A 115343-nucleotide genomic window follows, 5' to 3' on the forward strand; every position below is an offset into this window, starting at 1 on the left:
TGCGGCGTGCCGCCTTATCCGGCCTGCAGGGGCTGGGCTGAATGTATTTTGTAGGCCTGATAAGCGCAGCGCATCAGGCAACGCGGCGGTACATTGCCGGATTCGACGTAACAGCCTTAATCGACCAACAAAAGCACACTGTCTCGATCTACTACACGGATCTCTCCCTCGACCATATCTGAATCCTTTCTCTGCTAATTAAAATCGTGATCTTTACCGCACAATAAGATATAACAATTATATAACATTCTATTCACTAAAAAACACACAACCATCATTGATAAATTCACGCGATCGTTGGCAGGGGTACAATTCTAATGGCTGATAGTAGTGTAACTGAGAACGGGGCGCTGTCAGACGGCGATACCCGTCGTCGTATATGGGCGATTGTCGGAGCATCATCAGGGAATCTGGTCGAATGGTTTGATTTCTATATCTACTCTTTCTGCTCTCTTTATTTTGCTCATATCTTTTTTCCATCAGGAAATACCACCACACAACTCTTACAAACCGCCGGCGTTTTTGCCGCTGGCTTCTTGATGCGACCAATTGGAGGCTGGCTGTTTGGCCGTATCGCAGATAAGCACGGGCGTAAAAAGTCCATGTTGCTGTCCGTTTGCATGATGTGCATGGGATCGTTGGTGATCGCTTGTCTACCGGGATATGAAACTATCGGTACCTGGGCGCCTGCGCTATTACTGCTGGCCAGGCTATTCCAGGGGTTATCTGTCGGTGGTGAATACGGAACCAGCGCGACCTATATGAGTGAAGTCGCCGTTGAAGGTAAGAAAGGTTTTTATGCTTCATTCCAGTACGTAACGTTAATCGGCGGACAGTTACTGGCATTGCTGGTTGTGGTCATATTACAGCACACGTTAGAAGACTCAGCGCTCAGAGAATGGGGTTGGCGTATTCCATTTGCGTTGGGCGCCGTGCTGGCTATTGTTGCGCTATGGTTGCGTCGCCAACTGGATGAAACCTCGAAACAGGACGTTCGTGCGCTGAAAGAAGCGGGCTCTCTGAAAGGTCTGTGGCGTAATCGCAAAGCTTTTGTCATGGTGCTTGGTTTTACCGCCGCGGGTTCGTTGTGTTTTTACACGTTCACAACCTATATGCAGAAGTACCTGGTTAACACAGCCGGTATGCATGCCAACGTAGCCAGCGGGATTATGACGGCGGCACTGTGTGTGTTCATGCTAGTACAACCGCTGTTCGGCGCCTTGTCTGATAAAATTGGCCGACGTACTTCAATGCTGTGTTTTGGCGCGTTGGCCGCGATTTTCACTGTTCCCATTCTGACAGCATTGCAAAGCGTAACATCCCCGTATATGGCGTTTGCTCTGGTGATGTGTGCTCTGTTAATCGTCAGTTTCTATACGTCAATTAGCGGTATTCTGAAGGCCGAAATGTTCCCGGCGCAGGTGCGCGCTCTGGGGGTTGGATTATCTTATGCGGTGGCCAATGCGTTGTTTGGCGGTTCAGCCGAATATGTCGCGTTGTCCCTGAAGTCTGTCGGTATGGAAACGACATTCTTCTGGTACGTCACTGCGCTGGCAGTCGTTGCGTTTTTAGTATCGCTAATGCTGCATGGGAAGGGGAAAGGTCTGCGCCTCTAGTAATGTGCCAGTTGCCAGACCGCATAGCCGGTAGATGCGCCTGCAACATCCCAGGCGAAGTCCTTCCAGCTCCAGCCGCTCCCAGCGGGACGGCTGTCCCATAGCTCTTTTGACGCACCCAGGCTGACTGAGAACATCAGGCCGATAGCCGCACTGCGATCGCGGCTGTTGCCCTGATGTTGGGCATATTCATTGCCGGCTGCGGCAAGCATGGCGGAGGCGATGAAGTGTTGAGCTTTGTCTTGCCCGCTCCACTGGTCGTTAGCCATATGGCTGCAGCCCGAAATGGCAAGGATACTGATAAGAATGAACAGGCGCACCGTTGCCTCCATATGAAAAACCCCGTCACTGGACGGGGTCTTGATTACAGAATACGGCTAATTAATCTGTCGATACGAATACGGCGCAGTCGACGGATGAGTTTACGCACTTTGACTGGATAGTCAGCAATGCTTTGCAGGTCGCGATAGTGCTTAACGACGGTAGTATGCGTACGGATAAGCTCCAGCTCTTTATCGCGCTGAGGGGTGAGCTCTTGCTTAGGATCGTGGATAAGGATGGCGTTTTCCAGATCCAGACGCCAGGCGCGAGGGTTAAGGTTGTTGCCAGTGAGCAGCATCCATTTATCATCAACCCACATACCTTTCAGATGATAGGTATTGTCATCATCTTTCCATAAGCGCACGACCAACTGGTCGGTATTCACGTAATACTGCAATCTGCTCAGGAAACGGCGCAGATTTATTTCATACAGATAAGGCAGCGCACCGATGATCTTGAATGGCTCATCTTCCGGGATGAAAAAGTCGTTGGCGGTTTTATCACCGACAATGATTTCAACCTTTTTCCCTTCACGCAGCAGTTGAATGATATTGCGCACCAGTATGGCGGGAAGGTTGAAATAAGGGGTACAGATTGTAAGCTTGTGCTCCGCGCAGGGCATAAGATGGAAAATGGTCTTATTTAACAGACTGGATTTCCCAAGACCCACCAGAGGCGTAACCGAAAGCTGTTCGTTATCAGCATCACCCTGAAAATGGAATGACGCATCGCGCAGTTCCTGACGGTACAGGCGGATGTCGTTTTTAATTTCTGGGCTTTTAGGGCGGTTGATATCATCAAGACGGTTAACGCCTCGACCGTTCATCAGGTTTTGCGTCACCCAATCGAACATGATATCGGCCATTTGCGCGTTGCGAATCAACTGATAACGGTCATAGCGATATTTATCATGCTGATGCAGGTAAACATCGTTCAGACTGGCCCCGCTGTACAGGACGCTGTCATCAATGATAAAGCCTTTGAAATGCAGGACGCCAAGCGCTTCACGGGTGTTAATCGGAACGCCATAGACAGGAATATCGATACCAGGGTTTTCTTGCGCCATTCGGCAATACCAGTCAGCATTGGTATTGGATGCCGCAGCCCCAATACGACCGCGCTGGGCTCGGTGCCAGTCGACAAGCACCCGGACATCCAGTTCAGGACGCTGCCGTTTTGCCGCATAGAGAGCGTCAAGTATGCCTTTACCACCGTCATCCTGTTCCAGGTACAGCGCAATAATGCAGATCCGTCGCGTCGCGCTGGCTATTTTTTCCAGCAGAGTCTCCCTGAAATTAGCGGGAGCATAAAAGAAATCTACATCATCAACTGACTGAGAAATCTTGGGTAGTTGGGCAAGGTGTTGTTGATGTTTATTACGCTTAAATTTTGACAACATCACAGTGCATTTCTTCTCTGTTCATTGAAGGGTCCTCTGTGCTATGCAGACGACATAAGCGGGCAATGATACCACCAGTACCCATTAATGTGGTCAACATTTCCAGTACCTTACTCACGATTCCTCACATTGGGCCAGATTAAGCGTTAGCCCAACAATTCCCTCTTCGAGCTGGACGTCAACAACAAACCCGAGTTTTCGGGCCAGGGCGACCATCCCACGATTGTTCGGCATCGTAATACCATTCAAACGTATAAGTCCGTGATCTCGAGTATAGGCAATTAATTTTTCCATCAATCGGCGACCCAGTCCAAGCCCTTTGAGATCGGAACGAACCAGTACGGCAAACTCAGCGTCTACGTTATCAGGATCCGAGATCGCTCGCGTTACGCCGAGGATCTCTTCGTGATTATCTTTACAACGCACCGCAACAAAGGCCATTTCCCGATCGTAGTCGATCTGCGTCATATTGGCTAAATCTTCGTGGGTAAATTCGTTGATCTCACTGAAATAGCGATAATAAAGATCTTCTTTTGTCACCTGAGAAATGAACTGCTGAAGATGAGGTTCATCCTCCGGCAAAATGGGGCGGAACAGACAGCGCTCGCCGTTCTTCAACTCCACCCACTCTTCAAGCTGATGAGGGTAGGGACGTACAGCCAGTCTGCTTTCGTTATCGCCCGTGAAAGGGGCAATATCCAGCGTAACGTCCAGCGCGGTAAATTCTCCGGCCGAGGCCAGCAGCGGATGAATATCCAGACGCTGAATTTCCGGACAGTCGACGATCAGGTTGGAGACCTGCACCAGAAGCTGGCTCAACCCGGCGATATCCAAAGGGCGCAGTGCACTGCGCGCGCGGATCTTTTTATTTTTGATCCCCTGGATCACCAGATAACGCGCCAGATTCATGTTCAATGGCGGCAATGCCACCACGGCTTGATCTTCCGGTCGCCACTCAACACCACCTTCACCCAGCATAATCAACGGGCCAAATACCGGGTCGTGTTCAACGACGACGCGAAGTTCCTGAGCACCAGCGCGATTCGCCATACTTTGTACTAATAAACCGTGAATGCGTGCCTGCGGCCAGGCCATTTTTACCCGATCGAAAATTGCATTGGCAGCCTGCTGCACTTCTGTTGCTGTACGCAGGTAGAGCATTACCCCTTGAACTTCCGACTTATGCGGGATATCAGGAGAACGCAGCTTGAGCGCCACCGGGTAGCCGATTTGCTCCGCGATGTGTACCGCTTCCGCGCTGTCGCTGGCGATCCACGTTGGCAGCGTGTGTAAGCCATAAGCCTGTAAAATCGGCTGCACTTCGTGGGTATCAAGCGATGTGGCTCCTTCAGCAATCGCCCGCTGTAACAGATTATGCGCTTCGGCGGTGTTGGAGGTCAGGCTGTCAGGCAGCGCAGGCGTTTCTCGTAGCTGCTTCTGGTTTCGCCGATACTCCACCATATGCATAAATGCGGTGATGGTACCTTCCGGCGTGCGGTAGGTGGGCAGTCCGGCTTCACTAAACAGTCTGCGGGCTTCCTGAGAGGAAAACTCTCCGCACCAGTTGGTCAGTAACGAGACGAATTTTCCTCGGGGGTGATGCTTTACCGCTTCAATCAATGCCTGTGCGCTTTCGGTTCCGGGAGCGGCTGCGCTGGGGGAATGAATCACCATCAACGCGTCGAAATCCTGGCTGGCAAGCAAAATATCCAGCGTCTTAACGTAGTGTTCGCTGCTGGCGTCATCACGCAGATCCAGCGGGTTGGCGATATCAACATGTTCAGGCAAGGCATCGCGTAATTTCTGGCAGGTGTCTTCACTCAACGTCGCCAACTTGCCATTTTTTGACCACAGTTCATCTAATGCCAGTGCGGCAGGCGCGGCCCCATTGCTGATGATCATCAGCCTGTCGCCACGCAGCGGGCGCATGTGGCTCAGGGTTTCGACCGCCGAGAACAGCTCGTGGGTGTCTTGTACGCGTAGTAAACCGGCGCGCTGAATAGCGGCGTCCCACGCGGGGTCCATCCCGGCGCTGGTATGCAGTAAACGCTGCGCCGCTGGACTACGACCGCTCTTAATCACCAGAATAGGTTTATTGCGCGAGGCGCTGCGGGCGGCGGAAACAAAGCGTCGGGCATCACTTAAATGCTCGAGATACAGCAATATCGCGCTGGTTTTGCTGTCGCGCGCCAGGTAATCCAGCAGCTCATCAACGTCAATATCCAGGCTATCACCCAGCGCGATAAAGTAAGAAAAGCCCATTTCTCTCTGCTGTGCCCAGTCGAGAATGGTGTTGGATACGGCGGCGGATTGAGAGATAAAAGCCAGCTTGCCGCGCTTAATCGGAACGGGGGAAAAGCTGGCGTTAAGTCCTTGCCAGGGCGCGAGAAGTCCCAGGCTGTTTGGGCCCAGCAAACGTATGTTGTAGCGTGATGCGCAGGCCAGTAGCTCTGCGTGCTGCGCCGCGGGAGCTGAGAGAATAATGCAGGTTTTACAGCCTTTCTCGCCAAGCGCTTCGAGTAACGCCAGGTTACGGCTGGCATTGGTGCACAACACGGCGAGATCCGGGCTAAAAGGCAGGCTGTTGATATTGGGCCACGCCAGTACGCCCAACACCGCTTTCCATGCGGGCGTCACCGGTAAAACAGGTCCATTGAAACCGCCGGCAAGCAGGTTACGCATCATCAGGTAACCCGCGCGATTAGGCTTCATTGACGCCCCAATCACTGCAATGGATTTCGGTCGCAGTAGTGCTTCCAGGCCACGCTGACTCATATCGGCTTCCTTAATGACACCAGTGACCGAATGATTTTAAACGTTTTCTGATGAATCTGCTGTGACGCTTCCCTGATGTTGAGTTTTTCCTGCCAGGTAGCGGGTTTTAAAGCGAGTGAAATGATCGCTTAACCCTTCAGCGGCTTGCGTATCTCCCGCCAGATCCAACAAGGCGATGGCCACTTCGGCAGTGCAATATTGCCCTTCAGCGTGAACGCCACGCAGGTGGTAAGCAGAAAGGCGTGATAAATCAACGGAGATCACCGGCAGGTTATCGAGGTACGGGCTTTTGCGGAACATTTTACGCGCCTCAGGCCAGGTGCCGTCGAGCATGATAAACAATGGGGGCTTACCGGCTGGTGGCGTGAAAATCACTTCACGCTCTTCACCCGCATAGGAGGCCGGGAATACAACCATCGGCTGGTAATCCGGATTTTTCACCAGTTCCAGCAGCGCCTGCGGCGGCTCGGTGCGTGACCACTGAAAAGCCGTGGTATCGGGCAGAATATCAGCAATCAAACGCCCCGTGTTGCTGGGCTTCATCGGCTCGGTATCAAACATCACCAGACAAAAACGACTTTTTGCCTCAGAGGGTGCCAGCGTTGCGCACAAGCAGAGTTTCTGCGGCAGCAGGCAGCGCTGACATCGGCGAACGCGATTACCTCGGGCAAGGAAAGGACGCGTGGCGCGCGCGAGGCGCTCAGCGCGTAACTGAAGAACAGCGTTATCGGTCATGGGTAAACACGTTGAAAAACGCTATTGTCGCAGAGGTGAAAACGGGGCACAAGATGCGCCCCGTAGAGATTATAATGATTCGTTAAGCCAGCTATCAAACGGGGCTTTTGGTACAGCGCCGTTAAGCATGTCGACGATTTCCCCTTTTTTGAAAATCATAATGGTCGGAATGCTGCGGATACCGAAACGGGCGCTGAGTTCTCGCTCGGCTTCCGTATTCACTTTAACAAAACGCACTTTACCGCTACGCTCTTCCGCGACATCTTCAAAAATCGGGGCGAAGTTACGACATGGACCACACCAGGGGGCCCAAAAGTCAACGACCACCGGGAGATCGTCTTTTAACAGTTTATCCAGTGTCTCACCGGTCGCATTGATCACCTCCCCATCAAACAGGTCGTGACCACAGCGTCCGCATTTAGCCGCTTCCTGGACACGATTGTCAGGGATGCGGTTGATAGCCTGGCAGCTGGTACAAACGGTATTCATAACTAACCTCTGGATGAGTGGAGTGGACTTCACGGCAGGAACGCCAGTATGTTTCTATTATGTTACATATTATCGGGGAGTCTGTTCTAAACAACAATGCGTTTTATTCAATGAGTACAATAGTCCTTAGCTTTTAAATGAAATAATGGCTAACGACGTGCACATCGGGTAATCTGCGCGCTTCGCGCAGAGCAGGTGGAGAAAAACATGAGCGACGAACTGAAGAACAAAAACGGCAAGGTCAAAGTGATGTACGTCCGCAGTGACGATGACTCGGATAAACGCACCCAAAATCCACGTACTGGCAAAGGCGGTGGTCGCCCCGGTACTTCCCGAGCCGAAGGCGGTCGTCGCCCTGCCCGTGATGACCGAAAGGGTCCGAACAGCGAACGCGGTCGTGAACGTGGTCGTGACCGCGATGTAGAACGTGACCGCAGACGTGAAGATTCACCGTGGCGTACCGTGTCCCGCGCACCGAATGATGACGCAGCGGATAAAGCCGATCACGGCGGTATTAGCGGTAAGAGCTTTATCGATCCTGAAGTATTACGCCGTCAGCGCGCGGAAGAAACCCGCGTTTACGGTGAGAATGCCTGCCAGGCTCTGTTCCAGAGTCGCCCGGACGCCATCGTTCGCGCCTGGTTTGTTCAGAGCGTAACCCCGCGCTTTAAAGAAGCATTACGCTGGATGGCGGCAAACCGCAAAGCCTATCACGTGGTTGACGAAGCCGAGCTGGCGAAAGCCTCTGGCACCGAACACCATGGCGGCGTCTGTTTCCTGATCAAAAAACGTAACGGTACTACCGTTAAGCAATGGGTCGGTCAGGCAGGGGCGCAGGATTGCGTGCTGGCACTGGAAGATATCGCTAACCCCCATAACCTGGGCGGCATGATGCGTAGCTGCGCGCACTTCGGTGTGAAAGGCGTAGTGGTTCAGGATGCGGCGCTGCTGGAATCAGGTGCGGCCATCCGTACAGCTGAAGGCGGAGCTGAGCACGTTCAGCCGATTACCGGCGACAGCATTGTTGATGTGCTGGACGACTTCCGCCAGGCGGGTTACACGGTTGTGATGACCTCAAGCGGGAAAGGCAAACCGCTGTTTACTACCACCCTGCCGGAAAAAATGGTGCTGGTATTAGGGCGTGAGCGTGAAGCTCTGCCAGAAGCAGCATGCTCAGCCGACGATTTGTGCATAGCGATTGACGGCACTGGCAAGGTAGAAACGCTCAACGTTTCTGTGGCAACAGGCGTGCTGCTCGCGGAGTGGTGGCGTCAGAACAAAGCCTGATAATAAAAATGCCAGCGAATCGCTGGCATTTTTTTACTCGCTTTCTGCGGGTAATATCGGCATCCAGTCAATTGGCTTTTCACCTCGTTGTTCCAGCCATTCATTCGCCAGTACAAAGTGATTGCAGCCAAAGAAACCGCGATGCGCAGAGAGCGGTGATGGGTGGGGCGCTTTCAACACATGGTGACGCTGCGTATCAATAATCGTGCCTTTCTTCTGTGCGTGAGAACCCCAGAGCAGGAAAACCACGCCTTCCCGATGTTGGTTAATCAGACTGATGACTTTATCGGTAAATGTTTCCCACCCAAGGCTGGCGTGAGAATGTGCCTGACCGGCGCGGACGGTGAGTACGGTGTTGAGTAACAGTACCCCCTGACGTGCCCAGCTTTCCAGATATCCGTGTGTTGGGCGCGTGAAGCCTGGAATCGTTGCCTCCAGCTCTTTGTACATGTTCAGCAATGAGGGTGGAGTGGCAATGCCGGGGCGGACAGAGAACGCGAGACCGTGTGCCTGGCCTGGACCGTGGTAAGGATCCTGACCCAGGATGACAACTTTCACGTCACCAAGCTCGGTAAAGCGAAAAGCGTTAAACACATCTTTTTGCGGCGGATAAATTGTCATTCCTGACTGACGCTCGCCGGCAACAGTATGCAGTGTGTTAACAAAATAAGGCTGCTGTTTCTCTTCAGCCAGCACATCGTGCCAGGTTAATTCGGTGGCCATCTCGCTCTCCTGCGAATTTTCAATCCCCCTAGCTTAACTGCTTCTTTCGGCGTCGCAAAATTCTGTACGTTTCTCAATGGTCTACCCCTTAAAGATAGTTGAAAATTTATGTAAAAAGTTTAGCTGCGCATATGGCGTAAGTTGATGTAAAACAATAAAATCCACCTATCACCACTTTTCATGTGTGGTTTTTATTGATTTAAATCAAAGATTCAAGGGTGTGTGAGGGGTATATATACACTCAAGCAACAATGGTTTTACCAATTGGCCGGATGACGGCCAACCGAGATCAAATAATTTTGCCGGGGAGGCATCAAATGATTACAGGTATCCAGATTACTAAAGCTGCAAACGACGACCTGCTGAACTCTTTCTGGCTGCTGGACAGCGAAAAAGGCGAAGCACGCTGCATCGTTGCGAAAGCAGGTTTCAATGCTGATGAAGTCGTTGCAGTCAGCAAACTGGGCGAAATCGAATACCGTGAAGTACCGGTAGACGTACAGCCGGAAGTCCGCGTGGAAGGTGGTCAGCACCTGAACGTGAACGTTCTGCGTCGCGAAACGCTGGAAGATGCAGTTAAGCATCCGGAAAAATATCCGCAGCTGACCATCCGTGTTTCGGGTTATGCAGTGCGTTTCAACTCTCTGACCCCAGAACAGCAGCGCGACGTTATTGCTCGTACCTTTACTGAGAGCCTGTAAGGCTCACGGGGAATAACCCCGTTTAGCAGAGAATCAAAAAGCGGAAGATGCCAGTGCGTCTTCCGCTTTTTTGCATCTGTTAGTAAAAGATCCTCACCGCGCAATACACCAACAACAGCGCCAGAATGATATTCAACTGTCGACCGTAACGGCGAAAAACGCGCTGAAAAAGATGGCCCGCCAGCGCCCAGCAGGCATTCCCGAAGGTGCCTATCAGCGCTAACAGAATACTCACCCCAATCAGCCAGTGGGCGTCCTGAGTGTACGGTAATACAAACGTGGATAACGCGGTAATGCCGTACAAAATGATTTTCACGTTAACAAACTGCAAGCCAAAACTTGCCCAGAAGCTAATCGGCTCTGACTGCAATCTATCGTTCGAGGTCGGGCTGGTAGCGATCTTCAGCGCCAGCCACAGGATATAAGCGGCTCCAGCCCAACTAAGCCAGTGGATGATGGCTGGATCCATGACCGCCAGTGAAAATGAAATCCCGGCGCACATCATCATGACGATTAAAAAGCCCAGACTCATTCCGGCCAGTACGTGTGTACTCTGACGAAAACCGTGTGACGTCGCGGCACTGAGCGCAAGGATGTTGTTTGGTCCGGGGGTTAGCGCGGTAATCAATGTATAGGTCCAGAATGCACTTAAAAGCATGGGGGTCACTTGTTATCTCCTCTGTTTTGATAGACAGTACCCGAGGCAAAACATTAAAAAAAATGAATGTTTTTGCATTCTGAATTCGATATTTTCGATGGGTTGGTGCGGATGGATTTACGTCGGTTTATTACGCTAAAAACGGTGGTGGAAGAGGGCTCATTTCTGCGGGCATCACAAAAACTGTGCTGTACGCAATCAACGGTTACCTTTCATATTCAACAGCTTGAGCAAGAGCTTTCGGTGCAGTTGTTTGAAAAAATTGGTCGCCGGATGTGTCTCACCAGTGAGGGAAAACGGCTGATGCCGCATATCCATGACCTGACGCGCGTGATGGCATCGATTCGACAGTCGGCACATCAGGATGCGCAGCCGAGCGGCGATCTACGTGTCGCAACAGGCGAAACGCTGCTGGCGTATAAAATGCCGCAGGTTTTACAGCGATTTAAACAACGTGCGCCTCATGTGCGGTTGTCTTTACAGTCGCTCAATTGTTATGTCATTCGCGATGCGTTGCTCAGTGATGATGTTGATCTGGGGGTGTTTTATCGGGTGGGTAATGACGATGCCCTGGAGTTGATACCGCTTGGCGATCAGTCACTGGCATTAGTTGCTTCGCCACTGCTTCAGCACGTTGATTTTACTCAGCATAACCAGCACATTCCATGCAGTTTTATCATTAATGAGCCGCAATGTATTTTCAGACAACGCTTCGAGGGGCTACTGCGTAAACGACAGATTACGCTGGAAAATACCATTGAGTTATGGAGCATTGAAAGCATTAAGCAGTGCGTATCGGCAAATCTTGGGATCAGCTTTTTGCCGCATTTTGCCGTCGAGAAGGAGTTACGTTCAAGGGAGTTGATTGAATTACCGTTCAGTGAACAATCTGAGTTAATTACGGCATTGTGTGGTTATCATGCCGGAAAAGTCGTTAGCCCGGCGATGCGGGTGTTTCTTGAGTGTATTGAAGAGAGTTTTGCATCACGTGAAAAAATGCCGGGCTAAATGGCCCGGCATTCGGTTTACTCTTTGTCGGACTGCTGGGTAGCAGCTCCGCTCGGCTTACGACGTTTGCCGATATTTTTGGCGTCACGGTGACGTTTTTTCACCCGCGGCTTCTCTTTCTCTTTCGCCTTTTTCTCAGCGCGCTTCGCCAGCACTTTCTTGGATGGCTTACCGTTAGATTTCTCACTTGGCGCGCGCGTGGTTGGACGCAGTTCGTCAATGACGCGAGCTTTCAGCGGTTCGTCAATATAGCGGCTCGCTTTGCCGAGCAGCAGGTGGTCGTGCGCTTCAACCAAAGAGATCGCAGTGCCTTTACGGCCAGCACGACCGGTACGGCCAATACGGTGCAGATAGGCATCGCCACTGCGCGGCATGTCGAAGTTAAACACGTGGCTGACGTCCGGAATATCGATCCCGCGAGCGGCGACGTCGGTTGCTACCAGCACGTTCACGCGGCCATCGGTCAGGCGTTTGATTGCTTCGTTACGTTTGTTCTGCACCATCTCGCCTTCGAGATAGCAGTTATTAATGCCAGCCTGGCGCAGCCAGCCTGCCAGTTCGTGCACACGCTCGCGTTTGCGTACGAAAACAATTGAGCGGGTCGCCTCTGGCTGTTTTAACAGGTGGATCAGCATGGCAGTTTTGTGCTCGATGTCATCGGCACGGTAGTAAAACTGATGGATCTTCTTGCGTTCACGGGTGGACGGATCCGCTGAGACTTCGACCGGGTCTTCCAACAGACGCTCGGCAAAATCCTTAATCGCATCACCTTCCAGCGTGGCGGAAAACAGCATGGTTTGCTTACGCCAGCGTGTTTCACCGGCGATATGCTCGATGTCCTGGGCAAAGCCCATGTCCAGCATACGGTCTGCTTCATCGAGAATTAGCGTTTCAACCGCATGGCAGTCGAAGTTTTCTTCTTTAATGTACTGCAGCAGACGACCCGTGGTGGCGACCACGATGTCCTGGTTTTCGCTAAAGACTTCCATGTGGTTCATGTAAGCCACGCCGCCGGTAATCGTAGCGATATCCAGATGCGTATTCTTCGCCAGCTCACGAGCGTGTTCGGCAACCTGCATCGCCAGTTCGCGCGTTGGTGTCAGGATTAAAATGCGCGGCGGACCAGATTTCTTGCGCGGGAAGTCGAGCAGGTGCTGCAACGCTGGCAGCAAATATGCCGCCGTTTTACCGGTGCCTGTCGGCGCAGAACCGAGTACATCACGGCCATCGAGCGCAGGCGGAATGGCGGCAGCCTGAATGGCGGTCGGGCGAGTGAAACCTTTTTCCTGGAGGGCATCCAGAAGGCTTTCATCGAGTTCAAGTTCGGAAAAAGTCGTTACAGTCATGTTCTACCTCTGAGTGGGGCGCTGATTATAGACGTTACGGCTGCAATCTTCATCTGTTTGTATGGATATACCTTCTCAGGTATTGTTTTTATCCTATGTTATCGTTTTTTTTCCAGGAAGGTTGTTCTTCATGCCCCAGTCTACATCCGTACTGAGACGTAATGGATTTACTTTTAAGCAGTTTTTTGTGGCACACGATCGCTGTGCAATGAAAGTCGGAACAGACGGCATTTTATTGGGAGCCTGGGCCCCCGTTGCGGGCGTAAAAAGGATCCTGGATATTGGTACCGGGAGTGGCCTGTTGGCGCTGATGCTGGCCCAGCGCACTGATGAAAACGTCATCATTGACGCCGTGGAGCTTGATGTCGACGCCGCGCAGCAGGCGCAGGAGAACATCGCACAATCTCCGTGGATGCATCGCGTGAGTGTTCATACTGAAGATGCGCAACAGTGGATACCGCGTCAGACCGTGCGTTTTGATTTGATAATCAGCAATCCTCCCTATTATGAACAGGGCGTGGAATGCGCTACACCGCAGCGTGAGCAAGCGCGTTATACCACCTCGCTCGATCACCAGGCGTTGCTTACGCTGGCGGCGGACAGCATTACGGAAGAAGGATTTTTTTGTGTAGTGCTGCCGGAACAGATTGGGAACGCGTTTACCCAGCAGGCATTAAGTATGGGCTGGCATCTGCGATTACGTACGGATGTAGCAGAAACGGAAGCCCGGCTACCGCATCGGGTGTTGCTGGCATTCTCCCCGCAGGCCGGGGAGTGCTTTAGCGACAGGCTGGTGATTCGTGGGCCAGACCAACGTTACTCTGAAGGTTATACGGCGCTGACCCAGGCGTTTTACCTGTTTATGTGATGACTTAGCGGCGAGAGAATAGACGGGCCCGACTCAGGAAGCTGTTCTGGGTAATCCAGCGTGTAGTGCAGGCCCCGACTCTCTTTGCGCATCATTGCGCAGCGGACAATCAGCTCCGCAACTTGCACCAGGTTACGCAGTTCCAGCAAATTGTTCGACACGCGGAAATGGGCGTAATACTCGTCGATTTCCTGTTGCAGCATGGTGATACGGCGCAGAGCGCGCTCCAGGCGCTTGGTCGTACGCACAATACCGACGTAATCCCACATAAACAGCCGCAGCTCATGCCAGTTATGCTGGATAACAACCAACTCATCCGGATTTTCTACCCGGCTTTCATCCCAGCCCGGGAGCGTGCTAACGCCGCGAGCATAAGGCATGCGCCTGTCGATATCTTCAGCCGCGGACCAGCCATAAACCAGACACTCCAGCAATGAGTTCGATGCCATCCGGTTGGCGCCATGCAGGCCGGTGTAACTCACTTCGCCGATCGCATACAGCCCGTCGACATCGGTACGGCCAAAGTCATCCACCATCACACCGCCGCAGGTATAGTGCGCGGCAGGCACGATGGGAACCGGCTCTTTGGTTAAATCAATGCCCAGTCCCAGCAACTTTTCATAAATCATCGGGAAATGCTGACGAACAAATTCTTCCGGCTTATGGCTGATATCGAGGAACATGCAATCTGCACCAAGGCGCTTCATTTCATGATCAATGGCGCGGGCGACAATATCGCGGGGAGCCAGTTCGCCACGTTCGTCAAAATCGGGCATAAAGCGTGAACCGTCCGGGCGCTTCAGGTGCGCGCCTTCGCCGCGCAGCGCTTCGGTCAGCAGAAAATTGCGTGCCTGCGGATGATACAGCGCAGTCGGGTGAAACTGGTTAAACTCCAGGTTGGCGACGCGGCATCCTGCGCGCCAGGCCATTGCAATCCCGTCACCCGAGGAAATATCCGGATTGGTAGTGTATTGATACACCTTTGATGCGCCGCCGGTGGCCAACACTACCGACTTCGCATGGCAGGTTTCGACGGCTTCTTTATTACGATTCCAGATCCATGCGCCGACAACCCGACGCGTTCCCGGCAGACCGATTTTATCGGAGACAATCAGGTCGACGGCGTTGCTACGCTCAAGAACCCGGATATTGGGGTGATTTTGTGCCTGGCTGACGAGGGTGGTTTCGACTTCTTTGCCGGTAGCATCCGCAGCGTGCAGGATGCGTCGATGGCTGTGACCGCCTTCACGGGTCAGGTGATAGCTCTCTTCGCCGTTAGGCTGAACCTGTGTATCGAATAAGACGCCCTGATCGATAAGCCATTGAACGCAGGTGCGGGCATTGCTGGCGACAAATTCAACCGCATGGCGATCGCACAGCCCGGCCCCGGCAATCAGCGTATCTTCAACGTGGGAGTCGATACTGTCGGTTTCATCGAAAACCGCGGCAATACCCCCCTGGGCATAAAATGTCGAGCCTTCGCTGACCGGCCCTTTGCTCAGGACAATAACCTGATGTTTTTCAGCCAGGCGCAGCGCCAGTGAGAGTCCGGCAGCCCCGCTGCCAATGATCAGCACGTCACAGGATAATTCAGGAGTCGTATTCATGATATTTGTTTAATTTACTAAACAGTGTTTGGTCACCATAGCACCACATTGCGCGATACTGCACGTTTTATTTTTAAATGTGTTGCAATGACTAAACATGAAAGAAAAGCATGACGAGGACGAAATAGGCAAAAATATTTTGTGAAGCAGGCCGTTAGCATCAGATTATGTGATGAAATAAAGTGCCCGTTGGGTTACTCTGCAAGCGGTGAAATGGGCATTTCTGTACAGATAGTGCGTTGATCGGGTTATGTAGACTTATAATGAGAGATAAGACCTGTCTACAACATGACAAACAAAAAACAATGCGTAACGGAACTTTACGAAACTTGAGCACTCTAAGCATTTGCTTGCTCATAGTGAAGCTGATGGAGTGGCGTTTCGAAAGCGCGTGGAAATTTGGTTTGGGGAGACTTTACCTCGGATGAGCGAGCAGTTAACGGACCAGGTCCTGGTAGAACGGGTCCAGAAGGGAGATCAGAAAGCCTTTAACCTACTGGTAGTGCGCTATCAGCATAAGGTGGCGAGTCTGGTTTCTCGCTATGTACCGTCGGGTGATGTACCCGATGTAGTACAAGAAGCATTTATCAAAGCCTATCGTGCGCTGGACTCGTTCCGGGGAGATAGTGCTTTTTATACCTGGCTGTATCGTATTGCAGTCAATACAGCGAAGAATTACCTGGTCGCTCAGGGGCGTCGTCCACCTTCCAGTGACATTGATGCGATTGAAGCAGAAAATTACGAAAGTGGCGGTGCGCTGAAAGAAATTTCGAACCCTGAGAACTTAATGTTGTCAGAAGAGCTGAGACAGATAGTTTTCCGAACTATTGAGTCCCTCCCGGAAGATTTACGCATGGCAATAACCTTGCGGGAGCTGGATGGCCTGAGCTATGAAGAGATAGCCGCTATCATGGATTGTCCGGTAGGTACGGTGCGTTCACGTATCTTCCGAGCGAGGGAAGCTATTGATAATAAAGTTCAACCGCTTATCAGGCGTTGACGATAGCGGGATACTGGAAAAGGTATTAGGCATGCAGAAAGAGAAACTTTCCGCTTTAATGGATGGCGAAACGCTGGATACTGAGTTACTCAAAGAGCTAACTCACGACCCGGAAATGCAAAAAACCTGGGAGAGTTATCACCTGATTCGCGATTCCATGCGAGGTGATACCGCCGACGTTCTCCATTTCGATATTTCCGCCCGCGTAATGGCCGCCATCCAGGATGAGCCAGTACGTCAGACGGCGCCATTGATTCCTGAGGCCCAGCCAGCACCGCACCAGTGGCAGAAAATGCCATTCTGGAAGAAAATGCGTCCGTGGGCCGCGCAGCTTACCCAAATGGGTGTGGCCGCGTGCGTATCACTTGCAGTTATCGTTGGCGTCCAGCACTATAATGGGCAATCTGAAACGTCCCAGCAGCCCGAAACGCCGGTGTTTAATACATTACCGATGATGGGTAAAGCCAGTCCGGTTAGCTTGGGTGTACCTTCTGACGCGACGGCCAGCGGCGGTCAACAACAGCAGGTACAGGAGCAGCGTCGTCGTATTAATGCCATGTTGCAGGATTACGAATTGCAACGTCGACTGCACTCTGAACAGCTTCAGTTTGAGCAGGCGCAAACACAGCAAGCCGCTGTTCAGGTGCCAGGAATTCAAACTTTAGGAACGCAATCGCAGTAATGAAGCAACTTTGGTTTGCCATGTCACTTGTGGCTGGTAGCCTGTTCTTCTCTGTAAACGCCTCGGCCAATCCTGCGTCCGGGGCGTTGTTGCAGCAGATGAATCTGGCCAGCCAGTCGCTAACCTATGAGCTGTCATTTGTCAGCATCAATAAGCAGGGTGTTGAATCCCTACGTTATCGTCATGCCCGCCAGGATAACCGTCCACTCGCGCAACTATTACAAATGGATGGACCGCGCCGGGAAGTGGTGCAACGCGGCAACGAAATTAGCTATTTTGAGCCTGGCCTCGAACCGTTCACGCTGAACGGCGATTATATCGTTGACTCTCTGCCATCCCTGATTTACACCGATTTCAAACGCCTTGCTCCCTACTATGATTTTATCTCAGTAGGCCGCACCCGTATTGCCGATCGGCTCTGTGAAGTGATCCGCGTTGTGGCGCGTGACGGCACCCGTTACAGCTATATCGTTTGGATGGACACGGAGACCAAACTGCCGATGCGTGTCGATCTCCTCGATCGTGATGGCGAAACGCTGGAACAGTTCCGTGTAATCTCCTTTACCGTGAATAACGGTGTTAGCGACAGCATGCAGACGTTAGCAAAAGCGAATTTACCACCGTTGCTGTCTGTTCCTGCGGGCGAGAAAACCAACTTCAACTGGAGTCCGTCGTGGTTGCCACAAGGTTTCAGTGAGGTCTCAAGCAGTCGACGTCCGCTGCCGACGATGGATAACATGCCGATTGAATCACGCCTTTATTCTGATGGCCTGTTTAGTTTCTCCGTGAACGTAAACCGTGCGACGCAGAACAGTGCCGATCAACTGCTGCGTACTGGCCGCAGAACGGTCAGCACCAGCGTGCGTGATAACGCGGAGATTACGATTGTGGGCGAGCTTCCACCGCAAACGGCGAAGCGTATCGCGGACAATATCAAGTTCAGGGCAGCACAATGATTAAAGAGTGGGCGACGGTCGTCTCCTGGCAAAATGGTCTGGCGACGGTCAGCTGCGATGTTAAAGCATCATGTAGCAGCTGTGCTTCCCGGGCCGGATGCGGGAGCCGTGTGCTGAACAAACTGGGGCCACAGACCACACACACCATCGTGGTGCCCTGCGACGAACCCTTGACCCCTGGTCAAAAAGTTGAACTGGGCATTGCCGAAGGTAGCCTGCTGGGATCGGCGATGCTGGTCTACATGTCTCCGTTGGCAGGACTGTTTCTTTTCGCTGCGCTGTTCCAGGTGCTGTTTGGTTCCGATCTTGCCGCATTAAGCGGCGCAGTGCTGGGGGGCGTGGGCGGATTCCTGATTGCTCGTGGATACTCTCGTAAGCTTGCTGAACGCGAAACCTGGCAGCCGGTCATTCTGAACGTTGCTCTCCCACCCGATCTTATTCGCGTCGAAACCCAGCAGTGATATCTTTGCCTGATGGGGTTGCGCTTATCAGGCCTACAGCGTGCTCAGATGCAAGCGTAGGCCGGATAAGGCGTTTATGACGCCATCCGGCAAAAGTTTCACCGACTTTGCAAGGTTGTTTCCAGTTCCCGCTATCCTTGCTCTATGAACGTTTCCTCGCCTCAGCGTTGTAGTGTAGAATGCGGCGTTTCACTTAAACAGACGTTAAGCTCAGATCAGCGACTTCTCAGAGCCTGCTCCGGCGGGCGTAAGGCACAATAATTACACTATATGAAGAACATACGTAACTTTTCAATCATAGCTCACATCGACCACGGTAAATCGACGCTGTCTGACCGTATTATCCAGATCTGCGGTGGCCTGTCTGACCGTGAAATGGAAGCGCAGGTTCTCGACTCGATGGATCTTGAGCGTGAGCGCGGTATTACTATCAAAGCGCAGAGCGTGACGCTCGATTTCAAAGCATCTGATGGTGAAACCTATCAGCTTAACTTTATCGACACCCCGGGCCACGTTGACTTCTCGTATGAAGTTTCCCGCTCGCTTGCTGCCTGTGAAGGCGCATTGCTGGTGGTTGATGCCGGACAGGGCGTAGAAGCGCAGACCCTGGCTAACTGCTATACCGCCATGGAAATGGATCTGGAAGTAGTACCGGTACTGAATAAAATTGACCTGCCAGCCGCCGATCCTGAACGCGTAGCGGAAGAGATCGAAGATATCGTCGGTATCGATGCGACAGATGCCGTTCGCTGCTCGGCGAAAACCGGCGTTGGCGTCACTGACGTTCTTGAACGTCTGGTACGCGACATTCCGCCGCCGGAAGGCGATCCGGAAGGCCCATTGCAGGCGCTGATCATCGACTCCTGGTTCGATAACTACCTTGGCGTGGTGTCACTGGTGCGTATTAAAAACGGCACCATGCGTAAAGGCGACAAAATTAAAGTGATGAGCACCGGTCAGGTCTATAACGCCGACCGTCTGGGTATCTTCACGCCAAAACAAGTTGACCGTACCGAGCTGAAATGCGGCGAGGTAGGTTGGTTGGTTTGTGCGATTAAAGACATCCTCGGCGCACCGGTTGGTGATACCCTGACGCAGGCGCGTAACCCGGCAGACAAACCGCTGCCAGGCTTTAAAAAAGTGAAGCCGCAGGTTTACGCTGGTCTGTTCCCGGTGAGCTCTGACGACTATGAAAACTTCCGTGACGCGCTTGGCAAGCTGAGCCTGAACGACGCCTCCCTGTTCTACGAGCCGGAAAGCTCTACCGCGCTAGGCTTCGGCTTCCGTTGTGGCTTCCTTGGTCTGCTGCACATGGAGATCATTCAGGAACGTCTGGAGCGTGAATACGATCTGGATCTGATCACCACCGCACCGACCGTAGTCTACGAAGTTGAAACCACGGCGAAAGAGACTATCTACGTCGATAGCCCGTCCAAGCTGCCGCCGCTGAACAACATCTACGAACTGCGTGAGCCGATCGCTGAGTGTCACATGCTGCTGCCGCAGGCTTACCTTGGCAATGTCATCACCCTGTGTATCGAGAAGCGTGGCGTCCAGACTAATATGGTTTACCACGGTAACCAGGTGGCGCTGACGTATGAGATTCCGATGGCGGAAGTCGTACTCGATTTCTTTGACCGTCTGAAGTCGACCTCTCGCGGCTACGCGTCGCTGGACTATAACTTCAAACGCTTCCAGGCGTCTGACATGGTGCGTGTTGATGTCCTTATCAACAACGAACGTGTCGATGCGCTGGCGCTGATTACCCACCGCGACAACTCCCAGAGCCGTGGCCGTGAACTGGTTGAGAAGATGAAAGATCTGATCCCTCGCCAGCAGTTTGATATCGCGATCCAGGCGGCCATTGGTACGCACATCATCGCGCGTTCAACGGTTAAGCAGCTGCGTAAAAACGTTCTGGCGAAATGCTACGGTGGCGATATCAGCCGTAAGAAAAAGCTGCTGCAAAAACAGAAAGAGGGTAAAAAGCGCATGAAGCAGATCGGTAACGTCGAACTGCCGCAGGAAGCGTTCCTCGCCATTCTGCATGTCGGTAAAGACAGCAAATAATCTTAAGGAGTTGGCATGGCGAACATGTTTGCCCTGATTCTGGTGATTGCCACACTGGTGACGGGCATTTTATGGTGCGTAGATAAATTCATCTTCGCGCCAAAGCGCCGGGAGCGTCAGGCAGCAGCGCAAGCTGCTGCAGGTGATTCACTGGATAAAGCTACGCTGAAAAAAGTGGCACCTAAGCCAGGCTGGCTGGAAACCGGGGCGTCCGTTTTCCCGGTACTGGCGATTGTGCTGGTGGTGCGTTCATTTATCTATGAACCATTCCAGATCCCGTCAGGTTCGATGATGCCGACGCTGCTTATCGGTGACTTTATCCTGGTGGAGAAATTCGCCTACGGGATTAAAGATCCGATTTACCAGAAAACGTTGATCGAAACCGGTCATCCGAAACGCGGTGATATTGTGGTGTTTAAATACCCGGAAGACCCGCGTCTGGACTACATTAAACGTGCTGTCGGTTTACCGGGAGACAAAGTAACGTACGATCCAGTGGCGAAAGAGGTGACTATTCAGCCAGGATGCCGTTCCGGTCAGGCGTGTGAAAACGCGTTGCCGGTAACGTACTCTGATGTTCAGCCAAGTGATTTTGTACAGACCTTTGCTCGTCGTAACGGCGGTGAAGCGACCAGCGGCTTCTTTGAAGTTCCGCTGAACGAAACGAAAGAGAACGGTATTCGCCTTTCTGAGCGTAAAGAAACGCTGGGTGAGGTTACACACCGCATTCTGACCGTGCCGATTGCGCAGGATCAGGTGGGGATGTATTACCGTCAACCTGGTCAGCCGTTGGCAACCTGGATCGTTCCGCCGGGACACTACTTCATGATGGGTGATAACCGTGATAACAGCGCGGACAGCCGTTACTGGGGATTTGTACCGGAAGCGAATCTGGTTGGTAAAGCGACCGCTATCTGGATGAGTTTCGATAAGCAAGAAGGTGAATGGCCGACCGGTGTGCGTTTAAGCCGTATTGGTGGCATTCACTAATCACCGATAATTGTTCACGTTGTCGTCATTACGGCGGCAGCGTGAATTATTTCTCGGATAAATTCCCGCAGACTAACGACATCCCTTGTCGTTGTGTATAGAATATTCCCCCGAAGTTTTAGGTTGGCACCGACAGGTTGCCACGGCACACGAAACAGCGTTGGTTTGTATACAAAAGCATGCAGGCGAAGCCGGATGGCTCAGCGAAGTGCGTATATCAGGTCTGTTTCGTGTGCTGAATTGTTGACGCATTCATTTATTGGTATCGCATGAACCCCATCGTAATTAATCGGCTTCAACGGAAGCTGGGCTACACTTTTAATCATCAGGAGCTGTTGCAGCAGGCATTAACTCACCGGAGCGCCAGCAGCAAACATAACGAGCGTTTAGAATTTTTAGGCGACTCTATTTTGAGCTTTGTTATCGCTAATGCGCTGTATCACCGTTTCCCGCGTGTGGATGAAGGTGATATGAGCCGCATGCGCGCGACGCTGGTTCGCGGCAATACGCTGGCAGAATTAGCCCGTGAGTTTGACCTCGGTGAATGTTTACGTTTGGGGCCTGGTGAGCTGAAAAGCGGCGGCTTCCGTCGTGAATCAATCCTGGCGGATACCGTTGAAGCTTTGATCGGCGGCGTCTTCCTCGACAGCGATATTCAAACCGTTGAGCAATTGATCCTGAACTGGTATCAAACTCGTCTGGATGAAATTAGCCCAGGCGACAAACAAAAAGATCCGAAAACGCGCCTGCAGGAATATTTGCAGGGTCGCCACCTGCCTCTGCCGTCTTATTTGGTGGTGCAGGTCCGTGGTGAAGCGCACGATCAAGAATTTACTATCCACTGCCAGGTCAGCGGCCTGAGTGAACCGGTGGTTGGCACAGGTTCGAGCCGTCGTAAGGCTGAGCAGGCTGCCGCCGAACAGGCGTTGAAAAAACTGGAGCTGGAATGAGCGAAGAGAAAACCTACTGCGGATTTATTGCTATCGTCGGTCGCCCGAACGTCGGCAAATCCACCCTGTTGAATAATCTGCTTGGGCAGAAGATTTCTATTACCTCACGTAAGGCTCAGACAACACGTCACCGTATTGTTGGCATCCATACCGAAGGCGCGTATCAGGCGATTTATGTTGATACCCCGGGTCTGCATATGGAAGAAAAACGGGCTATTAACCGCCTGATGAACAAAGCGGCGAGCAGCTCGATCGGTGATGTTGAACTGGTTATTTTCGTTGTCGAAGGCACCCGCTGGACGCCGGACGACGAAATGGTGCTCAACAAGCTGCGTGATGGCAAAGCCCCGGTTATTCTGGCCGTCAACAAAGTCGACAACGTTCAGGAAAAAGCCGATCTGCTGCCGCACCTGCAGTTCCTGGCAAGCCAGATGAACTTCCTTGATATCGTACCGATTTCTGCCGAAACCGGCTTGAATGTCGATACCGTTGCGGGCATCGTGCGTAAGCATTTGCCGGAAGCTATTCATCACTTCCCGGAAGATTACATCACCGACCGTTCTCAGCGCTTTATGGCCTCTGAAATCATCCGTGAAAAGCTGATGCGTTTTCTGGGGGCTGAACTGCCGTACTCCGTTACCGTGGAGATTGAGCGTTTTATCTCTAACGAACGCGGCGGCTACGACATTAACGGCCTGATCCTCGTCGAACGTGAAGGGCAGAAGAAGATGGTTATTGGCAACAAAGGGGCCAAGATTAAAACCATCGGCATCGAAGCGCGTAAAGACATGCAGGAGATGTTCGAAGCGCCCGTTCACCTCGAACTGTGGGTGAAAGTGAAATCCGGCTGGGCCGATGACGAACGCGCGCTGCGTAGCCTCGGTTACGGCGACGACGTCTAAACACATCTTCTGAAACACGGCGAGTATATGGAAGGATGGCAACGCGCTTTTGTCCTGCATAGTCGCCCCTGGAGCGAAACCAGTCTCGTGCTGGATGTCTTCACGGAAGAGTCGGGTCGCGTGCGCCTGGTGGCTAAAGGCGCACGTTCCAAACGCTCCAATCTTAAAGGCGCACTCCAGCCTTTTACCCCGTTGTTGCTTCGCTTTGGTGGACGTGGCGAGGTCAAAACCTTGCGCAGCGCCGAAGCCGTTTCTCTGGCACTCCCCCTTAGCGGAATCACGCTATACAGCGGCTTGTATATTAACGAGCTTATCTCGCGCGTACTCGAATACGAAACCCGCTTTTCTGCACTCTTTTTCGATTACCTGAACTGTATTCAGGCGCTGGCTGGCGCCACGGGTTCGCCAGAACCTGCGTTGCGTCGCTTTGAGCTGGCCTTACTTGGTCATCTGGGGTATGGCGTCGATTTTACCCACTGTGCAGGCAGCGGCGAGCCGGTAGACGACACCATGACCTATCGCTACCGGGAAGAAAAAGGGTTTATCGCCAGCGTAGTGATTGATAACGCCACCTTTACCGGACGCCATCTGAAAGCACTCGAATCGCGGGAATTTCCGGATGCTGATACGCTTCGCGCCGCGAAACGCTTTACCCGCATGGCGTTAAAGCCGTATCTTGGTGGTAAGCCCTTAAAGAGCCGCGAATTATTCCGGCAGTTTATGCCGAAGCGAAAATAAAAAACGAGGATTGTCATGGCCGAATTACTGTTAGGCGTCAACATTGACCACATTGCCACTTTACGTAATGCACGCGGTACCGCATATCCGGACCCGGTTCAGGCAGCGTTTATCGTTGAACAGGCGGGCGCAGACGGTATTACCGTACATCTGCGTGAAGACCGTCGCCATATCACCGACCGTGACGTACGTATTCTGCGCCAGACGCTGGATACGCGCATGAATCTGGAAATGGCGGTCACTGAAGAGATGCTGGCGATTGCCGTTGAGACTAAGCCGCATTTTTGCTGCCTGGTGCCGGAAAAACGTCAGGAAGTTACCACTGAAGGTGGGCTGGACGTCGCCGGCCAGCGTGACAAGATGCGCGATGCCTGCAAACGTCTGGCGGACGCAGGCATTCTGGTTTCGCTGTTTATCGATGCCGATGAAGAGCAGATTAAGGCCGCTGCGGAAGTTGGCGCACCGTTTATTGAAATTCACACCGGCTGTTACGCCGATGCGAAAACCGACGCAGAACAGGCCAGCGAACTGGCGCGTATCGCCAAAGCGGCGACTTTTGCTGCAAGCCTTGGCCTGAAGGTGAATGCGGGTCACGGTCTGACGTATCACAACGTTAAAGCTATCGCGCGGATCCCGGAAATGCACGAGCTGAATATTGGCCATGCCATTATCGGACGTGCGGTGATGAGCGGCCTGAAAGAGGCCGTAGTCGAAATGAAGCGCCTGATGCTGGAAGCGCGTGGCTAATGGCGATTCTGGGATTAGGTACGGATATCGTGGAGATTGCCCGCATCGAAGCGGTGATCTCCCGTTCCGGCGACCGCCTGGCAAGACGTGTGCTCAGCGACAACGAATGGGCAATCTGGGAAACGCATCAGCAGCCGGTGCGTTTTCTGGCGAAGCGTTTTGCAGTCAAAGAGGCGGCAGCAAAAGCCTTTGGCACGGGTATTCGCAATGGGCTGGCGTTTAATCAGTTTGAAGTCTTTAACGACGAACTCGGTAAGCCGCGTCTGCGATTATGGGGAGAGGCGTTAAAACTGGCGGAAAAACTCGGCGTCGCGCATATGCATGTGACGCTGGCCGATGAGCGTCACTACGCCTGCGCCACGGTGATTATCGAAAGTTAGATTCAGGACGTTGCCGGATGGCGACGCGTAGCGTCTTATCCGGCCTACGGGTTATGCGTTTGTTGCAGGGGCAGGGTAGGAGCTTCATCGCCAGATGGCGACGCGGCTAAAGTTTATCGGCGTGGTGCATCAGCACAAACTTATCCCACAGCTGCTCTTCTGTTTCGACATGCGCCGGATCTTTCAAAATAGTATTGGGAATAGGGCACACCTTCTGGCAGGTTGGCGTGTCGTAATGGCCTACGCATTCCGTACACTTGTCGCTGTTAATCTCGTAAATGCAATCACCCATCGAAATCGCCTCATTCGGGCATTCGGGCTCGCACATATCGCAATTGATACACTTTTTAGTGATTAACAGGGCCATCAGGAAACTCTCAAAACATCACAAATCGGGCGGGCATTATACGCGCATTCTTTGCTCAGACCAGTTTTTTTACCAGGGCCTCACTGTGGCGAATACGTTCCGGGGCATGCTCCAGATCCTGCTGCACCAGCGCCATAAACAGTAAATCAGTGAGCATCATTTGCGCATGGGTGGAGGAAATCGCTGCGCTGCGCGTGGCCTGCTCCTCGGCAATGGTGTACAGACAATGACTTGCCCGTTGCTGCAGGGCGTTCGGTGTGAATCCGGTGATGGCGAGGATTTTCGCGCCGGTGCGCAACGTTTCATCCGCAGCCAGGTTGAGCTCTCGACGCTCTCCGGTATACGAAATGGCCAGCAGTAGATCGTTAGGCGAAAGCGCCTGCACCGTCGCCAGTAGGGCGTGCATATCGCGTTCCACCACCGCGTTAAAACCAATCTTCAGCAGCTTCCAGGCAAAATTCTGTGCCACCAGACCCGATGCGCCAATCCCGGTCACGATAATGCGGCGGGCTGAACGCAGCATCGTGACGCTCTCCATCAGTTTCTCTTCGCTGTTGACGTCCAGCGTCGCATGCATCGCCGCCACGTTCTCTTTAATCAGTTTCTCGCCTACCATTCGCATCGGGTCGTCACCGCGAATCTGATTATGTACCGGAATGGAATGGGGATTGGGATTGCTGGCCAATGCTTCGCTAATCGCCAGTTTGAGTGCCGGGAATCCTTTAAAGCCCATCTTTTGCGCGAATTTCACCACGCTGGACTGGCTGACGCCCGCTTCAAAGGCCAGCTGTTGTGAACTGAGATGACGCGCAGCATCCGGTTGAGCAAGAAGATAATCCGCAAGCTTTTTATCGCTTTGCGCGAGATCCGGATAACGCTGACGAATGCGAATTAAACAGTTCATGCTTTCTCCTGGCGAAAATGTGATGGCGATTACAAAACAAAATATCACTCGCCTTAGTGAATATAATATTCCATTATGACAGATTATTATGAATTAAAAATTCCTAAGGAACAAAAAATGAATCTCGGTGCGTTAGTTTCAGAAACCCGCAATCCTCAGACCATGGATCTGGATGCGCTCTCCACTCTGGAGTTGGTTCATCGTTTTAATCAACAGGATACGCTGGTAGCTGAAGCAGTAAAAGCAACTCTTCCTGAAGTTGCGCGCGCGGTTGATGCGGCAGCTGACGCGCTAAAAGCCGGTGGACGCATTATTTACATGGGAGCAGGTACCAGTGGGCGTCTTGGGGTGCTGGACGCGTCTGAATGCCCGCCAACCTTCGGCGTTCCGCACGGTCTGGTGGTTGGGCTGATTGCCGGGGGACCGGGTGCGCTGCTTAAGGCCGTAGAAGGCGCAGAAGATAACCCGCAGCTAGGTGAAGACGATCTGCGTACGCTCAATCTTACCGCACAGGATCTGGTGGTGGGGCTGGCTGCTTCTGGTCGTACGCCGTATGTCATTGGTGGGTTGAAATATGCGCGTTCGGTGGGCTGTACGACGGCGGCTATTTCATGCAATCCGGATTCCCCTATCGCGCATGAAGCGGACATTGCCATTTCTCCGGTGGTGGGGCCAGAGGCGCTGACCGGGTCAACACGACTGAAATCCGGCACCGCGCAAAAGCTGGTGCTCAATATGATCTCCACCGGCGCGATGGTGAAATTTGGCAAGGTGTACCAGAACCTGATGGTGGATATGCAGGCAACCAACGTCAAACTGGTCGATCGGGCGTGCCGTATGGTGGTTGAAGCCACCGGCATTGCGCGTGCTCAAGCTGAAACGCTGCTGAAGCAGACGGATTATGATGTTAAGCCGGCTATTTTAATGGCGCTCACCGGCCTGGATGCCGCTGCCGCCCGCGAAAAGCTTGCCGCTCACCAGGGTTTTTTACGCGCGGCGTTAGAACACTAAGAGGTGTATATGGATAAGACGGCGTTGCTGGCCAGCGACATCCTGCTGGGCGTTGGCGGAGAGAACAATATTCTGCGTCTGGAAAACTGTATGACCCGTGTCAGGGTGGAAGTTCAGGATGACGGGCAGATCGATATTCCCCGCCTCAGGCAACTGCCCGGCGTTAGCGGCTACGTGAAGCAGGGCGCACAGCACCAGATTATTGTCGGTCCCGGTAAAGCAGCCAAAGTGGTGGATGCCATGCGTTCCCTGATTGCCGATGGCGGCGAGCGAGCAGGTGCCAATGATATTGAGCGCACCAAGTCAGAGGCCAAAGCGAAGTACAAAGCGCCGATGAGCGATGCGCTGCGTAAGCTGGCGAACGTCTTTATCCCTCTTATTCCGGCGTTTATCGCCTCCGGTTTGATTACCGGCATTATTAACATCCTTAAGCGCCCGGATATCGTGGGGGATTTTGCGACCCACTATCCAAATATGCTGGGGTTGATGGGCATATTTGGCAGCGCCGTATTTGCCATTATGAATATTCTGGTCGGGGTGAATACCGCCAAAGTTTTCGGTGGCTCCCTGGCAATGGGCGGGGTGATGGCGGGGATCCTCTCCAGCCCTCAGCTGGCGCAAATTACCCTGTTTGGCGAAGCGTTGCAGCCGGGGCGCGGTGGGGTGATCGCGGTATTGCTGGTGGTTGCGCTGATGTGCTGGATCGAACGTAAATTCCGCACGCTGTTGCCAGAATCACTGGAGCTTATCCTTAACCCGCTGCTGACCACCATCATTACCGGCGTAATCGCGATTGTGGCGCTGCAACCGCTTGGCGGATGGATTTCTGAATCTATCGCTCACGGCGCATCCTGGGCTATCGATCGCGGCGGTTTTCTGGTCGGTGCCGTGCTGGCGGGAACCTTCCTGCCGTTGGTACTTACCGGGCTTCATCAGGGATTGGTGCCCATCCATGTTGAACTGGTCCAGGCGCACGGTTATAACGCGCTCTTTCCGATCCTGGCGATGGCGGGCGTTGGGCAAATAGGTGCTGCGATTGCGGTTTTGATGAAAACCCGCAATGCGCGACTAAAGAAAGTGATCAAAGGGGCGCTACCGGTCGGACTGCTGGGGATTGGCGAGCCGCTGATTTTTGGCGTAACGCTGCCGTTGGGCAAGCCGTTTATCGGTGCCTGTCTTGGCGGCGCGGTAGGTGGGGCGCTGATTAGCTACTGGAAGGTGGCGACGGTCATCACCTTTGGCATCTCCGGATTACCGCTGGCACTGACGATTGTTGCCGGAAAAGTGATGTTCTATCTGTTAGGCTATCTGGTAGCAGTTATCGCCGGGTTCTTGTTTACCTGGCTATTGGGATTCACTGATCCAGAGGAATAAGGTTTGACCAATCACCAGCGCCGCGTTGTCTTTTTTGATTTGGATGGCACGTTACACCAGCAGGATATGTTCGGTAGTTTTATTCGTTATCTGCTGCGTCGCCAGCCGCTGAACGCGTTGCTTGTGCTGCCTCTGTTACCGGTGATTGCGCTGGCGTTGCTGATAAAAGGACGTGCCGCCCGCTGGCCAATGAGCCTGCTGTTATGGGGATGCACTTTTGGCCGCAGCGAGGCGTGTCTGAAAGCGCATCAGGCCGACTTTGTGCGCTGGTTTCGCAGTAACGTGACGGCGTTTCCGCTCGTGCAGCAGCGGCTGACAACCTACCTGTTAAGCTCTGACGCTGATATCTGGCTTATTACCGGCTCTCCACAGTCACTGGTCGAGCAGGTTTACTTTGATACTCCATGGCTACCGCGAGTCAATCTGATTGCCAGCAAAATGGCGCGGGGATATGGCGGCTGGGTACTGACTCTGCGCTGTCTGGGCCATGAGAAAGTGACACAACTGGAACGCCACATTGGCGCACCGCTACAGCTTTACAGTGGCTATAGTGACAGTAATCAGGACAATCCGCTGCTCTCTTTTTGCCAGCATCGCTGGCGCGTCACGCCGCGCGGAGAGCTTCAGCAACTCGAATAGCCAACGCACATGCAATTTGAAGTATGACGTGTATAATGCGCCCGCTTTGATTACTGGAGTTACCCCTTTGTCAGATGTTGAATTTAGCCACGAATACTGGATGCGTCATGCTTTAACGCTGGCTAAGCGCGCCTGGGATGAGCGTGAAGTCCCGGTGGGTGCGGTATTGGTACATAACAACCGAGTGATTGGCGAAGGCTGGAACCGCCCGATAGGTCATCATGATCCGACTGCTCATGCTGAGATTATGGCGCTGCGTCAGGGCGGCCTGGTGCTGCAAAACTACCGCCTGTTAGATGCCACGCTGTACGTCACTCTGGAACCGTGCGTGATGTGCGCTGGCGCGATGGTGCACAGCCGTATCGGTCGGGTCGTTTTTGGCGCGCGCGATGCGAAAACCGGGGCTGCCGGGTCATTAATGGATGTGCTGCATCACCCTGGAATGAATCATCGGGTTGAAGTGACCGAAGGGGTACTGCGGGATGAATGCGCCACGCTGCTCAGTGATTTCTTCCGCATGCGCCGGCAGGAAATTAAGGCCCTGAAAAAATCCGCTAATCAGTAACTCTCAGCCTGATGGTGCTGCGCTTATCAGGCTACCAGGACTACTTTCCCTCTTTTTTCTGCGGTGAAAACAGCAGGGAAGGCGAGTGCGACAGGTAGTTTGACGACGTCTGAGACAGAAACGCCGAAAGCGGAAATTCATCTTTACCTATTAGCTCTGCGGGCGTCACCGCCGGGTAATCCTGCGCCAGTTGCTGCGTTTCTAGCGCCTGTTTTTCTTTCTCTTGCAGATATCCCACCAGGCTAATCTGGTATTTACGGATGTTTTCCACATAGGCGTAGGCTTCGTGGCCACGCGCATAACCATAGGTCAACTTATTGTAATACGGCTTTTGGCTAAGCAGCGGTAGTCGCTGTTTTACGTCGGACCAACTGTTCGGATTGCCTTTGGTTTTCACCGTCAGCGCCCGTGCGTCCAGCATGTGCGCATAACCCATATTGTAGGCTGCAAGCGCAAACCAGATGCGTTCTCCTTCGGGGACGGTATCTGGTACTTTGCTCATCATGTCCTGCAAATATCGCGCGCCGCCGCTGATGCTTTGTTCGGCATCGGTACGGTCGGTCAGCCCAAGACTCTGAGCGGTATTTTTGGTCAGCATCATCAGCCCGCGTACGCCGGTTGGAGAGGTGGCCTGCGCGTCCCAGTGTGACTCCTGATATGAGATAGCGGCCAGCAGTCGCCAGTCTATCTCTTGCGCATATTTCTCAAACAGCGGCTTGAGGTCCGGCAACACGCTGTCTACGGCGCGCAAAAAGGAGCGGGTATCGACATAGTCAAAATCATCGCCATGCCCGAGATATTTCTCTTCCAGCCGTGCCAGAGAACCGTCTTCATTCATGGTGTTGAAGAAATCCAGTAGGGCGGCAGATAGCGTGTTGTCATCGTCCAGACGACTAAACCAGGTCACCGGTTGTTCGTCAGAGACGTCGAGCGCTACGGCCAGCTCAGGATGCACGCGTTGATATAAGCTGATGGCGACAGAATCGGCTATGGTGTAATCCAGCTTTCCGGCGATTACATCATCAAGCAGTTCGGTGGTGCCCTTTTTGTCATCGACTTTCCAGCTCAGATCGGGAAATTTTTTCTCTTTTAGCTGCTGGAGGTCGTTAACTACCACGTGCCCCGGGGCGATAGTCAGCTGGTTTTCGTTCACCGTGGCAAGCGTGCGCGGACGGTATTGCCCAACCCGGTACACCAGCTGTTGTGAAACCGAATAATAGGTCGGGCCGGGCTGGTAATTTTTAACCCGCTCGCTGTTATAGACCAGGCCTGCGGCTAACAGGTCGGCATTGCCGTTATCCAGGTCGTCAAAAAGCTGGCTGATGTTCTGGCGTACGGTAACTTTTAACTTCACGCCTAAGTAGTCGGCAAATTCCTGGGCCAGTTCATAATCCAGACCGAATTTTTTGCCGTTGAGGGTCGCGTAAGTTAATGGCGAATCAATGGTACTGACGCGCAGCTCTCCCCGCGACTGAATGGCGGCGATACGATTTTCGGCTTTACCGAACCAGGGGATAGATGGCCAAAGGGCCGCTGCCAACAACAGCGTCAATATGCCGATGAACAGATAATTAATCTTTAATTTTTTCAATTAGTTAATTCTCTGAACCGTACGTTGTCTCTGTCTGCTGTGGTGTTGATTAAGAAGTGAAGTCGTCATTAATGAACGGCATTTTGCTTAAACTTGCGTCAGTTGGCAACTTATTCAGAAATCTGACCGCATTTGATGATAAGTGACGGTCGTGATTTTATTTCGACGCAAACGGTTTCGTCGACGCGGTAGATTCTTTATAATGACGCCCGTTTCCCCCACTTGGGCACACCGAAAGCTTAGAAGACGAGAGACTTATGATGGAAATTCTGCGTGGTTCACCTGCACTGTCTGCATTCCGTATTAACAAACTGCTGGCACGTTTTCAGGCTGCCAACCTCCAGGTCCACAACATTTACGCCGAGTACGTCCATTTTGCCGATCTGAATGCACCGTTAAATGAAGATGAGCACGCGCAGCTTGCACGCCTGCTGAAATATGGTCCTGCTCTGCAAAGCCACGCCCCGGAAGGCAAACTGCTGCTGGTTACGCCTCGCCCTGGCACCATCTCCCCGTGGTCTTCTAAAGCGACTGATATTGCCCACAACTGCGGTCTGCACCAGATTAGCCGCCTGGAACGTGGCATTGCCTGGTATGTAGAAGCCTCTACGCTGACCGCTGAGCAATGGCAGATGGTGGCCGACGAACTGCACGACCGCATGATGGAAACGGTTTTCTCTGCGCTGAACGATGCCGAAAAACTGTTTGCCCATCACCAACCGGCGCCGGTCTCCAGCGTTGATCTACTGGGTGAGGGGCGTCAGGCGCTGATCGACGCTAACCTGCGTCTGGGTCTGGCGCTGGCGGAAGACGAAATTGACTATCTGCAGGATGCGTTCACCAAACTGGGACGTAACCCGAACGATATTGAACTATACATGTTTGCGCAGGCCAACTCTGAGCACTGCCGCCACAAGATTTTTAACGCCGACTGGGTTATCGATGGTAAACAGCAGCCGAAGTCGCTGTTCAAGATGATCAAGAATACCTTCGAAACCACGCCGGACCACGTGCTGTCTGCCTATAAAGACAACGCTGCGGTAATGGAAGGCTCTGAAGTGGGCCGCTATTTTGCCGACCACAAAACCGGCCGATACGATTTCCATCAGGAACCAGCCCACATCCTGATGAAGGTTGAAACTCACAACCACCCGACGGCTATCTCTCCGTGGCCGGGTGCGGCAACCGGCTCCGGCGGCGAAATCCGCGACGAGGGCGCAACAGGTCGCGGTGCAAAACCGAAAGCCGGGCTGGTGGGTTTCTCCGTTTCCAACCTGCGTATTCCTGGCTTTGAACAGCCGTGGGAAGAAGACTTCGGTAAGCCGGACCGTATTGTTACCGCGCTTGATATCATGACCGAAGGTCCGCTGGGTGGCGCAGCGTTTAACAACGAATTTGGTCGTCCGGCGCTGACCGGCTACTTCCGTACCTATGAAGAAAAGGTCAACAGCCACAACGGCGAAGAGCTGCGCGGTTACCATAAACCGATCATGCTGGCAGGCGGGATCGGTAACATCCGTGCCGATCACGTACAGAAGGGCGAGATCGTCGTTGGCGCTAAGCTTATCGTCCTCGGCGGCCCGGCGATGAACATCGGTCTTGGCGGTGGGGCAGCCTCCTCTATGGCTTCCGGCCAGTCTGATGCCGATCTTGATTTCGCTTCCGTACAGCGTGACAACCCGGAAATGGAACGTCGTTGCCAGGAAGTTATCGACCGTTGCTGGCAGATGGGGGATGCGAACCCGATTCTGTTTATCCATGACGTTGGCGCGGGTGGACTGTCTAACGCTATGCCGGAGCTGGTAAGCGATGGCGGTCGCGGCGGTAAGTTCCAGCTGCGCGATATCCTCAGCGACGAGCCGGGTATGAGTCCGCTGGAAATCTGGTGTAACGAATCCCAGGAACGCTACGTGCTGGCGGTTGCTGCCGATCAATTGCCGCTGTTTGACGAACTGTGTAAGCGCGAGCGCGCGCCGTATGCGGTGATTGGTGAAGCTACCGAAGAACAGCATCTGACCTTGAGCGACAGCCACTTCGACAACCAGCCGATCGACATGCCGCTCGATGTGCTGCTGGGTAAAACACCGAAAATGACCCGCGATGTGCAGACGCTGAAAGCCAAAGGCGATGCCCTGAATCGTGACGAAATCTCGATTGCAGATGCGGTTAACCGCGTGCTGCATCTGCCGACTGTCGCGGAGAAAACGTTCCTCGTGACCATCGGTGACCGTACCGTTACCGGCATGGTTGCGCGTGACCAGATGGTTGGTCCATGGCAGATCCCGGTCGCCAACTGCGCGGTCACTACCGCAAGCCTCGATAGCTACTACGGCGAAGCGATGTCTATCGGCGAGCGCGCGCCGGTTGCGCTACTGGACTTCTCTGCCTCTGCGCGTCTGGCTGTCGGTGAAGCGCTGACCAACATTGCGGCAACGCAGATTGGCGACATCAAACGTATTAAGCTGTCGGCAAACTGGATGGCGGCTGCGGGTCACCCTGGTGAAGATGCTGGCCTGTACGAAGCAGTAAAAGCCGTCGGGGAAGAGCTATGCCCGGCGCTCGGCCTGACCATTCCAGTGGGCAAAGACTCTATGTCGATGAAAACCCGCTGGCAGGAAGGTAACGAGCAGCGTGAAATGACCTCGCCACTGTCGCTGGTGATCACCGCCTTTGCCCGCGTGGAAGATGTGCGCCACACCATTACCCCGCAGCTCTCTACTGAAGACAACGCCCTGCTGCTGATTGACCTCGGTCTTGGTCACAATGCGCTGGGCGCTACGTCGCTGGCGCAGGTTTACCGTCAACTGGGTGATAAGCCTGCCGACGTGCGTAACGTTGAGCAACTGAAAGGCTTCTACGATGCGATTCAGGCGCTGGTCGCTGCGCGTAAGCTGCTGGCCTATCATGACCGTTCTGACGGCGGTCTGCTGGTTACGCTGGCGGAAATGGCCTTCGCCGGTCACTGCGGTATTGACGCTGATATCCACTCTCTGGGTGAAGATCGTCTGGCGGCGCTGTTTAACGAAGAACTGGGTGCGGTGATTCAGGTTCGTGCTGCTGAACGGGAGGCGGTGGAAGCGATTCTGGCTGCCCACGGCCTGGCAGACTGCGTACACTTCCTCGGTAAAGCCGTTGAAGGCGACCGCTTCAACCTGACCGCTAACGACCAGCCGGTGTTTAGCGAAAGCCGTACTACCCTGCGTATGTGGTGGGCGGAAACCACCTGGCAGATGCAGCGTCTGCGTGATAACCCGGAATGTGCCGATCAGGAACACGACGCTAAAACTAACGATGCGGACCCTGGTCTCAACGTTAAACTGTCGTTTGATATCAACGAAGATGTTGCCGCTCCGTACATCGCCACCGGTGCGCGTCCCAAAGTGGCCGTACTGCGTGAGCAGGGTGTGAACTCCCACGTTGAGATGGCAGCCGCCTTCCACCGTGCGGGTTTCGACGCCATCGATGTGCACATGAGCGACCTGCTGGGCGGACGTATCGGCCTGGGTAATTTCCAGGCGCTGGTGGCCTGCGGCGGTTTCTCTTACGGCGATGTGCTTGGCGCTGGGGAAGGTTGGGCGAAGTCGATTCTGTTCAACAACCGCGTCCGTGATGAGTTCGAAACCTTCTTCCATCGCCCGCAAACGCTGGCTCTCGGCGTGTGTAACGGTTGTCAGATGATGTCTAACCTGCGTGAGCTGATCCCGGGAAGTGACCTGTGGCCGCGCTTTGTGCGTAACCACTCTGACCGCTTTGAAGCCCGCTTCAGCTTGGTCGAAGTGACGCAAAGCCCGTCTTTGCTGCTTGCCGATATGGTGGGGTCGATGATGCCGATTGCCGTTTCTCACGGTGAAGGTCGTGTGGAAGTGCGTGACGGTGCGCATCTGGCTCAGCTTGAGAGCAAAGGTCTGGTGGCGCTGCGCTATGTTGATAACTTTGGTAAGGTGACCGAGGCCTATCCGGCTAACCCGAACGGTTCGCCGAACGGTATTACTGCAGTGACCACTGAAAATGGTCGCGTCACCATTATGATGCCGCACCCAGAACGTGTGTTCCGTACCGTGAGCAACTCCTGGCACCCGGAAAACTGGGGCGAGGATAGCCCGTGGATGCGTATTTTCCGCAACGCGCGTAAACAGCTCGGTTAATTCGCGCAATAGTCATCAAGCCCCTCTTCGCGAGGGGCTTTTTTTTGTCTGCCGGATGGAACCCGCCTGATGACGCTACGCTTATCAGGTCTACAGGGAAAATGCGGTTGTAGGCCGGATAAGGCGTTCACGCCGCCATCCGGCAATAAACTCAGCGCTTGCACCTAAAAGTAAAGTGTCGGGAAATGCCGACATGGACAGGGTTGTAGTGTCGTCAAAAAGAGACGTTTAATTATTTGATTTAATAGTAATTTGTTTTTAAGTGCTGCAAGTGTTGCTTATTGGCGACAGAGAGAACAAAAAACAGCCAGAATTGTTATTTGTGAAAATAATAATATTTTTCATACTTATCATTGTGTTAATAAAGTGTTTTGAATATTGGCACAGATGCTGCATAATATTAACCAGTGGCTCATTCACCTTCTTATGTCAGCCCCTTCGGGACGTGCTACATAAACTTCGAATGACGCACAACAAGGTGCCTGCCGTCCAACATCTGATATTAGCATTGCTCATATCAACCTCCGGGCGAAACGTCGAGTTAGGCACCGCCTTATTCCATAACAAAGCCGGGTTAATCCCGGCTTTGTTGTATCTGGCGTTCCCCTCAGTTAGCATCAATCTATTCCTGTCCATTGAGAGTAACGCCTTGAAGCGCTGGTCAGTTTTTCCCCGATCTTTACGTCAATTGGTGACGTTGGCCTTCTTGCTTATCCTGCTGCCGTTGTTAGTTCTGGCCTGGCAGGCATGGCAAAGTCTGAATGCCCTGAGCGCGCAGGCTGCGCTGACCAACCGCACCACGCTGATTGATGCCAGACGCAGCGAGGCGATGACCAACGTCGCGCTGGAGATGGAGCGCAGCTATCGGCAATACTGCGTGCTTGATGACCCAACATTGGCCAGGGTCTACCAAAGCCAGCGTAAACGCTACAGCGACATGCTGGATGCGCATGCGGGGGTGTTGCCGGATACCAAGCTCTACCAGGCGTTGCGTCAGGATCTTAACGATCTCGCGCAGTTGCAGTGTAAAAACAGTGGTCCTGACAGTGTGTCGGCTGCACGACTGGAAGCATTCGCCAATGCCAATACCGAGATGGTGCAAGCGACGCGTACCGTGATCTTTTCTCGTGGGCAGCAGTTACAGCAGGAAATAGCCGAACGTGGGCAGTTTTTTGGCTGGCAGGCACTGGTGCTGTTTCTCGTCAGCCTGGCGATGGTCTTGCTGTTTACCCGCATGATTATCGGTCCGGTGAAGGGCATTGAACGGATGATCAACTGTCTGGGAGAAGGGCGCTCGCTGGGGGATAGCGTATTATTTACCGGGCCACGGGAATTGAGATCCGTGGGGCAGCGTATCATCTGGTTAAGCGAACGCCTCTCCTGGCTTGAGTCGCAACGGCATCAGTTTTTACGCCATCTTTCCCATGAGCTGAAAACACCGCTGGCGAGCATGCGCGAAGGTACCGAATTGTTGGCCGATCAGGTGGTTGGCCCGTTAACAGCGGAGCAAAAAGAGGTGGTCGGTATTCTGGATGACAGCAGCCGCAACCTGCAAAAGCTGATTGAACAACTCCTTGATTACAACCGCAAGCTGGCTGATGACGAGGTGGAACTTGAAAGTGTGGAAATCACGCCGCTGGTGGAAAGCGTTGTTTCTGCGCATAGCCTGCCCGCTCGCGCCAAAATGATACATACTGATGTTGCGCTTGCGGTGAACACCTGCCTGGCAGAACCGATGCTGTTGATGAGCGTGCTGGACAATCTTTATTCCAATGCGGTGCACTATGGTGCTGAATCCGGTAACATTTGGATCCGCAGCAGTTTGCATGGCTCAACGGTATACATCGATGTAATGAATACCGGCACACCGATTCCAGAAGCAGAACAGACCATGATCTTCGAGCCTTTTTTCCAGGGGAGTCATCAGCGAAAAGGGGCGGTAAAAGGAAGCGGGTTGGGGCTAAGCATTGCCAGAGATTGCATCCGCCGTATGCGGGGCAAGCTGTATCTGGTTGATGACCATGCGCAAAACGTTTGTTTTCGCATAGAACTGCCGCTAGCTGCTGCGAAAAATCACTAAAATAAACCTAAGTCTGGTGAGTATGCCATACGTTGTTGTCCGAATGCTTAAACGACATTTTCTTCGTCGCGTCATCCTCGCAAGCCTGCCGTGCCTGGCGCTGGTTGGTTGTGTCCCGAACGCGGTGAATCATATTATCGGCGATCCCTCGCAGGAGAAAATTCCGCCTAATCAACTGGCAGACTACCTTGCAACCGACTGTACGGATATCTGGTCGCTGTCTGGCCAGTCTACAGAAACCAATCCGTTGTACTGGCTGCGGGCGATGGATTGTGCCAATCGCCTGATGCCGGTGCAGGCGCGTAGTGAAGCCAGCACCCTGATGACAGATACCTGGCAGGGCGCTTTCAGGCGTGGGATCCTGCTCGATAATGCCAACATTACGCCGCCTGAAAGGCGGGAGGCTGTTACGCGCCTCGATGCGTTAAGCCCGCAAATTCCGCCGCAGGTACGCCCGCTGTATCAAGTCTGGCGCAGCAGCCAAACGTTGCAGTTGCAGCTTGCCGAAGAGCGTATGCGCTACAGTAAACTCCAGCAGGCGTCCGACAGCGATCTCGATACGCTGCGCCAACAGCAACAGCATTTGCAGTCCCAGCTCGATCTCACGACCCGCAAGCTGGAGAATCTGACCGATATTGAGCGCCAGCTTTCTACGCGCAAACCTGGCGGTAACTACAATCCTGATGCGCTGCACGGGAACGATAAACTCACTACGCCTGATAACGAAGAAGGCGCAGCACCGTCTGCCGATGAGGTTACGCCATGATAAGCCGTAAGCCCGCGCATCTGCTGCTGGTGGATGACGATCCGGGCCTGTTGAAATTACTAGGAATGCGACTGACCAGCGAAGGCTACAGCGTCGTGACCGCGGAAAGTGGGCAGGAAGGGTTACGGGTGCTGAACCGTGAAAAAGTGGATCTGGTTATTAGCGATCTGCGCATGGATGAAATGGATGGCATGCAGCTGTTTACTGAAATCCAGAAAGTACAGCCTGGAATGCCGGTGATTATCCTGACCGCCCACGGCTCCATCCCGGACGCCGTTGCGGCGACCCAGCAAGGGGTGTTCAGTTTTCTCACTAAGCCAGTCGACAAGGACGCGTTGTATCACGCGATTGACGGGGCGCTGGAACAGTCTGCGCCCGCCACCGATGACAGCTGGCGCGAATCTATCGTTACCCGCAGCCCGCTGATGCTACGCCTGCTGGAACAGGCGCGGATGGTGGCGCAATCGGACGTTAGTGTCTTGATCAACGGCCAAAGCGGAACCGGGAAAGAAGTTTTCGCTCAGGCTATTCACAACGCCAGCCCGCGCAGCCAAAAACCTTTCATTGCCATTAACTGCGGCGCGTTGCCGGAACAACTGCTGGAATCAGAACTGTTTGGTCATGCGCGCGGTGCTTTTACCGGTGCGGTGAGCAATCGTGAAGGGCTGTTTCAGGCCGCGGAAGGCGGCACGCTGTTTCTCGATGAGATTGGCGATATGCCTGCGCCGTTACAGGTGAAACTGCTGCGCGTGTTGCAGGAACGAAAAGTCAGACCGTTGGGCAGTAACCGAGATATCGACATTGATGTGCGGATCGTTTCTGCGACCCACCGCGATTTACCCAAAGCGATGGCTCGGGGTGAATTTCGCGAGGATTTGTACTATCGCCTCAACGTGGTGAGCCTGAAGATCCCTGCGCTGGCCGAGCGTACGGAAGATATTCCGCTGCTGGCGAACCATCTGCTGCGCCAGTCTGCTGAACGGCACAAACCGTTCGTACGCGCCTTTTCAACCGATGCCATGAAGCGGTTAATGACCGCCAGCTGGCCGGGCAACGTGCGTCAGCTGGTCAACGTGATTGAGCAGTGCGTGGCGTTGACCTCTTCGCCGGTGATCAGCGACGCGCTGGTGGAGCAGGCGCTGGAAGGGGAAAACACCGCGCTGCCGACCTTTGTTGAGGCGCGTAACCAGTTTGAGCTCAACTATCTGCGTAAGCTGCTGCAAATCACCAAGGGCAATGTGACCCATGCAGCAAGAATGGCGGGGCGCAACCGCACCGAATTCTATAAATTGCTTTCTCGGCACGAGCTGGATGCAAACGATTTCAAAGAATAAATCTGCGGATTATGTTAGCTTTATTCGATCAAAAGACAGGCGACCTTTTCAAGGAATAGCATGAAAAAGATTGATGCGATTATTAAACCCTTCAAGCTGGACGACGTCCGCGAAGCGCTGGCAGAAGTCGGCATTACCGGTATGACTGTGACAGAAGTGAAAGGGTTTGGCCGTCAGAAAGGCCATACCGAGCTGTACCGTGGTGCGGAATATATGGTGGATTTTCTGCCGAAGGTTAAAATTGAAATTGTGGTTACCGACGACATCGTCGATACCTGCGTCGACACCATTATCCGTACTGCCCAGACCGGCAAGATCGGCGACGGTAAGATTTTTGTCTTCGACGTGGCACGCGTTATTCGTATTCGTACCGGTGAAGAAGACGACGCGGCAATCTAAGCCGCGCCGTTAATTTGTAGGCCTGATAAACGTAGCGCATCAGGTCGAGTGATTGCCGGATGGCGGCGTAAACGCCTTATCCGGCCTACTCGCGTAACACATTACAAGACTTTGTGCGGACCGAAGCATTCGTAATGAATGTTCTCGTTTTTCACGCCCAGCCCGACCAGCTGCTTCGCGGCGAACTGCATGAAACCAACCGGACCGCACAGATAAAACTGCATCGCCGGATCGCTAATTGCGCTTTCCAGTTTGTTCAAATCCATCAGACCTACGCTATCAAACGCACCTTTCGCGCGATCGACTTCGGTTGGCTCACGATACCAGGTGTGTGCGCTAAAGCGTGGCAGCGTTTTGCCGAGTTCATTGACTTCATCAGCGAAGGCATGCACGTCACCATTTTCTGCCGCGTGGAACCAGTTAACCTGCGCCGTATGCTTCGCTTTTGCCAGCGTATCCAGCATCGCCAGCATTGGGGTTTGTCCCACGCCCGCGGAGATCAGAGATACCGGGGTGTCGGTCGCGACGTCCATAAAGAAATCGCCCGCAGGTGCGGCCAGGTGAACAACGTCGCCAACATTCGCATGGTTGTGCAGCCAGGTTGAAACCTGACCACCGTCTTCACGCTTAACCGCAATACGGTAGCCTTTGCCATCGGGTTTACGGGTCAGTGAGTACTGACGAATTTCCTGATGCGGGAAACCTTCCGGCTTTAACCAGACGCCCAGGTATTGCCCCGGATGATATTCAGCCACTGCGCCACCATCGACAGGTTCAAATTCAAAGCTGGTGATAAGTGCACTGAGTGGGGTTTTTGCCACGATGCGGAAAGGACGGGTACCTTCCCAGCCGCCATTTTTATTGGCATTTTCGCTGTAAATCTGCGCTTCACGGTTGATGAAAACGTTCGCCAGCACGCCGTATGCTTTGCCCCACGCATCCAGAACTTCCTGGCCTGGGCTGAACATTTCGTCCAGCGTTGCCAGTAAATGGCCACCCACGATGTTGTACTGCTCGGGTTTAATCTGGAAGCTGGTATGCTTCTGTGCGATTTTCTCAACAGCCGGCAACAGTGCCGCCAGATTTTCGATATTGCTGGCATACGCGGCAATAGCATTAAACAGCGCTTCACGCTGATCGCCATTACGCTGATTACTCATGTTGAAGATTTCTTTCAGCTCTGGGTTATGCGTAAACATGCGGTCGTAGAAATGGGCGGTCAGCTTCGGGCCTGTTTCAACCAGCAGGGGAATGGTGGCTTTCACTGTAGCGATGGTTTGTGCGTCAAGCATACGGTCTTCCTTTATCTGAGACTTTAATGATGTATGTCAAATACATCTTATAAAAAATACCCCTGCATTGTAAATGGTTCTTTGTAACTTTGCGTTGTAAAGGTTACATCGTGAAAAATCTGCATCACAAACCTGAAAAGAAATCCGTTGAAATTCAGCAGACCTTTGTTCTCCAAAGCCTTGCGTACCGCGAAGGTAATCGTTTGCGTAAAATCCTTTGTCAAGACCTGTTATCGAAGAATGATTCGGTTATACTGTTGGCCGAAGTCCTAGGGACTGCCTTTTTAGGCCGAAATTCTATTGTTAGCTGAGTCAGGAGATGCGGATGTTAAAGCGTGAAATGAACATTGCCGATTATGATGCCGAACTGTGGCAGGCTATGGAGCAGGAAAAAGTACGTCAGGAAGAGCACATCGAACTGATCGCCTCCGAAAACTACACCAGCCCGCGTGTTATGCAGGCGCAGGGTTCTCAGCTGACCAACAAATACGCTGAAGGTTATCCGGGCAAGCGCTACTACGGCGGTTGCGAGTACGTTGATATCGTTGAGCAACTGGCTATCGATCGTGCAAAAGAGCTGTTTGGCGCTGACTACGCCAACGTACAGCCGCACTCTGGTTCTCAGGCTAACTTCGCTGTTTATACCGCTCTGCTGCAACCGGGCGATACCGTTCTGGGTATGAACCTGGCACAAGGCGGCCACCTGACTCACGGCTCCCCGGTTAACTTCTCCGGCAAACTGTACAACATCATCCCTTACGGTATTGATGAGTCCGGCAAAATTGACTACGAAGACATGGCGAAGCAGGCCAAAGAGCACAAACCGAAGATGATCATCGGTGGCTTCTCTGCTTACTCCGGCGTTGTTGACTGGGCAAAAATGCGCGAAATCGCCGACAGCATCGGTGCATACCTGTTCGTCGATATGGCGCACGTTGCGGGTCTGATTGCCGCGGGCGTTTATCCGAACCCGGTTCCACACGCACACGTTGTGACCACCACTACCCACAAAACCCTGGCGGGTCCGCGCGGTGGCCTGATCCTGGCGAAAGGCGGTGACGAAGAGCTGTACAAAAAACTGAACTCCGCTGTGTTCCCAAGCGCGCAGGGCGGCCCACTGATGCACGTGATCGCGGCGAAAGCTGTGGCGCTGAAAGAAGCGATGGAGCCTGAGTTCAAGGTTTACCAACAGCAGGTTGCCAAAAACGCCAAAGCGATGGTGGAAGTGTTCCTGAACCGTGGCTACAAAGTGGTTTCTGGCGGTACTGAAAACCACCTGTTCCTGCTGGATCTGGTTGATAAAAACCTGACCGGTAAAGAAGCTGACGCCGCGCTGGGCCGTGCTAACATCACCGTTAACAAAAACAGCGTACCGAACGATCCGAAGAGCCCGTTTGTGACTTCCGGTATCCGTATCGGTTCTCCGGCTGTGACTCGCCGTGGCTTTAAAGAAGCTGAAGTGAAAGAGCTGGCTGGCTGGATGTGTGACGTTCTGGACAACATCAATGACGAAGCTGTTATCGAGCGCGTCAAAGGTAAAGTGCTCGATATCTGTGCACGTTTCCCGGTTTACGCGTAAGTAATACGGATTGCCAGATGGTGGTGTAAACATCTTATCCGGCCTACAGGTAACTCACATGTAGGCCAGATAAACGAAGTGCCATCCGGCAGTTATATTGACTTAAGCAAGATTGTTTCATCGATTAAAGCCGCCACTGGCGGCTTTTTCTTTGCCTGAATCCATTTTCTCAATAAACGTATTTCTCGGCCCTGATTCAACGTTACTGCGCCGACAATCACGTCATCCTGTAGGTTAAACCATATTGCTCTCTGCGCATCTGAATTGCCGCGTATGAGCCAGCTGTCTCCCTGCATTTCGCCAATAAACTGCAAATTATCGCGATATTGATCGGTCCAGAACCAGCCCGGCGTTGCTGCTGGCTGCGGTTGATTGAGCATCGCGGCGGCGGCAACCTGTGCCTGAAAATTGGCGTTTTCCCAGCTTTCGACGCGTAATAACGAACCGTCAGCCTGGCGCGTTATCGCTACGTCACCGGCGGCGAAAATCGCGGGATCGGAGGTGGTGCAGGCGGTATCAACGATAATGCCGTTCGCCGTCTCCAGCCCCGCTTCGCGAGCCAGCATATCGTTCGCCACGATACCGATGCCATAGATCACCGCATCAGCGGTGAGAGTTTCGCCGTTTTGTAGCGTGAGTGAGAGACACTCTCCTGCTTCGACATGCTCAATAGTGCTGTTAAGCAGTACTCGCACGCCCGCAAGTTGGTGGCGGGCTAGCAGATAGTCGCGCACCGGAGCAGGCGCGTTGCGGCCCATGACCGTTGGCGCCAGCTCCACTACCGTCACCTGACAGCCACGTTGAGTCGCGCTGGCCGCCAGTTCCAGACCAATGGTGCCCGCACCGACAATGACAATCGACTTGCCCGGCAATAAATTGTCGCGCAGGCGCTCGGCATCGCCCGCGTGGCGCAGGGTGAAGCAACGATCGCCCAGCTTATCCAGTTGCGGAAGGGGGCGTGCCGCAGCGCCCGTCGCAATCAGTAGCCGATCCCATGGATAACTCTGCTCATTAGCCAGCACCAACTGATGCGTTTGGCGGCCGAGCGTCCGCACAGTAACCCCCAGATGCAGCTGTACGTTGTGTTCCCGCCACCAGTCAGCGGGGAGTATCGGCTGAAGTTGCGGATTGTCGTCCAGTAGCATCGCTTTGGAGAGCGGTGGGCGTTCATAGGGCAGATGTTGCTCATCGGAAAACAGGTGTAATTCGCCGTCAAATCCTTGTTGGCGCAGTGCAGCGGCAGCCATAGCCGCCGACTGACCGCCGCCGACGATAGCGATAGTTTTTGGGTTCATAACGCCTCCTCAGAGATCCAGTCCGGCGGTGACGTGACGAATACCTCGAATACCCAGACCGGCGTCGGCATTGATCATCACGCCGCTCAATGTGCGGTTGTTACGCTTTGACGCCAGCATCACATACGGGCCGGTAAAATCCGCCGGCTCCGGGAAAAACTGTAGTGGCAAAATAGCGGCGATTTTTTCCGGCGTCAGCGACTGCATAATCGATGTATCGTTTTGTCCCAGCGCCTGCGGGCCGCGTAGATCTGTCGCCATACCGCATGGACCGACACCGTTAACACGAACCTTTGGTGCCAGCTCGTATGCCAGCTGGCGAATCAGCCCGGTAGCCGCATGTTTGCTGGCGGTATACAGCGGGCCGCCGCCGCCGGGATACCACGACGCATTGGACAGGGTAAAGATGATGCTGCCTTCGCTGGCGATAAGTGCAGGGGCACAGGCTTTTGCGCCCAGCAGATAGCCCAGCACGTTGACGTTAAACAGCTCATGAAAGCCGCTCTCCAGCGCATCCGCAGGCGTATTGACCAACGAGGCGTTGTGATCCCATATCCCCGCATTTCCGATAAAACAGTCCAGCGTACCGTAATGCGTCAGGATTTGATCTACCGCGCGCTGATAGTCGGCGTAGCAGGTGACGTTGCCTTCGATTGCCAGCACATGTTCGCCAAAGTGCTGACGCAGGCTGGCAACTTTAGCTGGCGACAGCTCCAGCGTGGCGACCCGCGCACCTTCTTCGATGAAACGCTCGACCAGCGCCAGGCCAAGACCGGAGCCGCCGCCGGTGATAAATACCACGTTATCGCGTAAATCGCTCATCTTGCGTCCTCTGGAATATCAACAAACACATCGCTACCGTCCACATATACCGCGTAGGTGGTGAGCGCGTCGGTGGCGGGTAAGCACAACGCCTTGCCGGTTCTCAGGCAAAAACTGGCGGCATGCAGCGGGCATTCCACCGTAGCGTCGTCTTCCAGATAGCCTTCCGACATCGAGGCGTTACCGTGGCTACAGCGATCGTTAATGGCATAGAACTCGCCGCCAACGTTGAACAGCGCGATGACGGGCGAAGTATCAAGCCGGAGCGCTTCACCCTCCGGCAAATCCCCTACGGGGCAGGCATAAACACGACTCATCAGAACAGTACACTCAGGTTATGGGAGGTGATCACTGCTTGATCCAGCACGATCTCACGCTCCAGTAAGCGCCACTCATCGCCCGGCAAACGGCGCACTTTGTCTATGCGCATGCCGACGTAAAAGGTTTCATCGCGCTCTTTTTGCGCGCGATACAGCAGATAATTAAGGCGCACGGCAAAGACGTCGGGAACTCCAGTTTCACTGACCTGGCAGTTGCTGATCAGGTGCCGGGTACGCGACGGTGGCTCTTCCGCCCAGGCCATGCCGGTTTCCAGACGCGCGATACGACGTTCGAGCTGGTCTTTGTTGTCGTTGAAAATCCAGGTGGTCGGCGGCTGCACGCCTTTGCGACGATCGCGCGTCTGGGCATTGACCGTCGTACGCATGGTGTAGCGAATGTCTTCATCCAGTTGTGCCAGCCAGTCACGAAACTTCCAGTCATCCAGCAGGCTGGCTTCATGGTAGAGAAACTGTGTAATGCGGTGGTGTAGTTCCTGAGAAACTAAGGTGCTCATTTCATCACCTCCTGCTGGTAAGCTGCGGTTTTCTCCTGCACTTCCTGCCAGCTTTCGCTGCTGAGCAAATCGGCCCAGCGCTGATACATGCCGCGCGCGGCGGTTTCCGAAAAGATGTAGTTGGTGATCCCCGGAATGCCGTCTTCACGACGTTTCTCCTGGCCAAGCCCCATTTCCAGACACAACCTGGTGTTGCGTGCGCGATGACCCTTCAACAGTTTTTGTATTTCACACCAGTTTTCCGAGTCGTCCTGCTCCAGGAATCCGGCGGGGCCAAAAGCCCGCGTTGCGCTGTTTTCAAACGCGGCTTTCACTTCATCAGAGGCGGCTTTATCGGTAATACAGAATGCCCACACTTCAACTTGATCCGGCCCGCGCGGATGCCAGACCCTTAAGGTGGCAGTACCGTTGAGCCAGGAAAGCGTTGGGAAAATGTTGTTGTGACCGGCCAGACGCAGGGCGCGAACTTTACCCAGACGCTGCTCGGCTTCCGCGTAGGTGTCACGGTAGTAGCTGGAGACTTCGCCGTCGACCCAGACATTGGCATCAGGATTTTCGGTAAAGAAAAATCCGCTACCGTGCCCATCCTGACCGAACTGTAGTGCGTCTTTGGCGGTTTCCCACACCGGGCGGGCGGTTTGTCCGTCGCCCAGGCGTTTATCGCTGCCGTCGTCTTTTGCCCCCAGCACCTGCACGGCCGAGGCATGGCTGAACAGCGCGTGATACTGGTCGCTGGCAAACTGTTCGGCGGGGAATTTCCAGTTACAATCGATGGTCCACTTTTGTACGCCACCGACGATTTCGGTGCCGCCTTCACGACGATCCAGCACACCGTCGAGATACCAGGCGATGTCGCCGAGATAATCGCGCAGCGCAGGCGCGGAGGTATCCCAGTTGCCGAAAATCAGTCCCTTGTAGCTCTCTACGCCAGGAACTTCGTTCAGCCCCCAGTGCGATTTGCACAGCCCTTGCGGGTAGGCGCGCGGTTCCAGCGGGACGTCGATCAGCTCGCCGTTAATGCCGTACGACCAGCCGTGATACGGGCAGGTGAAGGCGCGGGTATTACCGCAGTCGGCGTAGCTGACGCGCATTGCGCGGTGGCGACACTGGTTGAGAAACGCTTTGATGCTGCCGTCTTTCTGGCGAACCACCACAACTGCATCCTCGCCCATGTAGGTGTTAAAAAAATCACCGGGTTTGGGGATTTGGCTTTCGTGGGCGAGAAATAACCAGCAGCGTCCGAAGATGCGTTCCAGCTCCAGTTGGTAAATTTCAGGGTCGGTATAAATTCGTGGGGTAACGCGACCGTTTTGCGTGTCGATCAGTTGGTAGATGTCTAAATTTGAGGGTGTGGTCATATTTTTTAATCCTGAAAGCTAAGATGTATTGACCTTCTTTTTTTGTACCTTAAGGATGTTGCTGGTTAGTTATCAATCTGTGAAATAGTAAATTTCTACCAGTTGAGACATTTTTTCGATAACAAGGAGAAGGGCATGGAACTGAGGCACTTACGCTATTTCGTAGCGGTGGCGCAGGCGCTGAATTTCACCCGAGCGGCAGAAAAGCTGCATACCTCTCAGCCGTCGTTAAGCAGCCAGATCCGCGATCTGGAAACGTGCGTGGGCGTTCCATTGTTGGTGCGGGATAAACGAAAAGTTGCGCTGACGGCGGCGGGAGAGTGCTTTTTACAAGATGCGCTGGCGATCCTCGAACAGGCGGAAAACGCCAAAGTTCGTGCCCGTAAAACGGTGCAGGAAGATAATCATTTCGCCATCGGTTTTGTCCCTTCCGCAGAGGTAAATCTGCTGCCGAAGGTGCTGCCTTTGTTTCGTTTAAAACAGCCTGATACGCACATTGAGCTGGTGAGTCTGATCACCACTGAACAGGAAGAGAAGATCCTGAGTGGAGAGCTGGATGTGGGCTTAATGCGCCACCCGGTGTACAGCCCGGATCTCGATTATCTGGAGCTGATTCATGAGCCGTTAGTAGTGGTTTTACCGGTGAATCATCCGTTAGCTAATGAGCAAGCAATCTCCGCAGAACAACTACACGGCGTGAATTTTGTCAGTACCGATCCGGCCTACTCCGGCGCGTTAGCGATGATTGTCAAAAACTGGTTTCAGCGACAAAAAAGCCAGCCCAACATTGTGCAGGTGGCAACCAACATTCTGGTGACCATGAACCTGGTCGGCATGGGGCTGGGGGTGACTTTGATACCCGGTTATATGAATAATTTTAATACCGGACAGGTGGTTTTCCGTCCTATTGTTGGCGATGTTCCGACCATTGCGCTGTTGATGGCGTGGAAAAAAGGGCCAATCAAACCGGCGTTGACCGATTTTATCGCCACGGTACATGAACGTTTAGCGGTGAGCCTGACGGAGTAATGGCTATAACTCGCTAAGCTGTGACTCGACATACAGATAGCCAATGCCCATAAGTTGCTGGGTGCGATTAAGCTTACCGAAGCTTATCTGCGTGGCTCTGGCTCGCGGGTTATCGCCGTGATCGAATGGGTTAAACCCAGTTTGCTGCACCAGCGTATTGAGCCAGCTGTCGCCAAATGCGCAGCTACGCCCATACAACCATATTTGGTTAATATTCAGTATATTCAGAAAGTTATAAAGACTCAGCCCGATGGCGCTGGCGGCATTTTCGGCCCAGGCCTGAATGCGGACATCTCCGTGCTGCCAGGCCGCAATTAGCTGGTCAGTGGTGAGCGTTTCCGGATCGTAAAGGGATGTCGGCTGCGATTTCATCCACACCCGGGCCTGCTTTTTCAATGCGCTTAATGACGCTACGGTTTCCAGACAGCCATAGCGACCACAGTCACAGGCGACACCATCGGGATGAATGATGGTATGCCCAATCTGACCGCTGCCATACAGGCTACCGCGCCAGATGTTATCGTTAATCACAAACGATGAGCCAATACCGTAATCAACGTTAATCACGCAGAAATCACCGTTTGCCGCCGGGTTTTGCCATTTTTCCGCCAGCGCCAGCATCACGCAGTCATTGTCCAGCCGGACCTGCACGCCGAGCTTCTCCTCCAGCAGATATTTTATTTCCACCGGAGTTTTCCACGGGGCCTGGGGCATGGTTTTTGATGCACCGGTTATCGGATCAACTTGACCATGAACGCCAAGCGCCAGATTAATCGTCACATCGGGAAATTCCCGACGATACTCCCGCCAGTGTGCCGCCAGGGCTGACAGCAGCGCTTTTGGCGATTCGGGGTTGATGACTTCATGCTGCCAGTCGCCTACAGCCACCAGTCGCGCGTCCGCCAGTTGACTGGTGATGCTGGTGGGGGTGACGTTGATGCACAGCGTCCAGGCGCCTTTTTCTGGCAAATGATAGCTGCCGCTGCTCAAACCGCGCTGGCTTAAGGTTTCTCGCGAATGGCTGATTCTCCCTTCATCCATCAGTTCTTCGAGGATATTGCTGACCGCCGGGATCGACAGGCTGGTGAGCTGCGCCAGCTGTGACTTGCTGAGCTGTTTTTCCCGCCACAGGTGAGACAAAAAGATCTGTTTATTCGCCTGACGGACCCTGACGTTGTTGAACCCCGAACGCTGCATTCACTTAACTCCCTTAACTATATTGCGTGAGCATTGCGCATTTTAACGCCACCTAACTGCCGCAGAATAGCATCAAGTTGAATTTTTACTTTTGTTTATTGAGTGGAGAGCGGCATGTACGGTTCAGTTAAAGTCTGGCAGGAAACGATCACCCTCCCAACTTGGGCGGCGGGTGAAGAAGATGCCAACCCAATGTTTCTGGAAAAACGGGTGTATCAGGGATCTTCTGGAGCGGTTTACCCTTACGGCGTGATTGATACGCTGACCGGCAAACGTGAAATGCGCGACTATCAGGCGGTGTGGATGGAGAATGACTTCATTCGCATCATGCTGCTGCCGGAGTTAGGCGGGCGTATTCATCGAGCGTATGACAAAGTGCAGCAGCGCGACTTCGTCTACTACAACGAAGTGGTGAAACCCGCGCTGGTCGGTCTGCTTGGGCCGTGGATCTCCGGCGGCATCGAGTTTAACTGGCCGCAACATCATCGTCCGACCACCTTTATGCCGGTGGATTTTACGCAGCAGCAGGGTGAGCAGGGTGAATACACCGTGTGGATGGGTGAGGTTGAACCCATGCGCGGTTTACAGGTGATGACCGGATTCACGCTGTATCCGGATCGCGCGTTAATCGAAATAACCGGGAAAGTGTTTAACGGTAACGCTACCCCGCGCCACTTCTTATGGTGGGCGAATCCGGCGGTGAAGGGCGGCGACGATCACCAGAGCGTGTTCCCACCGGATGTGACGGCGGTATTCGACCACGGAAAGCGCGATGTCTCAGCGTTTCCCATCGCCACCGGCACCTACTACAAAGTGGACTATTCGGCCGGTGTGGATATCTCACGCTACAAGAATGTACCCGTGCCTACCTCCTATATGGCTGAAAAATCTGATTATGATTTTGTTGGCGCGTGGCATCACGGCGAGCGTGGTGGGTTGCTGCATGTGGCCGATCACCATGTTTCGCCGGGGAAAAAACAGTGGACCTGGGGATACGGCGACTTTGGTGTTGCCTGGGATCGTAATCTCACCGATGACAACGGTCCATATATTGAACTGATGACCGGGGTCTTTACCGATAATCAGCCGGATTTCACCTGGCTTGCGCCGTACGAAGAGAAAGTCTTCGTACAAAACTTCCTGCCCTACAGCGAACTGGGAATGGTGCAAAACGCCAGCACGCAGTTGGCGCTTCGTCTGGTGCGTGAGCGTAGCCAGCTTTCTGTGGGCGTTTATGCGATTGCGCCGCTACGCAATGTTCAGGTTACGCTTGCTGCGCACGGGCAACCGTTCTATGAAAATACTCTCACCCTTGAGCCGGGCCAGAGCTGGCTGGTCGATGTGTCCGACAATGGCCATGCCCGGGTGACGATGACCGTCACTAGCGCCGATGGCACTACGCTTTTGCAGTACGAAGAGCACATCGCGCAAGAATTACCGCTGCCTTCGGCGGCCGTCGCCCCGGCACTGCCAGAAGCGCTTTCTAATACCGATGAACTCTATTTTATTGGCCAGCATCTGGAACAGTACAATCATGCAAGCCGCTATGCAGAAGACTATTACCGCCGCGCGCTGGAGGTTGATCCGCTGGATTACCGTAACAATGTAGCGTTAGGGACGCTGGCGCTAAACCGCGCCGACTGGGCGCTGGCGGCACAATGTGCTGGCAAGGCGCTGGAGCGGGCGCATAAGCTCAATAAAAATCCGCGTGATGGCGAGGCGAGTATGCTGCTGGCCGCCGCACAGGAACGTCAGGGCGATGATGACAGCGCGTGGGATAATTATTATAAGGCCAGCTGGAGCGGCAACTGCCGGGATGCGGCTTTCTGGTCGTTAGCGCGTCTGGCGATGAAGCGTCAGGATTACGCTGGCGCATTGGAAAAGGTGGAGCAGAGTCTGCGCTTTAACGGCAGTAATAACCTGGCGATGGGGCTGAAAGCGCTGGCGCTGGCAAAGCTTGATCGCAATACGCAAGCGCTGGACTACATTCGCCAACAGCTGGTGGATTATCCGCTGAGCTATACCCTGCATTATGCACGCTGGACAATCTGCCAGGACGAAGCGACGGCGCAAGCGCTGATTGCGATTACCGGGCGGCGCGGGACCAACGCGTGTGAACTGGCAGGCTGGCTGACTTCTTTGGGGCAAAAGGATGCTGCCCGTAGCGTGCTGGAACTGCTCGACAGCCAGGAAACGCTGCCGATGCTGTGGCGCGCTTCGCTGAGCGATAATCCACAACCGTTCATTGAACGTGCTCGTGAGTGTCTGCAAAACCGCGTGCGCTTCCCCAATACGCTGGATGAAGTGCAGATGCTACAAACTCTTGAGCAAAGCGCTTTTGCCCGCTATTTCCTCGGCTGCTTCTGGTACAGCAAACGGCGTTATGCCGAGGCGGTTTCCTGCTGGCAGATCACGCTTGCGCAGGAAGCGGATTTCGCACCGGTACACCGTTTACTGGGAATCTATGCCTGGAACAAACTGCACGATGCACAGCAGGCGATGCAGTATTTGTCGCAGGCCGTGGCGCTGGAACCACAGAATGCTCGCTTCCTGTTTGAACTCGACTATCTCAAGAAGTTAATGGCACAACCCGCTGAGCAGCGTCTGCAGCGACTGGAAGCCAGTAAAGAGATTGTCTTCCATCGAGACGATCTGACGGTGGAACTGCTCAGCTTGTGGAATGGGGTGGGGCGCTACGACGATGCCGCCGCAGTGTTACGTGAACGCGTGTTCCATCCGTGGGAAGGTGGTGAAGGTAAAGCCACCGGGCAATATCTGCTGAATCAGATGCATCGTGCCCTTGCTGCCGTTCAGTCCGGCGACCTGCAAACCGCCATCGCGCAGCTGCAACAGGCGTTGCACTACCCACAAAACCTCGGGGAGGGGCGTCTGCCTGGGCAAACGGATAATGACATCTGGTATTTGCTGGGGTATTGCGCGCAGCTGCAAGGCCATTTCGAGGAATCCCAGCGCTACTTCTCCCGTGCGACGCGTGGCGGCAGCTCACTGGATGCCGGACGTTATTACAACGACCAGCCAGTGGACTATCTCTTCTGGCAGGGTATGGCGCAGAGAAAACTTGGCGATGACGCAGAGGCGGACGCTTTGTTCAATAGCTTCCTGCAATGGGTTGAGTCGCATCACGACAACGTGCCGGATGTCGATTTCTTCGCCGTCTCGCTACCCGACCTGGTGGTGCTGGATACCTCTGCACAAGCAAAACACCAGCAACACTGCCTGTTTATCAATGCGCTTGGGCATCTGGGGCTGGGAAATAGCGCCGCCTGTCAGCGTGAACTTGATGAACTCCTGCAACTCAATCCGGCACATGACAAGGCATTACTGCTGCGTCACGCCATTAACGTAAGGCTTTTCCAGTAACACCCGAAACGGGTGGGGTAACCTCACCCGAAACCTACTGTACCCTGCGTTTCCCTGAAAGAGGAATCATAATGAATAACGCGCAGACACATTTAAAGATTGGTTACGTCTGGACTATCTGCCTGGTTGCGGCCTGCGGAGGTTTACTGTTTGGCTATGACTGGGTGGTGATCGGCGGGGCAAAACCCTTCTATGAAGCATATTTCTCGATTACCGATCCGGCACAATCCGGCTGGGCGATGAGTTCCGCGCTGGTTGGTTGTATCTTTGGCGCGCTGATTTCCGGCTGGTGCGCCGATAAATTTGGCCGAAAAATGCCGCTGATTCTCTCAGCGATCCTCTTTAGCGCTTCCGCCTGGGGAACCGCCGTCGCCAGTAACTTCGATATGTTTATTGTTTATCGCATCGTTGGCGGCGTGGGGATTGGTCTGGCGTCTGCGCTAAGCCCACTGTATATCGCCGAGGTTAGCCCCGCTGAAAAGCGTGGTCGCTTTGTGGCCGTCAACCAGCTCACCATCGTCATTGGCGTGCTGGCGGCGCAGCTTATCAACCTGATGATTGCCGAACCTGTTGCTACAGGCGCTACGCAGCAAGCAATTGTTGAAAGCTGGAATGGTCAGACGGGTTGGCGCTGGATGTTTGGCGCAGAATTAGTGCCCGCGGTAATTTTCCTGGTGCTGATGTTCTTTGTTCCTGAATCGCCGCGCTGGCTGGTGAAAGCGGGCAAAGCCGATCGTGCGCGCGCCATGCTGCAGCGCATTGGTTCGGCAGAATATGCCGGGCAAACGCTGAAAGAGATTGAACATACGTTGCAAAAAGATAATCACAAGGTCGCGTGGTCAACGCTGTTACAACCGCAGATCAAACCGATCGTGATTATTGGTATGGTGCTGGCAGTGTTTCAGCAGTGGTGTGGGATCAACGTTATTTTCAACTATGCGCAGGAGATCTTCGCTTCTGCCGGATTCGACATCAACGGTACGTTAAAATCGATCGTGGCGACAGGGATCATCAATCTGGTCTTTACCCTTGCCGCTCTGCCACTGGTGGACAAAATTGGGCGTCGTAAACTGATGCTGTTCGGTGCATCAGGGCTGACGGTTATCTACGTACTCATTGCCGGGGCATACGGGTTGGGCATTATGGGCTGGCCGGTTTTGGTTCTGGTGCTGGCGGCGATCGCTATTTATGCCCTGACGCTGGCTCCGGTGACCTGGGTGCTGCTGTCTGAAATTTTCCCTAATCGCGTTCGTGGGTTGGCGATGTCGCTGGGGACGCTGGCGCTGTGGATTGCCTGCTTCCTGCTGACCTATACCTTCCCGCTGCTGAATGCGAGTCTGGGCGCGTCGGGAAGCTTCCTGCTGTACGGTGTGATTTGCGCGATGGGCTTCATATATGTTCTGCGTAATGTACCGGAAACCAAAGGCGTGACGCTGGAAGCGCTGGAAGAACAGTTGGCGGCGCAACATACAAAAGCTGGCACATCAGCCCAGCAACGAAGCGCCCGATAATGGATGGTCTGCTGACGCTACAAAACGCACATCTGCGGATGTGCGTAGACTCGCAGGGCGGTTCGCTATTAAGTCTGGTTTCGTTACAACATCAACAGGCCATTTTACGCGAAGGTCATGGTCAGCAACCCGGTGATTGCGGCCTGTTCCCGATGCTGCCGGTCGCGAATCGGGTGGCGGGAAATCGTTTTATGCTGCGCGGTGAAGAGGTGGTTTTACCTCAACATGGCGCAGATGACACCTTTTTCCTGCACGGTGACGGCTGGCTGCAACGCTGGCAGGTTATCACTGTCACCCAAAGCGGTTGTTTGCTGCAGTTGCGCAGTTGGCATCCCTGTGGCTACGACTATACGGCGCAGCTTTGCTATCAACTGGAAACCTCGAGCCTGCACGCCTCGTTGACGCTCACTCATTGCGGTGAGCAGCCAATGATTTACGGCTGCGGGTTCCATCCGTTTTTCGCCTTTGATAAGCGCAGTACGGCGCAGTTCACCGCAAGCGGCTACTAGCCTGAGGGGGAGCAGCATCTGCCGCTGGAATGGCAACGTGATATCCCTTCAGCGGCTGATTTCATGCATGCGCAATACGGTGAGGATAGCTGGCTGAATGTCGGATATTCTGGCTGGAGCGGGCGGGCCGTTATTCATCGTGATGTGATGAAAGTCACGATTTTAGCGCAAACTCCGTGGTTGATGCTGTTCAGAATGTCGGGTGAGGAGTTCCTGTGCCTGGAGCCGCAAACGCATCCGGTGAATGCCCACAACATGCAGGGGCAGCCGGGATTGCAGGTTTTAGCGCAGGGAGAACGCTGCCATTTTGCGATGCAAATTAGCATCGAATAGGGCAAAAATCATGTTATCTGCCTGTTAATGCTCTCTTGCGCCAGCCTGCGTTTGTCGCCAGACTATCGCCTCCAAACGGGAGGGATTCATGGCTTTGCATTCCACGCGCTGGCTGGCGCTCGGTTATTTCACCTATTTCTTTAGCTACGGTATCTTTCTGCCTTTCTGGAGCGTCTGGCTCGAAGGGTTAGGGCTGACGCCGGAAACCATCGGTTTACTGCTGGGCGCGGGGCTGATTGCCCGTTTTCTCGGTAGTTTGCTGATTGCGCCGCGTGTGAGCGATCCCTCCCGGCTGATCTCAGCGTTACGTATTCTGGCTCTGTTGACGCTGGTGTTTGCGCTGGCCTTCTGGGCGGGAACCAACGTGGCGTGGCTGATGGTGGTGATGATCGGCTTTAACCTTTTTTTCTCACCGCTGGTACCGCTGACCGACGCGCTGGCCAACACCTGGCAGAAACAAATCACCATGGATTACGGTCGGGTGCGACTATGGGGATCCGTGGCTTTTGTGATCGGCTCCGCGTTAACCGGCAAACTGGTGAGCCTGTTTGACTATCGGGTGATCCTGGTCCTGCTATCGCTTGGCGTCGCCTCGATGCTGCTGGGCATGATGATTCGCCCGAGCGTGCAGCCAGCGGGTGAAAACCGTCAGCAGGAGAGTGCGGGATGGCCCGCCTGGCGCGCGCTGATAACCCAGAGCTGGCGTTTTCTTGCTTGCGTGAGTCTGCTACAGGGGGCGCATGCTGCGTATTATGGTTTCAGCGCCATCTATTGGCAGTCTGCTGGATATTCCGCTTCGGCGGTGGGCTATTTATGGTCACTAGGTGTGGTGGCGGAGGTGATTATTTTCGCGCTTAGTCACAAGCTGTTCCGTCGCTTTAGCGCCCGCGATCTGCTGCTGCTTTCCGCCGTTTGCGGGGTGGCGCGTTGGGGATTGATGGGCTGGAGCACCGAGCTGCCGTGGCTGATCGTGGTGCAAATCCTCCATTGCGGAACCTTTACCGTCTGCCACCTGGCGGCAATGCGTTATATCGCGGCACGCCAGGGGAGCGAAGTTATTCGTTTGCAGGCGGTGTATTCCGCGATAGCGATGGGCGGCAGTATCGCCATCATGACCGTATTCGCGGGCTATCTGTACCAGAATCTGGGCAGCGGCGTGTTCTGGGTGATGGCGCTGGTGGCGCTCCCGGCAATCGTTCTGCGCCCGAAGGTGGTCGCGCAGCCTGCAACGTTATGATTCGAGAATTTTGCGGATCTGCTGCTGCTGATGCGGCGTAAGCGCCAGATCCGCATGAATCAACGGGGGTGAAAATAGCGGTAGTGGCGTGGTGTACGGCGTAATAATCAGCGTTACACCGCGCGGAGCACCCTCTTTTTGAAAGTCCTGCATCGGCATATGTTTTACGTTGAGCGGCAGCAGCGTCAGTTCGCGTAGCTGTTGCTCTATATGCACTTCAAGTTGTTCATTACTACCGGTCAGCAGGATTATCTGCTTTTCGTGTAAATCCTTCTCCTGCATCAGCCAGGCGCCGAAAATAACGGCCACCAGCCCGATCTCTTCTTCGGAAAATTGCACATCGTATTCGGCCTCGAAGCCGTGAATCGCCTCGCGGGTAGTACGAACCAGCCGGGGATAAAGGCGGCTGAACTCCTCCGGCAGCGTGTTATCAATGCCGATGGCAAACACGCTGCGGTTCAGTGCCTGAGCCAGGTGGATATACAACTGGTCATTCAGCCCTTGCTCATCGCTGAAGCGCACATTGCCATACTCGCGAAAACGTAGCACCAGCCGCGCAATAGCAAGACGCAGGCGGCGATCCTGATTGTGATTATCGCGAATCGGGTCGGGGATACGAAGCATTGAGAACAGCAACGCCATAAACAGCGATTCGCCCAGTGGTGCACTCTGCATGACGTGGCGCTGCCAGTGACGGCCAATTTCCTCTGCGAGCGGATATTCCGCGCAGGATTGCGCCCAGCGTTGCTGGAGTGGGTTAAACTCCGGGGTGATCCCCGCGTGGTGCTGTAGCAGGCAATACTGTAAATACAGACGCAGGAACTGGATGTCACGACACTCAAACGGTTTCTGCAAGCGCCGGGAACACAGATTAATGAGCGCATGCAGATTGGTGTCGTCATACAGCGTACGTGCGATCCCCCTTTGTTTAAGTTCTGCTTTTAACGCCGGGGTAAACTGCTGAGCGATAAAGGCAGGGCAAATCCGCAGGCCACGGCGCAGCCACTGCAACAGACACAGACGTTGATTTAGCGGGGTTCCTTCGATCGTATAGCCACCATTCTGCGCGGTGGCTATCGCGAGCCGGTGATAGCGCTGGATTTCGAGTCCTGCGCCAATAATATCTTCCTGAACCGTGGCATCATCGACGCCGTTGAGGCTGCTGAAGGTTTGTGTAGTCGCGATTTGCCCCGGCAGGAAAAGCGTCAGCAGCACCTGGCAACGGCGCTGGGGAGCGGAAAGTACAGATGGTGGGGCAAGCGTTGACATCATCTGTAGGATCTCCCGTGAGTATGTTTGATAAGAATAGCTAAAGTTTGCTCATAGATTTTGAGAATGGAATGCTTTCCACCAGGAATGCTGGAGAGCGTCACAGAATTTTTAACGTGCGGAACAGATAGCGGTAGTGGAACGCAGCGCGTTAATCCGCTTTTTCACTGTTTTATCTTTTGTTTAGATATGCCAGAGATGTACTGCATGTCATGTTAAACATGATGGAGAATATTTTATTCCGCTATGGGGTTCCGTTCACCCCAGCGTTATCACTTCTCTGAATCAGAGATACCCGTGAACGTGCAAAGGAGGCTCACCGCCGCCTCCCTTGCATCCCAGGCTCCCGGCGGGAAAATCGTCGCGATGCGATTCATTCGTCTTATGCCGTCTGCCTGTCGGGTCGGGGACGAGCCTGCGTCCCTGCAGGCCGTCCCCTCTGCCCGCATCCATGCGGGCAGACCCGGTCAGCCGTCAACGACTCATCGATTTTCAGCCGGACCGGGGTCATCGCTTCAACGCTCTGACTTCCAGTGAAACCCGTTTTGCTGTTTAAACAAAAAACGCAGATGGTCAGGTGTGGGCTGGTCCGGCTGAAAATTGCCGACGTGTTTCCGTAAGGCCGGGAGAGCCAGCATGGATGCTGGCTCAGGGCGCGCTTTGCAAGGACGCTACCTCGCGCCCGGCCCGGTAGCCTGGAGGAATAAGCGGAGGGTATTGCGTAGCAACAATTTTCCCGCGGGGAGCCGGGATTGTTAAGGGTACGGCGATAGTACCCTTAACACGTTCACAGGCAGTATCGTTTCAGAGAAGTGAAAAACATAAGGTGAACGTAGCAATATACCGGAGGCAACAGATTCATTACCTCCGAAACAGCTGTCTGGCGTTACTTACCACGGCTCAACGTTAATCCCACATCACCACCTGGATGCACAGACAACAGCGTCTCCTTTGAGTAACCGCTTTCGCTCATCAGGCAGGCGCAGGCGGCGTCAAAGATAGCCAGCACCAGTAAAATAGATGTGGTGGCTAACATGTTCAGCGGGTCGGCCTCACGCTGGACGCCGGTGGAAATCACCAATCTCGACGCTTTAGCAATGGCTGAATCGGCGTTTTCAGTCACGCTCAGAATCGGCACATTTCGCGCATTCAGCCCGGGCAACAGCCGGGTGAGTTCGTCCGAATTCCCCCCACGCGACAGCATAATCACCAGGTCGTTGTCGCGTAAAAAACCGAGATCGCCATGCGCCGCGTCCGTCGCGTTGAGGTAGATCGCCGGGCGTTCCACGCACGCAAGCATATGCGCCACTTTACGCGCCGCAATGCCGGAGGTACCGACGCCAGTGACAACGATTTTGCTCCGGCAACCGCGCAGCTCCGCCATTAGCGACTGCCAGAGCGGTTCAGTCAGATGCTGCCCCAGACCCGCCAGGGCATCGCTATAGAGCTGAAATACGCCGGTAGCCTGAGACCAGGAGTTACTCATGCTTCCTCCTGCATCAACTGGCGATATTTCATATGATCCTGATACATCTCGTGGAATACCCGATATTTGCGATCGTAGTACTGCTTAATGCGATTTGTTTGCGGGGTAACCGTTTTACCAATCCGACTCATCGCCGACATCGCTTCCGGGAAGGTTTCGAATACGCCCGCGGCGATAGTTCCCATCATGGCGCCACCCAGCAGCATGGCCTCGCTCTCTTCAGGCAGCAGCATGGCGCAGCCGGTGGCGTTGGCATGTTCCTGAACGAAGATCGGGTTTTTCGTCCCGCCGCCGCTGGCCATTATCGTATCGATGGTGTAGCCGCTTTGATTCATCGTTTCAATGATATGGCGGGTTCCCAGCGCAATGGCCTGGATGGTCGCAAGGTACTGTAGCGCCATATCTTCCGGCGTACGTGACAGCTTCAGTCCGGTGATTGCGCCCGTGAGCGTTGGGTTAGCGCGCGGCGAGCGGTTGCCGTGGAAATAGGGCAGGATGTGCATGTCGCGGGTTAAAAACGCGATATCTTCCGGCTCACCGGCCATTTTACGCAACAGCGCATTCAGCACTTCGTAAATGGTTTGCCCCTGAGATTTAGCCTGCGCCAGCAGGGTTTCGTAGCAAGGATGCGACTGAATAACGTGGTCGATTAACGCCCCGGTTGCCGACTGCCCACCTTCGTTAAGCCAGTATTCTGGCAGTACGGCTGAGTAGTAAGGACCCCAGACGCCGCCGATAAAACGTGGCTCTTTGGAAATTGCCATGTGTCCGGTAGAGGTGCCGCCAATCAGCGCGATACGACGGTCAAAATCCGCCACCTCGCCGGAAACACCGCTTGCCCCGAGCGTGCCGAGGGTACCGGCGTGGGCATCGATGATCGAGACGCTGACAGCTGTCCCCGGAATCAGCCCCATTTCGCTGGCGGCGCGCGCAGACAGCCCGTGACCGAGCGGTTCGCCCATGGTTTTCACGTAGCGACCAATTTTGGCGGCATCATGCTCCAGCAAATCTTCCAGCCCAATCTGGCGAAAATAGCTGGCATCCCATTTGTCTTCATGGCCCATATAGGTCCATTTACACACCGTCGAACACAATGAGCGCGTGTCATCGCCCGTTGCGCGCCAGGTCAGGAAATCGGGCAGGTCAAAATAGTAGCCCGCATTAGCCCATGTATTGGGCATATGCTGCTTCAGCCACAGCAGTTTTGGCGTCTGCATTTCCGGGGAGATAATGCCGCCAACGTAGTCCAGCACCCGATGATGCAGGGCGTTGATACGCTCGGCCTGAGTAATGGCGCGGTGATCCATCCATACAATGATGTTCTGTTCACTGCGCCCGGACGGGCTGATGGTCAGCGGTTTACCTTCTTTGTCCAGCACCACCAGTGAACAGGTCGCGTCAAAGCCCAGACCTTTCACCTGGATAGGGTTGATATCCGACTGGTTAATCGCATCGCGAACCGCGTTACACACCGCCTGCCAGATGTTATCGGAAGACTGCTCAACAAAATCGGCCTGCGGGCGGTAAATCTCGATGGCCCGACTGGCCTGACCGACCATTCTGCCGTTGAGATCAAACACGCCAGCACGGGCGCTTCCGGTTCCGACATCCACACCAATAAAGTAACTTGCCATAATTTTTTCTCCTGAAATCAGGCTTTACGATTCTGTAATGCGATAAAGAGGATCAGCACCGCGCCCCACAGCGCCATCGTCAGATAGCTGCTGACCCCCAGCAAGTTAAGGCCGCTTTCCAGCATTTGCAGCACAATCAGTGCCAGCACCAGGCCGATAATGCGCCCGAAGCCGCCATCCGGGTTGATACCACCGAGGACGGAGGCAAGGATGGTGACCAGCAGGTAGGATTCACCGTATCCGGCTTTAGCTGAGTTGAATTTCGCCATCATCAAAATGGCGGCGACCCAGCCGAGCAGGGCAGAAATCACGTACACCGAAATTTGTACCCTCACGGTATTCACGCCGCTGTAGCGGGTAGCCTGTTCATTGGAACCAACGAGATACAGGCTGCGCCCAAGCGTGGTGTGTTCCAGCAGTACCCACAGCAGGATTGCTACCAGGAAAAAGAGCAGTAGCGCCACCGGAATACCGGCAATCGTGGCGTTGCCGAGATATTGAATGGCGGTCGGGAAACCGGAAATCACCGTCCCGTTGGAAAGCAGAATATTCAGCCCGGAGATAAGCGTCATCGTGCCGAGCGTGGCGAGAATAGGCGAGACCCCGACCCAGGCAATCAGCGCACCGTTGAGCGTGCCGATAGCCACCGCCACGGCAGCGCCAGCCAGCAGCGCCAGCACCAGAAACAGCGGGTTATCCGGATGGGTGACGATAATCGCCGCCATCACCAGCGAGCAGGCGTTCGCCCCGGCAATAATCGACAGGTTAATACCGCCGGTCAGCATGGTCATGCCCATCCCGAGGGCCAGCATGCCGAGGATTGGTAGCTGTGAGCCAATCGACTGGAAGTTAGCGACGCTAAAGAAACGGCTGCCGAGCAGGGCCGAGAAGACCAGGGCGACGACCACAATAATCACGCATTGCAGACGAATGATGGCATCACCGGGTAAAAATCTGGCGATTGTTTTCATCTCAAAGCTCCCTTGCCAGTTTGCGTTTTTCGTTCCAGGCCGTGGCGCTAATGCTGACCAGGATAATGGCGCCGCTGAACACGGTGTGCCAGTAAGAGGAGACACTGAGCAGCGTCAGGCCATTTTGTAAGAAGGCCAGCAGAACCACGCCGAGCAGGGTTCCGGTCAACGTACCGCGCCCGCCGCTCATGCTGGTTCCGCCGAGTACTACTGCTGCCAGCACCGTCAGCTCAAAGCCGAGCAGCGAATTGGGCGCAACTGACTGGGTGATTTGTGCCTGAACCACGGCGGCAATGCCTGCCAGAATGCCCATGTAGCCATAGACGTAAAAATGCAGCTTCAGCAGATTCAGCCCAAGGCGCGAGGCCGCGTCGCGGTTGCCGCCCATGGCGTAAACCTGACGGCCAAGACGGGTATAGTTCATCAGCACGGCGGTAAAGATGATCACCGCCGCCAGGCACAGCAGGGGCAGGGTCAAACCGTAGTCGTAGCCATCCGCCGCGGTGAACGAGAACCAGTTAATGCCGTTCATAAACCAGTCCGGGAAGCCATACAGCCAGGTGCCTTTGGTGGCGTAAACCAGCAGGCCGTAGTAGACGTTCAGCGTCGCGATGGTAATGATGATTGCCGGGACGCGCAGCCAGTAGACCAGAAAACCGTTGATCAGCCCCAGCAGCAGGCCTACCGCAATGGCAATGATTAACGCCAGCGCGAAGTTGCCGCCGTGACCGATAACCCAACTGGCCATTGCATACTGGGCTATCGCGGTCATCGCCGGAAATGAGATGTCGATCCCGCCGGAAATCAGCACCACAAACAGTCCACAGGCCAGGATGCCGAGAATCGCGTAGCTGGTGGCCACATCCGTCAGGTTCCCTAAAGACAGGAACTCGTCGGTGCTGACGCTCAGCCCAACGGCAAGGGCTACAACCAGCAGGCCCAGCCAGAACTCATGTTGCCCGATTAAACGGGAGAGATGCATCTTATTCATTGATTACCTCGACCACTTCAGCAATCTCCTCTTCACGGCATTGATGAGGATTAAATTCCGCCACCAGCTTGCCGCGACGCATTACCAGCACGCGGTGGCTGTTGTAATACGCTTCCGGGATTTCATCGCAAATCATCAGCACCGCCATACCCTGTTCCGCCAAATCGCGGGCTATCTGGTAAATGCCCTCTTTGTTGGCGATATCCACGCCGACGGTAGGCGAGTCGAGGATCAGGATGCGGGGATTGGTCGCCACCCATTTGGCAATGGCGATACGCTGGGCATTACCGCCGGAAAGGGTTTTGACCGGCAAGTGCGGATCGGACACTTTGATATTCAGTTCGCGGATTAAATTGGCGACCAACTTTTGCGCTTTGCGGTGATCGAGCAGGCCGCTACCGGTGTGCAGTTGATCAAACACCGTGACGATGGTGTTGTCATAGATCGACTGCTCCATGATCAGCCCCTGCGTCAGGCGATCTTCTGAGACATAGCCGATCCCGTGTTGGATGGCGTCATGGTTATTGCGCAGAGTAACCGGCTGACCGTTAATGCGAATCTCGCCGCTTTCCGGATGCGTCATACCAAACAGGCTCAGACAAAGCTCAGTGCGCCCGGCACCCAGCAGACCAACAATGGAGACGATCTCGCCGCCGTGCAGCGACAGATTAATGTTTTGGTATTTGCCTCTGCGGCTCAGATTGCGCAGCTCAAGCAGCGGCTCTTGCTCAATCGCGGGCCTTTCCGGCAACGGGCTGTAGTGGAAGCGTTGTCCGGTCATCAGGAAGGCCAGCTCGTGGCTGTCGAGTTCGCTGGCAGGGTATGTACCCACCAGTTTGCCGTCGCGCATTACGCTGATGCGGTCAGCCACTTCCATCACCTCATCCAGACGATGGCTGACAAACACGACGCAAATTCCGGCCGCTTTCAGTTCATTAACTACTCGCAGCAGGCCATTAACCTCCTGGCGGGTTAGCGAGGCGGTGGGCTCGTCCATAATCACCAGACGCGCGTCGGCGGCTATCGCCCGGCAAATGGCGACCAGCTGTCGATCAGCAATTGAGAGTTTTTCAACTTTTTTATCGGGATCGATATTCACCCCGATACGTTTCATGGCTGCCAGCGCCTGCTGCTTCATGGCACCGCGACGCACCCAGATATCGCCACCAGGCAGATAGCGGTTGACCGCGATATTTTCTGCGACGCTAAAATTGGGGAACAACGACAGGTCCTGATAAATAACCTGAATGCCATAATGGGAAGAGAGCTGCGGCGTCAGATGATGGAACAGTTTTCCGTCGAGTAAAATTTGCGCGCCTTTTTCCGGGTGATAAACCCCGGAGATCACTTTAATAATGGTACTTTTACCACAGCCGTTTTGACCCGCCAGACAGTGAACTTCGCCTTTTCTTAGCGTCAAATTCACGTTATCCAGCGCCAGCACGCCCGGGAATTGTTTGCTGATATTCTCAAGAGTGATAAATGCGGTGGTGTCTGCCATGGACAATACCCCTGCGCGCGTCCGGGGGGACGCTGAGTGTTAGTTTGGTTGATAGCGCCGACCAGACGATCGGCGTTAAGGTTCCCTGGTGTTGGCTAAAGCCTTAGAAACCAAGTGATTGTGCGTTGTCTTTGGTGACTTCGAGGATCTTGTTAAAGCGGATCACTTTCTTCTCCGTGTCGATATCGGCTTTCCCTAAACCATCGATACTCAGATCGGCGTTCACTTCTTTGCCCTGCAACAGCTGATCGGCAACGGTGACCAGCGCGTAGCCCGCGTCTTTTGGATCCCACAGCAGCGCTTTTTTGATATCACCGCGCATCAGGTAAGGTGCTGCCTGCGCTGGCATGGCGATCCCGACAACGGCGATCTTATCTTTGGCGCGTTTTTTCTGCACAGCCTGACCCGCACCAATTGGACCCAGTGAGCCGAAGCCGATAATGCCCTTCATCTGTGGGTAGGTTTTCATCAGATCCAGCGTTGTGGCGTAGGATTTATCGATGCTTTCCGCGACCGGCAGACGTGAAGTGACCTCGAACATTTCCGGATATTTTTCTTTCTGGTACTTAATTGCATAATCCGCCCACGCGTTATGTAGTGGGACCGTCAGCGAACCAACATAGATGGCATACCCGCCTTTGCCGCCCATATTTTTCGCTAACTCATCGACGTTGGCCTGGGCGTATTTTTCACTGTCGATGGTTTCGATATCCCACTGGCCAATTTGCTCATCCGGGGATTCGTGCGTCAGCACCACGATGCCTTTATCGCGCGCTTTTTTCAGTACCGGCTCAAGGACCTTGGCATCATTCGGCACCACGATGATCGCATTAACGTTTTTGGCGATCAGATCCTCAATCACTTTCACCTGCTGCGCCGGGTCCGGCGTTGAAGGCCCGGTCTGGTAAGCATTCACATCCAGTTTTTTTGCTGCTTCATTTACGCCGGTTTCCATCCGGTTAAACCATGGGATCCCGGTGACTTTGGCAACCACAGCAATTTCATATTTTTCCGCCGCAAAGGACGTGCCGGACAACATGCATGCAGAAACCAGGGTTGCACTGAGTAATGCGAGTTTGAATTTCATAGTTGTACCTTTCGTAGGGGGCAGGACATGTCACGGCGTGAAGTTAACAATGAATGGAAGAGGGAATGAATCATAAGTTTGATAAATGTGATATACGCCCATTATTGTGAATTTATGGAAATAAAATAGTTAGCAATTGGTTAAATTTGCATGATTTTACATTCAATTGTTCAAATTTAGTGTTAATTAAATATTAAAATGAAACTATAAATTAACATTTTATTATCATTTGACTTAAGTTATGACGCTGAAAAGGTGTTTGGGCGGAATTTCCTGAAGAAGAAATTATCGGAATTGAGAACTGAATCGATACCGGAAAAGGGTGCTCAATATTTTTTCGTTCAATGGTATCCTCAGCACTCTTTCGCCAAACCCGGCATCATTATTTGTGGCGGTGTGGATTTTCATCGTGGAGAACTCATGCAAGGCGTTAAACGTATCATTATCACGTTGTTTCTCGCTGTCCTGTCCTTTGGCGCAGGCGCGCATCCCCACAGCTTTATCCATCTGAAAACTGAGATAGTGAGCGAGAATGACCAGTTCGTCGCGCTGAAAATGCGCTGGACGATGGATGAAATTACCTCTGCGGATCTGCTTTACGATGCGGGGAATGCCAAACCTGGTGATGAGATCTGGAAGAAACTGGCGGCGGAAGTGATGGCCAACGTTCTCGGGCAGCACTATTTCACCGAAGTGTGGCACGACGGGCAAAAGGTAAAGTTTAAAAACAGACCGACGGAATATGGCATGGAGCGTGAGGAACACCAGGCTGTGCTGACGTTCGTTTTGCCGCTGGCCGAAGCTCAGCCGCTGAGTGGTCAAAAATATACCCTTTCAACCTTCGACCCGACCTACTACGTTGATATGAGCTATGACAAAGATAGCGACGCCAGGCTGGGGCAGGCCATAAGCCAGAAATGCCGGATTTCAGTACATACGCCGACGCCGAATGAACAAACTCTGAGCTTTGCGCAGTCGCTGGATAAAGAAGACGCCCCGCCGGAGGATATGGAGTTGGGTAAACAATTTGCACAGACGGTGACGCTGCAATGTCAGTAGTTTATCAACAACGCGCAGCCAGACGTCGCTGGCTGACGCTATGGCCGCTGGCGGTCTTTTTGCTGCTGGCGGCAGGCGGCATACTGTGGTTATGGCAGGCCTGGCCACAGGTGATGATGAAAAGTGTCGTCTGGCAGCGCGATGTTAACCAACAGATGAGTGGATTGCTGAAAGCGGTTGCCGCCAGGCCGGCCCAGGCCGGGGGATCGCTGTTGTTGTTTAGTTTTCTCTACGGCGTTCTTCATGCGCTGGGGCCGGGACATGGAAAAGTCGTCATTACCACCTGGCTGGCAACGCACCCCTCGAAGCTGAAGTCGAGTATTGGCCTGACGCTAGCCTCATCTTTATTACAGGGGCTGGTCGCTATCGGACTGGTGGTTGTGGTGCTTACCATCTTGCAGTTGCCTGCACGACAGCTACATATGAGTAGTTTCTGGCTGGAGAAAGGGAGTTATGCTCTGGTTGGCGTGTTGGGTGTTTTATTGTGCGTCCGTGCGCTGAAGAAATTGCGCCAGCTGCTGCGCCGCCCAAAATTCACTGCCTTCACGCCGCATCATGTGCATCACGAGGGTTGCGGCTGCGGGCATCAGCATTTGCCCGATCCTGAACAGCTGCAAAGTGGTGATGACTGGCGTGCCCGGTTGATGATCGTGCTGTCTATGGGGATGCGCCCGTGCTCGGGGGCCATTATGGTTTTACTGTTCAGCAAAGTGGTTGGCGTGTTTAGCTGGGGTATGGCGTCGGCGCTGGCGATGGCGGCAGGAACCTCTTTGACGATTACGTCACTGGCTCTGCTGGTACACAGTTTCCGCTCGCTGGCGGTGAAACTTAGCGGGCATAAAGCGCCGGTATTGTGGCGACAGATTGGCTGGACGACGCTGGCATTAGCCGGTGGTGCGGTGCTGATCGCTGCTGCGGTAGTGATGTGGATGAGTGCGGTGCCGGTAGGGCGAGGGATAAGACCGTTTTAGCACTGTTGTAGGATGAATGCCTGATGGCGCTTCGCTTATCAGGCCTACGGGGAACTTCCCTGGTAGGCCGGATAAGGCGCTAGCCGCCATCCGGCATCAACGATTAGCGCTTCAGCGCATCGCTCAGTTCGTCACGCATGTTAGCCAGCATGGCTTTCACTACGCGCGGGTTACCTGCAACGATGTTGCCGGTCGCCATGTAGTTATGACCACCGGTAAAGTCGCAAACCAGTGCGCCAGCTTCACGGGCAATCAGCTCACCTGCGGCGAAATCCCACGGGCGCAGGCCAATTTCGAAATACCCGTCAACTCGGGCTGCGGCAACGTAGGCCAGATCCAGCGCAGCAGAACCGGTGCGGCGGAAGTCCGCGCATTCGGTAAACATGTTGCCAAGAATTTTCATGTAAGAAGCGGCGTGCTGTTTGGCTTTGAACGGGAAACCGGTGGCGATGATGGTGCCATCCAGATCGCGGGCGGTGCTGCCACGCAGACGGTAGCCGTTCAGCTGTGCACCCTGGCCACGGGTTGCGGTGAACAGTTCGTTACGCATTGGATCGTAAACAACGGCGACTTCAGTACGGCCTTTGATGCGTACTGCGATGGATACCGCGAAGTGCGGCAGACGTTTTACGAAGTTGGTGGTGCCATCCAGTGGATCGATAACCCATTGAACATCCAAATCTTCACCAACATGTTCACCGCTTTCTTCGGTGATGATGGTGTGCTGTGGGTAAGATTTGCGAATCGTTTCGATAATAATCGCTTCGGCGGCTTTATCGACGTTAGTCACGAAATCATTGCTGCCTTTCTGGCTGGTTTCTACAGAGTCTGGGGTTTCGTAGTGTTTGGCAATTACATTACCCGCCTTGCGCGCTGCGCGCACGGCGATGGTCAGCATCGGATGCATCGGTCTCTCTCACTGGATGTTAAAGAACGGGAAAACGGCGCAGAGTATAGCAGCGAGTTCGGAATATGTCTTCGTTTTATGATAATATGCCCGAATAATCTTTAGCCGAAGAAATACAATGCTGCAAAATATTCGAATCGTGCTGGTGGAAACCTCTCACACTGGCAACATGGGCTCTGTAGCCCGCGCAATGAAAACCATGGGTTTAACCAATCTGTGGCTGGTAAATCCACTGGTTAAACCGGACTCCCAGGCCATCGCCCTGGCAGCGGGTGCCAGTGATGTGATCGGCAGCGCGCAGATCGTCGATACGCTCGATGAAGCGCTGGCGGGCTGTAGCCTGGTGGTAGGCACCAGTGCTCGTTCCCGCACGCTGCCGTGGCCGATGCTGGATCCGCGTGAATGCGGTTTAAAAAGTGTCTCTGAAGCGACGAGCTCGCCGGTGGCGCTGGTCTTTGGTCGTGAACGTGTTGGTTTGACCAACGAAGAGCTGCAGAAGTGCCATTATCACGTCGCCATTGCCGCGAACCCGGAATACAGTTCGCTCAACCTGGCGATGGCAGTGCAGGTCATCTCTTATGAAGTGCGCATGGCCTGGCTGGCGACGCAGGAAAGCGACAAGACCGTAGATTACGAAGAAGCAGAGTATCCGCTGGTTGATGATTTAGAGCGTTTTTACGGTCATCTGGAGCAAACGCTGCTGTCAACCGGGTTTATCCGTGAAGGGCACCCGGGGCAGGTGATGAATAAGCTGCGCCGTCTGTTTACCCGTGCGCGTCCAGAGAGCCAGGAGTTGAACATCCTGCGCGGGATTTTAGCTTCAATCGAGCAGCAGAATAAAAGCAAGTAACTGTACTAATGCCGGATGCGCTTCGCTTATCCGGTCTACAGGCCGCACGATTCGTAGGCCGGATAAGCGAAGCGCATCCGGCAAGTGAAAATGGCACTGAAGGTTAAATACCTGACTAAATTAGTCAAGTAAATAGTTGACTGATTTAGTCGGGAATGTCAGACTTGCCCCTGCTATGCAATACCCCCATTTTACAATAAAAAACCCCGGGCAGGGGCGAGTTTGAGGCTAAGTAAGACATGAGACTGACATCAAAAGGGCGTTATGCCGTGACCGCAATGTTGGACGTTGCGCTCAACTCCGAAACGGGCCCGGTACCGTTGGCTGATATTTCTGAACGTCAGGGAATTTCCCTGTCATATCTGGAGCAGCTGTTTTCCCGTTTGCGTAAAAACGGTCTGGTTTCCAGCGTACGTGGACCAGGCGGCGGGTATCTGCTGGGTAAAGATGCCGGCAGCATCGCAGTAGGTGAAGTGATTAGCGCTGTTGACGAGTCTGTAGATGCGACCCGTTGCCAGGGCAAAGGCGGTTGTCAGGGCGGCGATAAATGCCTGACCCACGCGCTGTGGCGCGATCTGAGCGATCGTCTGACCGGTTTCCTCAACAACATTACGTTGGGCGAACTGGTAAATAATCAGGAAGTCCTGGATGTGTCTGGTCGCCAGCATACCCATGACGCTCCACGCACTAATCGTGCTCAAGACGCGATCGACGTTAAGTTACGCGCATAATAAAAGTATTTTAGAATCAGGCCGGGGTGCTACACACCCCGTTAACTCGGTCGTACATCCAGCCGGTTGCCTGATTCCTTGCATTGAAGCGATGTACGGAGTTTATAGAGCAATGAAATTACCGATCTATCTCGATTACTCCGCAACCACGCCGGTGGACCCGCGTGTTGCCGAGAAAATGATGCAGTGTCTGACCCTGGACGGAAACTTTGGTAACCCAGCGTCTCGTTCACACCGTTTTGGCTGGCAGGCTGAAGAGGCGGTAGATATCGCCCGTAACCAGATTGCCGACCTCGTGGGCGCTGACCCGCGTGAAATCGTATTTACTTCCGGTGCGACTGAATCCGATAACCTGGCGATTAAAGGTGCAGCCAACTTTTATCAGAAAAAAGGCAAGCACATCATCACCAGCAAAACCGAACACAAAGCCGTGCTGGATACCTGTCGTCAGCTGGAGCGCGAAGGGTTCGAAGTTACCTACCTCGCCCCGCAGCGTAACGGCATTATCGACCTGAAAGAACTTGAAGCGGCAATGCGTGACGACACCATCCTCGTGTCCATCATGCATGTGAACAACGAAATCGGCGTGGTGCAGGATATCGCGACTATCGGCGAAATGTGCCGTGCTCGCGGCATCATCTATCACGTTGATGCGACCCAGAGCGTGGGCAAACTGCCTATCGATCTGAGCCAACTGAAAGTTGACCTGATGTCCTTCTCCGGCCACAAAATCTATGGTCCGAAAGGTATCGGCGCGCTGTACGTTCGTCGTAAACCGCGTATTCGTATTGAAGCGCAGATGCACGGCGGCGGTCACGAGCGCGGTATGCGTTCCGGTACGCTGCCTGTGCACCAGATCGTCGGTATGGGTGAAGCTTACCGTATCGCTAAAGAAGAGATGGAAACCGAGATGGCGCGCCTGCGCAGTCTACGTAACCGTCTGTGGAATGGCGTGAAAGATATGGAAGAGGTGTACCTCAACGGTGACCTCGAGCAGGGCGCACCAAACATTCTCAACGTCAGCTTCAACTTTGTTGAAGGCGAGTCGCTGATTATGGCGCTGAAAGACCTGGCTGTATCCTCCGGTTCTGCATGTACTTCTGCAAGCCTGGAGCCATCCTACGTGCTGCGCGCGCTGGGGATGACCGACGAGCTGGCACACAGCTCAATTCGTTTCTCTTTAGGTCGTTTCACTACCGAAGAAGAGATTGACTACGCCATCAATCTGGTTCGCAACTCCATCGGCCGCCTGCGCGACCTTTCTCCGCTGTGGGAAATGTTCAAACAGGGCGTGGATCTGAACAGCATTGAATGGTCACATCACTAATCGGTACCGATAAGGAGAATTCAGCATGGCTTACAGCGAAAAAGTAATCGATCATTACGAGAATCCACGTAACGTGGGCTCTTTTGACAACAGCGACGAGAACGTGGGCAGCGGCATGGTGGGTGCACCGGCCTGTGGCGACGTGATGAAGTTGCAGATCAAAGTCAACAATGAGGGTATCATTGAAGACGCGCGTTTCAAGACTTACGGCTGCGGTTCCGCTATTGCTTCCAGCTCTCTGGTTACCGAATGGGTAAAAGGGAAATCTCTGGACGAAGCACAGGCGATTAAAAACACCGATATCGCCGACGAGCTTGAACTGCCACCGGTGAAAATTCACTGCTCTATTCTGGCTGAAGACGCGATTAAAGCCGCGATTGCGGATTACAAAAGCAAACGTGAAGCAAAATAATTAAGAGTTGAGGTTTTATTATGTCGATTACCTTAAGCGACAGTGCAGCAGCGCGTGTAAATACCTTCCTGGCAAACCGCGGTAAAGGGTTTGGTCTGCGTCTGGGCGTGAGAACCTCCGGCTGCTCAGGTATGGCCTATGTACTGGAATTTGTTGACGAGCCGGCGGCTGAAGATACCGTGTTTGAAGACAAAGGCGTAAAAGTCGTGATCGACGGTAAGAGCCTGCAATTCCTCGACGGTACGCAGTTAGACTTCGTCAAAGAAGGTCTGAACGAAGGGTTTAAGTTCACTAACCCGAACGTGAAAGACGAATGTGGATGCGGCGAAAGCTTCCACGTGTAACGCGCTTACTGATAACCCCACCGTGGTCGCCTGCGCGTGGGGTTTGTTTTACCTGACTCTCTGGTTTTGCCTCATCGAACAACAGAGAATCGATGCCCTGAGAATGTTATGGACTACTTCACCCTCTTTGGCTTACCGGCCCGTTATCAGCTCGATACTCAGGCGCTGAGCCTACGTTTTCAGGATCTACAACGTCAGTATCATCCTGATAAATTCGCCAGCGGTTCCCAGGCGGAACAACTTGCTGCGGTTTCGCAGTCCGCCACTATCAACCAGGCCTGGCAAACGCTGCGTCATCCTTTGATGCGCGCCGAATACTTATTGTCTTTACACGGTTTTGATATCCGCAGCGAGCAGCACACGGTGCGCGATACCGCGTTCCTGATGGAGCAACTTGAGCTGCGTGAAGAGCTGGACGAGATTGAACAGGCAAAAGACAGTCAACGTTTAGATGCGTTTATGAAACGCGTCAGCGAAATGTATAACGTTCGCCATCAACTGATGGTGGAACAGCTGGATAGCGAGACGTGGGACGCAGCGGCAGATACCGTGCGTAAGCTGCGTTTTCTCGATAAACTGCGAAGCAGTGCAGAACAACTCGAAGAAAAACTGCTCGATTTTTAATTTCCGGAAGCGAAAATGGCCTTATTACAAATTAGTGAGCCTGGTCTGAGCGCCGCGCCGCACCAGCGTCGTCTGGCGGTAGGTATCGATTTAGGCACTACCAACTCCCTGGTTGCGACCGTACGCAGCGGCCAGGCCGAAACGCTGGCAGACCATGAAGGTCGCCACCTGTTGCCGTCAGTGGTTCACTATCAGCAGCAGGGCTACTCTGTCGGTTACGATGCCCGCGCCAATGCAGCGTTGGATACGGCAAACACCGTCAGCTCGGTAAAACGCATGATGGGCCGCTCTCTGGCGGATATCCAGGCGCGTTACCCGCATCTGCCATATACGTTCCAGGCGAGCGAAAACGGTCTACCGATGATTGAAACCGCTGCCGGTTTGCTTAATCCGGTGCGCGTCTCCGCTGATATTCTGAAAGCGCTGGCCGCGCGGGCTACCGAATCGCTGTCCGGCGAACTGGACGGCGTGGTAATCACCGTTCCGGCTTACTTTGACGATGCACAGCGTCAGGGGACCAAAGACGCCGCGCGTCTGGCGGGCCTGCACGTATTGCGTCTGCTGAACGAACCGACCGCAGCGGCGATCGCGTATGGTCTGGACTCCGGTCAGGAAGGCGTGATCGCAGTCTACGATCTTGGCGGCGGTACGTTTGATATTTCTATTCTACGCCTGAGCCGTGGCGTGTTTGAAGTGCTGGCGACCGGCGGTGATTCCGCGCTCGGCGGCGATGATTTTGACCATCTGCTGGCCGATTACATTCGCGAGCAGGCGGGCGTGGCCGATCGCAGCGATAACCGCGTACAGCGTGAACTGCTGGATGCCGCGATTGCAGCGAAAATCGCACTTAGCGACGCTGATTCTGTAACGGTTAACGTGGCTGGATGGCAGGGTGAAATCACCCGTGAAACCTTTAATGAACTCATTTCCGCACTGGTCAAGCGTACGCTGCTGGCCTGCCGTCGCGCGCTGAAAGATGCGGGCGTGGAGCCGCAAGATGTGCTGGAAGTTGTGATGGTTGGCGGTTCAACGCGCGTGCCTCTGGTACGTGAACGCGTCGGTGAATTTTTTGGCCGCACGCCGCTGACCTCTATTGACCCGGACAAAGTGGTCGCTATCGGTGCGGCAATTCAGGCGGATATTCTGGTCGGGAATAAGCCGGACAGCGAAATGCTGCTGCTGGACGTTATCCCGCTGTCCCTGGGACTGGAAACCATGGGCGGTCTGGTGGAGAAAGTGATCCCGCGTAACACCACTATCCCAGTGGCGCGCGCGCAGGACTTTACCACCTTTAAAGATGGCCAGACCGCGATGTCCATTCACGTGATGCAAGGCGAGCGTGAACTGGTGCAGGACTGCCGTTCTCTGGCGCGTTTTGCGCTGCGCGGCATCCCGGCATTGCCAGCAGGCGGCGCGCATATCCGCGTGACCTTCCAGGTGGATGCCGATGGGCTGCTGAGCGTCACCGCCATGGAGAAATCCACCGGCGTTGAGTCCTCAATCCAGGTTAAACCGTCCTACGGTCTGACCGACAGTGAAATCGCCTCCATGATTCAGGATTCGATGAGTTTTGCCGAGCAGGACGTAAAAGCCCGTATGCTGGCAGAACAGAAAGTCGAAGCGGCACGCGTACTGGAAAGTTTATCCGGTGCGCTGAACGCTGATGCCGCGCTGTTAAGCGCCGCAGAACGTCAGGCTATCGACACCGCCGCCGCGCACTTGAGCGAGGTTGCACAGGGTGACGATGTTGACGCGATAGAACAAGCCATTAAAAACGTAGACAAACAAACCCAGGAATTCGCCGCTCGCCGCATGGACAAATCCGTCCGTAGCGCGCTGAAAGGCCATTCCGTGGACGAGGTTTAATATGCCAAAGATTGTTATTTTGCCTCATCAGGATCTCTGTCCCGATGGCGCAGTTCTGGAAGCTGAGACCGGCGAAACCATTCTCGACGTTGCCCTGCGTAACGGGATCGAGATTGAACACGCCTGTGAAAAATCCTGTGCCTGCACTACCTGCCACTGCATCGTGCGTGAAGGTTTTGATTCTTTGCCGGAAAGCACAGAAGAAGAAGACGACATGCTGGATAAAGCCTGGGGACTGGAGCCGGAGAGCCGTTTAAGCTGTCAGGCGCGGGTAACCGAGGACGATTTAGTGGTCGAAATCCCACGTTACACAATCAATCATGCGCGTGAGCATTAACAGAGGGTAGTATGGGACTGAAGTGGACCGATAGCCGCGAAATCGGCGAGGCGCTGTATGACGCTTTCCCCGATCTCGATCCCAAGACCGTTCGTTTCACCGATCTGCACCAGTGGATCTGTGACCTGGAAGAGTTCGATGATGATCCTCAGGCATCGAACGAAAAAATCCTTGAGGCCATTTTGCTGGTCTGGCTGGACGAAGCCGAATAAGTCAACGGGCTGCCCACGGGTGGCCCGTTTTCCTGTATGCGCGAAAATAAGGATAAATAAAATGACAGAAGCCATGAAAATTACGCTTTCCACGCAACCCGCCGATGCCCGCTGGGGTGAAAAGGCGACATACAGCATTAATAATGACGGCATTACCCTGCACCTGAACGGAAAAGATGACCTCGGCCTTATCCAGCGTGCCGCGCGTAAAATCGACGGCCTGGGCATTAAACACGTTCAACTGGATGGTGAAGGCTGGGATACCGAACGTAGCTGGGCGTTCTGGCAGGGCTACAAGGGACCAAAAGGCACCCGCAAAGTTGAATGGGCCGCTCTGGACGAAGCGCAGCGCAAAGAGCTGGATAGCCGTCTGAAGATTATTGACTGGGTGCGCGATACCATTAACGCCCCGGCAGAAGAGCTGGGCCCTGAACAGCTGGCGCAGCGCGCTGTTGATCTGCTGTGCTCCGTCGCGTGCGATAACGTCTCTTACCGCATCACCAAAGGTGAAGATCTGCGCGAGCAGAACTACATGGGTCTGCATACCGTGGGTCGCGGCTCTGAACGTCCGCCGGTGCTGCTGGCGCTGGACTACAACCCAACAGGCGACAAAGAAGCCCCGGTTTATGCCTGCCTGGTTGGTAAGGGAATTACTTTTGATTCCGGTGGTTACAGCATCAAGCAAAGCGCATTTATGGACTCAATGAAGTCCGACATGGGCGGTGCGGCAACGGTCACCGGCGCGTTGGCATTTGCCATCACCCGTGGTCTGAACAAGCGCGTGAAGCTGTATCTGTGTTGCGCGGATAACCTGATTAGCGGCAACGCCTTTAAGCTCGGCGATATCATTCACTATCGCAACGGTAAAAAAGTTGAAGTGATGAATACCGATGCCGAAGGACGTCTGGTGCTGGCCGATGGCCTGATCGATGCCAGCGCGCAGAAACCGGAGCTGATTATTGATGCTGCCACGCTGACCGGCGCGGCGAAAACCGCGCTGGGCAATGATTACCACGCGCTGTTTAGCTTTGATGATCAGCTGGCTGCTCGCCTGCTGGCAAGTGCGGCGCAAGAAAACGAACCGTTCTGGCGTCTGCCGCTGGCAGAGTTCCACCGTAGTCAGTTGCCGTCTAACTTTGCCGAACTGAATAACACCGGCAGCGCGGCTTACCCGGCTGGTGCAAGCACCGCGGCGGGCTTCCTGTCCCATTTCGTGGAAAACTACCAGCAGGGCTGGCTGCATATCGACTGCTCCGCAACCTATCGCAAAGCGCCGGTTGAGCAGTGGTCTGCGGGCGCAACCGGTCTGGGTGTGCGCACGATTGCGAATCTGCTGACCGCATAATTTATTACTGTATTGCCGGATGGCGCTACGCTTATCCGGCCTACATGTATTCATCCAATTTGTGATACTTATGTCCGAAACAAAAAACGAATTAGAAACGTTGCTGGAGCAAGCGGCAACAGAGCCTGCGCATCGTCCGGCATTTTTCCGTACTTTACTGGAATCCACAGTCTGGGTGCCGGGTACTGCATCAGAAGGCGAGGCGGTGGTTGAAGACAGCGCTCTCGACCTGCAGCACTGGGAAAAAGAAGACGGCACGACCGTGATCCCGTTCTTCACCTCTCTGGAAGCCCTGCAGCAGGCGGTGGAAGATGAGCAAGCATTTGTCGTTATGCCGGTGCGTACGTTGTTTGAAATGACGCTCGGCGAAACGCTGTTTCTCAACGCGAAACTGCCGACCGGCAAAGAGTTTATGCCGCGTGAAATCAGCCTGCTGATGGGGGAAGAGGGGAATCCGCTCAGCACCCAGGAAGTACTGGAAGGCGGTGAATCGCTGATCCTCTCTGAAGTCGCTGAACCTCCGGCGCAAATGATTGACTCGCTGACTACGCTGTTTAAAACCATTAAGCCGGTAAAACGCGCGTTTCTCTGCTCAATCAAAGAAAGCGCGGAAGCCCAGCCGAATCTGCTGATTGGTATTGAAGCAGAAGGGGATATTGAAGAGATCATCCACGCTGCTGGCAGCGTCGCGACCGATACGCTGCCGGGCGATGAACCTATTGATATCTGCCAGGTGAAGAAGGGTGAGAAGGGCGTGAGCCACTTTATCACTGAGCATATCGCACCGTTCTACGAACGCCGCTGGGGCGGTTTCCTGCGCGACTTTAAACAGAACCGGATTATCTAAATTGTAGGCCGGATAAGCGAAGCGCTATCCGGCTTTTCCAGCTTTATAATTGCGGTTCTACCGGTAAATCGTTGCGTGCTCCCCATTCGCTCCATGCGCCGTCATACAATGCGACGTCAGAAACGCCCAGCGTGGCAAGTGCCAGCACCACGACGGCAGCCGTTACGCCGGAGCCGCAGCTGGCGATAATAGGGCGGTCAAAGCTCACGCCGTGGCTGAAGAAAATAGCATCCAGCTCATCGGTGGTTTTCAGTTCGCCGTCACGAACCAGTTCTGTCCACGGTACGTTAAGCGCACCCGGCACATGACCACGTTTCAGACCAGGACGCGGCTCGTCAACTTCGCCATTAAAACGCGCAGCCGGACGGGCATCGACGATCTGCGCCGTTTTTTCATGACTGGCCAGCAGTACATCGGTAACGCGCACTACTGCGTCAGGCGTAAAGGCCACGTTAAATTCACCTTCAGGTAAATCCTCATCGCCTTCCTTGAGCATTAGCTCATCGCGCTTCCAGCCTGCCAGACCGCCTGCCAGAATGGAGACATTTTCGACGCCAAATGTCCGCAGCATCCACCATGCGCGTGGCGCGGAAAACAGATTACCGTCATCGTAGATAACCAGATGCTTATCCTGATCAACGCCCAGCTCGCGCATCGCAACGGCAAAGGCTTCGGGGCGTGGCATCATATGTGGTAGCGGTGAGGTATGATCGGAAAGCGCTTCAATATCAAAAAATACTGCGCCAGGAATATGGCCCTCACGATACTCCTCGCCAACATCGCGATCTTCCTGTCCTGGAGGTGCCATCCGGGCATCAAGAATTTGTATTTCCGGGTCGTCAATGTGTTCGGCAAGCCAGTCGGCAGCGACAAAGAAGGCGGTGGTCATAGGCATCTCCATTTTTACCAGGTTTTGGCAAATTGTCGGATGTTTACCGTAAAGCGACAAGTAAAACAGGCTGATTTGTCAGGTGAATCCACATTAATCACTTAAATTAAGACAACGTTGTTCAGTTACTGACTTCCACAGCCGGAAATCTGACGCATAATAGTTGTTCTACGTAGCTAACGGGCCACTACGGCCAGGGATGAAAAATGAAACATTTACGCGTAGCGGCCTGCATGCTGATGCTGGCACTGGTCGGGTGCGATAATAATAACGAAAAATCACCGACGGCTGCGAAACCTGATGCACCTGCGCCACAGACTGCGCCAGCAAAAGATAAAGCTCAATTACAAAAGCTGGTGCAGCAAAGCCAGGGCAAGTCGCTGACGCTGCTGGATGCCTCAGAGGTCCAGCTCGACGGTGCGGCAACGCTCGTTTTGACCTTCTCCATTCCCCTCGATCCAGAACAAGATTTTTCCCGCGTCGTGCACGTTGTTGATAAAAAAAGCGGCAAAGTGGATGGTGCCTGGGAGCTGGCGCCAAATCTGAAAGAGCTGCGCTTACGCCATCTGGAACCTAACCGGGAACTGGTGGTGACCATTGAGCGTGATTTGCTGGCGCTGAATAAAGCGACGTTCGCTATTGATTATGAAAAAAATATTACCACCCGCGATGTACAGCCAAGCGTAGGGTTTGCCAGTCGCGGCTCGCTGCTGCCGGGAAAAGTAATTGAAGGCCTGCCGGTAATGGCCCTCAACGTTAACAGCGTGGATGTGAACTTCTTTCGCGTGAAGCCTGAATCGCTCGGCGCATTTGTCAGCCAGTGGGAATACCGCAATTCGTTGACGAACTGGGAATCTGACAATCTGCTGAAAATGGCGGAACTGGTGTATACCGGACGCTTTGATCTCAATCCTGCGCGTAACACCCGTGAGAAGCTGCTGCTGTCGTTGAGCGATATCAAGCCGTTGCAGCAAGCAGGTGTTTACATCGCGGTGATGAATCAGGCTGGACAATACAACTACAGTAATGCCGCTACGCTGTTCACGCTCAGCGATATTGGTGTGTCTGCGCACCGTTACCATAATCAACTGGATGTCTTTACACAGAGTCTGGAAAATGGCGCTGCGCAGCAGGGTATTGAGGTCACGTTACTCAACGAAAAAGGACAGACGCTGGCGCAGGCTACTAGCGACGCGCAGGGTCATCTCAAACTGGAGACTGATAAAGACGCGGCTTTATTGCTGGCCCGCAAAGACGGGCAAACCACGCTGCTGGATTTGAAACTCCCGGCGTTGGATCTGGCTGAATTTGATATTGCCGGTGCACCGGGATACAGCAAGCAGTTCTTTATGTTTGGTCCCCGTGACCTCTATCGTCCTGGCGAAACGGTGATCCTCAACGGATTACTGCGTGACAGCGACGGCAAAACGTTGCCCGACCAGCCGGTGAAGCTGGAGGTCGTAAAGCCCGACGGGCAAGTGTTACGTTCGGTGGTTAGCCAGCCGGAGAACGGTCTGTACCGCTTTAGCTGGCCGCTGGACACTAACGCGCCAACCGGTATGTGGCATATTCGTGCTAATACGGGCGACAACCACTCACGGATGTGGGATTTCCACGTCGAAGATTTTATGCCTGAGCGGATGGCGCTCAATCTCTCCGCCAATAAGATTCCGGTAGCTCCGGCTGATGAAGTGAAGTTCTCGGTAGTGGGCTACTACCTGTACGGCGCGCCCGCTAACGGCAATGCTCTGCAAGGACAGCTTTTCCTGCGCCCGCTGCGCGAAGCGGTGCAGGCATTGCCGGGGTTCCAATTTGGTAATATTGCCGAAGAAAACCTGTCCCGCAGCCTCGATGAAGTTCAGCTTACGCTGGATGAACACGGTCGCGGCGAAGTGACTACCAACAGCCAATGGCAGGAGACGCATTCTCCGTTACAGGTGATCCTGCAAGCCAGCCTGCTGGAATCTGGTGGCCGCCCGGTGACGCGTCGGGCTGAACAAGCCATCTGGCCTGCGGACACGCTGCCGGGTATTCGTCCGCAGTTTGCGGCAAAAGCCGTCTATGACTACCGCACTGATACCACTTTGAATCAGCCTATCGTTGATGAAAACAGCAACGCCGCTTTCGACATTGTTTATGCCGATGCGCAGGGCGAGAAAAAAGCGGTGTCCGGTTTGCAGGTGCGTTTGATCCGCGAGCGCCGGGATTACTACTGGAACTGGTCTGAAGGCGAGGGCTGGCAATCTCAGTTCGATCAAAAGGATCTGGTTGAAGGTGAGCAGACTCTGGATCTTAAGGCCGATGAAACCGGTAAAGTCAGCTTCCCGGTTGAGTGGGGTGCCTATCGTCTGGAAGTGAAAGCCCCGAATGATGCGGTGAGCAGCGTACGCTTCTGGGCAGGTTATAGCTGGCAGGATAACAGCGACGGCAGTGGGGCTGTGCGTCCCGATCGCGTGACTCTGAAACTGGACAAACCCAGCTATCGTCCTGGCGATACCATGAAGCTGCACGTTGCCGCTCCCGCTGCTGGCAAAGGTTATGCGATGGTGGAATCCAGCGAAGGCCCGCTGTGGTGGCAAGAAATAGACGTACCGGCGGATGGTCTCGATATCTCCATCCCAATCGATAAAACCTGGAATCGCCACGATTTGTATCTCAGTGCGCTGGTGGTTCGTCCTGGCGACAAGTCCCGTTCGGCCACGCCAAAACGGGCGGTCGGTTTACTGCATTTGCCGTTAGGTGATGAAAACCGTCGTCTGGCGCTGGCGCTGGAAAACCCGGCGAAAATACGGCCAAACCAGCCGTTGACCGTCAAGATTAAAGCCAGCGTCAAAAATGGCGACGTACCAAAACAGGTTAACGTGCTGGTCTCTGCTGTTGATAGCGGAGTGTTGAACATTACCGATTACGCCACGCCAGATCCGTGGCAGGCGTTTTTCGGGCAAAAACGCTATGGCGCGGATATTTATGATATTTACGGCCAGGTGATCGAAGGGCAAGGGCGGCTGGCGGCGCTGCGCTTTGGTGGAGATGGCGATGAATTAAAACGCGGCGGTAAGCCACCGGTTAATCACGTCAATATCGTGGCGCAACAGGCGCTGCCGGTTACGCTCAACGAGCAGGGCGAAGGTACGGTGACGCTACCGATTGGTGATTTCAACGGCGAGCTACGGGTAATGGCACAGGCCTGGACGGCGGATGACTTTGGCAGCAGTGAAAGCAAGGTGATTGTTGCCGCGCCGGTAATTGCTGAACTGAATATGCCGCGTTTTCTGGCGGGAGGCGATACCTCGCGCCTGACGCTGGACGTGACTAACCTGACTGACAAACCGCAAACGCTGAATATTAAGCTCGCGTCCAATGGCTTACTGGAGCTGATGGGGCAAGATCCTGCTCCGGTAAATCTGGCACCAGGCGTACGGACTACGTTGTTTATTCCGGTGCGTGCGCGGGAGGGGTTTGGCGATGGCGAAATTCAGGCAGAAATTAGCGGTCTGACTTTACCGGGTGAAACGCTGCCAGTTCAGCATAAACAGTGGAAGATTGGCGTGCGTCCGGCGTTCCCGGCGCAAACCGTTAATAACGGTGTCGCACTTCAGCCGGGCGCAACCTGGCAGCTTCCGGGCGAAGAACTGACCAATTTCTCCCCTGCAACGATGCAGGGACAACTGCTGTTCAGCGGTAAGCCGCCGCTAAATCTGGCGCGTTATATCCGCGAACTGAAGGCTTACCCTTACGGTTGCCTGGAGCAAACGGCGAGCGGGTTGTTTCCATCCTTATACACCAATGCTGCGCAATTGAAGGCGTTAGGTATTGTGGGCGACAGCGATGAAAAACGCCGTGCGGCAGTCGATATTGGGATTTCTCGTTTAGTGCAGATGCAGCGTGATAACGGCGGTTTCGCGCTGTGGGATAAAAACGGGTCGGAAGAGTACTGGCTGACCGCGTATGTCATGGATTTCCTCGTTCGGGCAAATGAACAGGGCTACAGCGTCCCGGTAGAAGTCATTAACCGTGGCAACGAGCGGCTGCTGCGCTATTTGCAGGATCCAGGAATGTTGTCGATTCGCTATACCGACGACTCTTCAGCAAGCCGGTTTGCCGTACAAGCATACGCCGCGTTGGTTCTGGCGCGTCAGCAAAAAGCCCCGCTCGGCGCATTGCGTGAGATCTGGGAGCGTCGTGCGCAAGCGGCCTCTGGTTTACCGCTGTTACAACTGGGAATCGCGCTGAAAAATATGGGCGATGCTAACCGCAGTGAACAGGCGTTGACGCTAGCGCTGAATACGCCGCGCCGCGATACGCAACAGTGGATGGCGGATTACGGCAGTGCGTTGCGGGATAACGCGTTGATGCTGGCCTTGCTCGAAGAGAACAAGCTCAAACCTGACGTGCAGAATACGCTGCTGAACACGTTGTCAGAACAGGCCTTTGGGCAGCGCTGGCTCTCGACTCAGGAAAATAATGCGTTGTTCCTTGCCGCGCGTACGTTACAGGACTTGCCAGGCACATGGCAGGCGCAAACGTCATTCTCGGAGCAACCGTTAGCCGGGGAGAAATCACAGACGCGTAATCTGGATGCCGATGCGCTGTCTACGCTGAGCGTCACCAATACCGGTAATCTACCGCTGTGGCTGCGTCTGGATGTGAGCGGTTATCCGCAAACCTCACCGACGCCTGCCAACAACGTTCTGCATATTGAGCGTCAAATCCTGGGGCTCGACGGAAACAGCAAATCGCTGGATTCGCTGCGCAGCGGCGAGCTGGTGCTGGTCTGGCTGGAGGTGAAAGCCAGCCAGAATGTGCCGGATGCACTGGTGGTTGACTTACTGCCAGCAGGACTGGAACTGGAAAACCAGAATCTGGCCAACGGCAGCGCCAGCCTGCAGGATAGCGGCAGCGAAGTGGCGAATCTGCTTAATCAGATGCAGCAGGCAGATATCCAGCACGTTGAGTTCCGTGACGATCGCTTTGTCGCTGCGGTGGCGGTCAATGAAGGACAACCGGTTACGCTGGTGTATCTGGCGCGAGCGGTGACGCCGGGGACCTACCAGGTTCCCGTCCCACAGGTGGAATCAATGTATGTTCCGCAGTGGCGCGCGACCGGTGCGACAGAGGGACTTTTGATTGTCAGACCGTAAATGATGCGCGGGTTGGGTAAACGCGGCTGCTGGCTCTGGCTGGCAGCCGTTGCGCTATTGATTGTGGCGGCAGTTTGGGCGGCAGATAAAATCTGGCCGCTGCCCTTGCACGAAGTCGATCCGGCACGGGTCGTGGTGGCACATGATGGTACGCCACTCTGGCGCTTTGCCGATGCCGAAGGTATCTGGCGGTATCCGGTAACGATTGATGAGGTGTCGCCCCGCTACCTTGAGGCGCTAATTAACTACGAAGACCGCTGGTTCTGGAAGCATCCCGGCGTCAATCCGTTTTCAGTACTGCGCGCAGCATGGCAGGACCTCTCCTCTGGGCGCGTGGTTTCGGGCGGCAGTACGCTCACCATGCAGGTCGCACGATTACTCGATCCTCATCCGCGAACCTTTGGCGGCAAGTTTCGCCAGCTCTGGCGCGCATTGCAGCTGGAATGGCATCTCTCCAAACGCGACATCCTGACACTGTATCTCAACCGTGCGCCGTTTGGCGGTACGCTGCAGGGTGTGGGGGCGGCAAGCTGGGCCTATCTTGGTAAATCACCCGCGCAATTGAGTTACTCCGATGCCGCGCTGCTGGCTGTTTTGCCACAGGCACCGAGTCGCCTGCGCCCGGACCGTTGGCCGGACCGTGCTGAAGCGGCGCGTAATAAAGTGCTCGAACGTATGGCGACCCAGGGCATTTGGCCTGCCAGACAGGTACAGGAGTCGCGTGAAGAGCCAGTCTGGCTGGCGCCCAGGCAAATGCCGCAGTTAGCGCCGTTATTCTCGCGCATGATGCTGGGAAAAAGCCGGAGCGATAAAATCGTGACTACCCTTGATGCCGGATTGCAGCGTCAACTGGAAGAGCTGGCGCAGAACTGGAAGGGGCGCTTACCTGCACGCAGTTCGCTGGCAATGATTGTGGTCGATCACACCGATATGAGCGTGCGTGGTTGGGTGGGGTCGGTAGATATGAATGACGACTCCCGCTTTGGTCATGTGGATATGGTGAATGCGATCCGTTCGCCAGGCTCGGTGCTGAAGCCGTTTGTTTACGGTCTGGCGCTGGATGACGGACTCATTCATCCCGCTTCGTTGTTGCAGGATGTCCCGCGGCGAACTGGGGACTATCGACCGGGGAATTTTGACAGCGGTTTTCATGGCCCGGTGAGCATGAGCGAAGCGCTGGTAAGGTCGTTGAATTTACCCGCCGTGCAGGTGCTCGAAGCCTATGGTCCGAAGCGCTTTGCCGCATCGTTACGTAACGTCGGCTTACCGCTGTATCTGCCCGCAGGGGCTGCGCCAAATCTGTCGCTGATTTTAGGTGGCGCGGGGGCAAGGCTGGAAGATATGGCCGCAGCGTACAGCGCCTTTGCCCGCCAGGGAAAAGCGGGAAAACTGCGTCTGCAGCCGGGTGACCCACTGCTTGAACGCCCGTTGATGTCGGCGGGCGCGGCGTGGATTATTCGCCGTATTATGGCCGACGAAGCCCAACCGCTGCCGGATAACGCGCTGAGCAGAGTGGTTCCGCTGGCGTGGAAAACGGGCACCAGCTATGGCTATCGCGATGCCTGGGCGATTGGCGTTAACGCCCGTTATGTGATCGGTATCTGGACTGGCAGACCAGACGGAACGCCGGTGGTGGGCCAGTTTGGATTTGCCAGCGCCGTGCCGCTGCTCACTCAGGTCAACAATCTTTTGCTCTCTCGCGGGACAAATCAGCCGGAAGATCCACGCCCTGAATCCGTGAGTCGCGGTGTGGTGTGCTGGCCGGGCGGGCAATCCCTTGCCCCTGGAGACAGCAACTGCCGTCGCCGTCTGGCAACCTGGTTACTGGATGGCAGTCAGCCGCCAACGTTATTATTGCCCGAGCAGGAAGGGGTTAATGGCATTCGTTTTCCTGTCTGGCTGGATGATGAAGGCAAACGTGTGGCGGCGGATTGCCCGCAGACGCACGAGCAAACGTTAATCGTCTGGCCGTTGCCGCTGGAGCCATGGCTACCGGAATCAGAACGCCGTGGGGCGAGATTACCGCCAGTTTCTGCCACGTGTCCGCCGCTGGGACAAGACGCTTCACAGCCGTTGCAGTTGACAGGTATTCGTGATGGCGCGATTGTGAAGCGTTTACCCGGTTCTGCTCAAGCCTCATTGCCGGTGCAAACCAGTGGTGGGAGCGGTGAACGCTGGTGGTTTCTTAACGGTGAAAGGCTGGAAGAACGTGGACGTCGTCTTACGCTACGGCTGGCGACTAAAGGGGATTATCAACTGCTGGTGATGGATGACGCTGGTCAGGTAGCGACGGTGAGATTTTCGATGCAGTAGACCAGTTGGTGACTGTTTGTTGCTAAAATTCATCTTATTTTAAAGAAATGTTACCTTCATCAATAGTCAATTGCCGGGATGCTCTTTATAATCCGCGCCAGATCGTACATCTATATAGACAACAACAGAACACATTACAGAGGTTATCATGGCTATTGAACGTACTTTTTCCATCATCAAACCAAACGCGGTGGCAAAAAACGTTATTGGGAGCATCTTTGCGCGCTTTGAAGCAGCAGGGTTCAAAATTGTCGGCACTAAAATGCTGCACCTGACCGTTGAGCAGGCACGTGGCTTCTATGCTGAGCACGATGGCAAACCGTTCTTTGACGGTCTGGTTGAATTTATGACCTCCGGTCCGATCGTTGTTTCTGTTCTGGAAAGCGAAAATGCCGTACAGCGTCATCGCGATCTGCTGGGCGCAACCAACCCGGCGAATGCGCTGGCCGGTACTCTGCGTGCAGACTATGCTGACAGCTTCACCGAGAACGGTACTCACGGTTCCGACTCCGTTGAGTCAGCGGCGCGCGAAATCGCCTATTTCTTTGGTGAAGGCGAGGTTTGCCCGCGTACGCGCTAATAAGCTCGTCCTGTAGGCCGGATAAGCGTTTGCGCATCCGGCTCTGCTTTGCCTGGTGGCGACGCTGATGCGTCTTATCAGGCCTACGATCTTCCTTTACATATTATTTTCGCTAATGCTTCGTGCAAACGTGGCATCCCTGCGCCAGACTTTGTACAATGCAACGCCCCGGAAGAGCAGATTGCTTGCCGGGGCGTTTCTTTTTAACCCTCCACGGGCCACAACGTGTAACAACGAGGCCGGAAAAAATTATGTCTGAATTAGTTAACACCTCTGAAGTCGTCATTCCTGCGGTTCCAAATAAAAATGGAAAAATTAACCTGCTGGATCTGAACCGTCAGCAAATGCGCGAATTCTTCAAAGAGATGGGCGAAAAACCGTTTCGTGCCGATCAGGTCATGAAGTGGATGTACCACTATTGCAGCGACAACTTTGATGACATGACTGACATCAACAAGGTGCTGCGTAACAAGCTGAAAGAAGTGGCTGAAATTCGCGCCCCGGAAGTGGTGGAAGAGCAGCGTTCTTCTGACGGTACGATCAAATGGGCTATCGCGGTTGGCGATCAGCGCGTTGAAACTGTGTATATCCCGGAAGACGATCGTGCGACCCTGTGTGTTTCTTCACAGGTCGGGTGCGCATTAGAGTGTAAATTCTGCTCTACGGCGCAACAGGGCTTTAACCGTAACCTACGGGTATCGGAGATCATTGGTCAGGTCTGGCGCGCGGCGAAGATCGTTGGTGCGGTGAAGGCTACGGGCGTGCGTCCTATTACCAACGTGGTGATGATGGGGATGGGCGAGCCGTTGCTCAACCTGACCAACGTGGTTCCGGCGATGGAAATCATGCTTGATGACTTCGGTTTTGGGCTGTCCAAGCGTCGCGTCACGCTCTCCACCTCAGGCGTTGTCCCTGCGCTGGATAAGCTGGGTGATATGATTGACGTCGCGCTGGCGATTTCTCTGCATGCGCCGAACGATGAAATTCGTGACGAAATTGTACCTATCAACAAAAAGTACAATATCGAAACATTCCTTGGCGCGGTTCGTCGTTATCTGGAGAAGTCCAACGCTAACCAGGGTCGTGTAACCATTGAGTATGTGATGTTAGATCACATCAATGATGGCACTGAACACGCGCATCAGCTGGCAGAACTGCTGAAAGATACGCCGTGTAAGATCAACCTGATCCCGTGGAACCCGTTCCCGGGCGCGCCGTATGGCCGTAGTTCTAACAGCCGTATCGATCGTTTCTCCAAAGTGTTGATGAGCTATGGTTTCACTACCATCGTACGTAAAACACGTGGTGATGACATCGATGCAGCCTGCGGTCAGCTGGCGGGCGACGTTATCGACCGTACCAAGCGTACTCTGCGTAAGCGTATGCAGGGCGACGCTATCGACATTAAGACCGTTTGATGTTGGCGCACTACGGTATAATTCCTGTACCGTAGTGCAACGTAAGCCATATGAGGTTTTTTGTTGTCGTCGTCAGGTCAATAATAACGGTGCGTTTTTGTCGACTTTAAGGCAGTATGTAACGGCGTAACAAGTGTTTAGCCCTCAGGTTTACGCCGTTTTGTCATTGATAGTCTGACCGTTTTATACTGTCTGACGAAGGTTAACTGACCAGATGTTTCGCGGTGTGGGTGAGCATTGTGGCTCGCCGGCATCAGAACCCAAATTTACGCAGCTGTAGCGAATGAATACTGAAGCCACGCACGACAAAAATGAAACACTATCCACCGGCGTTCGTCTGCGCAATGCCCGTGAACAACTCGGATTCAGCCAGCAGGCAGTCGCGGAGCGACTTTGCCTGAAGGTTTCCACGGTACGCGATATTGAAGAAGATAAGGCGCCAGCCGATCTTGCTTCAACATTCCTGCGCGGGTATATCCGTTCTTATGCGCGTCTGGTGCATATTCCTGAAGAAGAACTGTTGCCAGGGCTGGAAAAACAGGCTCCGATTCGACCAGCTAAGGTCGCACCGATGCAGAGCTTTTCGCTCGGTAAGCGTCGTAAGAAACGTGACGGCTGGTTAATGACCTTTACCTGGCTGGTGCTGTTTGTCGTTGTCGGACTGACAGGCGCCTGGTGGTGGCAGAACCATAAAGCGCAGCAGGAAGAGATCACCACCATGGCCGATCAATCCTCTGCTGAGCTGAATGCCGGTAAAGAGGGTGCGCAGAACGTACCGTTAGATACCAGCGCAGCAGCAGGGCAGGATACCCCTCCGGCTCCTGACGATGGTGCGGTGGCGGACGCAGCGCCAACGCCAGACGTTGCTGCGACCCCGGCACCCGCCGCTGATGCGCAACAGAACGCCGTTGTTGCCCCATCTCAGGCTAACGTCGATACCGCAACCGCAGCGCCAACAGCGCCAGCTACAGCGGCTCCTCTGCCGACCGATCAGGCAGGTGTGACTACACCTGCAGCCGATCCTAACGCGCTGGTGATGAACTTTACCGCCGATTGCTGGCTGGAAGTAACCGATGCGACCGGTAAAAAACTGTTCAGCGGGATGCAGCGTAAAGACGGCAATCTAAACCTGACCGGTCAAGCGCCGTACAAACTGAAAATTGGCGCCCCGGCGGCAGTGCAGATTCAGTTCCAGGGTAAACCTGTCGATCTGAGTCGTTTTATCAGAACTAACCAGGTTGCGCGTCTGACCGTTAATGCCGAACAATCACCGGCTCAGTAACAGACGGCAATGCGGGAGATTTTTTAATGCATAACCAGGCTCCAATTCAACGTAGAAAATCGACACGCATTTACGTTGGGAACGTGCCGATCGGCGATGGTGCGCCCATCGCCGTACAGTCTATGACTAATACGCGTACCACGGATGTGGAAGCGACGGTTAATCAGATTAAAGCGCTGGAACGCGTAGGTGCAGACATTGTTCGTGTCTCTGTACCGACAATGGATGCCGCAGAAGCGTTCAAGCTTATCAAACAGCAGGTTAACGTCCCGCTGGTTGCCGATATTCACTTCGACTATCGTATCGCGCTGAAGGTAGCGGAATACGGTGTTGATTGCTTGCGTATTAACCCAGGTAATATCGGCAGTGAAGAGCGTATTCGCATGGTGGTGGATTGCGCTCGTGATAAAAATATTCCTATCCGTATCGGCGTCAACGCCGGATCGCTGGAAAAAGATCTGCAGGAAAAATACGGTGAACCGACGCCGCAGGCGCTGCTGGAATCCGCTATGCGCCACGTGGATCACCTCGATCGTCTGAACTTCGATCAATTCAAAGTCAGTGTTAAAGCGTCTGACGTTTTCCTCGCCGTAGAATCCTATCGCCTGCTGGCGAAACAGATCGATCAACCGCTGCATCTGGGGATCACCGAAGCCGGTGGCCTGCGTAGTGGTTCGGTGAAGTCCGCGATCGGCCTTGGCCTGCTGTTATCTGAAGGGATCGGCGATACGCTGCGTGTTTCTCTGGCAGCCGATCCGGTGGAAGAGATCAAAGTGGGTTTCGATATCCTGAAATCGCTGCGCATTCGCGCGCGCGGGATCAACTTCATCGCTTGCCCAACCTGCTCGCGTCAGGAGTTTGACGTTATTGGTACGGTTAACGCGCTGGAGCAACGCCTGGAAGATATCATTACGCCAATGGACGTTTCGATCATCGGCTGCGTGGTAAACGGTCCTGGTGAAGCGCTGGTTTCTACGCTGGGCGTGACGGGCGGTAACAAGAAAAGCGGCCTGTATGAAGACGGCGTGCGTAAGGACAGACTCGATAACGACGACATGATTACGCAGCTTGAAGCCCGCATCCGCGCTAAAGCGAGTATTCTGGACGAAGCGCGTCGTATCGACGTGCAGCAGCTTGAAAAATAACAACGTGATGGGAAGCGGCGTGCTTCCCGTGTATGATTGAACCCGCATGGCGCCCGCATTGTTCGGGTTAGCGCTGAGGGTTCATTTTTATATTCATAAAGAGAATAAACGTGGCAAAAAACATTCAAGCCATTCGCGGCATGAACGATTATCTGCCTGGCGAAACCGCCATCTGGCAGCGCATTGAAGGCACTCTCAAAAACGTGCTCGGTAGCTACGGTTACAGTGAAATCCGCTTGCCGATTGTAGAGCAGACCCCGTTATTCAAACGCGCGATCGGTGAAGTTACCGACGTGGTTGAAAAAGAGATGTATACCTTTGAGGACCGTAATGGCGACAGCCTGACGTTGCGTCCTGAAGGGACTGCGGGCTGCGTACGCGCCGGCATCGAACATGGTCTCCTGTACAATCAGGAACAGCGTCTGTGGTATATCGGGCCGATGTTCCGCCACGAACGTCCGCAGAAAGGACGCTATCGTCAATTCCATCAGCTGGGTGTCGAAGTATTTGGCCTGCAAGGCCCGGACATCGATGCGGAGCTGATTATGCTGACCGCTCGCTGGTGGCGCGCGCTGGGTATTTCTCAGCATGTTAGCCTTGAGCTGAACTCAATCGGTTCGCTTGAAGCCCGCGCTAACTACCGTGATGCGCTGGTCGCCTACCTGGAATTACACAAAGAGAAACTGGACGAAGACTGCAAGCGTCGTATGTACACCAATCCGCTGCGCGTTCTCGACTCCAAAAACCCGGAAGTACAGGCGCTGCTCAACGACGCGCCTGCACTGGGCGACTATCTTGATGACGACTCTCGCGAGCACTTCGCGGGCTTGTGCAAACTGCTGGAATCCGCAGGCATTGCCTACACCGTCAATCAGCGTCTGGTTCGTGGTCTTGATTACTACAACCGCACCGTATTTGAGTGGGTCACCAGCAGCCTGGGCTCTCAGGGCACCGTGTGTGCCGGTGGTCGTTACGACGGTCTGGTAGAGCAACTTGGCGGTCGTGCAACGCCTGCCGTGGGCTTTGCTATGGGTCTGGAACGACTTGTTTTGTTAGTTCAGGCAGTTAATCCGGAATTTAACGCAGATCCTGTTGTCGATATATACCTGGTTGCTTCAGGGGCGGACACGCAGTCGGCGGCAATGACGCTTGCAGAACGTCTGCGCGATGAAGTTCCTGATGTGAAACTGATGACAAACCACGGTGGCGGCAACTTTAAGAAACAGTTTGCCCGTGCCGATAAGTGGGGCGCCCGCGTTGCACTGGTACTGGGCGAGTCCGAAGTGGCTGACGGTACTGTTGTAGTGAAGGATTTGCGCTCTGGTGAGCAAACGGCAGTTGCGCAGGATAGCGTTGCCGCGCATTTGCGCACTTTACTGGGCTAAGGAGAAGGACAGCGTGGAAATTTACGAGAACGAACACGACCAGGTTGATGCGGTAAAACGCTTCTTTGCTGAAAACGGCAAGGCGCTGGCTGTTGGGATCATTTTAGGGGTTGGCGCGCTGGTTGGTTGGCGTTACTGGACCAGCCATCAGACGGAGTCCGCACGCTCTGCTTCTCTGGCGTATCAAAATACGGTGACTGCGGTTAGCGCGGGTAAACCGGACAGCATTCCTGCCGCTGAGAAATTTGCTGCAGAGAATAAAAATACCTACGGCGCGCTGGCTTCACTGGAACTTGCGCAGCAGTTTGTTGACCAAAATGAACTTGAGAAAGCTGCAAGTCAGCTGCAACAGGGCTTGGCTGCAACCAGCGATGAAAATCTCAAAGCGGTGATTAACCTGCGTCTGGCTCGTGTTCAGGTTCAGCTTAAACAGGCTGATACCGCGCTGAAAACGCTCGACACTATTAAAGGTGAAGGGTGGACGGCCATTGTTGCCGATCTGCGCGGTGAAGCGTTGCTGAGCAAAGGCGACAAACAAGGTGCGCGTAGCGCATGGGAAGCGGGTGTGAAAAGCGATGCCTCTCCTGCTCTGAGCGAAATGATGCAGATGAAAATCAATAATTTGTCCATCTGAGAGGGACCCGATGCAATTGCGTAAATTACTTCTGCCAGGGCTGCTTTCCGTTACCCTATTGAGCGGCTGTTCACTGTTTAGTGGCGAAGAAGATGTCGTTAAGATGTCCCCATTACCGGTGGTTGAAAACCAGTTTACTCCGTCTACGGAATGGAGCACCTCCGTAGGTAACGGTATTGGTGATTTCTATTCCAATCTTCACCCTGCGCTGGCGGATAACGTTGTCTATGCAGCCGATCGCGCTGGTGTAGTGAAAGCATTGAACGCAGGCGACGGTAAAGAAGTCTGGTCTGTGAATCTGGGTGAGAAAGACGGCTGGTTCTCCCGTGCATCTGCACAGCTTTCTGGCGGTGTAACCGTGTCTGGCGGACATGTTTACATTGGCAGCGAAAAAGCACAGGTTTATGCGTTGAATACCAGCGACGGCACCACCGCATGGCAGACGAAAGTCGCCGGTGAAGCGCTGTCTCGTCCTGTTGTGAGCGATGGCGTAGTACTGATCCACACCAGCAACGGCCAGTTGCAGGCATTAAACGAAGCTGATGGCGCCATCAAATGGACCGTTAACCTCGACATGCCTTCCCTGTCTCTGCGTGGTGAATCCGCTCCGGCAACTGCCTTTGGCGCAGCTATTGTCGGCGGTGATAACGGTCGCGTGAGCGCCGTGCTGATGCAGCAAGGCCAGATGATTTGGCAGCAGCGTATCTCTCAGGCGACAGGCCCAACGGAAATCGATCGTCTGAGCGACGTTGATACCACGCCGGTTATCGTCAATGGCGTTGTTTACGCGCTGGCTTATAATGGTAACCTGACGGCGCTGGATCTGCGCAGCGGTCAAATTATGTGGAAACGCGAACTAGGCTCGGTGAATGATTTCATCGTCGACGGTAACCGTATCTACCTGGTTGACCAGAATGACCGCGTACTGGCGCTGACCACCGATGGCGGCGTGACGCTGTGGACGCAAAGCGATCTGCTGCACCGTCTGCTGACGTCCCCGGTATTGTATAATGGCAATCTGGTCGTCGGTGATAGCGAAGGCTACCTGCACTGGATTAACGTTGACGATGGTCGTTTTGTTGCCCAGCAGAAAGTCGACAGCTCAGGTTTCCTGACCGAGCCGGTCTCTGCTGATGGTAAACTGCTGATCCAGGCGAAAGACGGTACGCTGTACTCCATTACGCGTTAATCGTCCCGGCCGCTCGCTTTGAAAAACGGCTCCTGGTGCAGGGGCCGTTTTACTGTTTTTAACAACGGCGCAAAAATGTGCCCGTTGTCTGATGATTTTTTAAATGAGGCTTTAAACATGGTACCTGTGGTCGCGCTTGTCGGGCGCCCTAACGTTGGCAAATCCACGTTATTTAACCGTCTAACTCGCACCCGAGATGCGCTGGTTGCGGATTTCCCGGGTCTGACTCGTGACCGTAAGTACGGTCGTGCGGAAATTGAAGGCCGTGAGTTTATCTGTATTGATACCGGCGGTATTGATGGCACCGAAGACGGTGTTGAAACCCGTATGGCGGAACAGTCGCTGTTGGCTATCGAAGAAGCAGACGTTGTGCTGTTCATGGTGGATGCGCGTGCTGGCCTGATGCCAGCGGATGAAGCTATTGCTAAACATCTGCGTTCGCGCCAGAAACCGACGTTCCTGGTCGCCAACAAAACTGACGGACTCGATCCTGACCAGGCGGTTGTTGATTTCTACTCATTGGGTCTGGGTGAAATTTATCCTATCGCGGCGTCCCATGGTCGTGGCGTTCTCAGCCTGCTGGAGCATGTTCTGCTGCCGTGGATGGATGACGTTGCTCCTCAGGAAGACGTGGATGAAGACGCAGAATACTGGGCGCAGCTTGAAGCTAAAGAAAACGGCGAAGAAGAGCCTGAAGACGATTTCAACCCGCAGGATTTGCCGATTAAACTGGCAATCGTCGGCCGTCCGAACGTAGGTAAGTCCACGCTTACTAACCGTATTCTCGGCGAAGACCGCGTAGTGGTTTACGACATGCCGGGAACCACGCGTGACAGTATTTATATTCCGATGCAGCGCGATGAACGCGAATATGTGCTCATCGATACCGCGGGCGTACGTAAGCGCGGCAAAATTACCGAAGCGGTAGAAAAATTCTCAGTAATCAAAACGCTGCAGGCAATTGAAGATGCCAACGTGGTGATGCTGGTGATTGACGCGCGTGAAGGGATTTCCGATCAGGACCTGTCGCTGCTGGGCTTTATTCTCAATAGTGGGCGCTCACTTGTTATCGTTGTGAACAAGTGGGATGGCCTGACGCAGGAAGTAAAAGAGCAGGTCAAAGAGACGCTGGACTTCCGTCTGGGCTTTATTGATTTTGCGCGCGTACACTTTATCTCTGCACTGCACGGTAGCGGCGTGGGTAATCTGTTTGAATCGGTCCGTGAAGCATACGATAGCTCTACACGTCGCGTGAGCACCGCGATGCTGACGCGCATCATGACCATGGCAGTAGAAGATCATCAGCCGCCGCTGGTGCGTGGTCGTCGTGTGAAGCTGAAATATGCCCACGCTGGTGGTTATAACCCGCCAATCGTGGTGATTCACGGCAACCAGGTCAAAGACCTGCCGGATTCCTACAAGCGCTATCTGATGAACTATTTCCGCAAGTCTTTGGACGTGATGGGGACGCCGATCCGTATTCAGTTCAAAGAAGGGGAGAACCCGTTTGCGAACAAACGTAATACATTGACGCCGACTCAGATGCGTAAGCGTAAGCGCTTGATTAAGCACATCAAAAAAAGCAAGTAATCGTTGCTGATGCAGATGAAAACCCGCGCTTGTCGCGGGTTTTTTTTCGTTATTCCAACGCCAACCTCAGCCCGTGCGATGTCAATCACTATTCGTTTTTTGCCAAGTTTAAATCTAAGAAAGTAGACATTTGTCGAGTTTTCATCTTAAAGTCCGGGGGCTGGTACTAGACAAAACTAGCCTTAGGTTATCAAATGGTTAAATAACTTTTCTCCGCATGTAAAAAATCGGTCAGATACGTAACTGGCTGGCGTACATCGCGGTGTTTACAGGCACGACGACATAACTTTCGGGAGAATTATGCAATCCTCTGTTAATCAAAAAGAAAGCCGAACTTTCTTCGGTCATCCTTATCCGCTCGGCTCGCTATTCTTCACAGAGATGTGGGAGCGTTTTTCGTTTTACGGCATTCGCCCGTTACTGATCCTGTTTATGGCTGCTACCGTTTATGACGGCGGCATGGGGCTGGCGCGTGAAAATGCCTCGGCGATTGTGGGTATCTTTGCCGGTACGATGTATCTCGCCGCGCTGCCTGGTGGCTGGCTGGCGGATAACTGGCTCGGCCAACAGAAAGCGGTGTGGTACGGTTCCATTTTGATTGCGCTCGGTCACTTGTCGATCGCGCTCTCGGCCATTATGGGGAACAACCTGTTCTTTATCGGCCTGATGTTTATCGTGCTCGGTTCCGGTCTGTTTAAGACCTGTATCTCAGTGATGGTTGGCACGCTGTATAAAAAAGGCGATGCGCGTCGCGACGGCGGTTTCTCGCTGTTCTATATGGGCATCAATATGGGGTCGTTTATCGCGCCGCTGATCTCCGGCTGGCTGATTAAATCCCACGGTTGGCACTGGGGCTTTGGCATCGGTGGTATCGGGATGCTGGTGGCGTTGATCATCTTCCGCGTGTTTGCCGTTCCATCGATGAAACGTTATGACAGCGAAGTGGGTCTGGACTCAACCTGGAACAGCCCGGTAGTGAAACGTAACGGTGTGGGCGCGTGGCTGCTGGCGCTGGCCGTCGGCGTAGCCGTTATCGTTACGCTGATTGCGCAGGGCGTGATTGTGATAAATCCGGTCGCGGTTGCCAGTATGCTGGTGTATGTGATTGCCGCCTCTGTCGCGCTCTATTTTATCTACCTGTTTGTCTTTGCTGGTCTGAATCGCAAAGAGCGCGCCAGACTGCTGGTCTGCTTTATCCTGCTGGTTTCCGCCGCGTTCTTCTGGTCTGCGTTTGAGCAGAAGCCAACCTCGTTCAACCTGTTCGCTAACGACTACACTAACCGTATGATCGGCGATTTTGAAATCCCGGCGGTCTGGTTCCAGTCGATAAACGCGCTGTTTATCATTCTGCTGGCACCAGTATTCAGCTGGGCGTGGCCGAAACTGGCGAGCATGAACATTCGTCCGAGCAGCATCACCAAGTTCGTTATCGGTATTCTCTGTGCCGCTGCAGGCTTTGGTCTGATGATGCTGGCAGCGCAAAACGTTCTCAGTAACGGTGGTGCAGGTGTTTCCCCATTCTGGCTGGTGGGTAGTATCCTGATGCTGACACTTGGTGAGCTGTGCCTGAGCCCGATCGGTCTGGCGACCATGACGCTGCTGGCCCCGGAAAGAATGCGCGGGCAGATGATGGGCCTGTGGTTCTGCGCCAGCGCGCTGGGTAACCTGGCCGCAGGTCTGATTGGTGGTCATGTGAAGGCCGACCAACTGGATATGCTGCCGGATCTCTTCGCTCGCTGCTCGATTGCATTGCTTATCTGCGCCGCGGTACTGATCGTCCTCATTGTGCCGATCCGTCGCATGCTGGAGAATACGCAAACTAAACCGGCTACTAGCGCCTGATAACACCTCGATTGTGCCGGGGCAGACGTGATGTCCCGGCCAATTCATTTACGAGGTGAGAACATGCTGTTAGGGTTTGTTGGGCTTGGCGCAGTCGTTGAAACGGCATACTTGCCCGCATTGCGTAAACTTTACGGTGATTCCCTGTGCTGTGTGGGATTTGACGTGCAACCTGCAAAACAGCCCGCTGGTGTGACACGCTGTGCATCGCTCGCTGAACTTCTTGCAACACCGCTTGATACCCTGTTTATCACCACCGCATCCCTGCATCATCTCGATGTGCTTGAACAGGCGCTGGCCGCTCCCATCGCACGAATCGTGGTTGAAAAACCGATTGTTGCCACGCTTTCCCAAATTGAAAAACTGAAAACGCTGCTGGAGCAACCCGACGCTGCCGACCGTGTGCTGGCGCTCGACCACTGGATGGCGCGCAATGGCGCAATGGAGCTGGCATTGGGAAAACTCGGTACGCAGTGGCAGGGCGATAACCCACAACAGGCACTTGTCTCTCACTTTTCAGACGTTGTTAAAATCGACGGTTTTTTGCAGGAGCCGAGCGGATTTAACGCTACAGGAGAGCCGATCGCGCTCAACTTTGCCACTGGTGAGCCAGATACGCGTGAGCTTCGCCACCCGGACGGTGTGATTCTGGACATTGGCGCACACGTACTGGCCATGCTGCGTGAAACGGTGCGTTACCTGGGTGGTAATGACAGCATGACCCTGCAGGTGAAGAGCGCTAAAGACCGTCTTGGACATAACATCATCCAGGGTGACCTGACCACGCCTGAAGGAGAGGCGCATCTGCAAGGGCTGATTAGCGGTGTACCGCTGGATATCTGGCTGAATAAATACGCGGGGCCCGCTGGCGGACAAAAAGGTCTGCGCCTTTATCTGCGTGATGGGCGTATCATCAGCTACGACCGACGGGGTGCCGACGATGTGCTCGAATTGATTGACGGTGATGTTGTGCAACGCTGGTGTCTGCCAGGTACGATTTATGCCCATTGTCTGGCGGAACATATTCTGGGGGCGCAAAGTCTGTTTGAGCGCAGCCCGCAGGAGGTGAGTCGCACGACGCAGCGCAGGCTGGAGGAGGTCGAACGATTACTGATCCTACAGCAACAGTTGCGTGGTTCACACTAGGCGTATCATGGTAAAATTAGCGCAGAATTGAACGCTATTTAAAGGAGTCACCATGTCGATGACCTGCCCGGATTGTCACGCAGAACTGGAACCACAAAACGGTGTGGCACACTGTGAAAACTGTAAAAAAGATATTCCGTTAGAAGCGCGCTGTCCGGAGTGCCATCAGCCGCTCCAGGTGTTAAAAGCCTGCGGAGCGGTGGATTACTTCTGTCAGAATGGCCATGGTCTGATTTCGAAGAAACGTGTGGAATTTGTGCCGGTTTAATCTGACTTTTTCTTCCGCGTTTTCTTTGCCGTCGTTACGCCTTTCACTTCGCTCTCTACCCAGCCGTCTGACAGGCGGGTAGTGAGCACATCCCCAGTTTTTACCTGTTTGGTCTGCTTCAGCACTCTGCCGTTGGTCGCGGTAGTGACGCTATAGCCGCGAGCGAGCGTCGAGAGAGGACTCACCGCTTCAAGATGCGTCACCACATTACCGAAGCGTTCTCGCTGTGCGCTTAAACGCGCGCGGATATTCTCTGCCAGACGGTACTCCAGTTGCTGAATACGGGTTTGCGCCCGATAAATGCGCGACTGTGGGTTTTGCTGGCTCAGGCGTTGATTTACGCGCTGTTGGCGCTGATTGGCCTGCTTAATTTTATTCTCAAGAGCGAAATTCATCCGCTGGCGCAGTCGCTCCAGCACGGTCTGCTGACGGGCCAGACGCAGTTGCGGATGTTGCTGTTGCAAACGGTGATGAAGCTGGGTAAAGCGACGAGTACGGTTGGTGATGTAATAGTCCATCGCCATTTCCAGACGCTGCTGGCCATGCTGAATTTGACGCAGCAGTTCCAGTTGATTGCGGCTGACAATTTCCGCCGCTGCTGATGGCGTAGGCGCCCGTAAATCTGCAATAAAATCAGCAATAGTGACATCTGTTTCGTGGCCGACGGCGCTTACCACCGGGATGCGGCTTGCAAAGATTGCCCGCGCTACGCGTTCGTCGTTAAAACTCCACAAATCTTCCAGAGAACCGCCGCCGCGCCCAACGATAAGCACATCGCACTCGCTCCGCGCGTTCGCCACCTCAATGGCGCGAACGATCTGTCCTGGCGCATCGTCGCCCTGGACCGCGGTCGGGTAGATAATAACGGGCAGGGATGGGTCACGACGCTTCAGCACGTGGAGAATGTCGTGCAGCGCAGCCCCGGTTTTCGAGGTAATGACCCCAACGCAGTGAGCCGGAGAGGGTAGTGATTTTTTGAACTGCTGATCGAATAGCCCCTCAGCCTGCAGTTTGGCTTTGAGTTGCTCATATTTTTGCTGCAACAAGCCTTCACCAGCTGGCTGCATGCTCTCAACAATTATCTGGTAGTCGCCACGCGGTTCGTACAACGTAATGTTGGCGCGTACCAGGACCTGCTGACCGTGCTGTGGGCGGAACGTTACCCGCCGATTGCTGTTGCGAAACATCGCGCAGCGTACCTGGGCGGTGTCATCTTTGAGCGTGAAATACCAGTGACCGGAGGACGGCTGAGTGAAATTCGAGATTTCACCGCTGATCCAAACTTGTCCCATTTCCTGCTCAAGCAGCAAACGAACCGTCTGATTTAGGCGGCTTACGGTAAAAATTGAGGTGGTCTGAGAGGATAACATGTGAGCGGGATCAAATTCTAAATCAGCAAGTTATTCAGTCGAAAGTAACATGCTCACAGAGGAGCGCAAGGTTTTTTTGCAAAAAAGTGTGGATGCAATCGGTTACGCTCTGTATAATGCCGCGGCAATATTTAATAACCTCCCAGGTGAGATATTGCCCATGCTACGTATCGCAAAAGAAGCCCTGACGTTTGACGACGTCCTCCTCGTTCCCGCTCATTCTACCGTTCTGCCGAATACTGCTGACCTCAGCACCCAGTTGACGAAAACCATTCGCCTGAACATTCCTATGCTCTCCGCAGCAATGGACACCGTGACGGAAGCGCGCCTGGCAATTGCCCTGGCCCAGGAAGGCGGCATCGGTTTTATCCACAAAAACATGTCCATCGAGCGCCAGGCTGAAGAAGTTCGCCGCGTGAAGAAACACGAATCTGGCGTGGTAACTGACCCTCAGACCGTACTGCCAACCACTACTCTGCGCGAAGTGAAAGAACTGACCGAGCGTAACGGCTTTGCTGGCTACCCGGTAGTGACTGAAGATAACGAACTGGTCGGCATCATCACCGGCCGTGATGTGCGTTTTGTGACAGACCTGAACCAGCCGGTTAGCGTATATATGACGCCAAAAGAGCGTCTGGTGACCGTTCGTGAAGGCGAAGCGCGCGATGTCGTCTTTGCTAAAATGCACGAAAAACGCGTTGAGAAAGCGCTGGTTGTTGATGACAGCTTCCACCTGCTCGGCATGATCACCGTAAAAGATTTCCAGAAAGCAGAACGTAAACCTAACGCCTGTAAAGACGAGCATGGTCGTCTGCGCGTTGGTGCAGCGGTAGGTGCTGGCGCAGGTAACGAAGAGCGTGTTGACGCGCTGGTTGCCGCTGGCGTAGACGTTCTGCTGATTGACTCCTCTCACGGCCACTCTGAAGGCGTTCTGCAGCGTATCCGTGAAACTCGCGCTAAATATCCTGACCTGCAGATCATCGGCGGTAACGTTGCTACGGGCGCAGGTGCCCGCGCACTGGCTGAAGCCGGCTGCAGCGCTGTTAAAGTGGGTATCGGCCCTGGCTCCATCTGTACCACCCGTATCGTGACCGGCGTCGGTGTTCCGCAGATCACTGCCGTTTCTGATGCCGTTGAAGCGCTGGAAGGCACCGGTATTCCGGTTATCGCCGACGGCGGTATTCGTTTCTCCGGCGACATCGCTAAAGCGATTGCTGCTGGTGCTGCCGCAGTGATGGTTGGCTCCATGCTGGCGGGTACTGAAGAATCCCCGGGCGAAATCGAACTGTACCAGGGCCGTTCTTACAAATCTTACCGCGGTATGGGTTCTCTGGGCGCGATGTCCAAAGGGTCTTCTGACCGTTACTTCCAGAGCGATAACGCCGCTGACAAACTGGTCCCGGAAGGTATCGAAGGTCGCGTTGCCTATAAAGGTCGCCTGAAAGAGATCATTCACCAGCAGATGGGCGGCCTGCGCTCCTGTATGGGTCTGACCGGCTGTGGTACTATCGACGCGCTGCGAACGAAAGCAGAGTTTGTACGCATCAGCGGTGCGGGTATTCAGGAAAGTCACGTTCACGATGTGACCATCACCAAAGAGTCCCCTAACTACCGCATGGGCTCCTGATAAGTTTCCGCGCCCGGCTATATGCCGGGCGAATTTGTTTCACTTGCCTCGGAATTAGCGTCAATGACAGACAATATTCATAAACATCGCATTCTCATCCTCGATTTCGGCTCGCAGTACACTCAACTGGTTGCACGTCGCGTACGTGAACTGGGCGTCTACTGTGAACTGTGGGCATGGGATGTTACGGAAGCACAAATTCGCGAATTCAACCCAAGCGGTATCATTCTTTCCGGTGGTCCGGAAAGTACCACCGAAGAAAACAGCCCGCGTGCACCGGAATACGTTTTCAATGCGGGCGTGCCGGTGTTCGGCGTGTGCTACGGCATGCAGACCATGGCAATGCAGCTCGGTGGTCATGTTGAAGGTTCTAACGAACGTGAATTCGGCTATGCGCAGGTTGAAGTTCAGACCGACAGCGCGCTTGTCCGCGGTATTGAAGACTCCCTGACCGCAGACGGCAAACCGTTGCTGGACGTGTGGATGAGCCACGGCGACAAAGTGACCGCCATTCCGGAAGGTTTCGTGACCGTTGCCAGCACCGACAGCTGCCCGTTCGCTATCATGGCGCACGAAGAAAAACGCTTCTACGGCGTGCAGTTCCACCCGGAAGTTACCCACACCCGTCAGGGTATGCGCATGCTGGAGCGTTTTGTGCGCGACATCTGCCAGTGTGAAGCGCTGTGGACGCCGGCAAAAATTATCGATGACGCCGTTGCCCGCATTCGTGAGCAGGTTGGCAATGATAAAGTTATCCTCGGCCTGTCCGGCGGCGTTGACTCCTCCGTCACCGCGATGCTGCTGCACCGTGCTATCGGCAAAAACCTGACCTGCGTGTTCGTTGACAACGGTCTGCTGCGTCTCAACGAAGCTCAGCAGGTGATGGATATGTTCGGCGACCACTTTGGCCTGAACATCATTCACGTGGAAGGCGAGCAGCGTTTCCTGGACGCGCTGAAAGGCGAGAACGACCCAGAAGCTAAACGTAAAATCATCGGCCGCGTATTCGTGGAAGTATTCGATGAAGAAGCGCTGAAGCTGGAAGACGTTAAGTGGCTGGCGCAGGGCACCATCTACCCGGACGTGATCGAATCCGCGGCATCTGCCACGGGTAAAGCGCACGTTATCAAATCTCACCACAACGTGGGCGGTTTGCCGAAAGAGATGAAGATGGGTCTGGTTGAGCCGCTGCGCGAGCTGTTCAAAGACGAAGTGCGTAAGATTGGTCTGGAGCTGGGCCTGCCGTACGACATGCTGTACCGTCACCCGTTCCCTGGACCGGGTCTGGGCGTACGTGTGCTTGGCGAAGTGAAGAAAGAGTACTGCGACCTGCTGCGTCGCGCGGATGCTATCTTCATTGAAGAGCTGCACAAAGCTGACCTGTACAACAAGGTAAGCCAGGCGTTCACCGTGTTCCTGCCGGTTCGTTCCGTTGGTGTGATGGGCGATGGCCGCAAGTACGACTGGGTTGTTTCCCTGCGTGCGGTAGAAACCATCGACTTTATGACCGCGCACTGGGCGCACCTGCCGTATGACTTCTTAGGCCGCGTCTCTAACCGCATTATCAACGAAGTGAACGGTATTTCCCGCGTGGTGTATGACATCAGCGGTAAGCCGCCAGCTACGATTGAGTGGGAATAATATCCCTTTCCGTTAGCGGTTTTTGAACCGGTAATATGTAAAAAACCCTCTGTTTACAGAGGGTTTTTTTATTGCACGCATTTCAGCAAATACTTCAGTAAATACTTCTGGCGTATGTTCTGTCGGATAGTACGCTAATCGACCAGTTGCAGCTGAGGCTGCTGCTGAGGTGCGACATTCTGAATACGCACATCCATCTGTGGATAGGGCAGGTCAATATGGTTGGCGTCCAGCGCCTCTTTAATGTTTTCCAGCAGATCGTAATAGGTGTTCCAGTACTCGATGTTGGGCACCCATACGCGCACGTAAAAATTCAACGCTGAAGCGCCCAGTTCGCCCAGGCGAACGGTTACCCCACGTTGCTTATCGATACGGCTGTCCTGCTCGATAATGTGATTAATAACTTGCTTAACCTCTGCAATCCGACTCTGATAACCCACGCCAATCACCAGATCGATACGGCGAAAAGGATGACGGGAATAGTTAATGATGTTGTCAGCGATGATCTTACCGTTTGGAATCACCACTTCTTTGCTGTCCGCGGTGAGCAGGGTGGTGGAGAAGATGTGCACCTTTTCTACTGTTCCGGTGACAGCACCAATCTGCACTACTTCCCCTGCGCGAAAAGGCCGCAGGGAAACCAACAGCACGCCAGCGGCAAAGTTGGAAAGCGATCCTTGTAGCGCGAGACCAATAGCCAGTCCGGCGGCGCCGATGACGGCAATAATGGAGGATGTTTCAATGCCGAGGCGACCCAACGCAGCGACGACGAAAAAAGCGAGGGTGATGTAACGTACCAGCGCGGTGAAGAACTGAATGATGGTTCTGTCGACTTTACGTTTAAGCAGTAACTTTTCCAGCCCACGAGAGAGCAGGCGAGCGATAAATTTACCGACAAACAATAAGATCACGGCGGCAACGATATTCCAGCCGAATTGAATGACCGCATCACTGTGCCCGGCGACCCACTCAAGACCGCTTCTTATCTTTGGAAATAATAAAAAACCACTCATGGCATTACCCTGTAGTATTTAAAAATGATAACAATTCAAATAACTATTTAATTTTCATGCGAAATATAAATGCTTGCGTCAGTGATATTTGCTGGTGATATTAATTAGCGTTTATTTGAGCACTTTTTGTCTTTTTATGTCCGCTAAACCGGAACGTAAAAATCAGCGCGAATGGTGCGGCGAAGTGGGATGAAAAGATTGTGCATTTGTGCGAAAAATACGGCCGATTATCTGATAATTAAGCGAGAGAGGGGGGGTAAAGTTTCATCACTCAAATCCCTTACCGGATGGTTAAATGTCAGGCGATTAGCCATCCGGTAAGGAATCTTAATGCTGGGGGTATCACAGGCGCGAGCGATCAATGTACGTCGATTTGTGCAGAAGATGTCTGTTGCGGCTGAGTAGTCTGCTGAGATTCTTTTTTGTCCTGGTGGTGATGCCACGCACCAATGGCGGAGTAGACGAAGCGTCCGAAGAAGAAGAGAAAGCTGATAAGCAGTACGATCCGGATCATGCGACTGTTAAATCGGTGTCGTTTGCGTAGGCTGGTAACCTGGCTCACAAAAGGTTCCTTGTAGTGTACCCAACTGAGGGCGATACTCACATTAAGGCACACTGAGAGGAAATGGTCAATTCTTCCTTATGTAAAATTGCTTCAGTTGTTTTATCTTCTTATGTTATGGAAATTAATATTATTATTTGCATGAATAATGTATTAACGATAAAAAATAATGAAAAGAGTAATAATTGATGAATGAGGGGCATGTTTTTTGATATGTATCAAGCATCACACTTTGCTGACAACTAAAATCGATGAATCATTGTGATGTATTTTACTTTATCGTTTTAAAGTCAGGTGGGATGCCTGTCTGAATACCCCCTACAGGATGTGCGGGATTCTACTGAGCATCTATGAAACTCAATAAAAATTATATTGGTATTAGAGATAGATGGTGGGCATTACCTCTCATCTTACCTTCTTTGTTGTTGCCTATATTGAGCACTGCCACTACCTATGCCCATATTAGTACGGGGACAGTAATTCTTTTCTACCTGCCGTTAGCGCTGATGATTAGCCTGATGCTTTTTTTTGGCTGGGCGGCATTGCCAGGTATTATCATTTCCATTATCTGGTACAAATATCCGCAGGTCGGGTTATTTGAAACACTTTCAATAATTTCGCACTTTATAGTTACAATCGTGCTTAGCTGGGGAGGATATAAAGTATTTTCTCCCCGACGAAACAACGTTTCCCACGGCGACTCTCATCTGTTGTTTCAGCGTATGTTCTGGCAAGTCTTCTGCCCGGCTACGCTGTTTCTGATACTCTTTCAGTTTGCCGCATTTGTGGGTGTTTATGAAAGCAAATCTGGCATGGTGGGCGTTATGCCCTTCAATACAGGCACATTGATCAACTATCAGTCCATACTCGCAGGGAATCTTGTAGGTGTGCCGCTGTGTTATTTCATCATTCGAACAATTCGCAACCCCTTGCATCTGAGAGGCTATTTTTCTCAGTTAAAGCAGCAGTTTGATACCAAAGTGACTAAAACAGAGTTTGCGGTCTGGTTGATTATATTGACTGTGTTAATGGCAATGTTGTGTATGCCACTCAATGAACAAAGCTCAATATTCAGCACGAATTATACATTGTCACTGTTACTTCCCGTCATGCTGTGGGGGGCAATGCGTTACGGTTATAAATTTATTTCGTTGATATGGGCGGTCGTACTTATTACCGCAATTCATTATTATCAGCGCTATATGCCATGGTATTCGGGTTACGATACGCAGCTTGCCATTACCTCATCAAGTTATCTGGTTTTTTCCTTCATCGTGAATTTCATTGCTGTCCTGGCAACGCGTCAACGTTTTGTTACCCGGCGCAACCATCGCCTGGCCTTCTTTGACCCTATGGTGCATATTCCGAATTTGCGCGCTTTGAACCGGGATTTGAAAAACTCGCCATGGTCAGTGCTTTGCTTTTTGGGGGTTCCGGGCATGGAGCTGCTGGTGAAAAATTACGGCATTATGCTGCGTATCCAGTACAAGCAAAAACTGGCTCAGTGGATAACACCGTTGCTTGAACAGGATGAGCATGTCTATCAATTATCGGGTAATGATCTAATCCTGCGTTTTAACACTGAGCTACACCAGGAACGCATTGAAGCACTGGACAGGCATATCAAGCAGTTTCGTTTTGTCTGGGACGGTATGCCTTTGCAACCGCAGGTTGGGATCAGCTTTTGCTATGTCCGTTCTCCTGTTAACCATATCTATTTGTTGCTGGGAGAGTTAAGTACCATTGCCGAATTATCGCTGGCAACCAATTCACCAGAGAATTTGCAGCGGCGTGGTGTGATGCACCTGCAACGTGACCTGAAAGATAAAGTTGCGATGATGAACCGTATTCAGCAGGCGCTGGAGAACAATCGCTTTTTCCTGAAGGCGCAGCCGATTTTTGGTGTGCGTGGAGACGTTTATCACGAAATCCTGCTGCGGCTTGAGGGGGATGACGGTGAAACTATTGCCCCTGATAGCTTCTTGCCGGTAGCCCATGAGTTTGGTTTGTCCTCCCGTATCGATCTGTGGGTGATTGAAAATACGCTGAAATTTATGGCGCAGAATCGGGAAAAAATGCCCGCCCACCGGTTTGCTATCAACTTATCACCCACCTCAGTATGTCGCGCGCGACTTCCTAATGACATCAATCAGTTACTGAATAAGTACAAGGTTGAAGCATGGCAACTTATCTTTGAAGTGACGGAAAGCAATGCCTTGACCAATGCGGAACAGGCACAGGCAACGTTGCTGCAGCTGCAATCACTGGGCTGTCAGATTGCGATTGATGATTTTGGTACTGGATATGCCAGCTATGCGCGGCTGAAAAATGTGAATGCCGATATCCTGAAAATTGACGGTAGCTTTATTCGCAATATTGTTTCGAACAGCCTCGACTACCAAATCGTGGCCTCTATTTGCCATCTGGCGCGGATGAAAAGAATGCTGGTGGTTGCGGAGTACGTCGAAAGCGAGGAAATACGCAGTGCGGTGATTTCGCTGGGGATTGATTACATGCAGGGGTATCTGATTGGTAAGCCACTGCCGTTGAATGAAACTCTGGAAAAGCAGGTGCCAGATGAACTGACACCTGCTGAGATCTTATGCGGCGATATTGGGTGAGCTCTCTTCTTCAATTTTGAGTCGCCAGCCTGTTACGGCTTCCCAGTATTGCTGCTCTTTCTCCAGATCGAGCAGCACCAGCGCATTTTGGCTAAACCAGTCATGCGGGAAGCGTAAGGTCCAGTGGCTGTCGTCGGTTATCAGGGTCAAAGTCGGCGGCGTGGTGGTCGCCTGACGCTGATTATTCAATAGCACGCCCAGGCGCAGCAGCTGAATTAACGGCAGAAACTGTTTCTTCTTAAACAGCGTAAAGCGGGGCAAGTCGTCGAGCTTAATCGCTTTGCGATGATAACGAACTAATGTTGCCATCATCAGCTGTTGTTCCTGATTGAAACCAGGTAGATCGCTGTTTTGTAAGATATACGCAGAGTGGCGATGCAGACCGCTGTGGTTGATGTTCAGCCCAACCTCATGCAGCATTGCTGCCCAACGCAGTAACGCTTCCAGTTGGGGATTGGCCAGCTTTGGCTGCTGCGTATGCCACTGGTCGTACATTTGCATCGTCGTTTCCAGTACGCGCCGGGCCTGTTCGCTGTCAATGTTGTACTGGTTTGCCAGGCTGCTGGCGGTACGGCTACGAACGTCCTGGTGGCGAAAACGGCCTTCCATCTCGTACAGCACGCCTTCACGTAACGCACCATCAGAAAGGCGAAGTTCGCGAATAGCTAACGCGTCAAAAACGCCGCACAGAATCGCGAGTCCGGGTACAAACACTGCTTTTCTTTCTTCTGACAACCCCGGCAAGCTGAGCGCATCAAATGACGCGTGCTTCAGCACTTCAGATGTCAGCTTGTCCAGACGTTCGGGGGTGATAAAACCGTCTTTTTCACCCATCTCCAGCAGCACTTCATGGGCTGCTTTAATGGTGCCCGATGCGCCCAGCGCAACGTTCCAGCCCTGAATGCGAAACTGCCAGGTTAAGGTTTCGAGCTTTTGCGCAGCCGCCATGCGGGCACGCTGGAAGTTTTCACGGCTGATAGCGCCGCCTGGGAAATACATCTGAGCAAAACTGACGCAGCCCATGCGGCGGCTTTCGACCAGTTTAGGCTCGAAATCCTCGCCGATCACTAATTCGGTTGAGCCGCCGCCGATATCGATAACCAGCTTGCGACCTTTTTCCGGCTGGGTGTGTTCCACGCCCATAAAGATCAATCGGGCTTCTTCGTTGCCGGAAATAATCTCAATTGGGTAGGGGATGACTTTTTCCGCTCGCTTGAGAAAATCAGTCGCATTCAGTGCCTGACGCAAAGTATGGGTTCCCACGATGCATACGCTTGATGGAGGAAACCCCTGCAAACGTTCGGCGAACAGTGATAAACAGCTTAGCCCGCGCTCCATGGCCTCTTCGCTCAGCTTGTTATCTTCGCCGAGGCCATCCGCCAGATGTACGCGTTGTTTCAGTCGCCCAATAATTTGCATTGCGCCATCGACCACACGGGCAATGACCATATGGAAACTGTTTGAACCAAGGTCGACCGCAGCAAATTCCTGCGGTCGTGGAGTCTTGTCGTGTATTGGCATATCTTTAGTCAGGTTGCTCGAGTGATTTGATGTAATCGTAAATCGCCAATTGTGACTGAACCTTACGGCGGTTTCCGCGCGGTACGTAGCGATTACTCAGTTCTTTATCAATAAAGCGGGCTTTCACCGTGTCGCTGAACAGGATATCGATAATATCCAGCACGCGTTGCTTAAGGCGCGGGTCAAGAAGCGGTGTGGCAACTTCGATACGATAGTCGATGTTTCTTGTCATCCAGTCAGCGGAGGAGAGATACACCTGCTTGTCACCCCCGTTCTCGAAGATATAGACCCGGTCATGTTCAAGATAGCGATCAACGATGCTGATAACGCGAATATTGTCGCTGATACCTTCCAGATTCGGGATGAGCGAGCACATTCCGCGAATCAACAAATTGACCGGCACGCCTGAACTTGAGGCCGCATAGAGGCGGTCAACCAGACCTTTATCGACCAGGTTATTCAGTTTTAGCGTAATGCCGGAAGGCAGTCCTTGCTGCGCGTTGGCGATTTCTTTGTCGATCATTGCGTACAGCAGACGGCGTGAGTTCTGCGGGGAAACCAGCAGATAATCGAACGTCACCGGGCGATACGGATTCTCGATGAAGTTAAACACCCGACGCACTTCGTTGGTAATGCGCGAATCTGCGGTCAGCAATGAGTAGTCGGTATACAGGCGTGCCGTTTTTTCGTTGAAGTTCCCCGTCCCGATATGCGCATAGCGCACGACTTCATCACCTTCTTTACGCGAGATAAGGAACAGTTTGGCGTGAATTTTCAGGCCTGGCGCGGAGAAGATGACGTGAACGCCTGCTTCGGTTAGACGCTTGGCCCAATGGATGTTGGCTTCTTCATCGAAGCGGGCCTGCAATTCCACCACCACGGTGACTTTCTTACCGTTGTGCGCGGCATGGATCATTGAATCAATAATGCGTGAATCTTTTGCCACACGGTAGATGTTGATCTTTATAGCCAGCACGCTCGGGTCGAAAGAGGCCTGGCGCAGCAGTTCAAGAACGTGCTCAAAGGTGTGATAGGGGTAATACAGCAGCACGTCGCGTTCACGAACGGCGTCAAAGCCGTTACGAAACTTCTCGTTGTCGAACCAGATATGGCGCAGACGCGGCAGCGGTTTGTTCACCAGGTTAGCTTTGCCAACGTTAGGGAAGTTAATAAAGTCTTTGAAGTTATGATAACGCCCGCCGGGAACAATCGAGTCGTAGCGAGAAATTGTCAGTTTTTCACGCAGTACTTCGACCAGCGCATTGGGCATGTCTCGCTGATAGACAAAACGTACAGGTTCTGCGGTCAGACGCTGTTTCAGGCTGGATGACATCAGCTCCATCAGGCTCGATTCCATCTCATGCACCAAATCGTATTCGGCGTCACGGGTCATTTTCATCGAATAGGCGTTCAGTGCGTCGTAGTCAAAGAACCCTTTGAAAATGTCGTCAAGGCAGTAACGTAAGATGTTGTCCAGCAGGATCATCGGTTTGCGACGGCGCGGGGTTTCCGGCGGCAGATTCACAAAACGGGGAACCTTGTCGGAAGGGATTTCCAGCAGCGCGTAGCGTATCGTATCACCACGGATAATTTCTACCGCCAGATAGGTGTAGTCATCTTTTAAAAACTGGACTAAATCCGTCTCGCGGTTAATCAGGATCGGCGTGATGTGCTGGCGAAGATATTGCTTGAAGTAATGACGCAACCAGCTTTGCTGATTGACCGACAACTGGCGTTCGTTGATTAAGAAAATCTGATTGCGCGCCATTTCCAACAGCAACTCGTTGTACAGGCCGTCAAATTCCTGATCGGCTTTTAATACGCGGGCCTGGATTTTGCCTAACAAATGGCGGGAGTGAGAGTTTGAACCCTGTTCTTCGCTAATAATGATTCGGCGCTTCAGTTCGGCAAAACGAACCTTATAAAACTCGTCGAGATTATTGGAATAGATGCCTAAGAAACGCATCCGTTCGATCAACGGGTTTGACTTATCAGCAGCTTCCTGGAGTACACGTTCGTTGAACGCTAACCAGCTGAGTTCTTTCTCGATGTATAGCTTTTCCTGACCCATTACCACTTTTACTCCGTTTCATTCACGGGACACTACCGATTTATTATGGCGAGCATTGCTCTCAGATGTCCAACTGTGCCAGAAAAATATGACAATAAACCGTCTGATAGCAAAGAGAAAGGGGGAGCGTAGATGAATACCGGTAGTATTAACCGGAAAAGGTAGTTATGCCTGTAGACCGGATGGTGAGATCCGGCTTACAGGTTGAATTTTATTATTCGTCGGCGGCGTAGCCTTGTGGCGGCAGACGAACGCCGTCCAGCCATGCAGCGTTATCACGCATCTTCAGGCGACCATCGGTAAACCAGCTTACCACCAGTGGGTAAATGGTATGCTCCTGAGCCTGGACTCGTGCCGTGACATCATCTTCGCTGTCGCCTTCAAATACCGGAACCTTGGCCTGGAGAATAACCGGTCCGCCGTCCAGTTCATCGGTGACGAAGTGGACGGAGGTGCCATGTTCTTCATCGCCGTTTTCCAGAACCTGACGGTGCGTGTGCAGGCCGGGATATTTCGGCAATAAAGACGGGTGGATATTCAGCAATCGTTCAGCATAGTGAGCGACAAACGCCGGGCTGAGGATGCGCATATAACCGGCCAGCACCACGACATCGGGTGCATAGGCGTCAATCTCTTGAATCAGTTGGCGGTCGAATGCTTCGCGACTGGCAAACTGGGCGGCTTCCAGCGAGTGCGCCGGAATATTCGCTTCGCGTGCGCGTTCAAGGCCGAACGCATCGGCCTTGTTACTGAATACTGCACGTATGGTGCCATTGATTTTTTTCTGTTCGCAGGCGTCGATTATCGCCTGCAAATTGCTTCCGTTGCCGGAAATGAGCACCACAATGTTTTTCATTCAATGACCACACGCTGTTCGGAATCAGATGCTTTGATGATACCGATTTTCCAGGCGTTTTCACCTTTCTCATTGAGCAAAGCAAGGGCTTTGTCCACTTCCGGAGCTGGCAGGACGATAACCATACCTACACCGCAGTTAAAGGTGCGATACATCTCATGCTGGCTGACGTTACCCGCCGTTTGCAGCCAGTTGAAGACGGCTGGCCACTGCCATGAAGATTCGTCGATCACTGCCTGCGTGTTGTCCGGCAGAACGCGCGGAATATTTTCCCAGAAGCCGCCGCCGGTCAGGTGGGCAATGGCGTGCACATCAACCTTCTCGATCAGTTCCAGAATGGATTTCACGTAAATGCGGGTAGGGGCCAGTAAGTGATCGGCCAGCGGCTTGCCTTCAAGCTCGGTGGTTTCTGGGTCACAACCGCTGACTTCTACAATTTTACGCACCAGAGAGTAACCGTTGGAGTGCGGGCCGCTGGAGCCGAGCGCAATCAGTACGTCACCGTCAGCCACTTTTGAACCGTCGATAATCTCTGATTTTTCGACGACGCCAACGCAGAAACCTGCCACGTCGTAATCTTCGCCGTGGTACATCCCCGGCATTTCAGCTGTTTCCCCACCGACCAGCGCGCAGCCAGACTGCAGGCAGCCTTCGGCAATCCCGTTAATGACGCTGGCTGCGGTGTCCACATCCAGTTTGCCGGTCGCATAGTAGTCGAGGAAGAACAGCGGCTCAGCGCCCTGAACCACGAGGTCGTTGACGCACATTGCGACGAGGTCAATGCCGATAGTGTCGTGGCGTTTCAGATCCATCGCCAGACGCAGTTTTGTACCAACGCCATCAGTGCCGGAAACCAGTACCGGTTCACGATATTTTTGCGGCAATGCGCACAGCGCACCGAAGCCACCCAGACCACCCATAACTTCCGGACGACGCGTTTTCTTTACTACGCCTTTGATTCGATCAACCAGAGCATTACCTGCATCAATATCAACACCGGCATCTTTGTAGCTAAGAGAGGTTTTATCGGTCACTGCCTGCTTCCCCACATGTTTACTTGCAGTAAAAGTTAAATTCGGCGCAATTCTAACAGGGAAAGCAAACGTTTGCGAGCCTGCTCTGCATCAAGTTTTATCTGCTGGTTTTTTCAGCATTTTACAATCATTTATCTATTTGTTTGAGCTGCGCCACGAAAATGAAACCGGGTACAGTCTTGTGCTTGAATCCTGTTAGCCGAATGCACAGTATCTTACTGAAACCGGTTTCTGTTTTCTGTTGCGGACCTCATCAACAGCGTTTTGCGCAGAGTCATCACGATAGGGGAAGGGTATGTCAGGATTTAAAGCAGAATTCATGTGGGGTGGTGCTGTCGCGGCTCATCAACTGGAAGGTGGCTGGCAGGAGGGCGGAAAAGGCGTCAGCGTTGCTGATGTCATGACCGCGGGAGCGCATGGTGTGGCGCGTGAAATTACCGACGGTGTGATTGCCGATAAAAATTACCCTAACCACGAGGCCATCGATTTTTATCATCGCTATAAAGACGACATAAAGCTGTTTGCCGAAATGGGGTTTAAATGCTTTCGCACCTCTATTGCCTGGACACGTATTTTCCCCTTAGGCGATGAAGAACAACCCAATGAGGCTGGCCTACAGTTCTATGATGACCTGTTTGACGAATGCCTGAAATATGGCATTGAGCCGGTGATTACGCTGTCGCATTTTGAGATGCCCTACCATCTGGTGATGGAGTACGGCGGCTGGCGCAACCGCAAGCTTATCGATTTCTTTGTCCGTTTTGCCAGGGTGGTATTCACTCGTTACCAGCACAAAGTGAAGTACTGGATGACGTTTAATGAGATTAACAACCAGGCAAATTATCACGAAGATTTCGCGCCCTTTACTAACTCAGGTCTGAAATACCAGCCCGGCGAAGACCGCGAGCCGGTCATGTACCAGGCGGCGCACTATGAGCTGGTGGCAAGCGCGCTGGCGGTAAAGGTCGCGCGTGAGATTAACCCGGAATTACAGATAGGGTGCATGATTGCCATGTGTCCTATCTATCCGCTGACCTGCGCGCCAGACGATATGATGATGGCGATGAATGCCATGCACCGGCGTTACTGGTTTACCGACGTCCATGTGCGCGGCAAATACCCGCAGCATCTTCTCAACTACTTTGCCCGTCGTGGCTTTGAACTGGATATCACCGAGGAAGACCGTCAGGCGCTGACCGAGGGCTGCGTTGATTACATCGGCTTTAGCTATTATATGTCTTTCGCAACCCAGGCTACGGCGGACAACCCGCAACTGGATTACGATGAGTCGAAAAGCCTGGTTTCCAATCCGTACGTGCAGAAATCGGACTGGGGCTGGCAGATTGATCCGGTTGGCCTGCGTTATTCACTGAACTGGTTATGGGATCATTATCAGCTGCCACTATTTATTGTGGAGAATGGATTTGGCGCCATCGACGTGCGCGAGGACGATGGTACAGTTAACGACCAGTATCGTATCGACTACCTTGCCGCCCACATACGTGAGATGAAAAAAGCGGTGGTGGAAGATGGCGTGGATCTGATGGGATATACCCCGTGGGGCTGCATTGATTTAGTCTCGGCCGGGACGGGAGAGATGAAAAAACGCTACGGGTTTATCTATGTCGATAAAAATAATGATGGTAGCGGGACATTAACGCGCTCACCTAAAAAATCTTTTTCATGGTATCAAAACGTTATCCAGACCAATGCTGAATATCTTTAAAATTCATAGCATTGACAGCTAGTCCCGCCATCAGTGCGGGGCTTGTTTTATACTCATCATTCAGACGCAAATGACTTTGGTTGATCCATATCAAGCGTATGCAGTGTTGCGCCAGAGAGGAAAAGCGGTATAATCCGGCGATTTTTTTTGTGGTTGCCATTCGTCTGAGGAAAGGAGAAGAGTATGAAGATCGTGGAAGTCAAACACCCACTCGTCAAACACAAGCTGGGACTGATGCGTGAAAACGACATCAGCACTAAACGCTTTCGTGAACTCGCCTCGGAAGTTGGCAGCCTGCTGACTTATGAAGCAACCGCTGGTCTGGAAACCGAAAAGGTGACCATTGAAGGCTGGAACGGTCCAGTTGAAGTTGACCAAATCAAAGGCAAAAAAATCACCGTTGTGCCTATCCTGCGTGCGGGCCTGGGCATGATGGAAGGCGTTCTGGAAAACGTTCCGAGCGCGCGTATCAGCGTTGTTGGTATGTACCGTAACGAAGAGACGCTGGAGCCGGTTCCGTATTTCCAGAAGCTGGTTTCTAACATCGATGAGCGTATGGCGCTGATCGTTGACCCAATGCTGGCAACCGGCGGCTCTGTTATCGCCACTATCGATCTGCTGAAAAATGCAGGCTGCACCAGCATTAAAGTGCTGGTCCTGGTTGCGGCACCGGAAGGTATCGCGGCACTGGAAAAAGCGCACCCGGATGTGGAGCTGTACACCGCCTCCATCGATCAGGGACTGAA

The 115343-nt window shown here is 53.6% G+C and carries 97 protein-coding genes and 1 pseudogene (1 of these 98 running past the window's edge); 63 read left to right on the forward strand and 35 right to left on the reverse strand.

Features of this window, described 5'->3' with window-relative positions:
* The first annotated feature begins 317 nt into the window (after window positions 1-317).
* Entirely contained in the window at window positions 318-1616 is a 1299-nt protein-coding gene (locus OGX94_RS11830; RefSeq protein ID WP_048225111.1) for an MFS transporter, read from the forward strand.
* Here the strand turns inward: OGX94_RS11830 and OGX94_RS11835 are convergent.
* The 5 genes from OGX94_RS11835 to trxC form a co-directional block, all read right to left on the reverse strand.
* Window positions 1613-1948, reverse strand: coding sequence for a YfiM family lipoprotein (locus tag OGX94_RS11835; RefSeq protein ID WP_208021691.1), 336 nt, complete (start codon window positions 1946-1948; stop codon window positions 1613-1615). The genes OGX94_RS11830 and OGX94_RS11835 overlap by 4 nt on opposite strands.
* Window positions 1949-1980: 32 nt before the next feature.
* Window positions 1981-3336, reverse strand: a complete 1356-nt coding sequence (pssA, locus tag OGX94_RS11840) for a CDP-diacylglycerol--serine O-phosphatidyltransferase (RefSeq protein WP_003835350.1) — start codon at window positions 3334-3336, stop codon at window positions 1981-1983.
* A 114-nt stretch (window positions 3337-3450) separates the two neighbouring features.
* Window positions 3451-6111: a bifunctional acetate--CoA ligase family protein/GNAT family N-acetyltransferase gene (locus tag OGX94_RS11850; RefSeq protein WP_003835349.1), complete on the reverse strand. Its 2661-nt coding sequence runs from the start codon at window positions 6109-6111 to the stop codon at window positions 3451-3453.
* Window positions 6112-6147: 36 nt separating this feature from the next.
* The gene (tapT, locus tag OGX94_RS11855; protein ID WP_003835347.1) at window positions 6148-6846 is read right to left on the reverse strand and encodes a tRNA-uridine aminocarboxypropyltransferase; all 699 of its coding nucleotides are present in this window, start codon (window positions 6844-6846) and stop codon (window positions 6148-6150) included.
* 69 nt (window positions 6847-6915) lie between these two features.
* Window positions 6916-7335 carry a thioredoxin TrxC gene (gene trxC, locus OGX94_RS11860; protein WP_003835346.1) on the reverse strand — a complete coding sequence of 140 codons (420 nt, stop codon included), beginning with the start codon at window positions 7333-7335 and terminating at the stop codon, window positions 6916-6918.
* A 207-nt stretch (window positions 7336-7542) separates the two neighbouring features.
* On the opposite strand from trxC, the gene OGX94_RS11865 reads away from it, so the two are divergent.
* Window positions 7543-8622, forward strand: coding sequence for a tRNA/rRNA methyltransferase (locus OGX94_RS11865; RefSeq protein WP_003835345.1), 1080 nt, complete (start codon window positions 7543-7545; stop codon window positions 8620-8622).
* Between the two features lie 33 nt (window positions 8623-8655).
* Here the strand turns inward: OGX94_RS11865 and ung are convergent, their stop codons facing one another.
* Entirely contained in the window at window positions 8656-9345 is a 690-nt protein-coding gene (gene ung, locus OGX94_RS11870) for a uracil-DNA glycosylase (protein ID WP_191222270.1), read from the reverse strand.
* 317 nt (window positions 9346-9662) lie between these two features.
* Here ung and grcA point away from each other — a divergent pair, with 317 nt between their 5' ends.
* Window positions 9663-10046, forward strand: a complete 384-nt coding sequence (gene grcA, locus OGX94_RS11875; protein WP_003037563.1) for an autonomous glycyl radical cofactor GrcA — start codon at window positions 9663-9665, stop codon at window positions 10044-10046.
* 79 nt (window positions 10047-10125) lie between these two features.
* Here the strand turns inward: grcA and eamB are convergent, their stop codons facing one another.
* Window positions 10126-10713, reverse strand: coding sequence for a cysteine/O-acetylserine transporter (gene eamB, locus OGX94_RS11880; RefSeq protein WP_003835342.1), 588 nt, complete (start codon window positions 10711-10713; stop codon window positions 10126-10128).
* 102 nt (window positions 10714-10815) lie between these two features.
* On the opposite strand from eamB, the gene OGX94_RS11885 reads away from it, so the two are divergent.
* Window positions 10816-11712 (forward strand): LysR family transcriptional regulator, encoded by an 897-nt coding sequence (locus OGX94_RS11885; protein ID WP_257661983.1) that lies wholly within the window; start codon window positions 10816-10818, stop codon window positions 11710-11712.
* Between the two features lie 17 nt (window positions 11713-11729).
* On the opposite strand, the gene srmB is transcribed toward OGX94_RS11885, so the two are convergent.
* Entirely contained in the window at window positions 11730-13058 is a 1329-nt protein-coding gene (gene srmB / locus OGX94_RS11890) for an ATP-dependent RNA helicase SrmB (protein WP_003835340.1), read from the reverse strand.
* A gap of 130 nt (window positions 13059-13188) precedes the next feature.
* Between srmB and trmN the strand changes: the two genes are divergently transcribed.
* A complete protein-coding gene (trmN, locus tag OGX94_RS11895; protein WP_003835339.1) occupies window positions 13189-13926 on the forward strand; it encodes a tRNA(1)(Val) (adenine(37)-N(6))-methyltransferase TrmN in 738 nt (245 codons plus the stop codon).
* Here trmN and nadB read toward each other — a convergent pair.
* Window positions 13911-15533 (reverse strand): L-aspartate oxidase, encoded by a 1623-nt coding sequence (gene nadB, locus OGX94_RS11900; RefSeq protein ID WP_063941920.1) that lies wholly within the window; start codon window positions 15531-15533, stop codon window positions 13911-13913. The two genes, trmN and nadB, sit on opposite strands and share 16 nt — an antisense overlap.
* 263 nt (window positions 15534-15796) lie before the next feature.
* On the opposite strand from nadB, the gene rseD reads away from it, so the two are divergent.
* The 12 genes from rseD to acpS all read left to right on the forward strand — a co-directional run bounded on the left by rseD (window position 15797) and on the right by acpS (window position 25409).
* Window positions 15797-15961, forward strand: a complete 165-nt coding sequence (gene rseD, locus OGX94_RS11905; protein ID WP_122973798.1) for a rpoE leader peptide RseD — start codon at window positions 15797-15799, stop codon at window positions 15959-15961.
* The gene (gene rpoE / locus OGX94_RS11910; protein ID WP_003037573.1) at window positions 15958-16533 is read left to right on the forward strand and encodes an RNA polymerase sigma factor RpoE; all 576 of its coding nucleotides are present in this window, start codon (window positions 15958-15960) and stop codon (window positions 16531-16533) included. Before rseD ends, rpoE begins: the two co-directional genes overlap by 4 nt.
* A 31-nt stretch (window positions 16534-16564) precedes the next feature.
* Window positions 16565-17215, forward strand: a complete 651-nt coding sequence (gene rseA / locus OGX94_RS11915; RefSeq protein WP_008785497.1) for an anti-sigma-E factor RseA — start codon at window positions 16565-16567, stop codon at window positions 17213-17215.
* Window positions 17215-18171 (forward strand): sigma-E factor regulatory protein RseB, encoded by a 957-nt coding sequence (rseB, locus tag OGX94_RS11920; protein WP_003835334.1) that lies wholly within the window; start codon window positions 17215-17217, stop codon window positions 18169-18171. Before rseA ends, rseB begins: the two co-directional genes overlap by 1 nt.
* Window positions 18168-18632 (forward strand): SoxR-reducing system protein RseC, encoded by a 465-nt coding sequence (gene rseC / locus OGX94_RS11925; protein ID WP_257661746.1) that lies wholly within the window; start codon window positions 18168-18170, stop codon window positions 18630-18632. The genes rseB and rseC overlap by 4 nt, the downstream gene beginning before the upstream one ends.
* A 270-nt stretch (window positions 18633-18902) precedes the next feature.
* Window positions 18903-20702: a translation elongation factor 4 gene (gene lepA, locus OGX94_RS11930; RefSeq protein ID WP_003037577.1), complete on the forward strand. Its 1800-nt coding sequence runs from the start codon at window positions 18903-18905 to the stop codon at window positions 20700-20702.
* A gap of 15 nt (window positions 20703-20717) precedes the next feature.
* Window positions 20718-21692 carry a signal peptidase I gene (gene lepB / locus OGX94_RS11935; RefSeq protein WP_003835329.1) on the forward strand — a complete coding sequence of 325 codons (975 nt, stop codon included), beginning with the start codon at window positions 20718-20720 and terminating at the stop codon, window positions 21690-21692.
* 269 nt (window positions 21693-21961) lie between these two features.
* Window positions 21962-22642 (forward strand): ribonuclease III, encoded by a 681-nt coding sequence (gene rnc / locus OGX94_RS11940; RefSeq protein WP_003037579.1) that lies wholly within the window; start codon window positions 21962-21964, stop codon window positions 22640-22642.
* Complete coding sequence (gene era, locus OGX94_RS11945) at window positions 22639-23544, forward strand: GTPase Era (RefSeq protein WP_003037581.1); 906 nt, start codon at window positions 22639-22641, stop codon at window positions 23542-23544. Before rnc ends, era begins: the two co-directional genes overlap by 4 nt.
* A 27-nt stretch (window positions 23545-23571) precedes the next feature.
* Window positions 23572-24282, forward strand: a complete 711-nt coding sequence (gene recO, locus OGX94_RS11950) for a DNA repair protein RecO (RefSeq protein WP_008785495.1) — start codon at window positions 23572-23574, stop codon at window positions 24280-24282.
* A 15-nt stretch (window positions 24283-24297) separates the two neighbouring features.
* Window positions 24298-25029 carry a pyridoxine 5'-phosphate synthase gene (gene pdxJ, locus OGX94_RS11955; protein ID WP_149281466.1) on the forward strand — a complete coding sequence of 244 codons (732 nt, stop codon included), beginning with the start codon at window positions 24298-24300 and terminating at the stop codon, window positions 25027-25029.
* The gene (acpS, locus tag OGX94_RS11960; RefSeq protein WP_003037588.1) at window positions 25029-25409 is read left to right on the forward strand and encodes a holo-ACP synthase; all 381 of its coding nucleotides are present in this window, start codon (window positions 25029-25031) and stop codon (window positions 25407-25409) included. Before pdxJ ends, acpS begins: the two co-directional genes overlap by 1 nt.
* A 106-nt stretch (window positions 25410-25515) precedes the next feature.
* Here the strand turns inward: acpS and OGX94_RS11965 are convergent, their stop codons facing one another.
* Window positions 25516-25776 (reverse strand): YfhL family 4Fe-4S dicluster ferredoxin, encoded by a 261-nt coding sequence (locus OGX94_RS11965; protein ID WP_149335064.1) that lies wholly within the window; start codon window positions 25774-25776, stop codon window positions 25516-25518.
* Window positions 25777-25831: 55 nt separating this feature from the next.
* Window positions 25832-26680, reverse strand: coding sequence for a MurR/RpiR family transcriptional regulator (locus tag OGX94_RS11970; protein WP_003835318.1), 849 nt, complete (start codon window positions 26678-26680; stop codon window positions 25832-25834).
* Window positions 26681-26797: 117 nt separating this feature from the next.
* On the opposite strand from OGX94_RS11970, the gene murQ reads away from it, so the two are divergent.
* From murQ to tadA, 4 genes are read left to right on the forward strand one after another with little or no spacing between them, the layout of a single operon-like run.
* A complete protein-coding gene (gene murQ, locus OGX94_RS11975) occupies window positions 26798-27691 on the forward strand; it encodes an N-acetylmuramic acid 6-phosphate etherase (protein WP_003835317.1) in 894 nt (297 codons plus the stop codon).
* A gap of 9 nt (window positions 27692-27700) precedes the next feature.
* On the forward strand, window positions 27701-29065 hold the full coding sequence (locus OGX94_RS11980) for a PTS transporter subunit EIIC (RefSeq protein WP_008785492.1): 1365 nt from the start codon (window positions 27701-27703) through the stop codon (window positions 29063-29065).
* 3 nt (window positions 29066-29068) lie between these two features.
* Window positions 29069-29704, forward strand: coding sequence for a phosphatidylglycerophosphatase C (gene yfhb, locus OGX94_RS11985; RefSeq protein ID WP_003835313.1), 636 nt, complete (start codon window positions 29069-29071; stop codon window positions 29702-29704).
* Window positions 29705-29732: 28 nt separating this feature from the next.
* Window positions 29733-30269, forward strand: coding sequence for a tRNA adenosine(34) deaminase TadA (gene tadA / locus OGX94_RS11990; RefSeq protein WP_071845284.1), 537 nt, complete (start codon window positions 29733-29735; stop codon window positions 30267-30269).
* A 40-nt stretch (window positions 30270-30309) separates the two neighbouring features.
* On the opposite strand, the gene mltF is transcribed toward tadA, so the two are convergent.
* The gene (mltF, locus tag OGX94_RS11995; protein WP_063941923.1) at window positions 30310-31860 is read right to left on the reverse strand and encodes a membrane-bound lytic murein transglycosylase MltF; all 1551 of its coding nucleotides are present in this window, start codon (window positions 31858-31860) and stop codon (window positions 30310-30312) included.
* Between the two features lie 257 nt (window positions 31861-32117).
* Here mltF and purL point away from each other — a divergent pair, with 257 nt between their 5' ends.
* The 5 genes from purL (at window position 32118) to glnB (ending at window position 40584) form a co-directional block, all read left to right on the forward strand.
* Window positions 32118-36005 carry a phosphoribosylformylglycinamidine synthase gene (purL, locus tag OGX94_RS12000; RefSeq protein WP_206159776.1) on the forward strand — a complete coding sequence of 1296 codons (3888 nt, stop codon included), beginning with the start codon at window positions 32118-32120 and terminating at the stop codon, window positions 36003-36005.
* A gap of 649 nt (window positions 36006-36654) precedes the next feature.
* Window positions 36655-38085, forward strand: coding sequence for a two component system sensor histidine kinase QseE/GlrK (qseE, locus tag OGX94_RS12005; RefSeq protein ID WP_125112766.1), 1431 nt, complete (start codon window positions 36655-36657; stop codon window positions 38083-38085).
* 22 nt (window positions 38086-38107) lie between these two features.
* A complete protein-coding gene (gene qseG / locus OGX94_RS12010; protein ID WP_003835304.1) occupies window positions 38108-38851 on the forward strand; it encodes a two-component system QseEF-associated lipoprotein QseG in 744 nt (247 codons plus the stop codon).
* Window positions 38851-40185: a two-component system response regulator GlrR gene (gene glrR / locus OGX94_RS12015; RefSeq protein WP_304502732.1), complete on the forward strand. Its 1335-nt coding sequence runs from the start codon at window positions 38851-38853 to the stop codon at window positions 40183-40185. Before qseG ends, glrR begins: the two co-directional genes overlap by 1 nt.
* A 60-nt stretch (window positions 40186-40245) precedes the next feature.
* Window positions 40246-40584 carry a nitrogen regulatory protein P-II gene (gene glnB / locus OGX94_RS12020; RefSeq protein ID WP_002914032.1) on the forward strand — a complete coding sequence of 113 codons (339 nt, stop codon included), beginning with the start codon at window positions 40246-40248 and terminating at the stop codon, window positions 40582-40584.
* 101 nt (window positions 40585-40685) lie between these two features.
* Here the strand turns inward: glnB and hmpA are convergent, their stop codons facing one another.
* Window positions 40686-41876 (reverse strand): NO-inducible flavohemoprotein, encoded by a 1191-nt coding sequence (gene hmpA / locus OGX94_RS12025; RefSeq protein ID WP_257661749.1) that lies wholly within the window; start codon window positions 41874-41876, stop codon window positions 40686-40688.
* 325 nt (window positions 41877-42201) lie between these two features.
* Between hmpA and glyA the strand changes: the two genes are divergently transcribed.
* Window positions 42202-43455: a serine hydroxymethyltransferase gene (glyA, locus tag OGX94_RS12030; RefSeq protein WP_003835277.1), complete on the forward strand. Its 1254-nt coding sequence runs from the start codon at window positions 42202-42204 to the stop codon at window positions 43453-43455.
* Window positions 43456-43547: 92 nt separating this feature from the next.
* On the opposite strand, the gene hcaD is transcribed toward glyA, so the two are convergent.
* The 5 genes from hcaD to hcaE are packed head-to-tail and all read right to left on the reverse strand — an operon-like array spanning window position 43548 to window position 47765.
* Window positions 43548-44750 (reverse strand): phenylpropionate dioxygenase ferredoxin reductase subunit, encoded by a 1203-nt coding sequence (gene hcaD / locus OGX94_RS12035; protein ID WP_257661750.1) that lies wholly within the window; start codon window positions 44748-44750, stop codon window positions 43548-43550.
* 9 nt (window positions 44751-44759) lie between these two features.
* Entirely contained in the window at window positions 44760-45572 is an 813-nt protein-coding gene (gene hcaB, locus OGX94_RS12040) for a 3-phenylpropionate-dihydrodiol/cinnamic acid-dihydrodiol dehydrogenase (RefSeq protein WP_257661751.1), read from the reverse strand.
* Window positions 45569-45889: a 3-phenylpropionate/cinnamic acid dioxygenase ferredoxin subunit gene (gene hcaC, locus OGX94_RS12045; protein ID WP_257661752.1), complete on the reverse strand. Its 321-nt coding sequence runs from the start codon at window positions 45887-45889 to the stop codon at window positions 45569-45571. The genes hcaB and hcaC overlap by 4 nt, the downstream gene beginning before the upstream one ends.
* Window positions 45889-46407 (reverse strand): 3-phenylpropionate/cinnamic acid dioxygenase subunit beta, encoded by a 519-nt coding sequence (gene hcaF / locus OGX94_RS12050; protein WP_032944241.1) that lies wholly within the window; start codon window positions 46405-46407, stop codon window positions 45889-45891. Before hcaF ends, hcaC begins: the two co-directional genes overlap by 1 nt.
* Window positions 46404-47765 (reverse strand): 3-phenylpropionate/cinnamic acid dioxygenase subunit alpha, encoded by a 1362-nt coding sequence (hcaE, locus tag OGX94_RS12055; protein WP_063941929.1) that lies wholly within the window; start codon window positions 47763-47765, stop codon window positions 46404-46406. The genes hcaF and hcaE overlap by 4 nt, the downstream gene beginning before the upstream one ends.
* 135 nt (window positions 47766-47900) lie before the next feature.
* On the opposite strand from hcaE, the gene hcaR reads away from it, so the two are divergent.
* Window positions 47901-48794, forward strand: a complete 894-nt coding sequence (gene hcaR, locus OGX94_RS12060; RefSeq protein ID WP_257661753.1) for a DNA-binding transcriptional regulator HcaR — start codon at window positions 47901-47903, stop codon at window positions 48792-48794.
* Window positions 48795-48797: 3 nt separating this feature from the next.
* On the opposite strand, the gene OGX94_RS12065 is transcribed toward hcaR, so the two are convergent.
* Window positions 48798-49991: an ROK family transcriptional regulator gene (locus tag OGX94_RS12065; RefSeq protein WP_048215773.1), complete on the reverse strand. Its 1194-nt coding sequence runs from the start codon at window positions 49989-49991 to the stop codon at window positions 48798-48800.
* A gap of 114 nt (window positions 49992-50105) precedes the next feature.
* Between OGX94_RS12065 and OGX94_RS12070 the strand changes: the two genes are divergently transcribed.
* The 4 genes and pseudogenes from OGX94_RS12070 to OGX94_RS12085 all read left to right on the forward strand — a co-directional run bounded on the left by OGX94_RS12070 (window position 50106) and on the right by OGX94_RS12085 (window position 56962).
* Window positions 50106-53372 (forward strand): DUF5107 domain-containing protein, encoded by a 3267-nt coding sequence (locus tag OGX94_RS12070; RefSeq protein WP_257661754.1) that lies wholly within the window; start codon window positions 50106-50108, stop codon window positions 53370-53372.
* Between the two features lie 71 nt (window positions 53373-53443).
* Window positions 53444-54883 carry a sugar porter family MFS transporter gene (locus OGX94_RS12075; RefSeq protein ID WP_048215775.1) on the forward strand — a complete coding sequence of 480 codons (1440 nt, stop codon included), beginning with the start codon at window positions 53444-53446 and terminating at the stop codon, window positions 54881-54883.
* A pseudogene (locus OGX94_RS12080) lies at window positions 54883-55725 on the forward strand (aldose 1-epimerase). Before OGX94_RS12075 ends, OGX94_RS12080 begins: the two are co-directional and overlap by 1 nt.
* An 88-nt stretch (window positions 55726-55813) precedes the next feature.
* Window positions 55814-56962 carry a 3-phenylpropionate MFS transporter gene (locus tag OGX94_RS12085; protein WP_125112739.1) on the forward strand — a complete coding sequence of 383 codons (1149 nt, stop codon included), beginning with the start codon at window positions 55814-55816 and terminating at the stop codon, window positions 56960-56962.
* Here OGX94_RS12085 and csiE read toward each other — a convergent pair.
* The 7 genes from csiE to OGX94_RS12120 form a co-directional block, all read right to left on the reverse strand.
* Complete coding sequence (gene csiE / locus OGX94_RS12090) at window positions 56957-58234, reverse strand: stationary phase inducible protein CsiE (protein ID WP_193134327.1); 1278 nt, start codon at window positions 58232-58234, stop codon at window positions 56957-56959. The genes OGX94_RS12085 and csiE overlap by 6 nt on opposite strands.
* An 883-nt stretch (window positions 58235-59117) precedes the next feature.
* Window positions 59118-59717: a KpsF/GutQ family sugar-phosphate isomerase gene (locus OGX94_RS12095; protein WP_125112738.1), complete on the reverse strand. Its 600-nt coding sequence runs from the start codon at window positions 59715-59717 to the stop codon at window positions 59118-59120.
* Window positions 59714-61351, reverse strand: coding sequence for an FGGY-family carbohydrate kinase (locus OGX94_RS12100; protein WP_003835250.1), 1638 nt, complete (start codon window positions 61349-61351; stop codon window positions 59714-59716). The genes OGX94_RS12095 and OGX94_RS12100 overlap by 4 nt, the downstream gene beginning before the upstream one ends.
* Window positions 61352-61368: 17 nt before the next feature.
* On the reverse strand, window positions 61369-62322 hold the full coding sequence (locus OGX94_RS12105) for an ABC transporter permease (RefSeq protein ID WP_003037658.1): 954 nt from the start codon (window positions 62320-62322) through the stop codon (window positions 61369-61371).
* Window position 62323: 1 nt separating this feature from the next.
* On the reverse strand, window positions 62324-63313 hold the full coding sequence (locus OGX94_RS12110; protein WP_003835246.1) for an ABC transporter permease: 990 nt from the start codon (window positions 63311-63313) through the stop codon (window positions 62324-62326).
* Window positions 63306-64814, reverse strand: coding sequence for a sugar ABC transporter ATP-binding protein (locus OGX94_RS12115; RefSeq protein WP_286569321.1), 1509 nt, complete (start codon window positions 64812-64814; stop codon window positions 63306-63308). The genes OGX94_RS12110 and OGX94_RS12115 overlap by 8 nt, the downstream gene beginning before the upstream one ends.
* 103 nt (window positions 64815-64917) lie before the next feature.
* Complete coding sequence (locus tag OGX94_RS12120; protein WP_003037665.1) at window positions 64918-65901, reverse strand: autoinducer 2 ABC transporter substrate-binding protein; 984 nt, start codon at window positions 65899-65901, stop codon at window positions 64918-64920.
* Window positions 65902-66321: 420 nt separating this feature from the next.
* Between OGX94_RS12120 and OGX94_RS12125 the strand changes: the two genes are divergently transcribed.
* Window positions 66322-66960, forward strand: coding sequence for a DUF1007 family protein (locus OGX94_RS12125; RefSeq protein ID WP_079939500.1), 639 nt, complete (start codon window positions 66322-66324; stop codon window positions 66958-66960).
* Window positions 66951-67931, forward strand: a complete 981-nt coding sequence (locus OGX94_RS12130) for a nickel/cobalt transporter (RefSeq protein WP_149607866.1) — start codon at window positions 66951-66953, stop codon at window positions 67929-67931. The genes OGX94_RS12125 and OGX94_RS12130 overlap by 10 nt, the downstream gene beginning before the upstream one ends.
* Before the next feature lie 103 nt (window positions 67932-68034).
* On the opposite strand, the gene suhB is transcribed toward OGX94_RS12130, so the two are convergent.
* The gene (suhB, locus tag OGX94_RS12135) at window positions 68035-68838 is read right to left on the reverse strand and encodes an inositol-1-monophosphatase (protein WP_003835237.1); all 804 of its coding nucleotides are present in this window, start codon (window positions 68836-68838) and stop codon (window positions 68035-68037) included.
* A 118-nt stretch (window positions 68839-68956) separates the two neighbouring features.
* Here suhB and trmJ point away from each other — a divergent pair, with 118 nt between their 5' ends.
* From trmJ to sseB, 11 genes are all read left to right on the forward strand, one after another.
* On the forward strand, window positions 68957-69688 hold the full coding sequence (gene trmJ / locus OGX94_RS12140) for a tRNA (cytosine(32)/uridine(32)-2'-O)-methyltransferase TrmJ (protein ID WP_063941714.1): 732 nt from the start codon (window positions 68957-68959) through the stop codon (window positions 69686-69688).
* A gap of 239 nt (window positions 69689-69927) precedes the next feature.
* Window positions 69928-70419 (forward strand): Fe-S cluster assembly transcriptional regulator IscR, encoded by a 492-nt coding sequence (iscR, locus tag OGX94_RS12145; protein WP_003037674.1) that lies wholly within the window; start codon window positions 69928-69930, stop codon window positions 70417-70419.
* A gap of 112 nt (window positions 70420-70531) precedes the next feature.
* Complete coding sequence (gene iscS / locus OGX94_RS12150; RefSeq protein ID WP_003835233.1) at window positions 70532-71746, forward strand: cysteine desulfurase; 1215 nt, start codon at window positions 70532-70534, stop codon at window positions 71744-71746.
* Window positions 71747-71771: 25 nt separating this feature from the next.
* Entirely contained in the window at window positions 71772-72158 is a 387-nt protein-coding gene (iscU, locus tag OGX94_RS12155) for a Fe-S cluster assembly scaffold IscU (protein WP_002913991.1), read from the forward strand.
* A 20-nt stretch (window positions 72159-72178) separates the two neighbouring features.
* Window positions 72179-72502, forward strand: a complete 324-nt coding sequence (iscA, locus tag OGX94_RS12160; RefSeq protein WP_003835203.1) for an iron-sulfur cluster assembly protein IscA — start codon at window positions 72179-72181, stop codon at window positions 72500-72502.
* Between the two features lie 108 nt (window positions 72503-72610).
* Window positions 72611-73126 carry a co-chaperone HscB gene (gene hscB, locus OGX94_RS12165; RefSeq protein ID WP_003835201.1) on the forward strand — a complete coding sequence of 172 codons (516 nt, stop codon included), beginning with the start codon at window positions 72611-72613 and terminating at the stop codon, window positions 73124-73126.
* 15 nt (window positions 73127-73141) lie between these two features.
* Window positions 73142-74992 (forward strand): Fe-S protein assembly chaperone HscA, encoded by a 1851-nt coding sequence (gene hscA, locus OGX94_RS12170; protein WP_003838439.1) that lies wholly within the window; start codon window positions 73142-73144, stop codon window positions 74990-74992.
* A 1-nt stretch (window position 74993) separates the two neighbouring features.
* Window positions 74994-75329: an ISC system 2Fe-2S type ferredoxin gene (gene fdx, locus OGX94_RS12175; protein ID WP_003037690.1), complete on the forward strand. Its 336-nt coding sequence runs from the start codon at window positions 74994-74996 to the stop codon at window positions 75327-75329.
* Window positions 75330-75340: 11 nt separating this feature from the next.
* Complete coding sequence (gene iscX, locus OGX94_RS12180; RefSeq protein ID WP_003037694.1) at window positions 75341-75541, forward strand: Fe-S cluster assembly protein IscX; 201 nt, start codon at window positions 75341-75343, stop codon at window positions 75539-75541.
* Between the two features lie 61 nt (window positions 75542-75602).
* Entirely contained in the window at window positions 75603-76886 is a 1284-nt protein-coding gene (gene pepB, locus OGX94_RS12185; protein WP_008785461.1) for an aminopeptidase PepB, read from the forward strand.
* A 70-nt stretch (window positions 76887-76956) separates the two neighbouring features.
* On the forward strand, window positions 76957-77733 hold the full coding sequence (gene sseB / locus OGX94_RS12190) for an enhanced serine sensitivity protein SseB (RefSeq protein ID WP_063941713.1): 777 nt from the start codon (window positions 76957-76959) through the stop codon (window positions 77731-77733).
* Window positions 77734-77776: 43 nt separating this feature from the next.
* Here sseB and sseA read toward each other — a convergent pair whose 3' ends face one another.
* Complete coding sequence (gene sseA / locus OGX94_RS12195; RefSeq protein ID WP_063941712.1) at window positions 77777-78622, reverse strand: 3-mercaptopyruvate sulfurtransferase; 846 nt, start codon at window positions 78620-78622, stop codon at window positions 77777-77779.
* A gap of 206 nt (window positions 78623-78828) precedes the next feature.
* Here sseA and OGX94_RS12200 point away from each other — a divergent pair, with 206 nt between their 5' ends.
* The 13 genes from OGX94_RS12200 (at window position 78829) to OGX94_RS12260 (ending at window position 98555) form a co-directional block, all read left to right on the forward strand.
* Window positions 78829-83763 carry an alpha-2-macroglobulin family protein gene (locus OGX94_RS12200; RefSeq protein ID WP_257661757.1) on the forward strand — a complete coding sequence of 1645 codons (4935 nt, stop codon included), beginning with the start codon at window positions 78829-78831 and terminating at the stop codon, window positions 83761-83763.
* Window positions 83764-86076 carry a peptidoglycan glycosyltransferase PbpC gene (gene pbpC, locus OGX94_RS12205; RefSeq protein ID WP_063941710.1) on the forward strand — a complete coding sequence of 771 codons (2313 nt, stop codon included), beginning with the start codon at window positions 83764-83766 and terminating at the stop codon, window positions 86074-86076. It abuts the gene before it with no gap.
* Window positions 86077-86224: 148 nt separating this feature from the next.
* On the forward strand, window positions 86225-86656 hold the full coding sequence (ndk, locus tag OGX94_RS12210; protein WP_003037710.1) for a nucleoside-diphosphate kinase: 432 nt from the start codon (window positions 86225-86227) through the stop codon (window positions 86654-86656).
* A 251-nt stretch (window positions 86657-86907) separates the two neighbouring features.
* Window positions 86908-88074 carry a dual-specificity RNA methyltransferase RlmN gene (gene rlmN / locus OGX94_RS12215; RefSeq protein WP_003037713.1) on the forward strand — a complete coding sequence of 389 codons (1167 nt, stop codon included), beginning with the start codon at window positions 86908-86910 and terminating at the stop codon, window positions 88072-88074.
* A 283-nt stretch (window positions 88075-88357) separates the two neighbouring features.
* Window positions 88358-89356, forward strand: a complete 999-nt coding sequence (gene rodZ / locus OGX94_RS12220; RefSeq protein ID WP_032944208.1) for a cytoskeleton protein RodZ — start codon at window positions 88358-88360, stop codon at window positions 89354-89356.
* Between the two features lie 26 nt (window positions 89357-89382).
* Window positions 89383-90501, forward strand: coding sequence for a flavodoxin-dependent (E)-4-hydroxy-3-methylbut-2-enyl-diphosphate synthase (gene ispG, locus OGX94_RS12225; protein ID WP_003037720.1), 1119 nt, complete (start codon window positions 89383-89385; stop codon window positions 90499-90501).
* A 110-nt stretch (window positions 90502-90611) separates the two neighbouring features.
* Window positions 90612-91886 carry a histidine--tRNA ligase gene (hisS, locus tag OGX94_RS12230; protein ID WP_063941709.1) on the forward strand — a complete coding sequence of 425 codons (1275 nt, stop codon included), beginning with the start codon at window positions 90612-90614 and terminating at the stop codon, window positions 91884-91886.
* 13 nt (window positions 91887-91899) lie between these two features.
* Window positions 91900-92520: a YfgM family protein gene (locus OGX94_RS12235; RefSeq protein WP_003835172.1), complete on the forward strand. Its 621-nt coding sequence runs from the start codon at window positions 91900-91902 to the stop codon at window positions 92518-92520.
* A gap of 10 nt (window positions 92521-92530) precedes the next feature.
* Complete coding sequence (gene bamB / locus OGX94_RS12240; RefSeq protein ID WP_008785453.1) at window positions 92531-93709, forward strand: outer membrane protein assembly factor BamB; 1179 nt, start codon at window positions 92531-92533, stop codon at window positions 93707-93709.
* 117 nt (window positions 93710-93826) lie between these two features.
* Window positions 93827-95299 carry a ribosome biogenesis GTPase Der gene (gene der / locus OGX94_RS12245; RefSeq protein ID WP_063941707.1) on the forward strand — a complete coding sequence of 491 codons (1473 nt, stop codon included), beginning with the start codon at window positions 93827-93829 and terminating at the stop codon, window positions 95297-95299.
* Between the two features lie 300 nt (window positions 95300-95599).
* Entirely contained in the window at window positions 95600-97141 is a 1542-nt protein-coding gene (locus tag OGX94_RS12250; protein ID WP_003835166.1) for a peptide MFS transporter, read from the forward strand.
* A gap of 63 nt (window positions 97142-97204) precedes the next feature.
* A complete protein-coding gene (locus OGX94_RS12255) occupies window positions 97205-98287 on the forward strand; it encodes a Gfo/Idh/MocA family oxidoreductase (protein WP_063941706.1) in 1083 nt (360 codons plus the stop codon).
* A 52-nt stretch (window positions 98288-98339) separates the two neighbouring features.
* Window positions 98340-98555, forward strand: coding sequence for a zinc ribbon domain-containing protein (locus tag OGX94_RS12260; protein WP_003835160.1), 216 nt, complete (start codon window positions 98340-98342; stop codon window positions 98553-98555).
* Here OGX94_RS12260 and xseA read toward each other — a convergent pair.
* Complete coding sequence (gene xseA, locus OGX94_RS12265) at window positions 98552-99925, reverse strand: exodeoxyribonuclease VII large subunit (protein WP_286569325.1); 1374 nt, start codon at window positions 99923-99925, stop codon at window positions 98552-98554. The genes OGX94_RS12260 and xseA overlap by 4 nt on opposite strands.
* Before the next feature lie 160 nt (window positions 99926-100085).
* On the opposite strand from xseA, the gene guaB reads away from it, so the two are divergent.
* Both guaB and guaA read left to right on the forward strand, forming a co-directional pair.
* Window positions 100086-101552, forward strand: coding sequence for an IMP dehydrogenase (guaB, locus tag OGX94_RS12270; protein ID WP_003037756.1), 1467 nt, complete (start codon window positions 100086-100088; stop codon window positions 101550-101552).
* Between the two features lie 63 nt (window positions 101553-101615).
* Entirely contained in the window at window positions 101616-103193 is a 1578-nt protein-coding gene (gene guaA, locus OGX94_RS12275) for a glutamine-hydrolyzing GMP synthase (protein WP_003835152.1), read from the forward strand.
* Between the two features lie 134 nt (window positions 103194-103327).
* Here guaA and mscS read toward each other — a convergent pair whose 3' ends face one another.
* Window positions 103328-104206 carry a small-conductance mechanosensitive channel MscS gene (mscS, locus tag OGX94_RS12280; RefSeq protein WP_257661761.1) on the reverse strand — a complete coding sequence of 293 codons (879 nt, stop codon included), beginning with the start codon at window positions 104204-104206 and terminating at the stop codon, window positions 103328-103330.
* Between the two features lie 358 nt (window positions 104207-104564).
* On the reverse strand, window positions 104565-104768 hold the full coding sequence (locus OGX94_RS12285) for a YfgG family protein (protein WP_071692595.1): 204 nt from the start codon (window positions 104766-104768) through the stop codon (window positions 104565-104567).
* A gap of 350 nt (window positions 104769-105118) precedes the next feature.
* On the opposite strand from OGX94_RS12285, the gene OGX94_RS12290 reads away from it, so the two are divergent.
* Window positions 105119-107389 (forward strand): bifunctional diguanylate cyclase/phosphodiesterase, encoded by a 2271-nt coding sequence (locus OGX94_RS12290; RefSeq protein WP_003835123.1) that lies wholly within the window; start codon window positions 105119-105121, stop codon window positions 107387-107389.
* On the opposite strand, the gene ppx is transcribed toward OGX94_RS12290, so the two are convergent.
* From ppx to purM, 4 genes are all read right to left on the reverse strand, one after another.
* Window positions 107369-108910, reverse strand: a complete 1542-nt coding sequence (gene ppx / locus OGX94_RS12295) for an exopolyphosphatase (RefSeq protein ID WP_286569327.1) — start codon at window positions 108908-108910, stop codon at window positions 107369-107371. The genes OGX94_RS12290 and ppx overlap by 21 nt on opposite strands.
* Window positions 108911-108914: 4 nt before the next feature.
* Window positions 108915-110981: a polyphosphate kinase 1 gene (ppk1, locus tag OGX94_RS12300; protein ID WP_032944192.1), complete on the reverse strand. Its 2067-nt coding sequence runs from the start codon at window positions 110979-110981 to the stop codon at window positions 108915-108917.
* A 214-nt stretch (window positions 110982-111195) separates the two neighbouring features.
* A complete protein-coding gene (gene purN / locus OGX94_RS12305; RefSeq protein WP_003835118.1) occupies window positions 111196-111837 on the reverse strand; it encodes a phosphoribosylglycinamide formyltransferase in 642 nt (213 codons plus the stop codon).
* Window positions 111834-112871: a phosphoribosylformylglycinamidine cyclo-ligase gene (gene purM / locus OGX94_RS12310; protein WP_003835116.1), complete on the reverse strand. Its 1038-nt coding sequence runs from the start codon at window positions 112869-112871 to the stop codon at window positions 111834-111836. Before purM ends, purN begins: the two co-directional genes overlap by 4 nt.
* 295 nt (window positions 112872-113166) lie before the next feature.
* Between purM and OGX94_RS12315 the strand changes: the two genes are divergently transcribed.
* Both OGX94_RS12315 and upp read left to right on the forward strand, forming a co-directional pair.
* Window positions 113167-114597, forward strand: a complete 1431-nt coding sequence (locus OGX94_RS12315) for a 6-phospho-beta-glucosidase (RefSeq protein WP_257661763.1) — start codon at window positions 113167-113169, stop codon at window positions 114595-114597.
* Window positions 114598-114780: 183 nt separating this feature from the next.
* Window positions 114781-115343, forward strand: partial view of a uracil phosphoribosyltransferase gene (gene upp, locus OGX94_RS12320; RefSeq protein WP_003835110.1) — the 5' portion only. The gene runs 64 nt beyond the window's last position; 563 of the gene's 627 nt are visible here — the first part of the coding sequence; the start codon lies at window positions 114781-114783; the stop codon falls past the right edge of the window.

It is taken from the genome of Citrobacter sp. Cpo037 (assembly GCF_030332945.1).
Classification (GTDB): Bacteria; Pseudomonadota; Gammaproteobacteria; order Enterobacterales; family Enterobacteriaceae; genus Citrobacter; species Citrobacter portucalensis.

Bases quoted from the DNA above. Each gene is read 5' to 3' on its own strand.
- OGX94_RS11830 (WP_048225111.1), top strand. From the start codon at position 318: ATGGCTGATAGTAGTGTAACTGAGAACGGGGCGCTGTCAGACGGCGAT.
- OGX94_RS11835 (WP_208021691.1), bottom strand. From the start codon at position 1,948: ATGGAGGCAACGGTGCGCCTGTTCATTCTTATCAGTATCCTTGCCATT.
- pssA (WP_003835350.1), bottom strand. From the start codon at position 3,336: ATGTTGTCAAAATTTAAGCGTAATAAACATCAACAACACCTTGCCCAA.
- OGX94_RS11850 (WP_003835349.1), bottom strand. From the start codon at position 6,111: ATGAGTCAGCGTGGCCTGGAAGCACTACTGCGACCGAAATCCATTGCA.
- tapT (WP_003835347.1), bottom strand. From the start codon at position 6,846: ATGACCGATAACGCTGTTCTTCAGTTACGCGCTGAGCGCCTCGCGCGC.
- trxC (WP_003835346.1), bottom strand. From the start codon at position 7,335: ATGAATACCGTTTGTACCAGCTGCCAGGCTATCAACCGCATCCCTGAC.
- OGX94_RS11865 (WP_003835345.1), top strand. From the start codon at position 7,543: ATGAGCGACGAACTGAAGAACAAAAACGGCAAGGTCAAAGTGATGTAC.
- ung (WP_191222270.1), bottom strand. From the start codon at position 9,345: ATGGCCACCGAATTAACCTGGCACGATGTGCTGGCTGAAGAGAAACAG.
- grcA (WP_003037563.1), top strand. From the start codon at position 9,663: ATGATTACAGGTATCCAGATTACTAAAGCTGCAAACGACGACCTGCTG.
- OGX94_RS11885 (WP_257661983.1), top strand. From the start codon at position 10,816: ATGGATTTACGTCGGTTTATTACGCTAAAAACGGTGGTGGAAGAGGGC.
- srmB (WP_003835340.1), bottom strand. From the start codon at position 13,058: ATGACTGTAACGACTTTTTCCGAACTTGAACTCGATGAAAGCCTTCTG.
- trmN (WP_003835339.1), top strand. From the start codon at position 13,189: ATGCCCCAGTCTACATCCGTACTGAGACGTAATGGATTTACTTTTAAG.
- nadB (WP_063941920.1), bottom strand. From the start codon at position 15,533: ATGAATACGACTCCTGAATTATCCTGTGACGTGCTGATCATTGGCAGC.
- rseD (WP_122973798.1), top strand. From the start codon at position 15,797: ATGAGAGATAAGACCTGTCTACAACATGACAAACAAAAAACAATGCGT.
- rpoE (WP_003037573.1), top strand. From the start codon at position 15,958: ATGAGCGAGCAGTTAACGGACCAGGTCCTGGTAGAACGGGTCCAGAAG.
- rseA (WP_008785497.1), top strand. From the start codon at position 16,565: ATGCAGAAAGAGAAACTTTCCGCTTTAATGGATGGCGAAACGCTGGAT.
- rseB (WP_003835334.1), top strand. From the start codon at position 17,215: ATGAAGCAACTTTGGTTTGCCATGTCACTTGTGGCTGGTAGCCTGTTC.
- rseC (WP_257661746.1), top strand. From the start codon at position 18,168: ATGATTAAAGAGTGGGCGACGGTCGTCTCCTGGCAAAATGGTCTGGCG.
- lepA (WP_003037577.1), top strand. From the start codon at position 18,903: ATGAAGAACATACGTAACTTTTCAATCATAGCTCACATCGACCACGGT.
- lepB (WP_003835329.1), top strand. From the start codon at position 20,718: ATGGCGAACATGTTTGCCCTGATTCTGGTGATTGCCACACTGGTGACG.
- rnc (WP_003037579.1), top strand. From the start codon at position 21,962: ATGAACCCCATCGTAATTAATCGGCTTCAACGGAAGCTGGGCTACACT.
- era (WP_003037581.1), top strand. From the start codon at position 22,639: ATGAGCGAAGAGAAAACCTACTGCGGATTTATTGCTATCGTCGGTCGC.
- recO (WP_008785495.1), top strand. From the start codon at position 23,572: ATGGAAGGATGGCAACGCGCTTTTGTCCTGCATAGTCGCCCCTGGAGC.
- pdxJ (WP_149281466.1), top strand. From the start codon at position 24,298: ATGGCCGAATTACTGTTAGGCGTCAACATTGACCACATTGCCACTTTA.
- acpS (WP_003037588.1), top strand. From the start codon at position 25,029: ATGGCGATTCTGGGATTAGGTACGGATATCGTGGAGATTGCCCGCATC.
- OGX94_RS11965 (WP_149335064.1), bottom strand. From the start codon at position 25,776: ATGGCCCTGTTAATCACTAAAAAGTGTATCAATTGCGATATGTGCGAG.
- OGX94_RS11970 (WP_003835318.1), bottom strand. From the start codon at position 26,680: ATGAACTGTTTAATTCGCATTCGTCAGCGTTATCCGGATCTCGCGCAA.
- murQ (WP_003835317.1), top strand. From the start codon at position 26,798: ATGAATCTCGGTGCGTTAGTTTCAGAAACCCGCAATCCTCAGACCATG.
- OGX94_RS11980 (WP_008785492.1), top strand. From the start codon at position 27,701: ATGGATAAGACGGCGTTGCTGGCCAGCGACATCCTGCTGGGCGTTGGC.
- purL (WP_206159776.1), top strand. From the start codon at position 32,118: ATGATGGAAATTCTGCGTGGTTCACCTGCACTGTCTGCATTCCGTATT.
- qseG (WP_003835304.1), top strand. From the start codon at position 38,108: ATGCCATACGTTGTTGTCCGAATGCTTAAACGACATTTTCTTCGTCGC.
- glnB (WP_002914032.1), top strand. From the start codon at position 40,246: ATGAAAAAGATTGATGCGATTATTAAACCCTTCAAGCTGGACGACGTC.
- hmpA (WP_257661749.1), bottom strand. From the start codon at position 41,876: ATGCTTGACGCACAAACCATCGCTACAGTGAAAGCCACCATTCCCCTG.
- glyA (WP_003835277.1), top strand. From the start codon at position 42,202: ATGTTAAAGCGTGAAATGAACATTGCCGATTATGATGCCGAACTGTGG.
- hcaD (WP_257661750.1), bottom strand. From the start codon at position 44,750: ATGAACCCAAAAACTATCGCTATCGTCGGCGGCGGTCAGTCGGCGGCT.
- hcaB (WP_257661751.1), bottom strand. From the start codon at position 45,572: ATGAGCGATTTACGCGATAACGTGGTATTTATCACCGGCGGCGGCTCC.
- hcaC (WP_257661752.1), bottom strand. From the start codon at position 45,889: ATGAGTCGTGTTTATGCCTGCCCCGTAGGGGATTTGCCGGAGGGTGAA.
- hcaF (WP_032944241.1), bottom strand. From the start codon at position 46,407: ATGAGCACCTTAGTTTCTCAGGAACTACACCACCGCATTACACAGTTT.
- hcaE (WP_063941929.1), bottom strand. From the start codon at position 47,765: ATGACCACACCCTCAAATTTAGACATCTACCAACTGATCGACACGCAA.
- hcaR (WP_257661753.1), top strand. From the start codon at position 47,901: ATGGAACTGAGGCACTTACGCTATTTCGTAGCGGTGGCGCAGGCGCTG.
- OGX94_RS12065 (WP_048215773.1), bottom strand. From the start codon at position 49,991: ATGCAGCGTTCGGGGTTCAACAACGTCAGGGTCCGTCAGGCGAATAAA.
- OGX94_RS12070 (WP_257661754.1), top strand. From the start codon at position 50,106: ATGTACGGTTCAGTTAAAGTCTGGCAGGAAACGATCACCCTCCCAACT.
- OGX94_RS12075 (WP_048215775.1), top strand. From the start codon at position 53,444: ATGAATAACGCGCAGACACATTTAAAGATTGGTTACGTCTGGACTATC.
- OGX94_RS12085 (WP_125112739.1), top strand. From the start codon at position 55,814: ATGGCTTTGCATTCCACGCGCTGGCTGGCGCTCGGTTATTTCACCTAT.
- csiE (WP_193134327.1), bottom strand. From the start codon at position 58,234: ATGATGTCAACGCTTGCCCCACCATCTGTACTTTCCGCTCCCCAGCGC.
- OGX94_RS12095 (WP_125112738.1), bottom strand. From the start codon at position 59,717: ATGAGTAACTCCTGGTCTCAGGCTACCGGCGTATTTCAGCTCTATAGC.
- OGX94_RS12100 (WP_003835250.1), bottom strand. From the start codon at position 61,351: ATGGCAAGTTACTTTATTGGTGTGGATGTCGGAACCGGAAGCGCCCGT.
- OGX94_RS12105 (WP_003037658.1), bottom strand. From the start codon at position 62,322: ATGAAAACAATCGCCAGATTTTTACCCGGTGATGCCATCATTCGTCTG.
- OGX94_RS12110 (WP_003835246.1), bottom strand. From the start codon at position 63,313: ATGAATAAGATGCATCTCTCCCGTTTAATCGGGCAACATGAGTTCTGG.
- OGX94_RS12115 (WP_286569321.1), bottom strand. From the start codon at position 64,814: ATGGCAGACACCACCGCATTTATCACTCTTGAGAATATCAGCAAACAA.
- OGX94_RS12120 (WP_003037665.1), bottom strand. From the start codon at position 65,901: ATGAAATTCAAACTCGCATTACTCAGTGCAACCCTGGTTTCTGCATGC.
- OGX94_RS12125 (WP_079939500.1), top strand. From the start codon at position 66,322: ATGCAAGGCGTTAAACGTATCATTATCACGTTGTTTCTCGCTGTCCTG.
- OGX94_RS12130 (WP_149607866.1), top strand. From the start codon at position 66,951: ATGTCAGTAGTTTATCAACAACGCGCAGCCAGACGTCGCTGGCTGACG.
- suhB (WP_003835237.1), bottom strand. From the start codon at position 68,838: ATGCATCCGATGCTGACCATCGCCGTGCGCGCAGCGCGCAAGGCGGGT.
- trmJ (WP_063941714.1), top strand. From the start codon at position 68,957: ATGCTGCAAAATATTCGAATCGTGCTGGTGGAAACCTCTCACACTGGC.
- iscR (WP_003037674.1), top strand. From the start codon at position 69,928: ATGAGACTGACATCAAAAGGGCGTTATGCCGTGACCGCAATGTTGGAC.
- iscS (WP_003835233.1), top strand. From the start codon at position 70,532: ATGAAATTACCGATCTATCTCGATTACTCCGCAACCACGCCGGTGGAC.
- iscU (WP_002913991.1), top strand. From the start codon at position 71,772: ATGGCTTACAGCGAAAAAGTAATCGATCATTACGAGAATCCACGTAAC.
- iscA (WP_003835203.1), top strand. From the start codon at position 72,179: ATGTCGATTACCTTAAGCGACAGTGCAGCAGCGCGTGTAAATACCTTC.
- hscB (WP_003835201.1), top strand. From the start codon at position 72,611: ATGGACTACTTCACCCTCTTTGGCTTACCGGCCCGTTATCAGCTCGAT.
- hscA (WP_003838439.1), top strand. From the start codon at position 73,142: ATGGCCTTATTACAAATTAGTGAGCCTGGTCTGAGCGCCGCGCCGCAC.
- fdx (WP_003037690.1), top strand. From the start codon at position 74,994: ATGCCAAAGATTGTTATTTTGCCTCATCAGGATCTCTGTCCCGATGGC.
- iscX (WP_003037694.1), top strand. From the start codon at position 75,341: ATGGGACTGAAGTGGACCGATAGCCGCGAAATCGGCGAGGCGCTGTAT.
- pepB (WP_008785461.1), top strand. From the start codon at position 75,603: ATGACAGAAGCCATGAAAATTACGCTTTCCACGCAACCCGCCGATGCC.
- sseB (WP_063941713.1), top strand. From the start codon at position 76,957: ATGTCCGAAACAAAAAACGAATTAGAAACGTTGCTGGAGCAAGCGGCA.
- sseA (WP_063941712.1), bottom strand. From the start codon at position 78,622: ATGACCACCGCCTTCTTTGTCGCTGCCGACTGGCTTGCCGAACACATT.
- OGX94_RS12200 (WP_257661757.1), top strand. From the start codon at position 78,829: ATGAAACATTTACGCGTAGCGGCCTGCATGCTGATGCTGGCACTGGTC.
- pbpC (WP_063941710.1), top strand. From the start codon at position 83,764: ATGATGCGCGGGTTGGGTAAACGCGGCTGCTGGCTCTGGCTGGCAGCC.
- ndk (WP_003037710.1), top strand. From the start codon at position 86,225: ATGGCTATTGAACGTACTTTTTCCATCATCAAACCAAACGCGGTGGCA.
- rlmN (WP_003037713.1), top strand. From the start codon at position 86,908: ATGTCTGAATTAGTTAACACCTCTGAAGTCGTCATTCCTGCGGTTCCA.
- rodZ (WP_032944208.1), top strand. From the start codon at position 88,358: ATGAATACTGAAGCCACGCACGACAAAAATGAAACACTATCCACCGGC.
- ispG (WP_003037720.1), top strand. From the start codon at position 89,383: ATGCATAACCAGGCTCCAATTCAACGTAGAAAATCGACACGCATTTAC.
- bamB (WP_008785453.1), top strand. From the start codon at position 92,531: ATGCAATTGCGTAAATTACTTCTGCCAGGGCTGCTTTCCGTTACCCTA.
- der (WP_063941707.1), top strand. From the start codon at position 93,827: ATGGTACCTGTGGTCGCGCTTGTCGGGCGCCCTAACGTTGGCAAATCC.
- OGX94_RS12250 (WP_003835166.1), top strand. From the start codon at position 95,600: ATGCAATCCTCTGTTAATCAAAAAGAAAGCCGAACTTTCTTCGGTCAT.
- OGX94_RS12255 (WP_063941706.1), top strand. From the start codon at position 97,205: ATGCTGTTAGGGTTTGTTGGGCTTGGCGCAGTCGTTGAAACGGCATAC.
- OGX94_RS12260 (WP_003835160.1), top strand. From the start codon at position 98,340: ATGTCGATGACCTGCCCGGATTGTCACGCAGAACTGGAACCACAAAAC.
- xseA (WP_286569325.1), bottom strand. From the start codon at position 99,925: ATGTTATCCTCTCAGACCACCTCAATTTTTACCGTAAGCCGCCTAAAT.
- guaB (WP_003037756.1), top strand. From the start codon at position 100,086: ATGCTACGTATCGCAAAAGAAGCCCTGACGTTTGACGACGTCCTCCTC.
- guaA (WP_003835152.1), top strand. From the start codon at position 101,616: ATGACAGACAATATTCATAAACATCGCATTCTCATCCTCGATTTCGGC.
- mscS (WP_257661761.1), bottom strand. From the start codon at position 104,206: ATGAGTGGTTTTTTATTATTTCCAAAGATAAGAAGCGGTCTTGAGTGG.
- OGX94_RS12290 (WP_003835123.1), top strand. From the start codon at position 105,119: ATGAAACTCAATAAAAATTATATTGGTATTAGAGATAGATGGTGGGCA.
- ppx (WP_286569327.1), bottom strand. From the start codon at position 108,910: ATGCCAATACACGACAAGACTCCACGACCGCAGGAATTTGCTGCGGTC.
- ppk1 (WP_032944192.1), bottom strand. From the start codon at position 110,981: ATGGGTCAGGAAAAGCTATACATCGAGAAAGAACTCAGCTGGTTAGCG.
- purN (WP_003835118.1), bottom strand. From the start codon at position 111,837: ATGAAAAACATTGTGGTGCTCATTTCCGGCAACGGAAGCAATTTGCAG.
- OGX94_RS12315 (WP_257661763.1), top strand. From the start codon at position 113,167: ATGTCAGGATTTAAAGCAGAATTCATGTGGGGTGGTGCTGTCGCGGCT.